The sequence below is a fragment of the Salmonella sp. 32120201201600049SM genome (assembly GCF_017572835.1).
In the GTDB taxonomy this organism is placed as follows: Bacteria; Pseudomonadota; Gammaproteobacteria; order Enterobacterales; family Enterobacteriaceae; genus Salmonella; species Salmonella enterica.
In genome coordinates this window covers 804426-917866 of sequence record NZ_JAGESA010000001.1, presented here as the reverse complement: position 1 = coordinate 917866, position 113441 = coordinate 804426, and the positions used below count along the sequence as shown (strand labels likewise).

The following is a 113441-nucleotide window of genomic DNA, read 5'->3' as shown; positions in this document are numbered from 1 at the left end:
TGTACATGGTGACCTCTGTTATCAGGACTTGTTCATAGCTGTAAATTGCTGGGTCAAATAACTACTGGTGTTATTCAGCTTACTCATCATGGTATCCAGTTGGGTAAACTGGGCCTTGTAACGGGCAACGGTTTCATCGATGCTGTTGCTAACGGACAGGTACTGTTTTGTCAGGCTTTTCAGCGTGGCGTTAACGTTGTCCTGCGCATTATCAATAATGCCGTCATCCGCCAGATAACTTTTCACTTCGGTGGCAATTTTGGTGGTGATCCCCGTTTCTTTACCATCGCCCACCAGCAGCTCACGCGCTGCGGCTGTGTTATCTTTCAGTACTTTGGTCAGCTTATCATCATCAATCTTCAGTTTGCCGGAAGTCCCATCCTGGGTGATGCCAATTTCCGCCATTGTTTTGAACGCAGAATTACTGCCGCTATTGGCAAATTGTGCCCGAATCCCGGTCTGGATAGTACGAACCACACTATCGCCTAACAGCGCGCCGTTTTTATCGCTGGCTTCTTCGCCCGGCTCAACGGCGGTATATTTAGTTAATGAGCTAAAAGTATCCACCAGCGAGTTATAGGCATCCACCCAGGATTTAATCGCCTCTTTCGCCTTGGTATCATCTTTCGTTACCGTCACGGTCGCGTCGGTCACTTTCTTCGTCAGGGTGAGTGTAATTCCCTGAGGGGCGTCGGTTACGGTATTGCTCTGACGCTCAATGTCGATGCCGTTTACGTTCAGCTTCGCGTTTTCTGCTTTCACCAGCTCTTGCATATTGCCGGTATTAGTGGTGCTGTCATAAGCGAGTAGATCGTTAAGTTTTGTATCGCCTTCCACCGTGATCTTCATCGTATTGTCGGTACCGCTATTGGCGGTAAGCACCAACTGGAATTCGTTCTCTTTGACCTTAACGATACTGGCGGCGATACCGCTGTCGGCGTCATTGATGGCGTCACGGATCGCCTCCATGGAGGTGTCGCCTTTATCCAGCTTAATTTCCAGCGGCTCTTTACGTCCCGGCTGTTCAATTTTAATTGTCCGGGACGTGACCGACGTATCGCCCAACTGCTCTTTGGTGGTTGCGAAGGTGGTTTTTGTCGCCAGCGACTGCGCGGCGGCAAGCTGGGTTACGCTAATCTTATAAGTCCCTGCGGCAGCGCCTGCGGTAGTACTGACTTTGAGGTCCTCTGTCGTGCTGGACGCCACGGTAGACTTAAATAAATCCGCTTTATTTAACGCGGTATTTGCCGTCTGGAATTTTTCTAATGCGCTTTTCAATGTGCCATAGGCGGTTAGCTTTGCCGAATTCGCGCTCTGCTGTTTGGTAATTGGCGTTAAGCGTCCTTTTTCGTTCTTTGTCAGGTCTGTCAACAACTGGTCTAACGGTAAGTTTGATCCCACACCTAATGATGAAATTGAAGCCATGCCTTCTTCCTTTTTGATTGCAAACAGTAGTTAAGCGCGTTATCGGCAATCTGGAGGCAAAGTTTAATGATAATTTTGCAAAAATAATGCGCGGAATAATGATGCATAAAGCGGCTATTTCGCCGCCTAAGAAAAAGATCGGGGGAAGTGAAAAATTTTCTAAAGTTCGAAATTCAGGTGCCGATACAAGGGTTACGGTGAGAAACCGTGGGCAACAGCCCAATAACATCAAGTTGTAATTGATAAGGAAAAGATCATGGCACAAGTCATTAATACAAACAGCCTGTCGCTGTTGACCCAGAATAACCTGAACAAATCCCAGTCCGCTCTGGGTACCGCTATCGAGCGTCTGTCTTCCGGTCTGCGTATCAACAGCGCGAAAGACGATGCGGCAGGTCAGGCGATTGCTAACCGTTTCACCGCGAACATCAAAGGTCTGACTCAGGCTTCCCGTAACGCTAACGACGGTATCTCCATTGCGCAGACCACTGAAGGCGCGCTGAACGAAATCAACAACAACCTGCAGCGTGTGCGTGAACTGGCGGTTCAGTCTGCTAACAGCACCAACTCCCAGTCTGACCTCGACTCCATCCAGGCTGAAATCACCCAGCGCCTGAACGAAATCGACCGTGTATCCGGCCAGACTCAGTTCAACGGCGTGAAAGTCCTGGCGCAGGACAACACCTTGACCATCCAGGTTGGTGCCAACGACGGTGAAACCATCGATATCGATCTGAAGCAGATCAACTCTCAGACCCTGGGTCTGGATACGCTGAATGTTCAACAAAAATATAAGGTCAGCGATACGGCTGCAACTGTCACTGGCTATACAGATTCTGCTACTGCTATTGACAAATCTACGTTTGCTGCATCAGCAACTACCTTAGGTGGTACTCCTGCTATTACTGGTGATCTGAAGTTTGATGATACTACTGGAAAATATTACGCTGATGTTTCAGGTACTACGGCTAAAGATGGTGTTTATGAAGTAACAGTTGCAGCCGATGGAAAAGTCACTTTAACTGGCACACCAACAGGACCAATTACTGCTGGCTTCCCTTCAACTGCAACAAAAGATGTTAAACAAACTCAGCAAGAAAACGCTGATTTGACAGAGGCCAAAGCCGCATTGACAGCAGCGGGTGTTGCAGCGGCCGGCACAGCATCTGTTGTTAAGATGTCTTATACTGATAATAACGGTAAAACTATTGATGGTGGTTTAGCAGTTAAGGTAGGCGATGATTACTATTCTGCAACTCAAAATAAAGATGGTTCCATAAGTATTAATACTACGAAATACACTGCAGATGACGGTACATCCAAAACTGCACTAAACAAACTGGGTGGCGCAGACGGCAAAACCGAAGTTGTTTCTATTGGTGGTAAAACTTACGCTGCAAGTAAAGCCGAAGGTCACAACTTTAAAGCACAGCCTGATCTGGCGGAAGCGGCTGCTACAACCACCGAAAACCCGCTGCAGAAAATTGATGCTGCTTTGGCACAGGTTGACACGTTACGTTCTGACCTGGGTGCGGTACAGAACCGTTTCAACTCCGCTATTACCAACCTGGGCAACACCGTAAACAACCTGACTTCTGCCCGTAGCCGTATCGAAGATTCCGACTACGCGACCGAAGTTTCCAACATGTCTCGCGCGCAGATTCTGCAGCAGGCCGGTACCTCCGTTCTGGCGCAGGCGAACCAGGTTCCGCAAAACGTCCTCTCTTTACTGCGCTAATCCGGCGATTGATTCACCGACACGTGGTACACAATCAAGGCAGCGAAAGCTGCCTTTTTTAATTCCGGAGCCTGTGTAATGAAAGAAATCACCGTCACTGAACCTGCCTTTGTCACCCGCTTTTCCTGTTCTGGCTCGGCCTGTCGCGACCACTGTTGTAAGGGCTGGAAAATCACGCTGGATAAGACGACGGTTAAAAAATATCTCGCCAGTAAAGACACGACGATTCGTACCATCGCGCAAGACCATATTATCCTGCTGAAAAAGAACAATAGCCACTGGGGCGAAATTAAGCTGCCTTCGGCGCTGGGGAATTGCCCTTATCTGGATGAGGACCGTCTGTGCCGGGTACAAAAAACGTTAGGCGCAAAGGCATTAAGTCATACCTGTTCCTCTTTCCCACGGGCGCACCATACCTATAAAAATGAGGTACGTAACTCCCTGAGTCTTGCCTGTCCGGAGGTGACGTCCCGCATTTTAAACGATCCTGACGCGATGGCGCTCGGCGAAAAAACAATCATTCAGCAGACATTCAATACTGCGCCGTTATTCCCAGCGCAGCAAAAGTTACTCAATCTGTTTTGCCTGAGTTTGATCAACCATGCCAACAGCAGTACGGAAGCGGCGCTCTATGCGTTAATAAAATTTGTCATGTATACGCAGAAATTTGCCAAAATTGATGATGCGGCGCTGGGTGAACTGGAACAGGTGTATGCCGCGTTACTTGAGCAGTTGTAGACCGGCGTGCTGGCGCAGGAGTTAATGAATATCGCACCGGATAGCAAGGTAAAAACCTCGCTGGTATTGCAGATGCAGGACTATTTCCGCTCGCTCCCGCTTAATCGTGGCAGTGTTATCCTCGATCACTATATCCAGTGCCTTCTGCGGGTGCTGACGGCGGAAGAGGGCGTTTCAATGGAGCAGAAGGTTAGCGATATTGAGTCCTCATTAGCGCGCTGTCTACAGGCGGATGAGCAGCAGAAGAACTGGGCCTTCAGAAATTTAATTCTCTATAAAATTTGGGAAAATAATTTCCCCAACCAGCCGAATGTCGACCCGTTACGCGCGCTGTATATTATCGTGGCGGAATATGCCTTTATTAAGCTATTAACGGCAGCCAGCGTGCATGAGCGCGGGCGGCTTGAGTGGGATGACGTTACTAATATTGTGTATAGTTTTCACTCCCGCAGCCAGCATAACAGCGAGGTGGCGAAGAATTTTCATCACCATATAGAAACGGTGCGTACTGGCGACGATCTGTCGATGATTCATCTTCTGACATAGTTTTGTTCGGGGTGGGCTTTTGCGCATCCCGTTTATCCTATCTGGCTGATTTTATTCTGCTCTTTGAGCCGCTAAAAAGGTGCTACAGGTTACATAAGTGAAATAACCCTTCTTTTATAGCCTTATTCCTTCGATAGAACCCTCTGTAGAAACGGATAATCATGCCGATAACTCATTTAACGCAGGGCTGTTTATCGTGAATTCACTGTATACCGCTGAAGGTGTAATGGATAAACACTCGCTGTGGCAGCGTTATGTACCGCTGGTGCGTCACGAAGCATTGCGCCTGCAGGTGCGATTGCCGGCGAGCGTGGAACTGGACGATCTGCTACAAGCGGGCGGCATCGGGTTATTAAATGCGGTCGACCGATATGACGCTTTGCAAGGAACGGCATTTACCACTTACGCAGTGCAGCGTATTCGTGGGGCGATGCTGGATGAATTACGCAGCCGCGATTGGGTGCCGCGTAGCGTCCGGCGTAATGCCCGCGAAGTGGCGCAGGCGATGGGACAACTGGAGCAGGAACTGGGGCGTAATGCGACGGAAACCGAAGTGGCGGAACGTCTTGGCATCCCTGTTGCGGAGTATCGTCAGATGTTGCTCGATACCAACAACAGCCAACTTTTCTCTTACGATGAGTGGCGGGAAGAGCATGGCGATAGCATCGAACTGGTGACTGAAGAACATCAACAGGAAAACCCGTTACATCAACTGCTGGAGGGCGACCTGCGACAGCGGGTAATGGACGCGATTGAATCGCTGCCGGAACGCGAGCAACTGGTGTTAACGCTGTATTACCAGGAAGAGCTCAACCTCAAAGAGATTGGCGCGGTACTGGAAGTCGGCGAATCGCGGGTCAGCCAGTTGCATAGTCAGGCCATCAAACGATTACGCACCAAACTGGGTAAGTTATAGGTCGCGCATGGTCGCACCCGAAAAGTGCCGCACAACGTATAGACTACCAGGAGTTCTCATGACGGTGCAGCAACCTAAAAGGCGGCCCTTGAGCCGCTATCTTAAAGACTTTAAACACAGCCAGACGCATTGCGCGCATTGTCACAAGCTGCTCGACCGCATTACGCTGGTTCGCCGTGGCAAGATCGTTAATAAAATCGCTATTTCACAGCTGGATATGCTACTTGACGACGCTGCCTGGCAGCGGGAGCAGAAGGAGTGGGTGGCGCTGTGTCGCTTTTGCGGCGATTTGCACTGCAAAAAGCAGAGTGATTTTTTCGATATTATCGGTTTCAAGCAGTATTTGTTTGAACAAACCGAGATGAGCCATGGCACGGTGCGGGAATATGTCGTGCGTTTACGACGTCTTGGCAACTACCTCAGCGAGCAAAACATTTCCCACGATCTGCTGCAGGACGGTTTTCTCGATGAAAGCCTGGCACCATGGTTGCCGGAAACCAGCACCAATAATTATCGTATCGCACTGCGTAAATACCAGCAATATAAAGCGCATCAGCAGATTGCGCCCAGACAGAAATCCCCCTTTACCGCCAGTTCTGATATATATTAAAAAAGCATAAGATGTAGCAGAGTCGTGTTGGTGAAACGTGGCAAACCTTCTACATTAGGCTGAGTCCCCCAAAGGTTCGCGAGACGTGACGATGCGCCATGGCGGGACACAGTCTATGGTCATTAACGGCAATATTCGGGGTTACTATGAAATTAGCACTGCTGGGACGTCAGGCACTGATGGGAGTAATGGCTGTAGCGCTGGTGGCGGGAATGAGCGCGAAGAGCTTTGCCGATGAGGGTTTGCTGAACAAAGTTAAAGAACGCGGCACGCTGCTGGTAGGGCTGGAAGGTACCTATCCGCCGTTTAGCTTTCAGGGCGACGACGGCAAATTAACCGGTTTTGAAGTCGATTTCGCCGAGGCGTTGGCAAAACATCTGGGCGTTAAAGCGTTGTTGAAGCCGACCAAATGGGACGGAATACTGGCGTCGCTGGACGCTAAACGCATTGATGTAGTGATAAACCAGGTCACGATTTCAGACGTCCGCAAGAAAAAATATGATTTCTCTACGCCTTATACTGTCTCCGGCGTTCAGGCGCTGGTGAAAAAAGGCAATGAAGGCACGATCAAAACGGCTGCCGATCTGCAGGGCAAAAAAGTTGGCGTTGGGCTGGGGACTAACTATGAAGAGTGGCTACGTCAACATGTGCAGGGCGTGGATATCCGTACCTATGACGATGATCCTACAAAATATCAGGATCTGCGCGTAGGCCGTATTGACGCGATTTTAGTCGATCGTCTGGCGGCGCTGGATCTGGTGAAAAAAACCAAAGGTACGCTGGCCGTCACCGGTGATGCGTTTTCGCGTCAGGAGTCCGGCGTTGCGTTACGTAAAGGCAACGAAGACTTGCTGAAGGCGGTAGATAACGCCATTGCGGAAATGCAAAAAGATGGCACCTTAAAAGCCCTCTCTGAAAAATGGTTTGGCGCTGACGTGACCCAATAATGCTCTACGTTGCCCGGCAGGCAGTGCGCCGCCGGGCAATATCAACCTCATACTATGTCAGCAAACGGAGGCGCGTGAATCGGCGCCTTTTTTATTTCCGTTGGATCAACGTGCATAATAAAAAGAACACACCACAACGTTACCGGAGGCTCAATGCCACTACATCACTTAACGCGCTTTCCTCGCCTGGAGCTTATTGGCGCGCCGACCCCGCTCGAATACCTGCCGCGATTGTCTGATTATCTTGGCCGTGAGATTTACATTAAGCGCGATGACGTTACGCCCATTGCAATGGGCGGCAATAAACTGCGCAAGCTGGAGTTTCTGGTGGCCGACGCGCTGCGAGAAGGGGCGGATACGCTGATAACCGCAGGGGCGATTCAGTCGAACCATGTCCGTCAGACGGCGGCAGTCGCGGCCAAATTGGGACTGCATTGCGTCGCCTTGCTGGAAAATCCAATCGGTACCACCGCGGAAAATTACCTGACGAATGGTAATCGCCTGTTACTGGATTTATTTAATACGCAAATTGAGATGTGCGATGCGCTAACCGATCCGGATGCGCAGCTGCAAACGCTGGCGACGCGCATTGAAGCGCAAGGGTTCAGGCCCTATGTGATTCCGGTCGGCGGCTCCAGCGCGCTGGGCGCAATGGGATACGTAGAGAGCGCTCTGGAAATCGCCCAGCAGTGTGAAGAGGTCGTCGGGCTCTCTTCGGTGGTGGTGGCCTCCGGCAGCGCCGGAACGCACGCCGGGTTAGCTGTCGGGCTGGAGCATCTGATGCCGGATGTCGAACTGATTGGCGTGACCGTTTCACGTTCTGTCGCCGAGCAGAAACCCAAAGTGATTGCCTTGCAGCAGGCTATTGCCGGTCAGCTGGCGCTGACGGCGAAGGCGGATATTCATTTATGGGATGACTATTTTGCCCCGGGTTACGGCGTGCCAAATGACGCGGGGATGGAGGCGGTGAAACTGCTGGCGAGCCTGGATGGAGTGCTGCTGGATCCGGTATATACCGGCAAAGCGATGGCGGGTCTGATAGACGGCATCAGCCAGAAACGCTTTAACGATGACGGGCCGATTCTCTTTATTCACACCGGTGGGGCGCCTGCGCTGTTTGCCTACCATCCTCATGTATAACCTCCAGGTAATCAACGCGAATGCAAGAAAGTATCCAACTGGTTATTGAATCGCTGCCGTATTTGCTTAAAGGCGCCGTCTTTACCCTGCAACTGAGTATTGGCGGTATGTTTTTTGGTCTGCTGCTGGGATTTGTGCTGGCGCTGATGCGGATGTCTCCGTTATGGCCGGTTCGCTGGCTGGCGCGCTTTTATATCTCGATTTTTCGCGGTACGCCGCTTATCGCCCAGTTATTTATGATCTATTACGGCCTGCCGCAATTTGGGATTGAGCTGGACCCTATCCCGGCGGCGATGATTGGTTTATCGCTCAATACCGCGGCTTACACGTCCGAGACGCTGCGCGCGGCGATCTCGGCTATCGACAAGGGACAATGGGAAGCGGCGGCGAGCATTGGCATGACGCCGTGGCAAACGCTACGTCGCGCTATTTTGCCGCAGGCGGCTCGCGTTGCGCTTCCGCCGTTGAGCAACAGCTTTATCAGCCTGGTGAAAGATACGTCGCTCGCCGCGACGATTCAGGTGCCGGAGTTGTTCCGCCAGGCGCAGTTAATTACCTCGCGAACGCTGGAGGTGTTTACCATGTATCTGGCCGCGTCGTTAATCTACTGGGTAATGGCGACCGTCTTATCGGCACTGCAAAACTATTTCGAAAACCAGCTTAACCGCCAGGAGAGAGAGCCAAAATGAGTGCTATCGAAGTCACCAACCTGGTCAAAAAATTTCATGGTCAAACGGTGCTGCACGGTATCGACCTTGAGGTGAAGCCCGGAGAAGTCGTCGCCATTATCGGCCCGAGCGGCTCAGGGAAGACAACATTATTACGCTGTATTAACCTGCTGGAACAACCGGAAGCGGGCACCATTAAAGTGGGCGATATTATCATCGATACCACCCGCCCATTCAGCCAGCAAAAAGGGTTGATTCGCCAGTTACGTCAGCATGTCGGCTTTGTCTTTCAGAGTTTTAATCTGTTCCCGCATCGTACTGTGCTGGAAAATATCATTGAAGGTCCGGTGATTGTAAAGGGAGAGCCGAAAGCCGAGGCGACGGCGCTGGCGCGGGAACTGTTAGCCAAAGTCGGGTTGGCCGGTAAAGAGACCCGTTATCCGCGCCGCCTGTCGGGCGGGCAACAGCAGCGCGTGGCGATTGCACGCGCTCTGGCGATGCGCCCGGAAGTGATTCTGTTTGATGAGCCCACGTCGGCGCTTGATCCTGAATTAGTCGGCGAGGTGCTTAATACGATTCGCCAGCTGGCGCAGGAAAAGCGCACGATGGTGATCGTTACTCACGAAATGGGCTTTGCGCGTGACGTGGCTGACCGGGCAATATTTATGGATCAGGGGCAAATCGTCGAGCAGGGGCCGGCGAAAACCTTGTTCGCCGATCCTCAGCATCCGCGTACCCGCCAGTTCCTTGAGAAATTTTTAGTGAAATAATACCTTTTCAACGCTCGCCCGAATTAGCCGCGCCTTGGGCGAGCGCAATGAATAATTATGAAGTCATTCTGCCAGATTATTAACCTCGCTCTCTGGCGGAAGCCAAAAAACTGTAATGCCGCTCAAGTATTCTACGTTTCGTCCGATATTTCTTATATATAAATACTATTTATGTGTTAATTTAAGCTATTCATAATAATGATTATCAATATCAAAGGCGTGACCATAAAATATGCAGGAAAATGATTTCTTCACCTGGCGACGCGCAATGTTGTTACGCTTTCAGGAGATGGCGGCAGCAGAGGATGTTTATACTGAATTGCAATATCAGACACAGCGGCTGGAATTTGATTATTATGCCCTGTGTGTTCGTCATCCCGTCCCCTTTACCCGGCCTAAAATATCGCTTCGTACCACTTATCCTCCGGCGTGGGTAACGCATTACCAGTCCGAAAACTATTTTGCGATCGATCCGGTATTAAAGCCGGAAAATTTCAGGCAGGGTCATTTACATTGGGATGACGTGCTATTTCATGAAGCGCAGGCGATGTGGGATGCCGCCCAGCGTTTCGGATTACGCAGAGGCGTAACCCAGTGTGTGATGTTGCCGAACCGGGCGCTGGGCTTTTTATCTTTCTCTCGTAGCAGTTTACGCTGCTCCTCGTTTACCTACGATGAAGTGGAGCTGAGGTTGCAACTGCTGGCGCGGGAGAGTCTTTCGGCGCTGACAAGATTTGAAGACGACATGGTGATGGCGCCTGAGATGCGTTTCAGTAAACGTGAGAAAGAGATTCTGAAGTGGACGGCGGAAGGGAAGACCTCATCGGAGATCGCCATTATTCTGTCGATTTCTGAAAATACCGTTAACTTCCATCAGAAAAACATGCAGAAGAAATTCAATGCGCCCAATAAAACACAGATTGCCTGCTACGCTGCGGCGACAGGTCTGATATGACGTGCTGACGATGCTTCACGCCAGACGCGAAACCGGCTGAAAGCGATGCTAACAGCCGGTTTTTTACTACTGGCGGTAAGCCTGTTTAATTTGCTTAACCGTACTGGAAAATACCGCCGCTTGTGCTTCATCATCCATCTGCGCGATCTGTTTTTCCATTTTAAGAATCACGCGCCCTGCATCGGCCTGGCCCATCGCCTGCAGCATCAGCGTTAACATGGCTTTCAGGCAGTTGACTTCAGTAGCCAGTTCTTGATTATTCTCAGCGGTGGAAAAATCAGGCGTACTCATTTATTTTCCTCGTTATGTTTCAGTGAAAATGTGCGATAGCAGATGTTAAGGCGGCGGAGTATACCATAAGCTACGCTAAAAATAGCAGTGGTTGTTTTTTGATCAAAAAGCGGAGGGGTTACCCACAAAATAAACGTTGCCGCGTGATGCATATATTTTCTTCATTCTTTGTTTATTACGCGTATTTTACTCGTTAATTATTGTTACAAAGTTGATTCCCTAATTAGTGTTTAGACAGTGGAACGTGAAATTTTTGTCACCATTATGAAATAGCAGCCCGGGACAGCGCCGTCAGAAGGGGCTACAACGTTGGCAGTTGCCACACGACGTACAACATAATTTCCAAAAACGAGAGCAAAATCGAATACCCGGTGTTTTTTTACGTTTCAAAGTTGAGATAAAACCAGCTAATATAAGGGCGATTAACTATCAGTAGCGTTATCCCTATTCTGGAGATATTCCTTTGATCAACGTTCTTCTTGTTGATGACCACGAACTGGTGCGCGCAGGGATACGACGCATTCTTGAAGATATAAAGGGCATTAAAGTTGTCGGTGAAGCGTGCTGCGGAGAGGATGCGGTAAAATGGTGCCGTACTAACGCCGTTGACGTCGTGCTGATGGATATGAACATGCCCGGTATTGGCGGCCTTGAGGCGACGCGTAAAATTGCCCGATCGACAGCGGATATCAAAGTGATCATGCTGACCGTCCATACGGAGAACCCGTTGCCCGCCAAAGTGATGCAGGCTGGCGCAGCTGGCTATCTCAGCAAAGGCGCTGCGCCTCAGGAGGTGGTGAGCGCTATTCGTTCGGTGTATTCCGGACAACGTTATATCGCCTCCGATATCGCTCAGCAGATGGCGCTCAGTCAGATTGAGCCTGCAAAAACGGAAACGCCGTTCGCCAGTTTGTCTGAACGCGAGTTGCAGATTATGCTGATGATCACTAAGGGTCAGAAGGTCAATGAGATTTCAGAACAGCTGAATCTCAGTCCTAAAACGGTGAACAGCTATCGCTATCGTATGTTCAGTAAATTAAACATTCATGGTGATGTTGAGCTGACTCACCTGGCAATCCGCCATGGCCTGTGTAATGCGGAGACGTTAACAAGCCAGTGAGTGAAATATTTGACGCAAAGGCGTTTTTGAAAACCGTTACCAGCCAACCCGGTGTCTATCGTATGTATGACGCCGGCGGTACGGTTATTTATGTCGGTAAAGCAAAAGACCTGAAAAAGCGTCTTTCCAGCTACTTTCGCAGCAACCTGGCTTCGCGTAAAACCGAAGCGCTAGTTGCGCAAATTCAACACATTGATGTCACGGTAACGCATACCGAAACGGAAGCGCTGCTGCTTGAGCATAATTACATCAAGTTGTATCAACCGCGTTACAACGTGTTGTTGCGTGATGATAAATCCTATCCTTTTATTTTTCTGAGCGGCGATACCCATCCGCGTCTGGCGATGCACCGTGGCGCCAAACATGCGAAAGGCGAGTACTTCGGCCCATTTCCTAATGGCTATGCCGTGCGGGAAACGCTGGCGCTGTTACAGAAAATTTTCCCTATCCGCCAGTGCGAAAACAGCGTATATCGCAACCGCTCGCGTCCTTGCCTGCAATATCAGATTGGCCGCTGTTTAGGCCCCTGCGTTGCAGGACTGGTCAGCGAGGAGGAGTATGCGCAACAGGTGGAGTATGTCCGGTTGTTTTTGTCCGGTAAGGACGACCAGGTCTTAACACAGCTGATTGCCCGGATGGAAAAGGCCAGCCAGGATCTGGCATTTGAAGAGGCGGCGCGTATTCGCGATCAGATCCAGGCGGTACGCCGGGTCACGGAAAAACAGTTTGTCTCCAATGCGGGCGACGATCTCGACGTTATCGGCGTGGCTTTTGATGCGGGTATGGCCTGTGTGCATGTGCTGTTTATTCGCCAGGGTAAGGTGCTGGGCAGCCGCAGCTATTTTCCAAAAGTACCTGGCGGTACGGAACTGGGCGAAGTGGTGGAAACCTTTGTCGGGCAGTTTTACCTGCAGGGTAGCCAGATGCGCACGCTACCGGGCGAGATACTGCTCGATTTTAATCTGAGTGATAAAACGCTGCTGGCCGATTCGTTGTCGGAACTTGCCGGACGGCGTATTCATGTCCAGACAAAACCGCGCGGCGATCGCGCCCGTTATCTCAAGCTGGCGCGGACCAACGCGGCAACGGCCTTAATCACTAAACTCTCGCAGCAGTCCACCATCACGCAGCGTTTGACCGCGCTGGCGGCGGTATTAAAACTTCCTGCGATCAAGCGGATGGAATGTTTTGACATCAGCCATACCATGGGGGAGCAAACGGTCGCATCCTGTGTGGTATTTGACGCTAACGGGCCGTTACGCGCCGAGTATCGTCGTTATAATATCGCGGGTATCACGCCGGGTGATGACTACGCGGCGATGAATCAGGTGTTACGTCGGCGTTATGGCAAGGCCATAGAAGAAAGTAAGATTCCGGATGTTATTCTGATCGACGGCGGAAAAGGGCAGCTCGCCCAGGCGAAAGCCGTTTTCGCTGAGCTCGATGTCCCCTGGGATAAGCATCGTCCTTTGCTGCTTGGCGTCGCCAAAGGCGCGGACAGAAAGGCCGGTCTGGAAACACTCTTTTTTGAACCGGAAGGCGAGGGGTTTAGCCTGCCGCCGGACTCGCCGGCGCTACATGTTATTCAGCATATTCGCGATGAGTCGCATGATCACGCGATCGGCGGGCACCGTAAAAAACGCGCGAAGGTTAAAAATACCAGTACGCTGGAAACTATTGAAGGCGTTGGGCCTAAACGTCGCCAAATGCTGCTGAAATATATGGGCGGTTTGCAAGGACTACGTAACGCCAGCGTAGAAGAAATTGCAAAAGTGCCGGGTATTTCGCAAGGTCTGGCAGAAAAGATCTTCTGGTCGTTGAAACATTGAGGCCACTGTAGCAACATAGGGGTAATTTCACTGACAACAGATAGTTACCCGTCACTATGCAATTTAATATCCCTACGTTGCTCACGCTGTTTCGCGTCATCCTGATTCCATTCTTTGTCGTGGTGTTTTATTTGCCGTTCGCCTGGGCGCCGATGGTCAGCGCGCTGATTTTCTGTATTGCCGCGATTACCGACTGGTTTGACGGCTTTCTGGCGCGACGCTGGAACCAGAGTACGCGTTTCGGCGCTTTCCTCGACCCCGTCGCCGACAAGGTGCTGGTGGCGATCGCCATGGTGCTGGTTACCGAGCATTATCATAGCTGGTGGGTGACGTTACCTGCGGCGACGATGATAGCCCGCGAAATTATTATCTCTGCTCTGCGTGAATGGATGGCGGAGCTGGGCAAACGCAGTAGTGTAGCGGTCTCCTGGATCGGTAAAGTCAAAACTACCGCGCAGATGGTGGCGCTGGCGTGGCTCTTGTGGCGTCCGAATATCTGGGTAGAGTATGCCGGGATCGCGCTTTTCTTTGTCGCAGCGGTGCTAACATTGTGGTCCATGTTGCAATATTTGAGCGCTGCACGCGGAGATTTGCTTGATCAGTGATCGTTTCGCCGCAAATTTCAGCAAACGATCGTGAGTGACGAAAAATATCGTTGACTCAGTGCGTCAGGTAAGTAGAATGCAACGCATCGAACGGCAGCACTGATTGCCAGACGATAACAAAATCAAGTGATTAACAAAGTTGCTTGATACTGCGGGAATAGCTCAGTTGGTAGAGCACGACCTTGCCAAGGTCGGGGTCGCGAGTTCGAGTCTCGTTTCCCGCTCCAGTTTAAAAGCATTGGCGTAAAGCGAATGCTGGCTGAAAAGTCAAAAAAATTTGGCGCGTTAACAAAGCGGTTATGTAGCGGATTGCAAATCCGTCTAGTCCGGTTCGACTCCGGAACGCGCCTCCAATTTTTCCCGAGCCCGGATGGTGGAATCGGTAGACACAAGGGATTTAAAATCCCTCGGCGTTCGCGCTGTGCGGGTTCAAGTCCCGCTCCGGGTACCATGGGAAAGACAAGAATAATCAAAGCAATAAGCAGTGTCGTGAAACCACCTACGGGTGGTTTTTTTGTGCCTTCAATTTGTATGCCGACCGCGAGCGTGAACTCTCCAGTGCGATACACAGTAAAAAACACCGGTAGCGGCATTTCTGCCAGTACAACAGTTATGTGCTACCGACCCGCAAGAACTTATGGCTGGTAAATACTAAACGTCGGGTAAATCAGCCGATAAAATCCATTAATCTCTATAAAAAATGCTGATATGTTTTATGCCTGCTTTATTAAAGAGAGTAGGTCTGCCAGTGAAATATACCGATAATGCAAAATTATTTATTAGCTTCATTAATATTGGGATTGTAGGTTGCGCTTTTTTACTTTTTTTTATTTTGTATGAGCCTGAGAGTGCAATCGTAACCTACTCTCTTCCAGGTGAGCTTTCCTCTTCGACATGTGATGCACATAATTTTATTGGCTACGTCGATGCAAATGACTTTGCAGAGTATATAAAAAAAGTAGAACTGACGCGCTACAATATGTATTGTCTGAAAAAAACAGGGGCAGGCCAGTGGAGTATTTATGCAAATTAAACGAGTATATAACTGTTCAGGGGTATTTTCTGCACAATTTAATTAAAGGTAGATAGCGAACTAATATTCATTACAAGGTAATGTGATCCGCATCATAATTTAATCACGTTTTGCAATATTGTCTTAATAACAGGTCAACTACAGATAATTTCAGGTTTTCGTGAATGGCGGTTTTGGTCAGTCTCTATATTATGCTTTCCCCGCTTTACGGAGATGATGATGCAAAAGAAAACCTGGGCCGTTTTATTGATACCATTGTGCCTCACCGCTTGCCACCAGACGACCTACCGATCAACAGCCAAAGATGAAATTGTTGCAGGGAGCTATATTGACCCGACAAAAACACGCTTTCCGTTAGCAGATTATTCACAGTCGGTTGATAAATGGATACCTCCGGACTCAGCTGATTACACTATTCCGGTTATTGATAGTGCTACCCAACAACGCTACTTTAACGCACTAAAATCTCATTATTTCGGAATGGACAGTGAAGCTCACTCGCCGTGGAATGGTTTTTATATTACCACATTGCTGAAAAAAAACGCAGCACAGGCCCGGGATGCCAGTATTAAGCAGTTTCTTAGCGACGGCAGTGCTTATTGGGGGGAAAACTTCAGACTTTATACCTCTCGCTGGAAAGAGGAGGTTAGAGGGAATACGGATACGCAGATTGACAATATCTATCATGCCTCCCGGCGAGGTATTATGGTCAGAGAAAGTTTAGTCAGAGCGCTGCCAACGGACGACCCGCTCTTTAACGATCCCCGTCAGGCGGGCGAGGGGTATCCGTTTGATAATTTACAAATGTCTTCGCTGCGTCCCGGTACGCCGGTCTATACGCTGACGAAGAGCAAAGACCAACGCTGGCAATATGTCTTTTCACCAGCGGTAACTGGCTGGGTTCATAGTGAAGATATTGCCAGTACGGATCAGAAATTTATAACACAGTGGGTTTTGCTCGCTCACAAGCAACTGGGGGCATTTATCAACGCGCCGGTTTCTGTCCATGCCGCAGGCGTCTATTATTTCACCGGGCGACCGGGCACTATTTTACCGTTCCGACATCAACGGGCGGGCCAGTTCCTGATTGCGGCGCCAGTTCGCGACAGCAATGGTCGTGCGTTTATCCATTGGGTCTGGCTAAGCGGTAACGAGTTTACGGCTATGCCGTGGAAAATGACGCCGGAAAATATCGCCGTGCTAATGAAAGCAATGCACGGCGCCCCCTACGGTTGGGGAAATTTTAACTTTTATAATGATTGTTCAGCCGAAGTCCGCAGCCTGTTAATGCCGTTTGGCATATTCCTGCCCAGACATTCATCCGCGCAGGTAGAGGCTGCTGGACGGGTGGTCGATCTTAGTCATAAAAGTCCCCAAATGCGGATCGATTATCTCACCAGATACGGAAAACCGTTTACTACGCTGGTCTATATTCCAGGGCATATTATGCTGTATATCGGTAACACAACCATGAATGGGCAGGTCGTGCCGATGACTTATCAGAATATCTGGGGATTGCGCCCAAACCATGCTAATAGCCGGAGCATTATCGGTGAGGCGGTTTTTTTGCCGTTACTGCGTTTTTATCCTGAAAATCCTGAGCTGATATCGCTGGCTGGTAAGGTTCTGTTTAAGCTTGGTTATATAGAATAGGTTGACAAACTGTGTTATCGCGGAAGACATGATTAAGGCAACCGTGCGCGTGGATATAAAGAGAGTATCCCTGTAAACTGTGTCTGAAAAAAGTATGCGCTATAGTGCGGGCTGTTTATTTGAAATACTATCTGGAGCTGATTCTGGATGTGATTATGTGCCTCACACATTGAAGTGAGAGTTATTGTTGGCGGTATCTGGCTGGAGGCTGGGTGGTAAAAAGACGTAATTTATTGCATTTTAATAACGGTGCCCGGTCAGAGCGCGATCTTGGGGATCTGGTCACTAAAGTTTTTGAGAAAGCGGCGAAAAAAGAACCGCAACCGCTATACACATTTAGCCTGCCGTTGCTGAGTGTGCAGGATGATATCCGTGTTTACTGTAAGAAAAAAAATATCAAAATAGGGTACGATACGCTGTTTATGGAAATAACCTTTTCTGCTGACAGAGAAGCGGTAGACGAACTCATTAAACACTTTTTTACTGAAAATAAGCTCTATTTGAGAGGGCGGTTTTATCTGTCCGCGGCGGTGGTATAAGTTAGCATGAGTATAATATAGCGAGAAACCCATCTCTCTCTTTTGTGTGGGGCGAGCGCTTCCTGGCGGAAAATCTGCGCCCTGATCCTCCTTTTGTGCGTTAACTTCCGGAATCCTCCTCATTTCGTGTTAATCTGGCCCCTGATGGTTGCCATCCAAACTGCCTGCAAAAAAATTATTTTTATCCGCTGCAATGTAAGAGGCCTACAGGCGGAAGTCATCACTGAGGAAAAGCGTTATGAAAATGGAACCATTAAACGAGAACGAGCTGGAATGGCTGGATGATGTGCTGACGAAATACAATACCGATCAGGCCATTTTGGATGTCGCGGAGCTGGACGGTCTGATTACTGCGGTACTAAGTTCTCCGCGTCCCATCGAGCCGGAACAGTGGCTGGTCGCGATATGGGGGGGACCCGCGTACGTACCGCGCTGGACATCTGAAAAAGAAATGACGCGATTTATGGAGCTGGTGTTCCAGCACATGGCGGACACAGCCGCCCGGCTTGAAGACTATCCAGAACAGTTCGAGCCGCTGTTTGGCCTGCGAGAAGTTGATGGCCATGAATTAACGATTGTTGAAGAATGGTGCTTTGGTTACATGCGCGGAGTGTCGCTGTCCGACTGGTCTGACTTGCCGGATACGCTAAAACCGGCGCTGGAAGCGATTGCCTTACACGGCACTGAAGAAAACTTTGCGCTGTTGGATAAAATGAGCCCGGAAGCGTTCGATAAAAGCGTTGATGCTATCCGTATCGCGGCGCTTGAGCTGCATGCCTGGTGGATGGCGCATCCGCACACGACGCCGCTACAGATGCCGATAAAAGCAGAGGTGAAAGTGGGGCGTAACGATCCTTGTCCATGCGGGAGCGGCAAAAAATTTAAGCAGTGCTGCCTGCATTAATGGCTCGTAAACGGCCATAGCGTGACGATTATCGAGCCTGGACGGCGTCCGGGCCCGGTAATCTTTGCCTGGCATTAACCTGGATCGGGCAGAAACCCCAGTGCGATCGAAAACTGGACGCCAATCACGACAATGCCGCAGATAAACACCAGCGCCAGCGCTGGCGTGCCGCCTGCCACACGATATCCCGCCTGAGGGCTCTGTTTACGGCATTGCCAGACCAGCATAGCAGGGATGAGCAGTGCCAGCACTGCCAGCGCTACGCCGGCATAGCCTAATGCCATCACAAATCCACGTGGGTAGAAAAGCGCAAACGCCAGCGGCGGCAGAAAGGTAATCAGCCCGGTTTGCAGGCGTCCGGACACCGTACTGCGGCGCTGGAATAGATCGGCCAGGTAATCAAATAATCCTAGCGCTACGCCCAGAAAAGAGGTCGCCAGCGCCAGATCGGCGAACAGGTGGACCGCCAGTTCGACATGTGGCGAAGCGACCACTTCTCTGAGCGCCTGCAGCAGGCCATTTAACCCGGCATGGCTGGCCAGTAGCCCTCTGAATGTCGGCGAGTCGATACTTCCCAGCGTGGCGAGCTGCCAAAAAATATAGGCCACTAACGGAATGGCGCTACCCGTCATAAAGACCCAACGCAGCCGGCGAATGTTGCCGTTCATATAACTCACAATACTCGGTACGCTTCCGTGAAAACCAAACGAGGTGAAAATGACCGGTATGGCGGATAACGCCAGCCCCTGCTGTAAAGGAAGCGTAAGAAGATTTACTTTATGAATATGTGGCGTGAGCAACGCAAGCATGATGACCAGAAAAATGATCTTCGCGCTAAACAGGAAGCGGTTAAAAAGGTCGACCAGCGAGGTTCCCACGCACACCACCCCACCGGCAACAAAGGTGAACAGCAGCACCCCGGCAGCGGGCGAGAGCGTGGCGCCAAGCCAGTTATTAATACTGGATGCCAGTAATTCTCCGGCTCCGGAAATGTAGGCGGCGGTGAGCGCATACATTAAGAACATCATGCTGAATCCCGTAAGCCACTGTCCGTAACGTCCAAGATAGCGTTTTGCCAACGAGCCCAGCCCAGTATCCGCCGGAACGTGTTGATATACTTCCAGTAATAGTAGCGCGGTATAACACATCAGCGCCCACAGACCAATCAACAATCCCAGCGTGACGCTGAAACCAACGCCAGCCGCTGCCAGCGGCATTGCCAGCATCCCGGCGCCGATAGTGGTGCCTGCCACGATAAAAATACTGCCCAGAGTTCTGTTTTTCACGCTTTCTACTACCCCGGTAACAAAGAACGGTGATATCCGCGGCGCAGGGTAAGGCATTACGCTATTTTCGTCAAATGGTCGTTACAATGGGTGTACTTTAAAATTTACAGTTTCGGGCATAAAAGCGAATATGAGAGGAGACGCGGACAACCGCCGCAAACCTGCGCTAGCGCAAAGTCGCTCGCACAAGGACACATTAGGCTACGAGTTTTATTCAGGAGGGGTTATGGATTCCATTCACGGTCACGAAGTGCTCAACATGATGATTGAGTCTGGCGAGCAGTACACGCATACCTCGCTGGAGGCGGCAATAAAAGCGCGCTTTGGCGAGCGGGCACGATTTCACACCTGTTCAGCGTCAGATATGACGGCGGCAGAACTGGTCGCGTTTCTGGCGGCGAAAGGAAAGTTTATTGCCGTGGAGGACGGTTTTTCAACGCATGAGAGTAAAATCTGCCGCCATTAATACGCCACGGTGAGAGCGCGTCTCACCGTGTAAGGACGTGTTGGATTAATTTTGCGTATCCAGGGTGGAGAGTTCTTTATCAATGAAATAAAGCCCTTCGCCGCTTTTTCCCGCCAGCGTTAATTTATCAATAATAGATTTGAATAATTTTTCTTCTTCATGCTGTTCTGCCACATACCACTGCAAGAAATTAAATGTCGGATAATCCTGGCTGGTCATTGCGGCATGAGCCAGTTCATTAATTTTTTGCGTAATAAGCTGCTCATGCTCATAGGTCGCGCGGAACAGTTCATCCAGTGAGGTGTACTCAGCGAAGGGCGAAGAAACGGTATTAATGCGCGGCAGGCTTCCGGTATCGGTAAGGTAGTCAAACAGGCGCTGCATATGCGTCATCTCTTCTTGCGCATGGCGACGAAGAAATGCGGCCGCGCCTTCAAAACTGTGATAGCTGCACCACGCGCTCATTTGTTGATAGAGCAGGGAGGAGTACAACTCCAGATTCATTTGCTCATTCAGTTTGTCGATCATTTCTGTTTTCAGCATGGTTCCGCTCCACAAATAGCAAAAGATATACAGTAATGTGGCGCCACTATAATTTGTTATTTTATTATTTGCAAAAGGTAAAATATTAAATTTAATTATTAAAAATACGAATGGGAATAAAACGCATTAACGCCAGTGTATAGGGTATAAAAATAAAGGAAAGCCAGCACCTTCATGCTGGCAATAGCGACCCTGCGCTCTCCTCCATTGTACATGGTGTCGGCATTAAGCCAGCCGCCTTAATAATAAAGCGGCATGATTTGCGGGACGGCAACGCCCCGGCACTGCCAGGAGAGGGTAAATCGGGTGTTCAGACACAACGAGCCCGCATAAATGCTACAGGTTCCTACCGGCTGACCAAACGAAACGGCATCGGCATAGCCCATCTGCTGGCATTCGCGTGTTGCGGTCCCGTGAGATACATAATCATCTGTCCGTGAAGTAAAAAATAGCGGCTGGTTATACGTCAGGCGCACGATGCCGCTTATCGGGCTGGCTTCGCTGACCTGCGCTTGTCGAGTAATGGTGCATCCCGTCAGGGCTAGCAGTGAAAGAGTAAAAATAAGAGGCTTCATAAAATCGCTCCGACAATTCGGTATCAGACCATGCTACCTCGTGTCTTGCACCGTCAATGGCTGGAATAACTTACGGATTCGCCTTGATTAAAGGTAACGGCAGGAGGTTTACAGCGGGAACAGAAAATGTGTGAGCGTCTCTTCATTTAATGAAACTTGGTTTCATTAAATTTGAATGCGTGTTCTTAAGTGTGTAGTGTGGGCAAAACGTCATGATTTACGCAGACGCGACCGTCTGCATTCAGGAGGAACACGATGAAAATTGCACTGATGATGGAAAATAGCCAGGCCAGCAAAAATGCCATCATTTATAACGAACTTAGCGCCGTCGCCAATGAAAAGGGATTTCCCGTTTTTAACGTTGGCATGTGCGACGAAAATGACCATCACCTGACGTACATTCATTTAGGCATCATGGCGAGTATTCTGCTTAATGCAAACGCGGTTGATTTTGTGGTTACTGGCTGTGGCACCGGTCAGGGCGCGCTGATGTCGTTAAATATTCATCCAGGTGTCATTTGTGGCTATTGCATCGATCCGGCAGATGCTTTTCTGTTTGCGCAGATCAACAACGGCAATGCGTTGTCCCTGCCATTTGCGAAAGGCTTTGGCTGGGGCGCTGAGCTGAACGTGCGTTTCATCTTTGAAAAAGCGTTTACCGGGCGTAAAGGCGAGGGGTATCCGCCTGAGCGCAAAGCGCCGCAGGTACGCAATGCGGGCATTTTGAATCAGGTTAAGGCCGCGGTCGTCAAAGAGAATTATCTGGATACACTACGGGCTATCGATCCTGAACTGGTTAAAACGGCGGTTTCAGGGCCGCGTTTCCAGCAATGTTTGTTTGAAAACGGCCAGAATAAAGAAATAGAAGCGTTTGTACGTGAGATGCTGGGGTAATGCCTGGACAAGACAGAGGCGTTTCGCGCCTGTCGGCTGGCATGATGTGCCGATAATACGCCAGTAGCGACAGGCACCACCTCTGGCAAACAGATCAGAAACGGTGTAGGCCGGATAAGCGGCTTCGCGTTGCTATCCGGCTAATAACGTCTCAATATTGTCGCTCGGGGTGCCGCTATCAGTGATGCTGATAGGTCACGACGTTAAGGAGATGCTGATCGGTTTGCGCCAGGCATAGCCCTGCTCGTTTAGCGCTGCGAACTTCTTCGAGAATAGTTTGTAAAAGTACGCCATCCTGCTGCTGCTCTTTTTCCAGGGTATGGAGAAAATCAAGCGTTGAGGCATCATTCAGCGCTTTCGCTTCATCTGCCAGACGCGACAGCGTGCTGGCGCGTTGCTGATAATCCTCCAGGGTTTTCTGGAACAATTCTTCCAGAGAGCAGAGCTCTTCACCCGGAACGTCAATGGCTTTAACGATAGGGGTGGCGCCAGCGTTTTTCATAAAATTAAACATGCGCATCATTTGCGTCACGTTGCCTTGCGCCTGGGTACGAAGAAAGGTGGCGGTGCCTGTTAAACTGTGTTCAGAACACCATTCGCTTAGATGGAGGTAAAGATTTGATGCGTAAAACTCAAGGTTCATTGGCGTGTTGAGCTTTTGAACCATTCCTACAGCTGCCATAACAATATCCTTATTTCCAGAAAGTGTTGATGTGCATGACAGACGAGAATGCAACGGGCCGTTGTCACATTCTTACCTCTATGCACAATAAATACTCTTAGCAGAAGAACTCCGTTCCGCCAGTCCCTTATGCGATCTCATTTCCTGTTTATCGATCGGTAATGAGAATAGCGCGTCAATAAAAATAAGAAAATCCTTAAATGCAATTGTTTATCTTTTTTTACATTTTCAGCGGTGTGATTTTTTCAGGTGTAATGATTTTGGATGAGGAGCAGTTGCAACCATTTGAAAGTTAAATGATATTATATAGATTTGTAATTTATGAAACATTGTTTCAGATCATGGGTTAAGCCTTTCAAGTATGTTAATTTCAATAAAATAAACATTAGTCAGTCTGGATATCACACGCATAAACGGTTGAGAGCAAATATGCCTGTTTTTATAAACTAGCCGATTTTGCGGTAGATCATTTTTAATGTCATTAATCATACGAGCACGTTATTCGGTTAAGCGCAGTTTTGATGGGTGACTCGTTAACAAGGAGCAGTCAATGAAAAAGGTCGCGGTGCTGTTGGCACCAGGATTTGAAGAAGCAGAGGCCATTGTTACTCTTGATATTCTGCGACGTTTGCATATCGACGTCGAAACGCTGGCGTGTGCTGAATCACGGGCGGTGGTGAGTTACCATGATATTCCTATGGTTGCGGACAGCACGCTGAGTGAACGCCAGCAGGCGCTTTTCGATGCGGTAGTGCTGCCGGGCGGTCCGCAGGGGAGCGCTAATCTGGCGGCTAATCCGGCGGTGATCGCTTTCGTTGCGCGTCATGATGCGGCAGGCAAATTAATTTGTCCTATCTGTTCCGCGGCGGCAAGGGTGCTGGGTGCTCACGGATTGCTGAAGGGGCGTCGTTATGTCTGTTCCGGCGACCTGTGGAAAGCGGTTCCGGAAGGTGTCTATGTGGATGCGCCCGTTGTTGAAGATGGTAATTTAATTAGCGGCAAAGGCTTGGGTCATGTCTTTGATTTCGCGCTAACCCTTTCCGCCAGACTGCTGGGAGACGATGCGCCGGTTCGCGAACAGGCTGAACATATCTATTATCCCTGGTAATCGTTATTCACCCAGGGCCATAAGGATTAGCTGGCTGATGTTATGGATTAATGGGCTGGCTTTCCTGCCTTTTGGCTGATGAATTCGCTCTGGGTTATGTCATGGTGGCTAATGACTTCCCTGGGTTATGAGTTAATCGTTATTTCTGCGTGTGTCTTAGGGGGGGATTCCTGAAAGGCGGCCTCGGAAAAGTCTCATATGTGGTGGCGAGCGTACTGATATCAGGAACGGTGGAGAATGCGATGAACCTGCTCAACATTTCACCTTTTGCATAGTACGTGGTTCGCGGCTGAATCCTTCTGGCAGCAGTTATCTTCGACCATTATAAGCAAAAAGCGAAGCGTATGATTTGATGAATTAACACTCAACTAAACAGTATAGCTTCACGTCATCGCCAGCCGCTACCCCGGCTGGCGATGGTCTTTCTAAATGGCGAGCAGCGTCACACTGTCTATACTTACATGACTAATGAGACCGTTTGTGAGTCTCAATATGATGATAAGGAGGAGACCAGGGTGGCAGAACCGTTAACCGTATCCCCCGAACTCACTGCGAACTATGCGTATTTTTTTGACCTTGATGGCACATTGGCAGAGATAAAGCCTCATCCCGATCAGGTAGTGGTACCGCATAAAATCCTTCAGTTGTTAGACCGTCTCGCGGCGCACAACGCAGGGGCACTGGCATTGATTTCAGGGCGTTCAATGACTGAGCTGGATGCTTTGGCGAAGCCTTTTCGCTTTCCACTCGCTGGCGTTCACGGGGCAGAGCGTCGTGACATCAATGGTAAAACCCATATCGTGCGCCTTCCTGAAGCGGTAGTCCGTGAGGTAGAGGCGTTATTACGTTCGACGCTTGTAGCGCTGCCCGGAACGGAGCTGGAGACGAAGGGGATGGCATTTGCGCTGCACTACCGTCAGGCTCCGGAACATGAAGCGGCGCTGTTGGCGCTTGCGCAACACGTTACGCAGCACTGGCCGCAACTGGCGTTGCAGCCTGGTAAATGTGTTGTGGAAATCAAACCTAAGGGAACCAATAAAGGCGAAGCCATTGCCGCCTTTATGCAGGAGGCGCCCTTTGCGGGACGGATTCCCGTTTTTGTGGGCGACGATTTGACCGATGAGGCTGGCTTTGGCGTGGTGAATCACGCTGGCGGAATTTCCGTAAAAGTGGGTGTCGGGGCAACCCAGGCGGCATGGCGGCTGGAAAGCGTACCCGATGTCTGGCGCTGGCTGGAACAAATCAATTATCCACAACAAGAACAACAAGTAATGAATAACAGGAGAGATGGCTATGAGTCGTTTAGTCGTAGTATCTAATCGAATTGCCCCCCCGGATAATAAAGGCGGCGCCGGCGGCCTCGCCGTTGGCGTGCTTGGCGCGCTAAAAGCGGCTGGCGGGTTGTGGTTCGGCTGGAGTGGCGAGACAGGTAACGAGGATGAGCCATTAAAAAAGGTGACAAAAGGTAATATTACCTGGGCATCGTTTAACCTGAGTGAACAAGATTACGAAGATTATTACTGTCAATTTTCCAATGCGGTTCTCTGGCCAGCGTTCCACTATCGTCTGGACCTGGTACAGTTTCAGCGCCCTGCATGGGAAGGCTATATGCGGGTGAATGCGCTATTAGCGGATAAGTTATTGCCCCTCATTAAAGAGAACGACATCATTTGGGTGCATGACTACCACCTGTTACCGTTCGCCAGCGAGCTGCGTAAACGCGGCGTGAACAACCGAATTGGTTTTTTCCTGCATATTCCATTCCCGACCCCGGAGATTTTTAACGCTTTACCGCCGCATGATGAACTGCTGGAGCAGTTGTGTGACTTTGATCTGCTAGGGTTCCAGACCGAAAATGATCGCCTGGCTTTTCTGGATAGCCTTTCGAGTCAAACGCGAGTCACGACTCGCAGTGGCAAGCAGCATATCGCGTGGGGTAAAGACTTCCAGACAGAAGTGTATCCTATCGGTATTGAGCCCGATGAGATTGCTCTGCAGGCTGCCGGGCCGTTGCCGCCAAAACTGGCGCAGCTCAAGGCGGAACTGAAAAATGTGAAGAATATTTTTTCCGTTGAGCGGCTGGATTATTCGAAAGGGCTGCCGGAACGTTTTCTGGCGTATGAAGCGCTACTGGAAAACTATCCGCAGCATCGGGGAAAAATTCGTTATACCCAAATTGCGCCTACGTCACGCGGCGAAGTACAGGCATATCAGGATATTCGCCACCAGCTTGAGACGGAAGCAGGCCGGATTAATGGGAAATATGGACAATTGGGCTGGACGCCGCTCTATTATCTGAATCAGCATTTCGACCGTAAACTGTTAATGAAGATATTCCGTTATTCAGACGTCGGGCTCGTCACCCCGTTGCGTGACGGGATGAACCTGGTGGCGAAAGAGTTTGTCGCCGCGCAGGACCCCGCTAATCCTGGCGTACTGGTACTGTCACAGTTTGCCGGCGCGGCGAATGAACTGACGTCGGCGTTAATCGTCAATCCTTACGATCGGGATGACGTGGCGGCGGCGCTCAATCGCGCGTTAACGATGCCCCTTGCCGAGCGTATTTCGCGCCATGCGGAAATGCTGGACGTGATCGTTAAAAATGACATTAACCGCTGGCAGGAACGTTTTATTCATGACCTAAAGGAGGTCACGCCGCGTAGCCCTGAGCGTCAGCAGCAGAACAACGTGGCGACGTTCCCTAAGCTGGCCTGAAATATCGCGAGCGGCGACTAGTCGCCCGCTAACGGTACCAGCAACACATCTACCTGGCTGGCGCTGACGACACTTTTTGCCGAGCAGGACGCGCGCGAAAAGAAACTGTGGTTATGGTTGCCGCAAATGACCAGATCAACATGGTGTTTGCGGCACACAGCCAAAATATGCTGGCTTAACTCACCTGATGCGATGAAAGTTTGTTCAATCGGATAATCCGCCTTTTCCCCCAGCATCTTAAGAAAATTCTCGGTTTCCTCATGCATAACCGCGCGTAAATCCTCCATCATGGGCGCGGCGAACTGGTTATACAGTTCAGGATCGGAAGCGAGAGTAATCAGGCTTACTTTCGCCTGAACAGGGCGGGCGATAGAGACCGCTTTAGCCAGTAGCTGGTGACTTTCCGGGGTGACGGCAACGGCGACAAGAATATGGGTGTAGCTCATAACTCGCTCCTTGATTGCAAGAATATGAGATTGTGCTTTAGCTTTACTCTGTTTATCGCATTTCTGCAATGCGCTAATGCCACATTAATGTGAAGGACATCATAATTAATCATTAATTATTCTTATGTAAAGAATCGTGGCATAAGACACTTTTTACACACCACCAGGATGCTTCATTTAAATGGGTGAACAATGAAAGCTAAAAGTTAAATCAAATGAGCTTATTTTTAACAGCGGAGGGCGTATGCTGTGACGAGATTAATTAATAACGTTTAATATTTAAGCTACTGTTTACTAAAGGTAAAATAAAAGCGTTTCTAAAATAGAAATAATAGCCTGTTATCTATTATCCTGGCGTTATTTTAACAGAGAGAAACAAAAAAGAATTTGGTGTTGACGTACCCCTATTCAGCAGTGTGGAATAGAAAAAGTGAACATTAGGTTATTAATTAAACAAAGTAAAAGCCATGCTGATGGTTTTATCGTAAGTATTCCGTTAAATTATGTGATCTACATCACATATTTTCTAAAATCGCCGTCCCGCTCCGTTGTATGTCACGAAGCTGACGAGTAGAGTTGCGTCGAATTAGGAAAAATCTTAGGCATTTGTAAAAATTGATGTAAACGTGTAAGGCGAATCTCAGTGGGAGGCTGCGTTATACGTCACAATGTCCATAATGTCTGAGCGCTGCTATGCATTTGACCTTTTTGCTTCTTTTACCGGGCCTTCCCGGCGACATCACGGGGTGCGGCTACGTCGCACAAAAATAAAGTTGGTTATTCTGGATGGGAACAATGCATACATCCGAGTTGCTAAAACACATTTATGACATCAATTTGTCATATTTACTCCTTGCACAGCGTTTGATCGTCCAGGACAAAGCATCTGCGATGTTCCGCCTCGGTATCAACGAAGAGATGGCAAACACACTGGGCGCGTTGACCCTGCCGCAGATGGTCAAACTGGCGGAGACGAACCAGTTAGTTTGTCATTTCCGGTTTGACGATCATCAGACGATCACCCGTTTGACTCAGGATTCGCGCGTCGATGATTTACAGCAGATTCACACAGGTATCATGCTTTCAACGCGTTTGCTCAATGAAGTGGACGATACGGCGCGTAAGAAAAGGGCATGATAATGAGTGAAAAAAGCATTGTTCAGGAAGCTCGCGATATCCAGTTGGCGATGGAGTTGATTAATCTTGGCGCTCGTCTACAAATGCTGGAAAGCGAAACACAGCTCAGCCGTGGTCGCCTCATCAGGCTGTACAAAGAATTACGCGGTAGCCCGCCGCCTAAAGGGATGCTGCCATTTTCGACAGACTGGTTTATGACCTGGGAGCAAAATATTCATGCCTCCATGTTCTGCAACGCCTGGCAATTTTTACTGAAGACTGGCTTATGCAGCGGTGTGGATGCGGTGATTAAAGCTTATCGGCTTTATCTTGAGCAGTGTCCGCAACCGCCTGAAGGGCCGTTGTTGGCGCTGACTCGCGCATGGACGCTGGTGCGTTTTGTTGAAAGTGGGTTGCTTGAATTGTCGAGCTGTAACTGCTGCGGTGGGAACTTTATTACCCATGCGCATCAGCCCGTGGGCAGCTTTGCGTGTAGTTTATGCCAGCCGCCATCCCGCGCAGTAAAAAGACGTAAACTTTCCCGAGATGCTGCCGATATTATTCCACAACTGCTGGATGAACAGATCGAACAGGCTGTTTAACCGAAACGGTGTGGACAAACACTCCAGCAGCGGTAAGTCATTACCGCTGCTTTTTTTTGCCTTGCCTTCGCGTTAATCGCCCGACTGCGCATCCTGTCATAGTCAACAGCGGAAGGATGATGTCGTGCTTATCTTATTAGGTTACCTGGTGGTTATCGGTACAGTTTTCGGCGGTTATGTCATGACCGGCGGACACCTTGGGGCACTCTATCAACCTGCTGAACTGGTCATCATTGGCGGCGCGGGGATAGGGGCGTTCATTGTCGGCAATAACGGGAAGGCCATCAAAGGCACGATGAAAGCGATCCCGTTGTTATTTCGTCGTTCGAAATACACAAAATCTATGTACATGGATTTGCTGGCGTTGCTCTATCGCCTGATGGCCAAATCACGCCAGCAGGGGATGTTCTCCCTTGAACGCGATATTGAAAATCCAAAAGAGAGTGAAATCTTCGCCAGTTATCCGCGTATTCTGGCCGATGCGGTAATGCTTGATTTTATTGTCGATTATCTGCGCCTGATCATCAGCGGCAACATGAATACGTTCGAAATTGAAGCGTTGATGGATGAAGAGATTGAAACCCATGAAAGCGAGGCGGAAGTCCCGGCCAACAGCCTGGCGATGGTGGGGGATTCGCTGCCTGCCTTTGGTATTGTCGCGGCGGTAATGGGGGTGGTTCACGCTCTGGCTTCAGCCGATCGTCCGGCAGCGGAGTTGGGGGCGCTGATTGCCCATGCCATGGTAGGTACGTTCCTCGGTATTTTACTGGCTTATGGATTCATTTCACCGTTAGCGACCGTTTTGCGCCAGAAGAGCGCCGAAACCACCAAGATGATGCAGTGCGTAAAAATCACACTGCTGTCTAATCTGAACGGCTATGCGCCGCCGATTGCCGTGGAATTTGGTCGTAAAACGCTTTATTCCAGTGAGCGTCCATCGTTTATTGAGTTGGAAGAACACGTTCGTGCAGTAAGAAACCCAAACCAGCAGCAGACGACTGAGGAAGCATGAAAAATCAGGCTCATCCCATTGTCGTCGTAAAACGCCGCAGGCACAAACCGCACGGCGGCGGGGCGCACGGTTCCTGGAAAATTGCCTACGCCGATTTTATGACGGCGATGATGGCTTTTTTTCTGGTGATGTGGCTGATTTCCATCTCCAGCCCTAAAGAATTAATTCAGATTGCCGAATATTTTCGTACGCCGTTGGCCACCGCGGTAACGGGGGGGAATCGGATTGCCAATAGCGAGAGCCCGATACCAGGCGGCGGCGATGATTACACCCAACAGCAGGGTGAAGTGGAAAAGCAGCCGAATATCGACGAGCTGAAAAAACGGATGGAGCAGAGTCGCTTAAACAAACTGCGCGGCGATCTGGATCAACTGATCGAATCCGATCCCAAACTGCGCGCGTTACGTCCGCATCTGAAAATTGATTTAGTTCAGGAGGGGTTGCGCATCCAGATTATCGACAGCCAGAACCGCCCGATGTTTAAAACCGGCAGCGCCGAAGTTGAGCCGTATATGCGCGATATCCTGCGTGCGATTGCGCCAGTGTTAAACGGTATACCTAATCGCATTAGCCTGGCCGGCCATACCGATGACTTTCCCTACGCGAACGGCGAAAAAGGCTATAGCAACTGGGAGTTATCCGCCGATCGCGCCAATGCCTCTCGTCGCGAACTGGTCGCTGGCGGGCTGGATAACGGAAAAGTATTACGGGTGGTTGGCATGGCCGCCACGATGCGGCTGAGCGATCGCGGTCCTGATGACGCCATCAACCGCCGTATAAGCCTGCTGGTGTTAAACAAACAGGCGGAACAGGCCATTTTGCATGAAAACGCTGAAAGCCAGAATGAGCCGGTAAGTGTATTACAACAGCCTGCGGCAGCCCCGCCGGCAAGCGTACCCACATCGCCAAAAGCGGAACCGAGGTGATAGCGTGAGCATGGATATTAGCGATTTTTATCAGACATTTTTTGATGAAGCTGACGAGCTGTTGGCTGATATGGAGCAGCATCTGCTGGATTTGGTGCCGGAATCTCCGGACGCTGAACAACTGAACGCCATTTTTCGCGCGGCGCACTCCATTAAAGGCGGCGCGGGCACATTCGGCTTCACTATTCTGCAGGAAACCACACATTTAATGGAAAACCTGCTGGATGAAGCCCGACGCGGTGAAATGCAGCTCAATACCGACATTATCAACCTGTTTTTGGAAACGAAAGATATTATGCAGGAACAGCTCGACGCCTATAAAAACTCCGAAGAGCCGGATGCCGCAAGCTTCGAATATATCTGCAATGCGCTACGCCAGTTGGCGCTGGAGGCGAAAGGCGAAACCACGCCGGCGGTCGTAGAAACCGCGGCACTAAGCGCGGCGATCCAGGAAGAGAGCGTAGCCGAAACCGAATCGCCTCGTGACGAGAGTAAACTGCGCATTGTACTTTCACGGTTGAAAGCCAGTGAGGTCGATCTGCTTGAAGAAGAGTTGGGCAATCTGGCTACTCTGACGGATGTCGTTAAGGGAGCGGATTCACTGTCGGCAACTCTGGATGGCAGCGTCGCGGAAGATGACATTGTCGCGGTGCTCTGTTTTGTCATCGAGGCCGATCAGATCGCTTTTGAAAAAGTGGTCGCCGCGCCCGTGGAAAAAGCGCAAGAGAAAACCGAGGTAGCGCCGGTAGCGCCTCCGGCAGTCGTTGCGCCAGCCGCCAAAAGCGCGGCCCATGAACATCATGCGGGGCGTGAAAAACCTGCGCGTGAACGCGAGTCCACCAGCATTCGCGTGGCGGTAGAGAAAGTGGATCAGCTCATAAACCTGGTCGGCGAGTTAGTGATTACCCAGTCAATGTTGGCCCAGCGTTCTAACGAGCTGGACCCGGTAAACCACGGCGATCTCATTACCAGTATGGGGCAGTTACAACGTAACGCCCGCGACTTACAAGAGTCGGTGATGTCGATTCGTATGATGCCTATGGAGTACGTCTTCAGCCGTTTCCCGCGTCTGGTACGCGATTTAGCGGGCAAACTGGGCAAGCAGGTAGAGCTGACGCTGGTGGGGAGCTCCACTGAACTTGATAAAAGCCTGATCGAACGCATTATCGACCCGCTGACGCACCTGGTGCGCAACAGTCTCGACCACGGGATTGAAATGCCGGAAAAACGCCTTGAGGCGGGGAAAAATGCTGTCGGCAACCTGATTCTTTCCGCAGAACATCAGGGCGGGAATATTTGTATTGAAGTGACCGATGACGGCGCGGGGCTTAACCGTGAGCGTATCCTGGCGAAGGCCATGTCGCAGGGGATGGCGGTGAATGAAAACATGACCGACGATGAAGTAGGCATGTTGATCTTCGCGCCGGGATTCTCAACTGCGGAACAGGTCACGGATGTCTCCGGTCGCGGCGTTGGCATGGATGTGGTGAAACGTAACATTCAGGAGATGGGCGGTCACGTTGAGATCCAGTCAAAACAAGGCTCCGGCACCACGATTCGTATTCTGCTGCCGCTGACGCTGGCCATCCTCGATGGGATGTCGGTTCGCGTGGCGGGGGAAGTTTTTATCCTGCCGTTGAATGCGGTGATGGAGTCGCTGCAACCGCGTGAAGAGGATCTTCATCCGCTGGCGGGCGGCGAACGGGTTCTGGAAGTTCGCGGCGAGTATTTGCCGCTGGTCGAATTGTGGAAAGTGTTTGACGTGGACGGGGCGAAAACCGAAGCCACGCAGGGCATTGTTGTGATCCTGCAAAGCGCGGGACGCCGTTACGCGCTGCTGGTCGATCAGCTCATCGGTCAGCACCAGGTGGTGGTCAAAAATCTGGAAAGCAATTATCGCAAGGTACCGGGGATTTCCGCCGCGACGATCCTGGGCGACGGCAGCGTCGCGCTGATTGTTGATGTTTCCGCATTGCAGGGTTTAAACCGCGAACAACGTATGGCGATCACAGCCGCCTGATTGAGTGAGAAGGGAATAATATGACCGGTATGAGTAATGTAAGCAAACTGGCCGGCGAGCCGTCAGGTCAGGAATTCCTGGTGTTTACACTGGGAAATGAAGAGTACGGCATCGATATCCTGAAAGTGCAGGAGATCCGTGGCTATGACCAGGTGACGCGCATCGCCAATACACCGGCCTTTATAAAAGGGGTGACTAACCTGCGCGGCGTGATTGTCCCCATTGTCGATCTGCGCGTGAAATTCTGCGAAGGCGACGTTGAGTACGATGACAATACGGTAGTGATCGTACTGAATCTGGGGCAACGTGTCGTCGGGATAGTGGTAGACGGCGTGTCTGACGTACTGTCGTTAACGGCGGAACAGATCCGTCCGGCGCCAGAATTTGCCGTGACCTTGTCAACAGAATATTTGACGGGATTGGGCGCGCTCGGCGAGCGTATGCTGATTCTGGTGAATATCGAAAAACTGCTTAACAGCGAAGAGATGGCGCTGCTGGATATCGCAGCATCACACGTCGCGTAATAACGTTGCCGGATGGCGTCGCGCCATTCGGCAATATTCACCGTTATGCTTCCACCAACGGTGAGAGTGCCTCTTCACCGCCCGCGCCCAGCCCCTGCATTTTGTGCCGACATCGCCGCTGTGACGCTGTTATTGTCAATATCGTCTTCCGGAACAGCGTATTTCCTTTTTGCAAAAGTAAAGTTATCACCGCAGGTGCCGATAACGTTGATAACTCGTTATCAGGAAGGTGCCTTATGTTTAACCGTATCCGCGTTGTCACAATGCTGATGATGGTGCTGGGGGTTTTCGCACTGCTACAGCTTGTTTCCGGTGGTTTGCTGTTTTCTTCATTACAGCATAACCAGCAAGGTTTTGTTATTTCTAACGAATTACGTCAGCAACAAAGCGAACTCACGTCGACATGGGACTTAATGCTGCAAACGCGCATTAACCTGAGCCGCTCCGCCGCACGCATGATGATGGACGCTTCTAACCAGCAGAGCAGCGCCAAAACGGATTTACTCCAGAATGCAAAAACGACCCTCGCACAGGCGGCGGCGCACTACGCCAATTTCAAAAACATGACGCCATTGCCAGCGATGGCGGAGGCCAGCGCGAACGTCGATGAAAAATATCAGCGCTATCAGGCCGCATTAGCCGAACTTATTCAGTTTCTGGACAATGGCAATATGGATGCCTACTTCGCCCAGCCAACCCAGGGAATGCAAAACGCGTTGGGCGAGGCGCTGGGCAATTACGCCCGGGTAAGCGAAAACCTGTACCGCCAGACATTTGATCAAAGCGCTCATGACTATCGTTTTGCGCAATGGCAACTGGGGGGGCTTGCGGTCGTGCTGGTGCTGATTTTGATGGTGGTTTGGTTCGGCATTCGTCATGCCCTGCTTAACCCATTAGCGCGAGTGATTACTCATATCCGTGAAATTGCCAGCGGCGATCTGACGAAAACGCTCACCGTCTCAGGACGTAATGAAATTGGCGAACTGGCGGGAACGGTTGAACATATGCAACGCTCGCTGATTGACACCGTAACGCAGGTTCGTGAAGGTTCGGATGCGATTTATTCCGGCACCAGTGAAATTGCCGCCGGTAATACCGACCTCTCTTCCCGTACCGAACAGCAGGCCTCCGCTCTGGAGGAGACGGCTGCCAGCATGGAACAACTGACGGCCACCGTGAAGCAAAACGCCGATAACGCCCGTCAGGCTTCGCAACTGGCGCAAAGCGCCTCCGAGACCGCACGCCATGGCGGCAAAGTGGTCGACGGCGTAGTAAACACCATGCACGAAATTGCCGACAGTTCGAAAAAAATCGCTGACATTATCAGCGTTATCGACGGTATTGCCTTCCAGACTAACATTCTGGCGCTGAACGCGGCGGTAGAAGCGGCGCGCGCGGGAGAGCAGGGGCGCGGTTTTGCGGTCGTGGCAGGCGAGGTGCGTAATCTGGCCAGCCGCAGCGCCCAGGCGGCGAAAGAAATAAAAGCGTTGATTGAAGATTCCGTCTCGCGTGTCGATACCGGTTCTGTGCTGGTGGAAAGCGCCGGGGAAACCATGACTGACATCGTCAATGCCGTTACGCGCGTCACGGATATCATGGGCGAAATCGCCTCCGCCTCGGATGAGCAAAGCCGGGGTATCGATCAGGTCGCTTTGGCCGTTTCCGAAATGGATCGCGTAACGCAACAGAACGCCTCGCTGGTTCAGGAATCCGCAGCGGCCGCCGCCGCGCTGGAAGAGCAGGCCAGCCGTCTGACCCTGGCGGTATCGGCTTTCCGCCTGGCATCGCGACCGCTGGCGGTAAATAAACCTGAGATGCGTTTGTCAGTGGACGCTCAGTCCGGCAATACGCCGCGGCCATTAGCCGCCGGGGATGATGCGAACTGGGAAACCTTCTGATCGACGTGCGCTGTGTGCTGTCGGTTATCGATTAATTTGCGAACCCGCCGATCCCTTTCGTCTGGTTCGCATAGATAAAAGCAAAAAATGTGTAATACGGGAAGCATGGCGCTGCCGCAGGGCGCGCCCGTTGTACTTTGAATGTGATTAAGAAGGCGCTATGACATCATCTCTGCCCTCCGGGCAAACGTCAGTATTGTTACAGATGACACAGCGCCTCGCGCTGTCCGACGCGCATTTTCGTCGGATATGTCAATTAATCTACCAGCGCGCAGGGATCGTGCTAGCCGACCATAAGCGGGATATGGTTTATAACCGCCTGGTCCGTCGGCTGCGTGCCCTGGGACTGGATGATTTTGGCCGTTATCTCAGTATGCTGGAGGCTAATCAAAACAGCGCTGAGTGGCAGGCTTTTATCAACGCTCTGACTACCAACCTGACCGCTTTTTTTCGCGAGGCGCACCATTTTCCCATCCTTGCGGAACATGCGCGTCGCCGCCACGGCGAGTATCGCGTCTGGAGTGCGGCGGCATCGACAGGAGAAGAACCTTACAGTATCGCCATTACGCTGGCGGATGCGTTAGGGATGGCCCCCGGTCGCTGGAAAGTATTCGCCAGCGATATTGATACTGAAGTGCTGGAAAAAGCGAGAAGCGGTATTTATCGCCTCAGCGAACTGAAAACGTTATCGCCGCAGCAGCTACAACGTTACTTCATGCGCGGTACGGGGCCGCATGAAGGACTGGTGCGCGTGCGTCAGGAACTGGCCAATTATGTTGAATTTTCCTCCGTTAATTTGTTGGAAAAGCAGTACAACGTACCCGGTCCCTTTGACGCGATTTTTTGCCGTAACGTCATGATCTATTTTGATAAAACGACTCAGGAGGACATTCTGCGCCGTTTTGTTCCACTCCTTAAACCTGACGGACTGTTGTTTGCCGGTCACTCAGAAAACTTTAGCAACCTCGTGCGCGAGTTTAGCCTGCGCGGACAGACGGTGTATGCGCTAAGTAAGGATAAAGCATGAGTAAAATCAGGGTATTGTCAGTTGATGATTCCGCGCTAATGCGCCAAATCATGACTGAAATTATTAATAGCCATAGCGATATGGAGATGGTGGCGACTGCGCCGGACCCGTTGGTCGCCAGGGATCTCATCAAAAAATTTAATCCGGACGTATTGACCTTGGACGTTGAGATGCCGCGTATGGACGGCCTCGATTTTCTGGAAAAACTGATGCGCCTGCGACCGATGCCGGTGGTGATGGTCTCTTCGCTGACCGGGAAAGGTTCCGAAGTGACGCTACGGGCGCTGGAGTTGGGGGCCATCGATTTTGTCACCAAACCGCAGCTTGGCATTCGTGAAGGTATGCTGGCGTATAGCGAGATGATCGCCGAAAAAGTGCGTACCGCCGCGCGGGCCCGCATCGCCGCACATAAACCGATGGCGGCCCCGGCAACCTTAAAAGCGGGTCCGCTGCTCAGTTCGGAAAAACTGATTGCTATCGGCGCTTCAACGGGCGGTACTGAAGCTATCCGACATGTGCTGCAACCGCTGCCGCTTTCCAGTCCGGCAGTGATTATTACGCAGCATATGCCGCCTGGCTTTACCCGCTCGTTTGCCGAGCGTCTGAATAAACTCTGTCAAATCAGCGTGAAGGAGGCGGAGGACGGCGAACGCGTATTGCCAGGTCATGCCTACATTGCGCCCGGCGACAAGCATATGGAGCTGGCGCGTAGCGGGGCGAATTATCAAATCAAAATTCATGATGGCCCGCCGGTAAACCGGCATCGGCCTTCCGTGGATGTGCTGTTTCATTCGGTGGCGAAACACGCGGGGCGCAACGCCGTAGGCGTCATTCTTACGGGGATGGGCAACGATGGCGCCGCTGGAATGTTAGCGATGTACCAGGCTGGCGCCTGGACCATTGCGCAAAACGAAGCAAGTTGTGTGGTGTTCGGCATGCCGCGCGAGGCCATCAATATGGGTGGCGTAAGCGAAGTGGTCGATCTTAGCCAGGTAAGCCAGCAGATGTTGGCGAAAATCAGTGCCGGACAGGCGATACGTATTTGAACCAGGAGTAGTATTTTATGGCGGATAAAGAGCTTAAATTTTTGGTTGTGGATGACTTTTCGACCATGCGTCGTATCGTGCGCAACCTCTTAAAAGAGCTTGGATTTAACAATGTGGAAGAGGCCGAAGACGGCGTCGATGCGCTGAACAAGCTCCAGGCGGGCGGCTTTGGTTTTATTATCTCCGACTGGAACATGCCGAACATGGATGGCCTGGAGCTACTGAAAACCATTCGCGCCGATAGCGCCATGTCGGCGTTACCCGTGTTGATGGTCACGGCGGAAGCCAAGAAAGAGAATATTATCGCCGCCGCACAGGCTGGCGCCAGCGGTTATGTCGTAAAACCGTTCACCGCAGCGACTCTGGAAGAGAAGCTCAACAAAATCTTTGAGAAACTGGGCATGTGAGGATGCGATGATGATGCAACCATCTATCAAGCCTGCTGATGAAGGCTCAGCAGGAGACATCATTGCGCGCATCGGTAGTCTGACCCGAATGCTGCGCGACAGCCTGCGTGAACTGGGGCTGGACCAGGCGATTGCCGAAGCGGCGGAGGCGATCCCTGATGCGCGCGACCGTCTGGATTACGTCGTCCAGATGACGGCGCAGGCGGCGGAACGCGCGCTAAACAGTGTCGAAGCTTCGCAGCCGCATCAGGATGCGATGGAAAAAGAGGCGAAAGCGCTAACCCAACGTTGGGACGAGTGGTTTGACAATCCGATCGAGCTTTCCGACGCCCGTGAACTGGTGACGGATACGCGCCAGTTTCTCAGGGATGTCCCGGGCCATACCAGCTTTACTAACGCGCAACTGCTGGACATCATGATGGCGCAGGATTTCCAGGATCTGACGGGTCAGGTGATCAAACGCATGATGGACGTGATTCAGGAGATTGAGCGCCAGTTGTTAATGGTGCTGCTGGAAAACATCCCGGAACAGAGCGCGCGACCAAAACGCGAGAACGAAAGCTTGCTCAACGGCCCGCAGGTGGATACCTCGAAAGCTGGCGTCGTCGCCAGTCAGGATCAGGTGGACGACCTGCTGGACAGTCTTGGCTTTTAAGCTTTTTTGACCTGATGGCGCTGCGCTTATCGGGTCCGAATCCGTCAACCCGGCCGGATACGAGACTTTCTTATCGTATCCGGCTATCTCTATTAACGCCATAAACCCCGCCTTTTTTACCGCTTACTCTGCCCATTGGCGTAAAGCGGTTCTGGCATCATTCTCGCTTATCAATCTATCCAGGGTTTGCTGCGTGGCAGAAGAGAGCGACGACGACAAAACAGAAGCCCCCACACCCCACCGACTTGAAAAAGCGCGGGAAGAAGGGCAGATCCCCCGTTCCAGAGAACTGACCTCACTGCTGATATTGCTGGTGGGCGTTTGTATTATTTGGTTCGGCGGCGAGTCGTTAGCGCGGCAGCTGGCGGGAATGCTCTCAGCAGGCCTGCACTTCGATCACCGTATGGTGAACGATCCTAACCTGATCCTGGGGCAGATAATTTTGCTGATTAAAGCGGCGATGATGGCGCTGCTACCGCTCATCGCGGGCGTGGTGCTGGTGGCGCTTATCTCGCCGGTTATGCTTGGCGGCCTGATTTTTAGCGGTAAGTCGCTACAGCCAAAATTTTCTAAATTAAACCCGCTGCCGGGAATTAAGCGCATGTTTTCGGCGCAGACCGGCGCGGAACTGCTAAAAGCGGTGTTGAAATCCACGCTGGTCGGCTGCGTTACCGGCTTTTATCTCTGGTATCACTGGCCACAAATGATGCGCCTGATGGCGGAGTCGCCGATCGTCGCAATGGGGAATGCGCTGGATCTGGTTGGACTCTGCGCGTTACTGGTGGTACTGGGCGTGATTCCGATGGTGGGATTTGACGTGTTTTTCCAGATCTTTAGCCACCTGAAAAAATTACGCATGTCGCGGCAGGACATTCGCGACGAATTTAAAGAGAGCGAAGGCGATCCGCATGTTAAGGGCAAAATTCGCCAGATGCAACGCGCCGCCGCGCAGCGCCGCATGATGGAAGATGTGCCGAAAGCGGACGTCATTGTCACTAACCCGACGCACTATTCCGTGGCGCTGCAGTATGACGAAAACAAAATGAGCGCGCCGAAAGTGGTCGCGAAGGGGGCTGGATTAATAGCGCTGCGCATTCGCGAGATCGGCGCTGAACATCGGGTTCCCACTTTAGAAGCGCCGCCGCTGGCGCGGGCATTATATCGCCACGCCGAAATCGGTCAGCAAATTCCCGGGCAGTTATATGCTGCCGTTGCGGAAGTGTTGGCCTGGGTCTGGCAGCTTAAACGCTGGCGGCTTGCGGGCGGGCAACGTCCTCCACAACCTGAGAACCTTCCGGTGCCAGAAGCGCTGGATTTTATGAACGAGAAGAATACTGATGGCTAATCTGGTCGCGATGCTGCGCCTGCCCAGCAACCTGAAATCGACGCAATGGCAAATTCTTGCCGGGCCGATCCTCATTCTGCTGATTTTGTCGATGATGGTGCTGCCGCTACCTGCTTTTATCCTCGACTTATTGTTTACCTTTAATATTGCGCTATCGATCATGGTGCTGCTGGTGGCGATGTTTACCCAGCGCACTCTGGATTTTGCCGCGTTTCCGACCATTCTGCTGTTTACCACGCTACTGCGTCTGGCGCTTAACGTAGCCTCAACGCGCATTATTTTGATGGAAGGGCATACCGGCGCGGCGGCGGCGGGAAAGGTAGTGGAGGCGTTCGGTCATTTCCTGGTCGGCGGTAACTTCGCGATCGGGATTGTGGTTTTTATCATCCTCGTCATTATCAACTTCATGGTCATCACCAAAGGCGCCGGACGTATTGCCGAAGTCGGCGCGCGCTTTGTGCTGGACGGTATGCCCGGCAAGCAAATGGCGATTGACGCCGATCTTAATGCCGGTCTGATTGGTGAAGACGAGGCCAAAAAACGGCGTTCGGAAGTCACTCAGGAAGCCGACTTCTACGGCTCGATGGACGGGGCAAGTAAATTTGTACGCGGCGACGCCATCGCCGGTATTCTCATCATGGTCATTAACGTGGTCGGCGGGCTGCTGGTCGGCGTATTGCAGCACGGAATGAGCATGGGCAGCGCGGCGGAAAGCTACACCCTGCTGACCATTGGCGACGGCCTGGTCGCCCAGATCCCGGCGCTGGTTATCTCCACGGCGGCGGGCGTCATTGTGACCCGCGTTAGTACCGATCAGGATGTAGGCGAGCAGATGGTTGGCCAACTGTTCAGTAATCCAAGGGTGATGCTGCTGGCGGCGGCGGTGCTGGGTCTGCTTGGCATGGTGCCTGGAATGCCTAACCTGGTATTTTTACTCTTTACCGCCGCTTTGCTCGGCCTGGCATGGTGGCTGCGCGGGCGTGAAGAAAAAGCGCCGGAGGAGCCGCAGCCGGTAAAAATGCCGGAAAATAACTCGGTGGTCGAAGCCACCTGGAATGACGTACAGCTTGAGGATTCACTGGGAATGGAAGTGGGCTACCGCCTGATCCCGATGGTGGATTTTCAACAGGATGGCGAATTGCTCGGACGTATTCGCAGCATTCGTAAAAAATTCGCGCAGGATATGGGGTTCCTGCCGCCGGTGGTCCATATTCGCGACAATATGGATTTACAGCCTGCGCGCTACCGTATTTTGATGAAAGGGGTAGAGATCGGCAGCGGGGACGCCTATCCGGGACGCTGGCTGGCTATTAACCCCGGCACGGCGGCGGGAACGCTACCGGGCGAGAAAACCGTCGATCCAGCTTTTGGCCTTGATGCCATCTGGATTGAAAGCGCCCTGAAAGAGCAGGCACAAATTCAGGGCTTTACCGTCGTGGAAGCCAGTACCGTTGTGGCGACGCATCTTAACCACTTGATTGGCCAATTCTCCGCTGAACTGTTTGGCCGCCAGGAAGCGCAGCAACTGTTGGATCGTGTCTCTCAGGAGATGCCTAAACTCACGGAAGATCTGGTCCCCGGCGTCGTGACCCTCACGACTTTACACAAAGTCCTGCAAAACTTACTGGCGGAAAAAGTCCCTATTCGCGATATGCGCACCATTCTGGAAACGCTGGCGGAACATGCGCCGTTACAAAGCGATCCGCATGAATTAACCGCCGTGGTACGCGTGGCATTAGGACGAGCGATTACGCAACAGTGGTTCCCCGGTAATGAAGAAGTGCAGGTGATTGGCCTGGATACCGCGCTGGAGCGTTTGCTACTTCAGGCATTGCAGGGCGGCGGCGGTCTTGAGCCGGGGTTGGCGGATCGCCTGCTGGCGCAGACACAAGAGGCGCTTTCTCGCCAGGAGATGCTTGGCGCGCCGCCGGTATTGCTGGTTAACCATGCGCTACGTCCATTATTGTCCCGCTTTCTGCGGCGCAGTTTACCGCAGCTGGTGGTGTTGTCGAACCTTGAGCTTTCCGATAACCGTCATATCCGCATGACGGCGACCATTGGAGGAAAATAATGCGTAAGTGGCTGGCGGTGTTGCTCTTTCCCCTGACGGTTCAGGCCGCAGGCGAAGGCGCGTGGCAGGATAGCGGTATGGGCGTAACCTTAAATTACCGGGGCGTTTCCGCATCGTCTTCGCCATTGTCGGCGCGTCAGCTGGTTTCCGGTGTGATGACGCTGGTCGCCTGGCGTTATGAACTGAATGGCCCGACTCCCGCGGGATTACGGGTACGGTTATGTTCCCAGTCCCGTTGCGTAGAACTCGATGGTCAGAGTGGCACGACCCACGGTTTTGCCCATGTTCCCGCAGTCGAGCCGCTCCGCTTTGTCTGGGAAGTCCCCGGCGGCGGCAGACTTATCCCGGCGTTAAAAGTGCGGAGCAATCAGGTGATTGTGAACTACCGCTAACCGCCCCTTTCTTTGCCAGGTAACAGACCTGACTCTCTTTTTGAATAAATAGAAACACCGTTTTATAAAATGGTGAGGTAGGTTGCCGAACTCTTTGCGTTTTTGCCATTTACGCTCTGGCAATGGCAGAAACAAAAAGGTTTCCGCCCAGCTTAGCTTTTACTGTAGCGAATCGACTGCGTCGGCGGTAAAACTGCACGCAGCACTGAATTCGACATTACACAGAGGTTAAGCAAATGATGGTTTATCCAGTCAAACACAGTCCGCTATTGCGTCAGCCTGAGCATTTTATCGCCAGAGATGAACTAAAAGCCCTGGTGCAAAAGGTGACGCATAACCTGGTTAATATTAAAGATGAGACAGGCGAATTTTTATTGCGACTGGACGACGGACGCGTGATCGATACTAAAGGCTGGGCCGGATGGGAGTGGACGCACGGCGTGGGCCTGTACGGAATGTATCACTATTACCAACAGACCGGCGACCAGACGATGCGTAAGATCATTGATGACTGGTTTGCCGATCGTTTTGCGGAAGGCGCGACGACGAAAAACGTTAATACGATGGCGCCGTTTTTAACGCTGGCGTATCGCTATGAAGAGACGCGTAATCCAGCGTATTTACCGTGGCTGGAAACGTGGGCCGAATGGGCGATGAATGAAATGCCCCGTACCGATCACGGCGGAATGCAGCACATCACGCTGGCGGAGGAAAATCATCAGCAGATGTGGGACGACACGCTAATGATGACGGTGCTGCCGCTGGCGAAAATCGGTAAGCTGTTGAACCGGCCGGAATATGTGGAAGAGGCAACCTATCAGTTCCTGCTACACGTGCAGAATTTGATGGATAAAGAGACGGGGCTGTGGTTCCACGGCTGGAGCTATGACGGTCATCATAACTTCGCTAACGCTCGCTGGGCGCGCGGCAACAGTTGGCTGACCATTGTGATCCCGGATTTTCTTGAACTGCTGGACTTGCCGGAAAATAATGCCGTGCGCCGTTACCTGGTCCAGGTACTGAATGCGCAGATCGCCGCGCTGGCGAAATGTCAGGATGAAAGCGGTTTGTGGCATACGCTGCTTGACGATCCGCACTCTTATCTTGAGGCGTCGGCGACGGCGGGTTTTGCCTACGGTATTCTTAAAGCGGTGCGCAAACGCTATGTCGGGCGGCACTATGCGCAGGTGGCGGAAAAAGCCATTCGGGGGATAGTGAAACATATCTCGTCGGAAGGCGAACTGCTGCAAACGTCATTTGGCACTGGCATGGGCCACGATCTCGATTTTTACCGTCATATTCCGTTGACCTCTATGCCTTACGGGCAGGCGATGGCTATGCTGTGTTTGACGGAATATCTGCGTAACTATTTCTGATGTATGCGGATATGCCGGTCGTATCCTTGTTTGATGGCGCTTTGCTTATTTGACTATGGCGCCTGACCCGACTGTGTGGTATCAGCCTGTGGATCAAACAGGTGGTCAAGGATTTTTCGCATGATGGGCGCGGCGGTAACGCCGTCGCTTCCGCCGTTTTCCAGAATCAAGGCAATAGCGACCTTAGGGTTTTTATACGGTGCAAAAGCGGTATAAAACACATGATCGCGCAGGCGAATGGGGATCATTTTCGCATTGTAGGTCTGATTTTCTTTCAGGCTAAACACCTGCGACGTGCCGCTTTTGGCCGCAATGCCGTAGGGCGCGGTGTGAAAGAACTTATAGCCCGTTCCGTTGGGTGCATTCGCCATGCCGTACATCGCCTGACGCACCAGTCCCCAGTATGGCGACGCCGGATCGGCTATCTGTGCCGGTGTTCCTGAAGGACGATACGGAACCACCGTTTTGCCGCTCTCTTCATTGAGTAACAGGTGGGGGGCAATCACCTTACCGTTGTTGATGAGCGCCACCATCGCTTTTACCATCTGGATGGGGGTGGCAATCCAGTAGCCCTGGCCGATGCCGACAGAGATGGTATCGCCCTGATACCAGGCTTTTTTATGGACCCGCTGTTTCCATGCGCGGCTGGGAAGCAGCCCGTCATACTCTTCATTAAGGTCGATGCCCGTCGGTTTGCCATAGCCGAACTGAGACAACATCGTGTCGATACGGTCAATACCCATCATATAAGCGACCTGATAGAAAAAGGTATCCGCAGATTCCTCAATCGCTTTAGTGACATCCAGCATACCGTGTCCGGTTTTTTTCCAGTCCCGGTAATGCCGCTGCGTGCCGGGAAGCGTCCAGGTTGGCGCGCCAAAGAAGGTGGTTTGCGGCGTAATAATCCCGCATAACAGCGCGGACATCGCCATATAGGGTTTAACCGTTGACGCCGGGGGATAAAGCCCTTGCGTCACGCGGTTGATCAGTGGCAGATTTTTATCGTGCAGCAGTTTGCCGTAATCCTGATAGCTAATGCCTTTTACAAAGGGGTTCGGGTCGTAGCTGGGCATAGATACCATCGCCAGCACTGAACCATCGTGCGGATCTTCAACCAGTACGGCAGCACGCTGCCCGGCCAGCAAACTTTCAATGTACTCTTGTAAATGGAGATCCAGCGTCAGGTGAATGTTCTTACCCGCGATGGGAGGAACGTCTTTCAGCAGGCGGACAATACGCCCGTGATTATCCACCTCGACCTCCTGATAACCGGTTTTGCCATGAAGATCGTTTTCGTAGTAACGCTCAATCCCCTGTTTACCGATGTTATGGTCCGCCGCGTAATTCTCTGCCAGCCCTTTTTTATCCAGCGCTTTAAGGTCGTTATCGTTTATCTTTGACACGTAACCGAGAACATGCGCCAGCTCCGCGCCGTAAGGATACTGCCGATCCTGATAGCTATTGATCGTGACGCCGTTGAAATGAAACTGATTGACCGCAAAGCGTGCGATTTCAACATCCGTTAGCGCGTTTTTGAGCACTACCGGACGATAGCGGCTACTGGATTTTAGCGCGCGGCGAAAGTCGGCGATATCATCGGGGGAGAGATCAACAATAGGGGTGAGCTGTTTTAGCAGCGCATCCATATCGGCAATTTTATAGGGCGTAACCGCGATATCATACCAGGTTACGTTACGCACCAGCGGAATGCCGTTGCGATCGTAAATGATGCCGCGCGTGGGCGCGACGGGTAGCATCTTGATATCGTTCTCATTCGAACGGGTGGTGTAGTAGTGGTGCTGGCGGATTTGCAAGTTATAGAGGTTGAAGATCAGGATACCAAAGCAGACAACCACTACACCAAACGCCACAATCACACGTCTCAGGAAGAGTTTCTCTTCCGCATCAAAGTCTTTAAAAGTCATTACCTGTACCTGAACAATCCGCCGCCTAATGATACGGGGCGGTCAGCGCCAGCACAGGTAAAAGATGTTCCATCTCTCTATAGAAATGTGTCATTCCTTGTGATTTGTTACAGATATACCGCTGTGGCAATAAAAAGGCCTGAGTCCGTTACCCGGAGTCAGGCCTGATGATGTTAACGACGGCGCGTTTACATGCGTTCTACGGTTTCGATACCCAACGTATCCAGACCCAGTTTCAGCGTCTTCGCCGTCAGTTGCGCCAGTTTTAGGCGGCTATTGCGAACCGCGTCATTCTCGGCGCTGAGAATAGGGCAGTGCTCGTAGAAGCCGGAGAACAGCCCGGCGACGTCATACAGATACGCGCACATGACGTGCGGCGTACCTTCACGCGCGACCACCGTCAGGGTTTCTTCAAACTGCAGCAGACGGGCAGCGAGCTGCGCTTCGCGATCTTCGCTAATGATAACCGGCGCGCTCGCCAGCGCCTGCTCGTCGATGTCCGCTTTACGGAAAACAGACAGCACACGCGTATAGGCATACTGCATATAAGGAGCGGTATTGCCTTCGAAAGCCAACATATTATCCCAGTCGAAGATATAGTCAGTGGTGCGGTTTTTTGACAGATCGGCGTATTTCACCGCGCCAATACCGACGGCGTTAGCCAGTTTTTCCAGCTCGTCAGCCGGCATATCCGGGTTCTTCTCCGCCACCAGACGACGCGCGCGCTCCAGCGCCTCATCCAACAGATCCGCCAGTTTCACCGTACCGCCCGCGCGAGTTTTAAACGGTTTACCGTCTTTACCCAACATCATGCCGAACATGTGGTGTTCCAGCGGAACGGAATCCGGCACATAACCGGCTTTACGCACAATGGTCCAGGCCTGCATCAGGTGCTGGTGCTGACGGGAGTCAATGTAGTAGAGCACGCGGTCGGCGTGCAGCGTTTCGTAACGGTATTTGGCGCAGGCGATATCGGTAGTGGTATACAGATAACCGCCATCTTTCTTCTGAATAATGACGCCCATCGGGTCGCCTTCCTTGTTTTTAAACTCATCAAGGAAAACCACCGTTGCGCCTTCGCTTTCAACCGCCAGGCCTTTGGCTTTCAGATCGGCGACGATGCCCGGCAGCATCGGATTATACAGACTTTCGCCCATCACATCGTCACGCGTCAAAGTGACGTTCAGGCGATCATAGGTGATCTGGTTTTGCGTCATCGTGATATCAACCAGCTTACGCCACATCTCACGGAAATAGGTATCACCGCTCTGCAATTTGACGACGTAGTTACGCGCGCGCTCGGCAAACGCTTCATCTTCGTCATAATGCTTTTTCGCATCGCGGTAGAATCCTTCGAGATCCGCCAGCGCCATGTCGCCCGCGTTTTCCTGCTGCTGTTTTTCCAGCCAGGCGATAAGCATACCGAACTGGGTGCCCCAGTCGCCGACGTGGTTAGCGCGAATAACATGATGGCCCAGAAACTCCAGCGTGCGCACTGCCGCATCGCCAATGATCGTGGAGCGTAGATGACCAACGTGCATCTCTTTCGCGACGTTGGGCGCGGAGTAGTCGACGACAATTGTCTGGCGAGTCGGCTGAGAAACGCCCAGACGATCGGAGGCCAGCGCCTGCTGCACCTGTTCAGCGAGAAAAGCCGGTTCGAGGAAAATATTGATAAAGCCAGGGCCGGCGATTTCAACCTTGCTGGCGATGCCGCTGAGATCCAGATGAGTCAGCACCTGCTCTGCAAGTTGTCGGGGGGCCATACCCAGTTTTTTCGCAACTGCCATCATGCCGTTGGCCTGATAGTCGCCGAACTGAACTTTGGCTGACTGACGAACCTGGGGCTCGCAATCTGCAGGCGCGCCTGCAGCAATCATGGCCTGACTAACTTTTTCTGAGAGAAGAGCCTGAATATTCACCGGAATACCTTACGTTTATGAAGCGGACTGTATTGCCCGCGCCAGTTTAAGAATTAGGGCGGGAGTATACTGCAAATGCCCGTTGGCGTCAGCATTGCGCGCGCGGCGCGTCGCCTGAAATATACGCAACAATAATCTGCATAAGCATTCAATAAACGCCCAATCAAATCAAAGGTTGGTTGCCGGGGCGCAACAGCGTAAATTAGCGGTTTTCACAGCAAGAAGAGCGTCCTGATATGGCGAACTGGCAACACATTGATGAACTGCATGATATTTCCGCAGATTTACCGCGATTCACTCTGGCGTTCAGAGAACTTTCCACTCGCCTTGGTCTGCAGATTAGCGCCCTTGAGGCCGATCACATTTCATTGCGCTGTCACCAGAATACGACGGCGGAGCGTTGGCGTCGCGGTTTTGAACAATGCGGCGAGCTACTGTCGGAAAATATCATCAACGGCAGGCCGATTTGTCTGTTTAAACTGCATGAACCGGTATGTGTGGAACACTGGCGGTTTTCTGTTATTGAATTACCGTGGCCGGGAGAAAAACGCTATCCACACGAAGGGTGGGAGCATATTGAAATCGTGCTGCCCGGCGAGCCGGAGACCTTGAACGCGAGGGCGCTGGCGTTGTTGTCGGATGAGGGGCTTAGTCAGCCGGGGATCGTGGTTAAAACCAGTTCGCCACAGGGCGAGCATGAACGTTTGCCAAACCCTACGCTGGCCGTGACCGATGGCCGCATCACGGTAAAATTTCATCCATGGTCGATTGAAGCGATTGTCGCCAGCGAACAGGCGGCCCATTAACCTGCCGAGCGGAGTGAATATGGCGTTACTTGAGATCTGTTGTTACAGCATGGAATGCGCGCTCACCGCGCAGCGAAACGGCGCGGATCGTATCGAACTGTGCGCCGCGCCGAAAGAAGGCGGGCTTACGCCTTCGCTGGGCGTCTTACGCAGCGTGCGCGAGCATATTACGATTCCCGTACATCCGATTATTCGTCCTCGCGGCGGGGATTTTTATTACACTGACGGCGAATTTGCCGCCATGCTGGAAGATATTCGCCTCGTCAGAGAGTTGGGTTTTCCCGGGCTGGTTACTGGCGTGTTGACCGTTGATGGGGATGTCGATATGTCGCGAATGGAAAAAATAATGGCGGCGGCCGGGCCGCTGGCGGTGACATTCCACCGCGCCTTCGATATGTGCGCTAATCCCTTCAATGCGCTAAAGAATCTGGCTGACGCAGGCGTAGCAAGAGTACTGACTTCCGGGCAAAAAGCCGATGCGGCGCAAGGTTTATCAATAATTATGGAACTTATTGCCCAGGGGGATGCTCCAACCATTATGGCTGGTGCGGGGGTTCGTGCAAATAACCTGCAGAATTTCCTCGATGCCGGAGTACGGGAAGTACACAGTTCCGCCGGAGTCTTACTGCCTTCGCCGATGCGCTATCGCAATCAGGGGTTATCGATGTCTGCCGATATACAGGCGGACGAGTATTCTCGCTATAGGGTAGAGGGTGCGGCGGTCGCTGAAATGAAAGGAATCATTGTTCGCCATCAGGCCAAATGATTTTTACCGTTGCATCATGTCGCCCAATATGATGCTTGCTCGTACCAGGCCCCTGCCAATTCAACAGGGGCCTTTTTTTCTCCTTCATATTTCAAGCCGCAGCAGCGTTGGCCGCCTCGCGCACCCCGGTCACGTAGCTACCTACGTTCCCGGGGATTTGCTGCGTTGCCGCCTTGCTGCAACTTGAACTATTTTGGAGAAACGGTGCTATACGTAACGGTCATTCGGCAATCCATCACGGTTTACGCGCAATCAGCACCGCGCGCTGCGGGGCGGGGTAGCCTTCCACCGTCTTGCTGCGATCGTTCGGGTCAAGAAAATCGGCCAGCGACTCGGTAACCATCCACTCGGTGCGACGCTGCTCTTCGGTGGTGGTGACGCAAACGTCAGCGATACGCACATCAATAAAGCCGCATTTTTCCAGCCATTTTTTTAATGCCGGCGCGGAAGGAATAAAATAGACGTTACGCATCTGCGCGTAGCGGTCACCCGGCACCAGTACGGTATTTTCGTCGCCGTCGATGACCAGCGTTTCCAGTACCAGTTCACCCTCGTTGACCAACTGATCTTTTAACTGCCACAGATGTTCCAGCGGCGAGCGACGGTGATAAAGCACCCCCATCGAGAAGACGGTATCAAATGCTTTCAGCGCCGGGAGTTGTTCAATGCCCAACGGCAGCAGATGCGCGCGCTGATCGTTACCCAACAGTTTACGCACCGCCTCAAACTGGCAGAGGAAAAGCTGTGTAGGATCGATGCCGACCGCCAGATGTGCGCCCGCGCCAATCATCCGCCACAGGTGATAGCCGCTGCCGCAGCCGACATCAAGGATCGTCCGGCCGGTTAAATCTGACAGATGCGGCAGTACGCGATCCCACTTCCAGTCGGAGCGCCATTCGGTATCAATATCTACGCCATAAAGCGAGAACGGGCCTTTACGCCACGGCATCAGATTACGCAGCAATGTATCAATACGCTTTAGCTGACCTTCGCTGAGCGGCGTTTCGCTTTCCGCCGTGACGCTGTGCAGTAAATCCAGCCGCCAGGGCGTAATTTCCGGTAAAAATTCTACCGCGTTCGACCACTGTTTAAACAAGCCATGCTGCTGCTCGCGTTGCCAGGCGGCAATCTGCGCGGGCAATGTTTCCAGCCAGTGGGAGAGATGATTTTTAGCAATGAGCTGATAAAAGTTACCAAACTCGATCATGCGGCAACTCCGGCTTTTAACGCGACAAGCGACCCGAAATTAAAGCACTGGAACCACAGTTCACTGTGTTCGAAACCCGCCTGACGCAGGCGCGCTTTATGTGTTTCCACCGAGTCGGTGAGCATCACGTTTTCCAGCATACTGCGCTTCTGGCTGATCTCCAGTTCGCTGTACCCATTCGCGCGTTTAAAATCGTGGTGCATGTTGAATAACAACTCGCCCACTTTCGCATCTTCAAAGCTAAATTTTTCCGACAGTACCAGCGCGCCGCCGGGATTCAACCCCAGGTAAATCTTATCCAGCAATGCCTGGCGTTCGGCAGGTTCAAGGAATTGCAGGGTAAAATTCAGCACCACCATCGAGGCGTTTTCAATAGTGATATCGCGGATATCGCCTTCAACGACTTCAACCGGCGTAGGCGCTTTATACGCATCAATATGGCGGCGGCAGCGTTCAATCATGGCCGGGGAGTTATCGACGGCGATAATGCGACAATGCTCATGGCGGATATTACGCCGAACAGACAGCGTCGCGGCGCCCAGCGAGCAGCCCAGATCGTAGACCTGCGTGTTCGGCTGCACAAAGCGTTCAGCTAACATGCCGATCATGGAGATGATGTTGGAGTAGCCTGGTACCGAACGCTGAATCATGTCGGGGAAAACTTCGGCTACTCGTTCATCAAAAGTCCAGTCGCCGAGACGGGCGATAGGCGCAGAAAAAAGCGTGTCGCGGTGAGACATAACGTATACATCCGGGAAAAATAAAGGCGCATATTGTGCGCTAATACAGGGAGAAAACCAACTCCCAGGGCATATACCACAGGTTTGCCAGCACCATCAGCAACAATGCGCACCAGGTCGCGCTCATCCCCGCCCGCCGCCAGCGGAACAGGCGGTGGTGAAAACCGTAATAATGCATCAGCCGACCGGCGATTAAAATGATGCCGCAGATATGCACCATCCACGTTTCGGCGCCGTTCATTTCCATAAACAGCAGCAGCACCAGCGCGACAGGAATATATTCCACCGCGTTGCCATGAATACGGATGGCGCTTTGCAATTCGCTAAAACCGCCGTCGCCATAGGCGACACGGTACTGCATTCGCAAGCGAACGACATTAAAAGAGAACTTCATTAATAATAACGCACCCAAAACGGCATACAGCGCGCTTACCATACAAACTCCCTTTTAAAATGGCTGATGGCACTGTCTATGATAGGGGGCATTTTCAGAAAAGAGAAGATTGCTGTGGAATGGACGGAGCAGTGCCGATTTCCGGTAAGACGCTGCGTAAATCATGCCAAAGCGTATTCACCAGTTCCGGCGCCTGCGCGATATCCGGAGTATGTAAAAACAGAAAAGGCGTGGTGGTCTGCCGCCACTGCGGGAGTTTCTGCAACCAGGCGGCGAAAAATTCACGGTTTTGCGCCATATTATCGCTACCGATAAAACGCACCATTGGATGGCTGGCCGTCACGACAGCATGTACCGGAACTTTGGGTTTTTTTCGCTGCGCGTCGCGGACGGCCTCGCTGTGGGGATGGGCGGCATGTACCGGACGACTATCCAGGATCACGCGGTTTACGCCGCGCGCGTGTAACCCGCGATTGAGCCGCTGTTCATCCTCACCTTTGTCAAAAAAACACGGATGACGAACTTCTACGCCATAGGTAAACGTGGCGGGGAGCGCATCAAGAAACTGCCATAAGGCGGGGAGATCGCGCGGTCCAAAGGCGGCGGGCAACTGCAGCCAGTATTGGCCAATACGCGTTTCCAGCGGCGCCAGGCGGGTAAAAAACGCCTGTACCAGATCGTCGCAATGGCGCAGCGCGGCCTGGTGAGAAATGGTGGCGGGAAATTTAAAGCAAAAACGGAAATCGTCCGTAGTTTGCGCATACCAGCGATCGACAATTTCCGCTTTCGGCAGCGCGTAAAGCGTGGTGTTGCCCTCCACGCAGTTAAAGTGGCGGGCATACTCTTCCAGACTGGTGATGCCGAGCCGCGCCCATTTCGGGTGCGACCATTGCGGCAAGCCAATGTAGATCATAAGGCGTTTAAAATATCCTCTACGCTGCGTACCCGGCCAATGCGCGGGAAAATATGCGTCATACTGCTCTGATGCTGCTCACTGCTGGCGGCGCTACAGGCATCTTCGGCAATAATAAGGTTAAATCCCAACTCCCAGGCGTTACGCGCTGTGGATTCGACGCCGATATTGGTTGAGATTCCGCACAATATGATGGTGTCGATACCCCGGCGGCGAAGTTGTAATTCCAGCTCGGTGCCGTAAAACGCGCCCCACTGGCGTTTAGTCACTTCCAGATCGCTGTCCTTTTTACCCAATGCCGTAGGCCAGGTCCACCAGTTTTCCGGCAACGCGTGCGCAGGCGTTGCGGCATCCACCGGCTGTTTTAACGCTTCGGCATAATCATCAGACCATCCGACGCGTACCATAACCACGGGCGAGCCGTTGGCACGACACTTTTCCGCCAGCCGCGCGGCGCGGGCGACCACCTCATTTGCCGTATACGGGCCGCCGGCAAACGGAAGAATTCCTTCCTGTAAATCAATAACCACCAGGGCGGTTGTGGTCGCGTTGAGTTTCAGCATGATAATCACTCTCCTAAAAATAGCGGATTTCACTACACCTTAAGCGCGATTAAAGAGGAAAGCGGCGACAAATATTGTTAATTTTTGTGAGCATACGCAATACCCGCGTGAAAAACCCGGGTACAGTCAGTATGAACCAAGTGTCGATACCGCATGAAACGGGCAAGTTATCGCTCCCATGCTGGATTGACTCTTATCGTGCGGCAGAATTTCCAGTATAATAGCCGCCTTTTTTCATCCAGTTGTGACATACAGCTAAAGCTGCGACTTCGTCGCCTGCATGGCAGGCAACAATCCGCCTGCGGCTAAGTTAAGGGATATCTCATGCGTACAGAATATTGCGGACAGCTACGTCTGTCCCACGTGGGGCAGCAGGTGACTCTGTGTGGTTGGGTCAACCGTCGTCGTGATCTTGGCAGCCTGATCTTTATCGATATGCGCGACCGCGAAGGTATTGTGCAGGTGTTCTTCGATCCGGATCGTGCGGACGCGTTAAAGCTGGCCTCTGAACTGCGTAATGAGTTCTGCATTCAGGTTACGGGCACCGTGCGTGCGCGTGACGCGAAAAACGTCAATGCGGATATGGCGACCGGCGAAATTGAAGTGCTGGCGTCCTCTCTCACTATCATCAACCGCGCAGACTCACTGCCGCTTGACGCTAACCACGTTAATACCGAAGAGGCGCGTCTCAAGTACCGCTATCTGGATTTGCGTCGTCCGGAAATGGCGCAGCGCCTGAAAACCCGCGCCAAAATTACCAGCCTGGTGCGTCGTTTTATGGACGATCACGGTTTCCTTGATATTGAAACGCCGATGCTGACCAAAGCCACGCCGGAAGGCGCGCGCGACTATCTGGTGCCTTCGCGCGTGCACAAAGGTAAATTCTACGCGCTGCCGCAGTCGCCGCAGCTGTTCAAACAGCTCCTGATGATGTCCGGTTTCGACCGTTACTATCAGATAGTCAAATGCTTCCGTGATGAAGACTTACGTGCTGACCGTCAGCCGGAGTTTACTCAGATCGACGTCGAGACCTCCTTCATGACCGCGCCACAGGTGCGCGAAGTGATGGAAGCGCTGGTGCGCCATTTGTGGCTGGAAGTGAAAGGCGTGGATCTGGGGGATTTCCCGGTCATGACGTTTGCCGAAGCGGAACGTCGCTACGGTTCCGACAAGCCAGACCTGCGTAACCCGATGGAGCTGGTAGATGTCGCTGACCTGCTGAAATCGGTAGAGTTCGCGGTCTTCGCGGGCCCGGCTAACGATCCGAAAGGCCGCGTGGCAGCGCTGCGTGTGCCTGGCGGGGCGCAGCTTAGCCGTAAGCAGATCGACGATTACGGTAACTTTGTTAAGATCTACGGCGCGAAAGGCCTGGCGTATATCAAAGTTAACGAGCGCGCGAAAGGTCTGGACGGGATTAACAGTCCGGTGGCCAAGTTCCTGACCGCCGACATCGTCGACGCTATCCTTGAACGTACCGGCGCGCAGGACGGCGACATGATCTTCTTCGGCGCAGATAACAAAAAAGTGGTTGCCGATGCGCTGGGCGCGCTGCGTCTGAAACTGGGCAAAGACCTGAGCCTGACCGACGAAGACAAATGGGCGCCGCTGTGGGTGATTGACTTCCCGATGTTCGAAGACGACGGCGAAGGCGGTCTGACCGCGATGCACCATCCGTTCACCGCCCCGCGTGACATGACGGCGTCTGAACTGAAAACTGCGCCGGAAGAAGCCGTCGCTAACGCTTACGATATGGTGATTAACGGCTATGAAGTGGGCGGCGGTTCGGTGCGTATTCACAACGGTGAAATGCAGCAAACCGTATTTGGTATTCTCGGTATCAATGAGCAGGAGCAGCGCGAGAAGTTCGGCTTCCTGTTGGATGCGTTGAAATACGGTACGCCGCCGCATGCGGGCCTGGCGTTTGGTCTGGACCGTCTGACCATGCTGTTGACCGGCACCGACAATATTCGTGATGTTATCGCCTTCCCGAAAACGACCGCCGCCGCGTGTCTGATGACCGAAGCGCCGAGTTTCGCCAACCAGGCAGCGTTGACGGAGTTGGGGATTCAGGTTGTGAAGAAAGCCGAGAATAACTGATATGAACAATGTACACGACATCATTCGCGTGATATCGCGGCGGCCCGCAAGGGCGAGTCTCATCAATGCGCGGCGTCACTCAACAGCCAACAACGAGGTCGCGTGAAGGATAAAGTGTACAAGCGCCCCGTTTCGGTCCTGGTGGTTATTTTCGCGCAGGATACGAAACGGGTGCTAATGTTGCAGCGACGCGACGACCCGGATTTTTGGCAGTCAGTGACTGGCAGCATAGAAGAAGGGGAGACCGCGTTGCAGGCCGCCGTACGTGAAGTCAAAGAGGAGGTCACGATTGATGTTGCGGCAGAGCAACTGACCTTAATCGACTGCCAACGTACGGTGGAGTTTGAAATTTTTTCACATTTACGTCATCGCTATGCGCCGGGCGTCATGCACAATACAGAATTCTGGTTCTGCCTTGCGTTACCGCATGAGCGGCAGGTGATATTCACTGAACATCTGACGTACCAGTGGCTTGATGCGCCTGACGCGGCGGCGCTTACCAAGTCCTGGAGTAACCGGCAAGCGATTGAAGAGTTTGTCATTAACGTCGCCTGAAAAGGCGCGCTTTTTTTGAGGAAATATTTATGGCAGGTCATAGTAAATGGGCCAACACCAGACATCGTAAAGCTGCGCAAGATGCCAAGCGCGGTAAAATCTTCACTAAAATTATTCGTGAACTGGTAACGGCAGCTAAATTGGGCGGCGGCGATCCGGATGCCAACCCGCGTCTGCGCGCGGCCGTAGATAAAGCGCTGGCCAACAACATGACCCGCGACACTCTGAACCGTGCCATCGCTCGCGGTGTGGGTGGTGATGAAGACTCGAACATGGAAACCATCATCTATGAAGGTTATGGTCCTGGCGGCACGGCCATTATGATTGAGTGTCTGAGTGACAACCGTAACCGTACCGTAGCGGAAGTGCGTCATGCTTTCAGCAAGTGCGGCGGTAATCTGGGTACCGATGGCTCAGTGGCGTACCTGTTCAGTAAGAAAGGGGTCATCTCCTTTGAGAAAGGCGATGAAGACACCATCATGGAAGCCGCTCTGGAAGCTGGCGCGGAAGATGTTGTGACCTATGATGATGGCGCGATTGATGTTTACACTGCCTGGGAAGAGATGGGCAAAGTGCGTGACGCGCTGGAAGCGGCGGGTCTGAAAGCGGACAGCGCCGAAGTGTCCATGATCCCGTCAACCAAAGCGGATATGGATGCGGAAACCGCGCCGAAACTGCTACGTCTGATCGATATGCTGGAAGACTGTGACGATGTTCAGGAAGTCTACCATAACGGTGAGATCTCTGATGAGGTGGCGGCGACCCTGTAATGGTGCTGCTAAACGCCGGCGGGCAGGGGGTATAGCGTGTCGATTATTCTCGGTATTGACCCCGGCTCGCGCATTACCGGTTATGGCGTTATCCGCCAGGTAGGCAGACAACTGACCTATCTGGGCAGCGGATGTATTCGCACCAAAGTCGATGATTTGCCGTCGCGCCTGAAACTCATTTACGCGGGCGTGACGGAAATCATCACCCAATTTCAGCCGGATTATTTTGCTATTGAACAGGTGTTCATGGCGAAAAATGCTGACTCGGCGCTAAAGCTGGGGCAGGCGCGGGGCGTCGCGATCGTCGCGGCGGTCAATCAGGAACTGCCGGTCTTTGAGTACGCCGCCCGTCAGGTCAAACAGACCGTGGTGGGTATCGGTAGCGCGGAAAAAAGCCAGGTTCAGCATATGGTGCGCACGTTGCTCAAACTGCCCGCTAACCCGCAGGCCGATGCCGCGGATGCGCTGGCTATCGCCATTACGCATTGCCACGTTAGCCAGAACGCGATGCAAATGAGCGAGAGCCGACTCAATCTGGCGCGGGGAAGGTTGCGCTAAATCATTCTCCCTCAGCCTCGCGTTGAGGGGTTTCAATTCCACAGGCACTAATTAATTCTAAATTGGGATGTTGCCACAGGCTGGCTGGCGTCACCGTCTTACGATCCCACGGGATTGAACCTAAAAACCAGAACTTCCAGAAGGCGAGTTTCGCATCAGGATTGCTGTGAAGTAATTCTTCGAATGTCTCAATATCGCCTACCGGAATACATAATGCTTCTTTATAGATATCAAACACAAATTTCGAGCAGAACTGGCGCGATGACTCGTATTTAAACCCCGTGTGATAAAACTTATTCAGCCGGGCGGGAACCTGTTCCATGATGGCGAGTTTCTGTTCGACCGTCAGACCGCCGCACAGGCGACGAACCGCGTAACGTTGTCCGGCTGAACGTTGTATAAACAGTGACAGCGTGGTGACGGTTGAGAGGGGGACGCGACTTTCCGCCACCAGATAGTCATCACCATTATGACCAATAATAATCCCAACATGGTTGCTCCAGCACTGTGAAGCGGTGGATATCTGGCCGAAAAGCGCGGCACCTATACAGGTAAAGACGATATCCCCGGTTTCATATTGGACAGAATAATGTTTTTTCATCTCTGCATTCCATTATTTGAAATAAATTCCTTTTATTTATTCTACAGGGTAGTTAGCATTATACCAGATAAATGACAAGCCTTAGTGTCATCGAAATATGTATGGTGAATATTTCATTTATTGGAATTAATGTCGCAAATATATTTGGGGGGGAATTAAGGTGGTAAATTTCTCATCATCTGATCTCTCATATTGACAGGGAGTATGACGTGGTTGATGATAAACCAATGAGAATAGGTTGGGTATTTTATTTTTCTTATATTTTTGTTGCTATTATCTTTCATCTGTTTATTAGTTTTTGTTATTGTTTGAGTATTGATATGGCAGAGGCTAATACTGTTGTTTTTTTATTAAAGCCAGGGACGATTTCATTATTATTTTTTGCTTCTCCCTGCCAGGCGGTTCAGGACCAGACTGTTGGCAACATTGAGTTCAGTTTTCATTACCTTAGTATTTAACCAGTGGCATTTGGTTGCCGGGAATAAAGAACTGGTTTTGTGCCTGCAGGCAGCGTGCTTTATGGCTTTCCTGGCTATGACATCGGTAAAAAAATCCGGGTGGATGATTAGCGCATCATTATTTTTGGTTTGTGCGGCCGGAACGATTCGCCAGTGCTGGCTGGAACAGCTGTTTAACGCTGCCGATATATATATTGTTGATGATGGGCGGAGCTGTGGCGCCAGCGGCCACTGCTTCCAGTATATTGCAGCAAAAGGCCGTGGGTTAGCAGCAAAACGACAGGCACTTTTTAGTAGCGAAGAGTATGTGAATATTTATTATAGTTATTCAGAAGGGATGCCAGCCGTGAATTTCGATGGCATGAAAAATGAGTTTGTACAATATTTATTGTGTCATGGCGAATTAAAATCTGTTGCGCGCGACGATAAAACAACATGCGATTAAATTCAGCGCTAGTGGTTAATATTATTAAATCTATTCTCGGGTCTGTTTTTTTGGAGGCCCGATGTTCCGCTGTTGGCATTCGTACTGGATACATTATTAGTGTTATCAGGATACTCATTATTGAAGACTACCGAACGTGCGCCACGGCATGTTGGCAAAAAGTTGTTCGCGTAGGACGCAAAAAGTTGTCAATGAGTGTACGACTTATTTTGTACGCAGCGGGGAGCGTACCCGTCGTTAACCATCGCGGGTTGTCGGAGTAGAGAAATATCGGGATACGTGTTTTTCATCTGGATAAACATCCAGTCTTTTTTTATGATAGTGCATTATCTTTTCAGCCCTTTACGCAGGAGCGTCATGTGATAGGCAGACTCAGAGGCATTATTCTCGAAAAACAACCCCCGATCGTGCTGCTGGAGACAGGGGGCGTAGGCTATGAAGTACATATGCCTATGACCTGCTTTTACGAGCTGCCGGAGGCCGGGCAGGAGGCAATCGTCTTCACCCACTTTGTGGTGCGTGAAGATGCGCAGTTGTTGTACGGATTCAACAATAAGCAAGAGCGCACGCTGTTTAAAGAGCTAATTAAAACGAATGGCGTCGGGCCTAAGCTGGCGCTGGCGATCCTCTCCGGCATGTCGGCGCAGCAGTTTGTGAATGCGGTTGAGCGCGAAGAGCTTGGCGCACTGGTGAAGCTGCCGGGTATCGGCAAGAAAACCGCCGAAAGGCTGATTGTCGAAATGAAAGACCGCTTTAAAGGGCTACATGGCGATCTCTTTACGCCAGCAGTCGATCTGGTATTGACGTCGCCGGCCAGCCCAACCTCGGAAGATGCAGAACAAGAAGCAGTTGCTGCGCTGGTGGCGCTGGGTTATAAACCGCAAGAAGCCAGTCGGATGGTAAGCAAGATCGCCCGTCCGGATGCAAGCAGTGAAACACTGATTCGCGACGCGTTACGCGCCGCGTTATGAGGTAAAGGATGATAGAAGCAGATCGCCTGATTTCAGCAGGCGCCACGATCGCAGAAGACGTCGCCGATCGCGCCATTCGCCCGAAGTTATTGGCGGAATATGTCGGCCAACCGCAGGTGCGCTCCCAGATGGAGATCTTTATTCAGGCGGCAAAACTGCGTGGCGACGCACTAGATCACTTGCTGATTTTCGGCCCGCCAGGGTTAGGTAAAACGACTCTGGCGAATATCGTTGCCAATGAAATGGGCGTCAATCTCCGAACCACGTCCGGCCCGGTGCTGGAAAAAGCAGGCGATCTGGCGGCTATGCTCACCAATCTTGAACCGCATGATGTGCTGTTTATTGATGAGATTCACCGGCTTTCACCGGTGGTGGAAGAGGTACTCTATCCGGCGATGGAAGATTACCAGCTGGATATTATGATTGGCGAAGGGCCTGCTGCACGTTCAATTAAGATCGATCTGCCGCCGTTTACGCTCATTGGCGCGACGACGCGAGCAGGTTCGCTGACCTCGCCGCTACGCGACCGTTTTGGTATTGTGCAGCGCCTGGAGTTCTACCAGGTGCCCGATCTGCAGCACATCGTCGGGCGCAGCGCAAGGCACATGGGGCTTGAGATGAGCGATGACGGCGCGCTGGAAGTGGCGCGTCGGGCGCGCGGTACGCCGCGTATAGCCAACCGCCTGCTCAGACGTGTGCGTGATTTCGCCGAGGTGAAGCATGACGGGGCTATTTCAGCGGAAATTGCCGCGCAGGCGCTGGATATGCTGAACGTCGATGCGGAAGGGTTTGACTATATGGATCGCAAGCTGCTGCTGGCGGTTATTGATAAATTCTTCGGTGGACCGGTCGGCCTGGATAACCTGGCGGCGGCGATTGGCGAAGAGCGTGAAACCATTGAGGATGTGCTGGAGCCGTATCTGATTCAGCAAGGCTTTTTGCAGCGCACGCCGCGTGGGCGTATGGCAACGGTGCGCGCCTGGAACCATTTCGGGATCACGCCGCCAGAGATGCCTTAGCGCCTGAAGTCGCTGCGCTCATTAGACCTGGGCGATTTTGTAGGCCCGGTAAGCGCAGCGCCACCGGGCAACACACGCTTAGCTTGCCTGCTTTTTCATCATACTGAAGATAAACAGCAGCGCGGCACACAGCACTACGGATGGCCCTGCCGGGGTATCATAAAAGGCTGAGAAGGTCAGTCCACCTGTAACCGCTATCATACCTACACCAACGGCGACGCCCGCCATCTGCTCCGGCGTACGGGCAAAGCGACGCGCGGTTGCGGCGGGGATAATCAGCAGCGACGTAATGATCAGCGCTCCGACAAACTTCATCGCCACACCAATGGTTAACGCCGTTACCAGCATCAATAGTAGCTTCACGCGCTGTAACTTCACGCCATCGACAAAGGCAAGATCCGGACTGATAGTCATTGACAGCAAGTTGCGCCACTGCCAGAAGAGAATGGCCAGCACAATAACGACCCCAATAGCGATCGAGATAAGATCTTCCGGTGTGACGGCCAGCAAATCGCCAAACAGATAAGCCATTAAATCAACGCGGACGTTGGACATCAGGCTGACCACGACCAGTCCTAAAGATAAGGCGCTGTGCGCCATAATGCCCAGTAAGGTATCAATCGCGAGGTGAGGGCGTTTCTCCAGCCATACCAGACCGGCGGCCAGCAGCAGCGTAACGGCGATTACCGCATAAAAGGGGTTAACGTCCAGCAACAGGCCAAACGCCACGCCCAGAAGCGACGCGTGAGCCAGCGTATCGCCAAAATAGGACATCCGACGCCAGACCACAAATGAGCCCAAAGGACCAGCGGCGCAGGCCAGCATCATCCCGGCCAGCCAGCCGGGCAGTAATAATTCAATCATGAGTGACCATTTCCCCGGCGCAGTACAATACGACCCTGTAAATCGTGGCGATGATTATGATGATGGCGATAAATCCCTAATTGCTCCGCGCCTCGCGGGCCAAACATAGAGATAAATTCCGGATGCATAGACACCACTTCCGGCGCGCCGGAACAGCAAATATGATGGTTCAGGCATAACACTTCATCCGTCTTTGCCATGACCAGATGTAGGTCATGTGACACCATCAGCACGGCGCAATCGAGTTCGCGGCGCAGCTGATCGATAAGGTCGTATAACGCGACCTGGCCGTTGACATCCACGCCTTGCGTCGGCTCATCAAGTACCAGCAACTGCGGCCTGTTAAGCAGAGCACGGGCCAGCAGTACCCGCTGCGTCTCACCACCGGAGAGTTTTTGCATGGGCGCGTCAATCAAATGTCCGGCCTGAACGCGTTTAAGCGCCGGGAGAATATCCGTTTTTTGCGTGCCGGGACGTAAACGTAAAAATCGGTTTACCGTCAGCGGAAGCGTGGTATCGAGATAGAGCTTTTGCGGGACATAGCCGATACGGAGTTGCCCGTTGCGCTTGATCACCCCTTCATCAGGGGCTACCAGTCCTAAAACCACGCGTACAAGCGTTGACTTCCCCGCGCCGTTAGGGCCGAGAAGCGTTAAAATTTTTCCGGGGCTCAATTCAAGCGACACGTCAGAGAGGACGCGGCGTTGACCAAATGAGACCGAGACGTTTTCCAGTGAAACTAAACTTGTCATGTTAATTTTAGGCTTGCAGAAGTGATAGAATGTTATAATATCACATTTCACACATTCATTACGATGATTAGTCGCATTATGTTACAGAAAAATACGCTTCTTTTCGCAGCATTATCCGCCGCGCTTTGGGGGAGTGCAACCCAGGCCGCCGATGCCGCCGTTGTCGCTTCGCTTAAACCGCTTGGGTTTATCGCTTCCGCCATTGCTGATGGCGTTACGGATACGCAAGTATTACTTCCGGATGGGGCTTCCGAGCATGATTATTCATTGCGTCCATCAGACGTAAAACGCTTACAGGGCGCGGACTTAGTCGTCTGGGTTGGCCCGGAAATGGAAGCCTTTATGGAGAAGTCGGTCAGGAATATTCCTGATAATAAGCAGGTTACCATTGCGCAACTTGCCGATGTAAAACCGTTACTCATGAAGGGCGCGGATGATGATGAGGATGAACATGCGCATACGGGCGCCGATGAGGAAAAAGGTGACGTACATCACCATCACGGCGAATATAACATGCATCTTTGGCTCTCCCCAGAGATAGCGCGGGCTACAGCGGTTGCAATCCATGAAAAATTAGTGGAACTTATGCCGCAAAGTCGAGCCAAACTCGACGCCAACCTGAAGGATTTTGAGGCACAATTAGCCGCAACCGATAAACAGGTCGGTAACGAGCTCGCGCCGCTCAAGGGGAAAGGGTATTTCGTTTTTCATGACGCCTACGGTTACTACGAAAAACACTACGGACTCACCCCGCTCGGTCACTTTACCGTGAACCCTGAGATACAACCTGGCGCGCAGCGTTTACATGAAATAAGAACACAGTTGGTTGAGCAAAAAGCAACCTGCGTTTTTGCTGAGCCACAATTCAGGCCAGCGGTCGTGGAAGCCGTGGCGAGAGGGACATCCGTTCGAATGGGAACACTGGATCCCCTCGGGACGAACATTAAACTGGGTAAAACAAGCTATTCAGCGTTTTTAAGCCAATTAGCCAACCAGTATGCGAGCTGCCTGAAAGGAGATTAACGAGGAAGTGAATACGTGCAACAGATAGCCCGCTCTGTCGCCCTGGCATTTAATAATCTGCCCCGACCCCACCGCGTTATGCTGGGGTCACTTACCGTTCTGACACTGGCCGTCGCCGTATGGCGGCCCTATGTTTACCACCCAGAATCCGCACCAATCGTTAAAACTATTGAACTGGAGAAAAGCGAGATTCGTTCCCTCTTACCGGAGGCCAGCGAACCCATCGATCAGGCCGCGCAGGAAGATGAAGCTATTCCTCAGGATGAGCTGGACGATAAAACCGCAGGCGAAGTCGGCGTCCATGAATACGTCGTCTCCACAGGCGATACGTTAAGCAGCATTCTGAATCAGTACGGCATCGATATGAGCGATATTAGCCGACTTGCCGCTTCTGATAAGGAGCTGCGCAATCTGAAAATTGGCCAACAGCTTTCCTGGACACTGACCGCCGATGGCGATTTACAGCGTCTGACATGGGAAGTCTCCCGCCGTGAAACGCGTACCTACGATCGCACTGCCAACGGTTTTAAAATGAGCAGTGAAATGCAGCAGGGGGACTGGGTTAACAGTCTGCTGAAAGGTACGGTAGGGGGTAGCTTTGTCGCCAGCGCGAAAGAGGCCGGTTTAACCAGCAGCGAAATCAGCGCAGTGATAAAAGCCATGCAGTGGCAGATGGATTTTCGCAAGCTGAAAAAGGGCGATGAATTTTCGGTTCTGATGTCGCGCGAGATGCTGGATGGCAAGCGTGAACAGAGTCAGTTGTTGGGCGTGCGGATGCGTTCCGATGGTAAAGATTACTACGCCATTCGCGCCGCTGACGGTAAATTCTATGACCGTAACGGTGTTGGCCTGGCGAAAGGCTTTTTACGCTTCCCGACCGCCAAACAGTTCCGCATCTCCTCCAACTTCAATCCGCGCCGTCTGAACCCGGTTACTGGACGCGTTGCGCCGCATCGTGGCGTTGACTTTGCGATGCCGCAGGGTACGCCGGTGCTGTCGGTGGGGGATGGCGAGGTCGTGGTCGCTAAACGTAGCGGCGCTGCCGGTTACTACATTGCGATTCGTCATGGACGCACCTACACCACACGTTACATGCACTTGCGTAAGCTGCTGGTGAAACCGGGGCAAAAAGTGAAACGTGGCGATCGTATTGCGCTTTCTGGTAACACCGGGCGTTCCACAGGGCCGCATCTGCATTATGAGGTATGGATCAACCAGCAAGCCGTTAACCCTCTGACAGCAAAATTGCCGCGCACGGAAGGTCTGACGGGGTCAGATCGTCGTGAATACCTGACACAGGTGAAAGAGGTTCTGCCGCAACTGCGCTTCGATTAACAAATGCGCTGACAGAGCCGGTACGCGATGTGTGCCGGCTTTTTTGTTTTGTGTGAGACGCAGACGTCGCTACACTATTCACAATTCCTTTTCGCGTCAGCAGACCCTGGAAAAGCATGGAAACCAAAAAAAATAATAGTGAGTATATCCCTGAATTCGAAAAATCCTTTCGCTATCCGCAGTATTGGGGCGCCTGGTTGGGCGCGGCGGCAATGGCGGGGATCGCATTAACACCGGCATCATTCCGCGACCCTTTGCTGGCGACGCTGGGGCGTTTTGCCGGACGGCTGGGGAAGAGTTCTCGTCGCCGGGCGCTAATTAATCTGTCATTGTGCTTTCCGCAGCGTAGCGAAGCTGAACGCGAAGCGATTGTCGATGAGATGTTCGCCACCGCGCCACAGGCAATGGCGATGATGGCTGAGTTGGCGATGCGCGGTCCGAAAAAAATTCAACAGCGTGTTGACTGGGAAGGTCTGGAAATCATTGAGGAGATGCGTCGTAACGACGAAAAAGTCATTTTTCTCGTACCGCATGGCTGGGGCGTCGACATTCCAGCCATGCTGATGGCCTCTCAGGGGCAAAAAATGGCGGCGATGTTTCATAATCAGGGTAATCCGGTTTTTGACTATATCTGGAACACAGTGCGTCGGCGTTTCGGCGGACGTTTGCATGCGCGTAATGACGGGATTAAACCCTTTATTCAGTCTGTTCGTCAGGGCTACTGGGGTTACTACCTGCCGGACCAGGATCACGGCCCGGAGCATAGTGAATTCGTTGATTTCTTTGCGACATACAAAGCGACGCTGCCTGCAATTGGTCGGCTGATGAAAGTGTGCCGCGCACGCGTGATACCGCTTTTCCCGGTGTATAATGGTAAAACGCATCGCCTGACTATCCAGATTCGCCCGCCAATGGACGATCTGCTCACGGCTGACGACCACACTATCGCCAGACGGATGAACGAAGAGGTCGAAATTTTTGTCGGCCCGCATCCGGAACAGTACACCTGGATCCTGAAGCTGCTCAAAACCCGCAAGCCAGGCGAGATTCAGCCGTATAAGCGTAAAGATCTTTATCCTATCAAATAAATAAAGCCTCTCGTAAGAGAGGCTTTATGCTGACAAACCCTGTACTACCTGATGAACAGGCGTGGAGGAGTTTTACTCAACGGTCAAAATACGCGTGGTATTGGTTGAACCGACGGTGCTCATGACATCGCCCTGAGTCACGATAACCAGGTCGCCGGAAACCAGATACCCTTTATCGCGCAGCAGATTAACAGCTTCATGCGCCGCGACAACGCCATCAGCCGCGCTATCAAAATGCACTGGCGTTACTCCGCGGTAGAGCGCGGTCAGGTTCAGCGTGCGTTCATGGCGCGACATGGCGAAAATCGGCAGGCCGGAGCTGATACGGGAAGTCATTAGCGCGGTACGACCGGATTCCGTCATGGTGATGATCGCGGTAACACCTTTCAGATGGTTTGCCGCATACATCGCAGACATGGCAATGGCTTCTTCAACGTTGTCGAACTGCACGTCGAGACGGTGTTTAGACACATTGATGCTGGGGATTTTTTCTGCGCCCAGGCAGACGCGCGCCATTGCGGCAACGGTTTCAGAAGGATACTGACCGGCTGCGGTTTCGGCAGACAGCATAACCGCATCCGTGCCATCCAGGACGGCGTTCGCCACGTCCATCACTTCCGCACGGGTCGGCATCGGGTTGGTGATCATCGACTCCATCATCTGCGTTGCGGTGATGACTGCGCGGTTTAGCTGACGCGCACGGCGAATCAGCGCCTTCTGGATACCAACCAGCTCCGGATCGCCGATTTCAACGCCCAGGTCGCCACGTGCGACCATCACAACGTCAGAGGCCAGAATGATATCGTCCATGGCGTTTTGATCGCATACCGCTTCGGCGCGTTCGACCTTAGCCACAATTTTCGCGTCGCAGCCGGCGTCGCGCGCCAGGCGGCGTGCATAGTTCAGATCTTCGCCGCAGCGCGGGAAGGATACGGCCAGATAGTCAACGCCTATCAGCGCAGCGGTTTGAATATCGGCTTTATCTTTTTCGGTCAGCGCTTCAGCAGAAAGTCCGCCGCCGAGCTTGTTAATGCCTTTATTGTTAGACAGCGGGCCGCCGACGGTGACCTCGGTAAAGACTTTCATGCCCTGGACTTCAAGCACTTTCAACTGCACTCGACCATCGTCAAGCAGCAGGATATCGCCAGGAACGACGTCTGCCGGCAACCCTTTGTAATCAATGCCGACTTTTTCTTTATCGCCTTCGCCTTTACCCAGGTTAGCGTCTAACAGAAATTTATCCCCGATATTGAGGAACACTTTGCCTTCTTTAAAAGTGGAAACGCGAATTTTTGGCCCTTGCAGGTCGCCTAAAATAGCCACATGACGCCCCAATTTGGCGGCAATCTCACGGACTTTATCAGCACGCATTTTATGATCTTCCGGCGAGCCGTGAGAGAAGTTCATACGTACTACGTTTGCGCCCGCGGCGATAACCTTCTCAAGGTTGTTATCGCGGTCAGTTGCCGGGCCTAACGTGGTAACGATTTTGGTTCTGCGAAGCCTTCTGGACATGTAATACTCCGTTGACTAAAACAACTTGGTGTTGCGTGAACATTGATCCGGTCGTTCTGAAACCTTAACGGTATAAAATGAACGTCCCCGGATGACGAAAAGGGTAGAACATTGTTATTGCTTTTAGCGGTCATCACTCCTGATGAGTAATTCTTTATCAAAACGCGATTCCTTGAGCGCTTCCTTGACACGCTTCAAGTTATCTCTGAATTTCGCCCCGCGACGCAAAGTAAATCCCGTTGCCAGCACATCTATCACGGTCAGCTGAGCAAGTCGAGAGACCATGGGCATATAAATGTCTGTATCTTCCGGTACGTCGAGGGTAATGGCCAGCGTGGCTTCGCGCGCCAGCGGCGTTCCAGCGGAGGTCAGGGCGATCACCATCGCATCGTTTTCCCGCGCCAACTGCGCCAGTTCCACCAGGCTCTTGGTTCTGCCAGTATGCGAAATGAGCACGACGACGTCATCATCGTTACAATTCATACAGCTCATCCGTTGCAGCACGATATCGTCGGAGTAAATCACCGGCACATTGAAGCGAAAAAACTTATTCATGGCGTCATGCGCGACCGCGGCGGAGGAACCAAGGCCAAAAAAGGCGATTTTTTTTGCCTGGGTCAGTAAATCGACGGCGCGGTTGACGGCCGATTTATCCAGCGACTGACGAACATGGTCGAGACTGGCCATGGCGGACTCGAAGATTTTTCCTGTATAGGCCTCGACGCTGTCATCTTCATCCACATTGCGATTAACATAGGGGGTGCCATTTGCCAGACTTTGCGCCAGATGCAGTTTAAAATCAGGAAAGCCGCGGGTATTCATGCTGCGACAGAAACGGTTCACCGTTGGCTCGCTAACGTTAGCTTCCTGGGCCAGCATGGCAATGCTTAAGTGAATCGATCTGCCTGGGGCGGCCAGAATAACATCGGCGACTTTTCGTTCAGATTTGCTTAAATGTTCCAGTTGAGACTGGACTTTTTCCAGCATATTCATGATTAGCAAGGCTCATGGGTATTAGCGATTTCAATGATGCGCGAAACCGAACGCGTTTTGTTAGATATTACTCCTGGCGACTGCCGAAGGGGGCAAAATGGCTAAAAAAGGTGTCGTTTTTTTTCATTACATGACCGACGTCGGATTTTAAGTTCCAGCTTGTGTGGAAAAGCGACAATTTTATTAGGCGTTTTGCCGATTATATTGCCAATCAAACGCCGGTTCACCTATGAAAAGGCGTTTACGGTTTCCGTAATCTCGTAAAAGCAGTACAGTGCTGTGTAATAAAATTACAACGATATCCTGGCTAAAGTACCAGGAGATTAACTGAGGAGAATGACATGGCGGTAACGCAAACAGCCCAGGCATGTGACCTGGTCATTTTCGGCGCGAAAGGCGACCTGGCGCGCCGGAAACTGCTGCCTTCCCTGTATCAGCTTGAGAAAGCCGGCCAGATCCATCCGGATACCCGGATCATTGGGGTGGGGCGCGCGGACTGGGATAAAGAAGCTTATACCCACGTCGTGCGTGAGGCGCTGGAAACCTTCATGAAGGAAAAAATTGATGAAGGCTTGTGGGATACGCTGAGCGGCCGTCTGGATTTTTGTAATCTTGACGTTAACGATACGCCTGCGTTCAGTCGCCTGGGCGATATGCTGGATCAAAAAAACCGCACCACCATTAACTATTTTGCGATGCCGCCCAGCACCTTTGGCGCTATTTGCAAAGGGTTAGGAGAGGCTAAACTCAACGCCAAACCGGCGCGCGTCGTGATGGAAAAACCGTTGGGTACTTCGCTGGCGACCTCGCGTGAGATTAACGATCGGGTCGGCGAATACTTTGAAGAGTGCCAGGTATATCGTATCGACCACTATCTGGGTAAAGAAACGGTTCTCAACCTGCTGGCGCTGCGTTTTGCCAACTCGTTATTCGTTAATAACTGGGATAACCGCACTATCGATCACGTTGAGATTACCGTAGCGGAAGAGGTGGGGATTGAAGGGCGCTGGGGATACTTTGACCAGGCCGGTCAGATGCGCGATATGATCCAGAACCACTTGCTGCAAATTCTCTGCATGATTGCCATGTCACCGCCGTCTGACCTGAGCGCCGACAGTATTCGCGATGAAAAAGTCAAAGTGTTGAAATCGCTGCGCCGTATTGATCGCTCCAACGTGCGTGAAAAAACGGTTCGTGGTCAATACACCGCGGGCTTTGCGCAGGGGCAAAAGGTGCCGGGCTATCTGGAAGAAGAGGGCGCGAATAAAAGCAGCAACACCGAAACGTTCGTCGCGATCCGCGTCGACATCGATAACTGGCGTTGGGCGGGCGTGCCATTCTATCTGCGCACCGGCAAGCGTCTGCCAACTAAGTGCTCTGAAGTCGTGGTTTATTTCAAGACGCCTGAACTGAACCTCTTTAAAGAGTCCTGGCAAGACCTGCCGCAGAACAAATTGACGATTCGCCTGCAGCCGGATGAAGGCGTAGATATTCAGGTGCTTAACAAAGTACCGGGGCTGGATCATAAGCATAATCTGCAGATCACGAAGCTTGATCTGAGCTACTCCGAGACCTTTAATCAGACGCACCTGGCGGATGCATATGAGCGCCTGCTGCTGGAAACGATGCGTGGCATTCAGGCGCTGTTTGTCCGCCGTGACGAAGTGGAAGAAGCCTGGAAGTGGGTGGACTCCATTACCGAAGCATGGGCGATGGACAACGACGCGCCGAAGCCGTATCAGGCGGGCACCTGGGGACCGGTAGCGTCCGTGGCGATGATTACCCGTGACGGTCGTTCGTGGAATGAGTTTGAGTAAATTTGCCACTCACTCTTAGGTGGTATTTTACCGGTAACATGATCTAACACAGATTGTAGAATCATTTTTGCACTTTTAAGCCTCGTGTGGATTCACCTGCGAGGCTTTTTTTATTACACTGCCTGAAACGATTTTGCCCCATTATCACCGGACATCATGTATTTCACTGTCTTTCCACATTGATGAAACGCATGGTAAACCCGGTAGCCGGACAGATAAATTTCAGGAGCCTCTATGAATCCTAATTTGTTACGCGTAACACAGCGTATTGTCGAACGCTCGCAGCAGACCCGAGAAGCCTATCTTGCCCGCATTGAGCAGGCGAAAACCGCCACCGTCCACCGATCTCAACTGGCCTGCGGCAACCTGGCGCATGGCTTCGCCGCCTGTCAGCCAGAGGACAAAGCCTCGCTGAAAAGTATGTTGCGCAATAATATCGCCATTATTACCTCCTACAATGACATGCTCTCTGCGCATCAACCGTATGAACATTATCCGCAGATTATTCGTCAGGCCCTGCATTCCGTGAATGCGGTAGGTCAGGTCGCAGGCGGCGTACCGGCAATGTGCGATGGCGTTACGCAAGGGCAGGATGGCATGGAGTTGTCATTACTCAGCCGCGAAGTGATAGCGATGTCGGCAGCAGTAGGCCTCTCTCACAATATGTTTGACGGCGCGTTATTCCTCGGCGTATGCGACAAAATCGTTCCGGGGCTGGCGATGGCCGCGCTCTCTTTTGGTCATTTACCCGCGATTTTTGTTCCGTCAGGCCCGATGGCGAGCGGCCTGCCGAATAAAGAAAAAGTCCGTATTCGTCAGCTATATGCGGAAGGAAAAGTTGACAGAATGGCGCTGCTGGAGTCGGAAGCCGCCTCTTACCATGCGCCGGGCACCTGTACATTTTACGGCACCGCCAACACCAACCAGATGGTGGTGGAGTTTATGGGAATGCAGTTGCCGGGTTCTTCGTTTGTGCATCCGGATGCGCCGCTGCGCGAGGCATTGACTGCCGCTGCCGCACGTCAGGTAACACGTCTTACCGGCAACGGCAATACGTGGATGCCGCTCGGTAAAATGATCGACGAAAAAGTCGTGGTGAACGGCATTGTCGCGCTGCTGGCTACCGGCGGTTCCACCAACCACACCATGCATCTGGTTGCAATGGCGCGCGCGGCGGGCATTCTGATCAACTGGGATGACTTCTCGGATTTGTCGGAAGTGGTTCCGTTGATGGCGCGTCTGTACCCGAACGGTCCGGCGGACATTAACCACTTCCAGGCGGCGGGCGGCGTACCGGTATTGATGCGTGAGCTGCTCAATGCCGGATTGCTGCACGAAGACGTTAATACTGTCGCAGGCTTCGGCCTGAAACGCTATACGCTGGAGCCCTGGCTCAACAACGGCGAGCTGGACTGGCGTGAAGGCGCGGAAAGGTCACTGGATAACGATGTCATTGCCTCTTTTGATAAGCCGTTCTCTCCTCACGGCGGTACTAAGGTGCTAAGCGGTAATCTGGGGCGCGCAGTAATGAAGACGTCTGCGGTACCGGTTGAAAACCAGATCATTGAAGCGCCTGCCATGGTATTTGAAAGTCAGCATGATGTGCTGCCTGCGTTTGACGCGGGTCTGCTTGATCGGGATTGTGTCGTTGTCGTGCGTCATCAGGGACCAAAAGCGAATGGAATGCCAGAATTACATAAACTCATGCCGCCACTTGGTGTATTATTGGACCGCCGTTTCAAAATCGCGTTAGTTACTGATGGACGACTTTCAGGCGCTTCGGGTAAAGTGCCTTCAGCTATCCACGTAACGCCGGAAGCCTACGATGGCGGCTTACTGGCAAAAGTGCGCGATGGCGACATCATTCGCGTGAATGGGCAGACAGGTGAGTTAACTCTGCTGGTCGACGAGGCGGAACTTGCCGCTCGTCAGCCTCATATTCCGGACCTGAGCGCGTCGCGCGTCGGAACGGGGCGTGAGTTGTTTGGCGCGCTGCGCGAAAAGCTGTCGGGTGCGGAGCAGGGCGCAACCTGTATCACTTTTTAAGATGACACACTAGTAATCAGGCGAGAGAAGAATTCCGATGAAAAACTGGAAAACAAGTGCAGAAGCAATCCTGACCACTGGCCCGGTTGTCCCGGTCATTGTAGTCAATAAACTGGAGCACGCGGTGCCGATGGCTAAAGCGCTGGTGGCCGGGGGCGTTCGCGTTCTGGAAGTGACTTTACGTACGGCCTGCGCGATGGATGCTATTCGCGCTATCGCTAAAGACGTGCCGGAAGCGATTGTCGGCGCCGGAACCGTTCTCAATCCGCAGCAGTTGGCGGAGGTGACGGAAGCGGGCGCGCAGTTTGCGATTAGCCCGGGACTGACTGAGCCACTGCTGAAAGCCGCGACGGCAGGCACTATCCCATTGATTCCCGGTATTAGCACCGTTTCTGAACTGATGTTGGGCATGGACTATGGTCTGAAAGAGTTCAAATTCTTCCCGGCGGAAGCGAATGGCGGCACTAAAGCGTTGCAGGCGATTGCCGGTCCGTTCTCTCAGGTACGTTTCTGCCCAACCGGCGGCATCTCTCCGGCAAACTATCGTGACTATCTGGCGCTGAAAAGCGTGTTGTGCATCGGCGGTTCCTGGCTGGTGCCGGCCGACGCGCTGGAAGCGGGTGATTACGATCGCATCACCAAACTGGCGCGCGAAGCGGTAGAAGGCGCGAAGCAGTAAGCCGTTAAATGCCCGATGGCGCTCGCTTATCGGGCTTACGAGTGGCGATCAGGCAGGTCTGATAAAAATGCGCTAACGTCGCCATCAGGCGATGGCGCATTAGCCTTTTACCGTCACGCGGCTGGCGGCCTTTTTCGCTCTTATCACCGCTTCTTCAACGTTTTCACCTGTCGCTAACGCTACACCAAGACGACGGCTGCCGTCGATCTCAGGCTTACCAAACAGCCGTACCTGCACTCCGGCTCCTACCGCCGCGTGTACATTATCAAACGTCACATTTTGACTGGTAAGCTGCGGCAGAATCACGGCCGAGGCAGCGGGACCATACTGGCGAATAGCGCCTACGGGCATTCCCAGAAAGGCGCGCACATGCAGCGCAAACTCAGAGAGATCCTGAGAAATCAACGTGACCATTCCGGTATCGTGCGGGCGAGGGGAGACTTCGCTGAAAATGACTTCATCGCCACAGACGAAGAGTTCAACGCCGAACAGACCATGACCGCCTAACGCCAGTACCACATGACGAGCAATCTCTTGCGCCCGCTTCAGCGCCAGTTCGCTCATCTGCTGTGGCTGCCAGGATTCGCGATAGTCGCCATCTTGCTGACGATGACCGACCGGCGCGCAGAAATGCACGCCATCGACGGCGCTAACGGTGAGCAGCGTAATTTCAAAATCAAATTTAACCACGCCTTCCACAATCACGCGACCCGCGCCAGCGCGTCCGCCCTGTTGAGCATACTCCCATGCCTGCGCGAGCTGTTCGGCCGAGCGGATAAAGCTCTGGCCTTTGCCGGAAGAGCTCATGACCGGTTTGACGATGCAAGGAAAACCCACTGCGGCTACCGCATCATGAAAACTGGCCTCACTGTCGGCAAAGCGATACGTCGATGTCGGCAGTCCTAATTCTTCTGCGGCCAGGCGACGGATCCCTTCGCGGTTCATCGTGAGCTGCGTTGCACGGGCGCAAGGCACGACATTCAGCCCTTCGCCCTCCAGCTCGCGCAGCGTATCGGTGGCGATCGCTTCTATTTCCGGCACGATATAATGCGGTTTTTCCTCTGTAATCACATGACGTAGCGCCTCGCCGTCCAGCATATTAATGACGTGTGAACGGTGAGCCACATGCATGGCGGGAGCATCAGGATAGCGATCGACGGCGATAACCTCGATCCCCAGGCGTTGGCATTCAATCGCCACCTCTTTTCCTAATTCTCCTGCCCCTAATAACATCACTCGCGTTGCTGCCGGACGCAGCGCAGTGCCTAATAGCGTCATATTTCTGTCCCCTTATTTACCTGCGCGCAGTATATACGAAAACGTTTGCGTATGTCTTTTCGAATAAATTGCTTTTCTTGCTGCCTTGCAATATACTGTATATAAACACAGGTAAATAAGGGGCTGCAAAATGGCGGTTGAAGTTAAATACGTAGTCATTCGCGAGGGTGAGGAGAAGATGTCATTTACCAGTAAAAAGGAAGCCGACGCCTGGGACAAAATGCTCGATACTGCCGATCTTCTTGATACCTGGCTTGAGCAGTCGCCAGTCGTGCTGGAAGATGGGCAGCGCGAAGCGTTGTCGCTGTGGCTGGCGGAACATAAAGAGGTGTTAAGCACTATCCTCAAAACCGGTAAGTTGCCTTCTCCGCAGGCGGTTGAAAAGGACGCCGCGAGTAAAACGAAAAAGCAAGCCGCCTGAACCCACACTTGCGCTCCCGGCGTTTTGTACCATGCTTTTCCTGAATCATTGTGCTAAGGAGAAAAGTATGAATAAAAGAGGAGCGTTGTTGAGCCTGCTGTTGTTATCCGCCAGCGTATCGGCATTTGCGGCATCCACCGAGAGTAAATCGGTTAAGTTTCCGCAGTGCGAAGGGCTGGATGCCGCCGGGATTGCGGCAAGCGTGAAGCGCGACTACCAGCAAAATCGTATCGTGCGGTGGGCCGACGACCAAAAAAAGGTCGGGCAGGCTGACCCGGTCGCGTGGGTTAATGTGCAGGACGTTGTGGGTCAAAATGATAAATGGACAGTTCCGCTAACTGTTCGCGGTAAAAGCGCCGATATTCATTATCAGGTCATCGTTGATTGCAAAGCCGGCAAGGCGGAATATAAGCCCCGCTAGCAGCGTAATTTGCGCTTCTTTTGCCGGAACAGACAATTCCTGACATCCCCTCAGGTACGCTTGACCATTATTGGTCTGTATTTGAGGGGTACTATGGCTAACTGGTTGAACCAATTACAATCACTTCTTGGGCAAAAAGGCGCTTCCGCATCGCCTTCCGGTGAACAGGGGTTAAATAAACTGCTGGTTCCCGGCGCGCTGGGCGGTCTGGCTGGACTGTTGGTCGCCAATAAGTCTTCGCGCAAATTATTAACCAAATACGGTACTGGCGCTTTGCTGGTGGGCGGCGGCGCGGTGGCGGGTTCCGTATTGTGGAATAAGTACAAAGATAAAGTACGCGCCGCGCATCAGGGGGAGCCGCAATTCGGCAGCCAAAGTACGCCGCTGGATGTTCGCACTGAGCGACTGATCCTGGCGCTGGTTTTTGCTGCAAAAAGCGATGGGCATATTGATGCCAAAGAACGCGCGGCGATTGAGCACCAACTGCGAGAATCAGGTGTTGAAGAGCAAGGGCGTGTGTTTATCGAAAAAGCTATTGAGCAGCCGCTTGATCCACAACGTCTGGCACAGGGCATTCGCAATGAAGAAGAAGCCCTGGAAATCTACTTCCTGAGCTGCGCCGCCATTGATATTGACCACTTTATGGAACGTAGCTATCTGAATGCGTTAGGAGACGCGCTAAAAATTCCTCAGAAGGTTCGGGACGGTATCGAGCAGGACTTGCAGCAGCAAAAACAGGCGCTACCAGGCTGATAACCTGCCATTAAGTAACATGTTTCGCTTGCATCATGCGTGTCTTTTGCCACCCTTATAGGATGGATAGTTTACGTCATTCATGTTGCAAGATAGCGGCGAAGCAGTGACATCTCAGGCGCTTACCGAGGTGAGCGGACCGGGACTACCATGCTAAGCCGCTGTGTTTGCCGCGTGATATATAACAAATATTAACGCAAAAGAAAAAACGACATGTTGCCAAAAGCCAATCGAATTCCCTATGCCATGACCGTACATGGCGATACGCGCATTGATAATTATTACTGGCTGCGAGATGACACTCGCTCGCAGCCGGAAGTCCTTGATTACCTGCATCAGGAAAATGAGTATGGCCGGAAGGTCATGTCCTCTCAGCAGGCGTTACAGGACCGCATTCTAAAAGAAATTATCGATCGCATCCCGCCCAGAGAAGTTTCCGCTCCGTATGTGAAAAACGGCTATCGCTACCGTTATATCTATGAACCCGGCTGCGAATATGCCATCTATCAACGACAATCGGCGTTAAGCGAAGAGTGGGATGTGTGGGAAACCTTGCTCGATGCGAACCAGCGGGCCGCGCACAGCGAATTTTATACGCTCGGCGGACTTGCCATTACGCCGGATAATACCATCATGGCGCTGGCAGAAGATTATTTATCCCGTCGTCAGTATGGGTTGCGTTTTCGTAATCTCGAAAGCGGTAACTGGTATCCGGAACTGCTGGATAACGTTGCGCCTGAATTTGTCTGGGCCAATGATTCCCTGACCCTTTACTATGTGCGTAAGCATAAGAAGACGCTGCTGCCCTATCAGGTTTGGCGGCACACGATTGGCACTCCGTCATCGCAAGATGAACTGGTATATGAAGAGAAAGACGATACCTTTTATGTCAGCCTGCATAAAACCACTTCGCAGCATTATGTGGTGATTCATCTTGCCAGCGCCACCACTAGCGAAGTGCTATTACTTGACGCGGAACTGGCCGATGCCGAGCCGTTTTCATTTTTACCGCGCCGCAAAGACCATGAATATAGTCTCGATCACTATCAACATAAGTTTTACCTGCGCTCTAACCGAAACGGTAAAAACTTTGGGTTGTACCGTACCCGCGTGCGCAATGAAAACGCCTGGGAAGAGCTGATCCCTCCGCGCGAGCATATTATGCTGGAAGGGTTTACCCTGTTTACCGACTGGTTAGTTGTAGAAGAGCGTCAACGGGGGCTTACCAGCTTGCGGCAAATTAACCGTAAAACCCGTGAAGTGATAGGCATCGCCTTTGACGATCCGGCTTACGTGACGTGGCTTGCCTATAATCCCGAACCTGAGACCTCCCGGCTGCGTTACGGCTATTCTTCAATGACGACGCCAGATACCTTGTTTGAACTGGATATGGATACCGGAGAACGACGGGTACTTAAACAGACGGAAGTGCCTGGGTTTGATTCTGGCTGTTATCAGAGCGAACACCTGTGGATCACTGCACGCGACGGCGTCGAAGTGCCGGTATCGCTGGTTTATCATCAGAAGTATTTTCGTAAAGGGCAAAATCCGCTTCTGGTTTACGGTTACGGATCTTACGGTTCCAGTATTGACGCCGACTTCAGCAGCAGCCGACTGAGTTTGCTGGATCGTGGCTTTGTTTACGCAATCGTACACGTTCGCGGCGGCGGTGAGCTGGGGCAGCAGTGGTATGAAGATGGTAAATTCCTCAAAAAGCGGAATACTTTTAATGACTATCTTGATGCCTGCGATGCCTTATTAAAACTGGGTTACGGTTCGCCGTCGCTGTGTTATGGGATGGGCGGGAGCGCGGGCGGAATGCTAATGGGCGTCGCTATCAACGAACGCCCCGAGCTTTTCCACGGCGTTATTGCCCAGGTACCCTTTGTTGATGTATTAACCACGATGCTGGATGAGTCGATCCCACTAACGACAGGAGAGTTTGAAGAGTGGGGGAACCCGCAGGATATTGAGTATTATGACTATATGAAAAGCTATAGTCCTTATGACAATGTCAAAGCGCAGGACTATCCGCACCTGCTGGTGACGACAGGATTGCACGACTCCCAGGTGCAATACTGGGAACCGGCGAAGTGGGTGGCAAAATTACGCGAGCTAAAAACGGACCAACGTCTGCTGCTGTTATGTACGGATATGGACTCCGGGCACGGTGGTAAGTCGGGGCGGTTTAAATCCTACGAAGGCGTCGCGCTGGAATTCGCCTTTTTAATCGGCCTGGCGCAGGGAACATTACATAGCGCATAGACGCGCGCCCGCAACGGCTTGTGAGCGTCGCGGGTTATTGTGGTGTTCCATTGCTGCGTTGCTCGCCAGCCTGAACATCTTCCAGGTAGTGTTTAAGCGTCAGGCGAAGTTCCGGGCTCATATTATCAAGGTTATTAAAAAGCCAGCGTAAATAGCCCGGATCGCGTTTTGCGACTTCAGATACCGCCTTACCGCGGTATTTACCGAACGGGAAAGTGGTTAACAGCGCAGGACGGCCCGTGATATTGACCATTTCTTCCGCGGTCCAGCCGGTGGTTTGCATAATATCAATCAGCAAGGCGGCGGTGATATAGCAATCATAAAGCGCCCGGTGATGATGCAGCCCCGGTGGCGTTTGTACGCTTAGTTTGCGCGATTTATAGAGCGCCATATTGCTGTATTTTATTCCCGGCCACAGGCGTCGCGACAACTTCATGGTACAGATCCACTCACCCGGCAATTCAGGTAATACGCGTCTGTCGAAACTGGCATTGTGAGCGACATACCACTCACTACCGTAATAAAGCGGTATGACATCTTCAATCCACGGCTTATCGGCGACCATGGCTTCGGTAATACGGTGTATCGCCATCGCCTGCGGCGTAATAGGGCGATCGGGGCGTATCAGGTGACTCATAGGATTGACAATGTTGCCATCAATGACATCTACAGAGGCTATCTCTACGATCCCGCCCTGCAGCCCGCAGGTTTCCGTGTCTATAATCCGCAACATGATTCATTCCTCACCGAAAGACCTTAGCGTAATGGAATGATATCGCCTTGCCAACCCTCCGTTGTGCGCAGGCCCGTCAGTAATAGCGAACCGCAATCGGCACGAACTATAAGTTGCCCGCTTTCATCCCACAGCGCGCTACTGCCACAGGCATTGGCCATCAGTACGGCCAGCGCATATTTATGCGAAAAACGTTGTAAGCGTGAGGTAGAAGCATGTAGTTCAGGTTCGTTAAGACATTGACTGGTTGTGAATAACGTAAATGAGGGATCTATATCACCACCTTCTGGCTGCTCATCCACCACGTTGATAGCGCTTCGCTGCCTGGCAATACAGGCGCCATGACTTTTGTGAAACATGAGCGGCGACGCTAGCCATGGGGCAAAAATAGCGATGCCTTTTACGAAGCGGCAGTTATGCTCAACAGGCATACCCACAATGATAGTCATATGGTGGGTATCGGCCGCATGAGTGAGCGGCTGTAAAAGCGCCTCGTCAGGCGGGGCGGGCAACGATTTATTCCTTTCGTCGCAGCCTAATAGCGACAGTGATGGAAAGACCAGCAGTTCGCACTGTTGACGAGCCGCAAGCTCAATATATTCCAGATGATGGGCGACATGCTCCGCCGGCGAGGCGTTCAGGGGCGCATACTGCGCAGCAGCAATTTTCCAGGAGGACATAATGACTTCCTTTTCATAGTCTCTACAGCCATTCTAAAAAGCATAGGTTAAGAATCGCCTTATAATGTAGTCGTCTGCATGTAAGGAAGTGTAACGTTATATAATTTTTATTTAACTTTGGGTTCGTAAGGGAGTCGGGATAGTGATACGGAAGCCAGACGATGGGCAATCAGCCGCTCGCGAAACCAGGCGCGTAGGTGCTCTGGCTGCTCACGTTCGACCGCCTCCGCGACAACTGGCATATTGTAGCGCTCTTTAAATGCCACCCCGGCTGCCGCCAGGTCCACATTGACTTTATCCATTTCCGCTTGTTCAAGCTGAGCCAGATTCGTTTTCATACGCGTCTCCTTTTTTGTTGCCGCCAGAAGGTACTAAGAGTCCGCGGTAATGGCAAGATGGAAATGATGATCCTCGACTCATTGATTGTTGAAGGTTATTCTTTGTAACGTAGGTATAACAAAAAGGAATAGTGAATATGGCTTCTTCTGCACCATCGCGACGTTTAGCTTTACTGCTGCTGGCATCGACATTTGCGACGCCAGCGGCCTGGGCACATGCGCACCTGACGCATCAGTATCCAGCGGCGAATGCTGCCGTTACGGCCTCGCCACAGGCGCTGACCCTGAACTTTTCTGAAGGGATTGAGCCAGGGTTCAGCGGCGCAACCATTACTGGCCCTCAGCAAGAGCTCATCAAAACGCGCCCGGCAAAGCGAAATGAACAGGATAAAACGCAGTTGATTATCCCGCTTGAGCAGCCGTTAAAATCTGGCGCTTACACGGTAGACTGGCACGTTGTGTCGGTGGATGGACATAAAACAAAAGGGAAATACACCTTCAGCGTGAAATAAATGATGCTGACATTCGTCTGGATAACTCTCCGATTTATTCATTTTGCTAGTTTGATGCTGGTCTACGGCTGCGCGCTTTACGGCGCCTGGCTGGCACCCGCATCAATTCGTCGTTTAATGACGCGTCGATTTTTACATCTGCAACGACATGCCGCCGCCTGGAGCGTTATCAGCGCGGCTTTTATGCTGGCGATTCAGGGCGGACTGATGGGCGGCGGCTGGCCCGATGTTTTTTCCGTCTCGGTGTGGGGCGCGGTACTGCAAACCCGCTTTGGTGCGGTCTGGATATGGCAAATTATCCTCGCGCTGGTCACGCTGGCGGTGGTAGTCATTGCGCCGGTAAAAATGCAACGACGGCTTCTTATTCTCACCGTTGCTCAGTTTATCCTGCTGGCAGGCGTTGGACATGCGACGATGCGCGACGGTGTAGTGGGAACATTACAGCAGATTAACCATGCTCTGCATTTACTCTGTGCCGCAGCCTGGTTTGGTGGGCTGTTGCCAGTGGTTTATTGTATGCGCATGGCTCAGGGACGCTGGCGTCAACATGCTATTAGCGCCATGATGCGTTTTTCTCGTTATGGTCACTTTTTTGTGGCGGGCGTATTGCTCACAGGCATTGGCAACACGCTATTTATCACGGGATTTACCGCTATCTGGCAGACCACCTATGGACAGTTGCTTTTGTTAAAATGTGCGCTGGTCGTGCTTATGGTAGCAATTGCGCTGACGAATCGGTATGTTCTCGTACCACGTATGCGACAGGAAAATCCCCGGACTGACCTATGGTTTGTCAGGATGACGCAAATTGAATGGGGAGTTGGAGGCATAGTTCTGGCGATCGTCAGCCTGTTTGCAACTCTCGAACCTTTTTGATGGACTGGCATAACGAATGAAAAAAATACTCCTTCCGGCGCTTCTGCTGGCCACTTCGGGCGTAGCGTTGGCGGCGCCGCAGGTGATTACCGTAAGTCGTTTTGAAGTAGGAAAAGACAAGTGGGCGTTTAATCGGGAAGAGGTCATGTTGACCTGTCGGCCTGGCCAGGCGCTCTATGTGATCAACCCCAGTACGCTGGTGCAGTATCCCTTGAATGCCATTGCCGAACAGCAAGTAGCGGAGGGTAAAACGCGTGCTCAGCCTATTGCCGTCATTCAAATCGATAACCCGGCGAAGCCCGGTGAGAAAATGAGTCTGGCGCCGTTTATCGAACGTGCGCAAAAGCTTTGTGATCCATCCAATAGCTGACTGATTTTTAATAAAAAACCGTAAACCTTCACGAAAAGGCTTACGGTTTTTTTATCTCTGATGACAGACAATACGCCAGGTTTTTTCAATCACCTTCGTCACAAACTGGAAAACCTGGCGTCGTCATCTATTCTTAAAGGGCAAGGCGATTTAGCCTGCATTAATGCCAACTTTTAGCGCACGGCTCTCTCCCAAGAGCCATTTCCCTGGACCGAATACAGGAATCGTATTCGGTCTCTTTTTATTTTTCTTATAAATCAGTTAATTAAAATCAATGATCCGAAATTTTTCCGAATTTCTGTATTCCGGTCTTTTTGGTTATATCACAATCAAATTAAATTTAACATTTATTTCACAACAAAAATTGGAGTATTAGAGCATCATATAAGCTTTATCATCACGCTAATCGAGATAGAGTTTCGTGGTGTTCGCTGATGTGTGGCCCAGGAGTTTTTGGGCGAACACCTCGCCGTGCTCGTTTTTGTACAGCCGCCCGGCCAGACTTCGGATCTCGTGAAATGTCGGTGGATTATTGCTGAAGTTAACGCCGGAGGCTTTTCTTGCTTTTACAAATGTCTTTGTCAGCCCATCCGGGTGAATATTCCCGGTCGGGCTATTTTTCCTGATTCCTGCACTGATCATGAAATCAGTTCTGCTTACCAGCCGGCAGCGATCGATAACCGTTCCCAGACGTAACCCTGGTGCCTCAAGGGTCAGGGATAGGGGAATGGCTATTTTCATTCCGGTTTTAATCTGAGTTACGTATAAGCGGTTGTCAAAAACATCACTAAATTTCATATTTACGATATCCTCCCTACGTTGACCAGTAACCAGCGCGAGATCCATCGCAAGAGAAAACCACACAGGCAGATGTTCTGCCGCCGTCCGCGTGGCGTTATATGTTTCCAGTTGCAGGCGTTCCCTGGCAACCTTAATCTCTGGTATCCGGGTTGCTTCCACCGGGTTTTTCACAATATGCCCTTCGACAATAGCCTCTCTGAACATGTCAGATAGAACTGATCTCATTGCTCCCGCCATAGTGTTTTTTCCCTCGGTTATCCACGACTCAAGAAACTTGGCAATGTGCCGGGTTGTTACTTCTGCCAGTATTATTTCTCCCATTTTTTCGCGTACGGTCGCTAATTGATTACTGCGAATCTTGTAGGTATTAACCGACAGATTCCGGCGCTGTAATAAAACCTCATAGCGATCAATCCATGCGGACACAGTGAATGAGTCCGTTCCTTTTAGTTTTTCAATAAGCGCCACTGGCGTGTGGTTTTGCGCTATGAAGTTGTACCTGATCCACCGTCCGTTGTAATTTCCTGTCCTGTATCGCCAGCCGTTTCCTGCTGGTTGCTCTCTTTCGGCGTTTCTCCATCTCTTTCTGTTCTGGCTTCCGTTTTTTCGGTCTGGTTTGAGGGGGGCAGGAATAGCGCTGATACATCGAAAGTCCCGTCCGCGTTTCTGGTGACAGCCTCCGGCTCTGCTGCTGGTTGTTTTCCCTCCGGCACCACTTCTTCTTTTTCACCCTGATTTGAGGCGCTGTAATTGTTATAAACCCACCTCGGATCGTTCGGGTCGCTGATGTCTTCGACATATTCACCGCGCGCGGCTGCCAGTTGTTTACCAACATCAACCGGGTTTTTGGGTGGAATGTTTTTACGTGCTTCGTGCAGTTCTGCCCGTATTTTCTGGTAGCCTGCTTCTGTCTGGCTTACAGGTGGTTCATTCTCCAGCGGCTGTGGGTCCGGAGGATGTTCAGTTGTGTCCTGTTCCACTGCTTCAGGCGTTGCTGGTTCATCTGCCAGTTCGCCTGTCGGTTGCTGTTTTTCTTCATCACACTGAAATCTCCCTGCCTCAATATCCCGCAGACATTTGCCCGCCTGACTAAGCCTTGCTGCATTTTCTTCATGGGTTGTTGGGGGGTTATCAGGCACATATTCGTACCAGTCCGGATCGCGAACGCCATGAACGGCAAGAAAGCTTTCGCACCACGTTCGGCGAAGATCAGGATTACCGGGCTGGAGAATTACACCAGATGTGGCGTTGCACTGAAACTGGATCTAGTGGCGAATCCAGGACAGCTTGAGCTAGAACGTCATGCCGCCCGATCCGCAGCGTGGCTTTTTGTGACTAAAGGGTGTCTGAAATATTCCGGCGACCTGGTACGTGTTACGCAGATCATCAACGGAGGGTAGAACGGCATCGGTGATCGGCGGGAGCGCTTTGAGAAAGCAAAATCGGTGCTGGTATGAATCTGTTATCTGCTCTTCTGAAAAGATACTGGTTGCAGCTGGTGTTTATTTTGCTGATGGCTGGTGCGTTTATCGCCGGTAATGTCTGGAGTGACAGGGGCTGGCAAAAAAAATGGGCAGATCGCGACAGCGCTGAATCCTCTCAGGAAGTCAACGCCCAGACCGCCGCCCGTATTATTGAACAGGGCCGCGTTATTGCCCGTGATGAGGCTGTGAAAGATGCACAAGCGCAAGCCGCTAAATCTGCTGCCACTGCTGCTGGCCTGTCTGCCACTGTTAGCCAGCTGCGTACCGAAGCAAAAAAACTTGCCACCCGCCTGGACGCCGCAAAGCACACCGCAAATCTTGCCGCTGCCGTCAGAAGCAAAACAACCAACGCCGACGCCAGAATGCTTGCCAACATGCTCGGAGATATTGCAGAAGAAGCTAAACATTATGCTGGAATCGCTGACGAGCGCTACCGGGCAGGAATGACGTGTGAACGAGTATATGATTCGGTGAGAGAGTCAAATAATTACAGGAGGCATTGAAACTCCCCCTGTAATATTGCTGTAAAAAAGTGACTACATATCATCAGATGGAACCAGATGAATAAGAACAGGTTTTTCACCAGATGAAACTGATAAGTACTCACTCAGTTTTGATATAGCTGAAATCTGTCTGAATAACCTGTCGGGGTGCTGGAATAACAACTTTCCGGAAATTCTTCTGCAATGGATTTTACTTTTAGTGACCATTCGCCTCCTTATCTGTAGAGGTGGGTAACGAATTTAAAAAGCATTCTGCTTACTTAGGGGGAACATCCTGATGACTGCCTGCAATATTGCAAATTCCATTTTCATTGAATGAACCACCTGAATCAAGGCACTCATCTTCCATCAGGAATTTCTGCGACCACATACCTGCATAAAAAACGATAATAATGGCTACGATAATAGTGATGATGTTTTTCATTTATGTTCTCTGTGTGTTGTTATTGAAAATGATAATCAATATCGCAAAATGAAATAAATAATCATTAAGTGGTAGTTGTTGATAATTGTTCGTATTTTAAAAAGGTACTCCCGGCGGGGCGGTCTGCCACGGGGCGGCAGCGGCGCGGGATTTGGCGCATTTTTGATTTTTCATGCATCATCATCATGTTGTAACTCTCTGTTTTAATGTCATTTATTTTTAAAAGATGATGGTTTGTATGTTTTTTGTTCGTTATATTTTGTTTTTCCGGGCGAGGGCGCGCTAAGAAACAGCCCCAGAGGTAAAAATGGACGGCGAACTGAAGAACCTCAAATGCAATATCTGTCAGCTTGCCGCTATTACAGGGTTACATCGACAGACGGTTGTCAGTCGCCTCTCGGGCGTTCCCCTGGCACTGGGAAGCAATGAAAAAAACAAGCTGTATCTCCTGACGGATGTGATCCGCGTACTGATGGAAACGCCCGTTTCCCAGGCTGCTGAACATCAGGACCCGAATAAAATGACTCCAAAAGAGCGTAAGAACTGGTTTGACTCCGAAAAGGGGCGTTAATACCACGGGCAATCATACTAACCAGTTCGGCGGTTATATCAACTCATACTGGGGAGATTCCAATCACACTTCATTTCAGCTAGGAGGTGGTGCGTGGACACAGGCCGCTGGCGACCATGCGCATACAGTTTATATCGGAGGACACGAGCACACCATGTATATCGGTCCACACGGACACGTCGTTATTGTGGACGCAGACGGTAATGCGGAAACCTTTGGTCTTATGGACGGCGGTGTGGATGCTGCTATTACGGCATATTTCGGGTCGCAATTACAGGAACGGGTACAGCAAAATATCATCCGTGAATACCTGGGGGAACAGCCCGTCGGCACCGCCTTTGTTACTGAAACGGGTAACAGTAAACATCCGTGGCTGGTTCACGCCCCGACGATGCGCGTTCCGCTGATTATTGACGGCACCGACGCGGTTTATAATGCAACACGGGCTGCGTTACTGGCAATTTTTCAGCACAATAAAAGCGCCGGAGAAGACCGGAAAATTACATCTGTTGCATTACCTGCAATGGGGGCCGGATGTGGTCAGGTCCCCCCGGACAGCGTCGCCCGGCAAATTGTACTGATATAGCCCCTCCTGATATTCCCTCCAGTCATATTGCTGTTTTTGACGCTGAAACCCAAACGTGGAGTCTGCAGGAGGATCACCGCGGCGAGACGGTTTACGACACAACAACCGGCAATCAGGTTTATATCTCCGATCTTGGTCCGCTACCTGAAAACGTCACATCAGTTTCACCAGGTGGTGGATACAAAAAATGGGATAGTAAGGCTCAGGTCTGGATGAATGATGAAGCTGCGGAGGCCGCAGCCAGACTTCGTGAAGCTGAAGGAACGAAAAACAGACTCCTGCAAATAGCGTCTGAAAAAATCGCGCCGTTACAGGATGCAGTGGATCTGGACAAAGCAACCAATAAAGAAAAAGCTTCTCTTCTGGCATGGAGAAAGTACCGGGTACAGGTAAACCGTGTTGATACTTTAAAGCCTGTCTGGCCGGAGAAACCAGCCAGTAGTTTATAATTTGTCAGGAAAGCTCAGGCCTTATTTATAGCAAATATGAAGAAGGCCTGTCTGTCATAACTGATATGGTTACTGGTTAGTATATTAAATTTATACTCAATAACCTCTACACATTTTAAACCAATCTTCAGGGAAGGGTATGCCAGCAGGCCAAAGATTACACCACTTTTGAGGCATTGGCTTAATTGTTTCTTCTTTTTTATGATCTTGAGAGTCTGCCGCTATTGTAAGAGCAGGATATAGTGAAGATGGTAATATTAAAACCATTGCTAAAAATACGCTCTTGACGTGTTTCATAATATGTTACCTGTTAAATTGTGGCACACTATCCTTACGGTTACAGCATCCTTTACTATAGATATTAAACGTTATTCATTACCATCAGGTGAGTAAATAAAAACCATTTATAAAATATTTAACTTAAATAAAAATGATAAGCACTATTATATTTTATTTCCAATGTAAATTAATTCATGTGAAAGTGATTTCATGTGCTTTTCAAATCATGGCTGGCTCGCTCCCCCGGAGGAACAGGCCAGTTAACATTATCAGGAGTGTTTGTTATATCAATCAACTTCACTTCATTCTTGTAAGCCAGCCACACTAACAGTTTTGATCCTGTCCGCGTATTGTGGACACAGCCTTAAGCGAGGTTCTGGTTTTCAAATTGTTCCGGACTGAGATCGCCGCAGACCCTGATGGCGCAGGCTGGACGCTATCGTTTTTACATTGTACCTCAGGCCCCAGGTTCACTTCCTCAGCAAGCCGGGGCGCACCGTAGCGCTGTTTTGCCTGGCTGAAGGCCTCTCTTACGACATTGTCGCAGTCTTGGCGGAACTGCTGGTGGGTATTAACGACTGTGCGCCTTGTTTGCCAATGCCGATTCCGAACTCATTCTGACGCCGATCATCATTGCCGTGTTGCTCGCGCCTGGTTTCAGCAAAAGCACCACGCTGGCTATACTGCATTTCTTTTTCCGCAGGGAGAAGTGAGTAAATGAGTATGGAAATGGAGCTTTCCCTATAATGGCGGCTGAAGCTAATCATGTGTCATGTATTGCAAATGTCAAAGTGATAAATAAAGTTTCAACAGTCTGTGTTTTTTGTGAAAACGACTCGCTATGGTGCTAACCCTATATGAGGGACTGATTGAACATCAGATATATCCCGGCTTATTTAATACTGCTTACTATGAGGGTAATAATATGTTTTCTCTTATTAAATCACGTAAAGTTTTATTCATAACAACTCTTCTGCTGTTGTCGTCTGCTGCCCAGCCAGCGTTCGCCCTGGGGTGCATAGGGGACGGTGGTAGCACTGCAGACTGTGCAAAGGTTTGTTCCCTGGCGGCAGGTTTAGGCCCCCTTGGTTTTCTCATTTGCTTTTAATGTCTGAGAAGTGGTTATCCTGAGCCTTTCCTGTTCATGTAGTGAAGGCCCATTCAGAACATCATATTTAAACTATCGTAATGGAACAAAGAGTTACTTTAAAGAGCTCTTTGTTCCTTTAACCTTGATGAAGATGGTCAACGTCTGGTTTTACAATTCCGATACAGACAGGATAGCTGCTATGTTTGTTATCCATCTGGAAGGTTATCTGGCTGATAGCATCAAGCGCCAGTTGTGGCCATTGCTTCAGTACCCAGTGTGCCACTACAGTGCCACTACATTGGTGGCCGTAGGCCAAAACTGACGCCGGAGCAATGGGCGCAGGCAGGGTGCCTTATTAGGGCAGGAGTACCGCGACAGCAGGTAGCGATTATTTATGATGCGGGGCTGTCGACGCTGTACAGAAAATTCCCTGTGTTAGGGTAATGCAGTATTTCCACGGTGCGTGCCACCCAAATATGTGCTGTGGATGCTTTATAGGGTGTGCCATTTTTGTGTCAAACATGGTGAAGCATCATTCTATTTCTAACATCATGTGCCATTGAGTTGAGCAATGTGAATGCGGAAATGTGTATTTGAAACAGTTAGTTAAATGTGATTCTACTAATTCGTAATGCGAAGGTTGTAAGTTTGATTCCTGTTATTGCAACATTTCAATGTTACTGTAACTTCCGTGTTAGCCCATAACCATTCCAATTTCTACAAGACAGGTGCTTGCTATATATTTACCAATCAGTCATTTTAAAAGTGCGTCATAACCGGAGAACTGTCCTCGTCAGGAGGCCTGTTTTCAGAAAGGCAATATCCTGTTTCGACAGTAGCTTATATGTGACCGGGTTAGCAGCACATTCCCCTCCGCCACATTCCAGTACAGTTGAAATAAGGTTGGCAGTAATCAGTAACAGAAATACCCAACCGACAATACTGAACAGGTCCGGATTAATATTCAATGAACGAAATGCAACATTCATGCTACTGATTGCCAGAATTACCGCAACAGCAATAATAATCAGAATTGACGTAATCAGAGTCCAGGTATAAAAGTGTAATCCAAAAAATGCAGAACCATATCCTGTGTCACCGGGCATGATATGCAAACATATTTGCCGGGATGCCATAACTCCGGTCAGGATACTGCCAATAATTACCATCCCGTAATGTATACCTCGTAGACCAAAGCAGAGGTTAAATAAAAAGCCAAAACCGGCGATGATGAGGCCAGCCCGCTGTAATAAGCAAATTGGACAAGGCAGCTCATGCCTGACGAGTTGATAATAAAAGGCTACAACCAGAGCAACGCATATCCCAAGGAGTCCCACCTGATTAATCAGATGAACAAATGTTGTTGGATGATGATGCGTTTTCATACACACTCCTTAAAATGACAAAGTCAGCGAATTGGTCATATGATGAATGAATGATAAAATAGTGACGATGAGTAAAACGGCCCACAGAATGTAGCTGACTTTATCCTTTCTGTTTATGGCCCCCATTGCCACGCTCAGTGCAAGCAAGAATGGCAGAAACATGAACATAAAAAACTCCTTTATTACATTGCTTGTTAATATAATCGCTGTGTATTACCGGGTCTGTATTCCAGTTTATCCACCCCGCATTAGCCGGAGCTCAGTAAGGCATCAGGAATTATTTGCGTTATTATAAATCGATTATTTCTGTGATGAGTTATCCCGGCATCTGCTGGTTACAGGGATATTTCTGGCGACAAGAGTAAGAAATATCCCGATAACTAATGGTATAATAAGCAGCATTGAGTGTGTTGAAATAGCATATCCATAAATATAGTCTTCCAGACTTACCGCAATCAGCGGAAAGATAAGAAATACAAGCGAAGCCTGGAAGGCATTAGCCTTTTGCTGAAGCGCAAAGTAGCACAGGATACCAAAAACTCCGGCAAAAGCCCCGAGATACAGGGTAGCTAATATTGAGTGTACTGAGAAGGTTGATACTTGTGGTCTTTCAAAAAACCATCCTGTCGCAGAAAGTATCAACCCAGCTAAAAGGCACGGGAGCGCATTAAATGTGATAACAGAGACAGTACAACTTCTTTTCTTACATTGTGTATATATTATGGCATGGATTAACACAGCAGAAATAAGCGCAGTGATACCCTGCCAGTGACTCTCTGTACTTGTATTCGTTTCTTCAAGAAGTATCCCCGTCAATGCAGTGATTGCGATAGTTAAGCCCGCGATCTGCATTAGTTTCGCTTTTTCATTTAGAAACAAAACCGATGCTATCAAAACGGCCACAGGCATATTCGCAAAGATAATGGCGGCAAGCCCAGAGTTGACATAGGTTTCACCATAAATCATTAGTGAGAAAGGAATGCAAAAATAAAAGATGCATATCACAAACTGGAATAATCGTTGTCCGGGAGGAAACAACAGTGTTTTTTTTCTTAACCATGCAATGATGATTAAAAAAGGTGCTGCAAACATAAACCTCATTCCGGTTGCAAACACTGGAGGGATAGTTTCAACGGCAATTCGCATGGCCAACCATGTAGTCCCCCAAGTCAGTGAAACTAGCATGAATAATATAGATATCGACACCTTGCGCATAAGATCCTCTCCGTAAAAAAATTAATTTAGCTTTTTAGCTAGAAAAAAGTAGCGTTTTCTTCACTATGTTTTTTATATGTTTAGATAAAAATTTCTCTATCAGAAGACGCAGTTATGCTGAATGAGAAAAATAATAAATGACTCAGGCTGTTACCACACGATTGTCCACTGCGCCTGTAAGACCTGGCAGCAGTTGTCGATTTAATGTCTATTCTTGCTGGAAGGCATAAAACGCCTTGAAGATGAAGAGCTCATCATTAGTCGGGTCCCTTGTTGAGCCAGGACAAGTTTAACTTATCGCTTTCAACCCTTACGATGATAAATGATCTTATCCACCCATAATGGACATACGGCTAAATGAGTAAATTCTCAAGTAAGAGGCAGGATCTGTATCAACCAGTAAGAAGCCCCAGAAACAGCACCGGCTGAATTCCGTCAGGAAGCTCTGAAACTCGCTGAATGTACGTTGCCCGCGAACGATTGTTAATCAGCACCATAGCAAGAATAATTGTTTGTTTCACAAGGAGATAGAAAAAACTATAGCTTTGCGCCGGGGCGGAGGCAGGAGGAGATAACTCGTTGTAATAGAATGTTTTTATATGGCGACCTTAAGAGAAATGCTTTCGCCTCGGTATACCACCCGCTATGAAGACCTGCTTCAGGTTAAGTGGCAGGTTTATCCAGATTTTCACATTCCTGATGTGATGGAACCGCAGCCACATCGTATGCAAGAACGGGCTGCGGCAAGCTGGCGATCGTTCGATAGTGCGAGTATTGAATGGTTGCCAGTTGCGGCGGATTTTACTTGTTCAGGATGACTAACCAATGTGTTTAATCTGAAACCAGGCATCTGTTCAACTTTTCGCGATCGCTTTTGTTGGCATCACTATTAAGCCTTCGTCTACATGGGTATTTGGCATCGGGAGTCCCCCAATGGAAGAGGGGAGTGATGTATTGGGCAGTGAGTTTGTTTGGTCGGGGGATTTATACGCAAAATGGCCCGAAATACGTCCGAATTAAAACGTAAAAAGTGATAACTAATTGAATCTATTAGAAGCAAAAATAACGTGTTCTAATCGTTAAAATCACCTAATTAATATGTAACATTATGAATTTAAAGAGAAAGATCAATTGTTGCCGTAAACAGGAATCGTATTCGGTCTCTTTTTGTTTTTCTTATAAATCAGTTGCTTATGATCAATAATCCGAAATTTTCCAGAATTTCTGTATTCCGGGCTTTTTCGTTATATCAGATCCAAATCCAGTTTAACATTTCTTTTACAGCAAAATCAGAGCATCACGTAAGCTTTATTATCGCGTTCATCGAGATAGAGTTTCGTGGTGTTCTCTGAAGTATGTCCCAGGAGTTTCTGAGCAAACCCTTCGCCGTAAGCGTCTTTATACAGTCGTCCGGATAAGCTGCGGATCTCGTGAAACGGCGGTGGGTTTTCACTGAAATTTATTCCGGTCAATTTTCGTGCCGCAACAAATTTTTTAGTCAGGCTATCAGGATGAATACTCCCGTTCGGGCTGTTTTTGCGTATGCCAGCGCTGATAAGGTATTCGCTACGGCTTACCAGGCGGCAACGCTCAATCACCGTACTGAGGCGGTAAACCCATGGAAGGAAGGTTGAGCGAAAGTGGCAGAGCGATTTTCATCCCGGTCTTGATTTGCTTAACGTACAGTCGCTCATCAATAATGTGACTGAACTGAGACTGTAAGTAAAATTGTGTAATTGCCTGTCTTTGATATGTTCACTCCAGTAACGGAGACAGGCAATTATGGACGAAAAGAAACTCAAAGCCCTTGCGGTTGAACTGGCTAAAGGCCTTAAAACCGAAGCCGACCTCAATTCGTTTTCCCGTATGCTGGCGAAATTAACCGTCGAAACGGTGCTCAATGCGGAGCTGGCTGACTACCCCGGGTATGAGAAAAATGCGCCCAAAACAGGCTCAAACACCCGTAATGGCTACTCGTCCAAAACGGTGTTGTGCGATGACGGCGAGATAGAACTCAACACACCGCGTGACCGTGAAAACATCTTCGAACCACAGCTGCTTAAGAAGCACCAGACGCGCATTACGCAGATGGACAGCCAAATTTTATCCCTCTACGCCAAAGGCATGACTACCCGCGAAATCGTCGCCACCTTCAAAGAGATGTACGACGCCAATGTGTCACCCTCGCTGATATCTAAAGTCACCGACGCCGTAAAAGAGCAGGTCACTGAGAGGCAAAACCGGCAACCGGATGCGCTGTACCCCATTGTTTATATGGACTGCATTGTCGTCAAAGTCCGTCAGAATGGCAGCGTAATCAACAAAGCCGTCTTCCTGGCACTGGGTATCAACACCGAAGGCCAGAAAGAGTTACTGGGTATGTGGCTGGCCGAAAATGAAGGCGAAAAGTTCTGGCTAAGCGTGCTGACGGAGCTGAAAACCCGGGGCGTTCAGGACATCCTGATTGCCTGTGTGGATGGTCTGAAGGGCTTCCCGGATGCGATAAACAGCGTCTTCCCGCAGCCCCATATCCAGCTGTGCATTATCCATATGGTGCGTAACAGCCTGAAATACGTAGCCTGGAAAGACTACAAAGCCGTCACCAGCGGCCGGAAGATGGTCTATCAGGCCCCGACCGAAGAGGCGGCACTGATGGCGATGGATGCGTTCGCGAAAGTCCGGGACGATAAATATCCGCAAATCAGCAAAAGCTGGCGTGCGCACCGGGAAAACCTCAATACGCTCTTCAGTTATCCGCCGGATATCCGCAAGGCCATCTATACGACAAACGCAATCGAATCCCTGAACTGCGTGATCCGTGCCGCGATTAAGAAACGCAAGGTGTTCCCAACGGATGACTCAGTACGAAAAGTTATTTATCTGGCAATCAAGGATGCGTCAAAAAAATGGAGTATGCCGATCCAGAACTGGCGGCTGGCGATGAGCCGTTTTATTATCGAGTTCGGTGACCGCCTGAGCGATCACCTTTAATAACTGGGCAGTTACACAGAATTACTGACAGGCTCATTCTTTTGTGTTGCGCATCTCTGTTTCTATTGTTTTAGATAGCCATGAGAGCTCTGTTGCTGAGAGTTTTAGTCGTGGGGTTCTTTCTTCTGTACCGGGTGGTCGCATTTCAAAACTGCAGGAACATCTGCTGAATACTGTATACTCCTGTATTTTGCATGTTGTTGAGATCAGTGTGCAATTCCTCGGTACTGGCTTGTTCTGTATAGGTCTGGAGATTTCTGGGTAGTGTCCTTGTGGACCTGAACATATGTTTTTGATTGAAAATGGCATCGTGTTTTATCCTTTACGCTGTGAAATGTTGTTTTGTGCTCTTCTGTTGTGATTGGTGATGTGACGGGATCGTCCATGCACCCTTCCTTTTATTGACGGCGTATCAGTCCATTGATGCCATGCTCGCTTAATTTGTCCAGCATCAGCAAGCCGTCGTTTTCTTTCTGCTGCAATTCAAGCAACTTAAACCGTATTTCGTTAAGTAAAGGTTTAATAACTCCGCGCTTGCGAACCACCTTTTTGATAACGTCTTTTTCGAAGTATAAACGGCAGAAGTGATTTTCATAATTCGCCTACACTCTTCACCCTGCGCTGGCAAATCTTCAACGCTGAAAGGCTGGGGAGAAGGGCGTCCAGTTGCTGAACGGAGAGCGAACCATACGCCCTGATTCCACGTGTTATCAAACTTCATACCGTGGTTATCATCCAGACAAGGCGCTTGAGGTTGCTCATGTCTTTTGGGGAAAGAGGTTCGGTGGTAGGTACTGGATATCCTGGATCGGGAAGTGGGTTCCACTGGTGCCAAATACAGGGGGCTGGTAAACCGGGTGGATACCTCAAATCCTGACAGGCCAGAGCACCAGCCTGATAAAATCGTATTACTGATTTCTAACCAGTGGCACATTAATTGTACCGGCTCAGACTCCAGCTGACAGTCTGCTTTAAGCTGTGAGTAGCGGACGTGGCCTGCCCCCAGGAGTAAAAACAAACTTTCTATTGATACATTTAATTAACTTATTTATAACGTTATATTCCAAATACAAACTTGTTCAATTGGGCATGTATGGACATTCAAATCACACATCAAGTTACTGAATTTGATAAAGAAGAACTATTAACCGGATTAAGAAGCTACAATGCTCAGTTCGTCGATTTTAGTAAAAATGGGCAGCTTGGGGTCTACTGCAGAAACGAAAGCGGCGAAATGGTAGGCGGATTAATTGCTGACAGAAAAGGTCCGTGGCTCTGCATCGACTATCTTTGGGTAAGTGAATCTGCAAGGAACTGCGGTCTGGGGAGCAAACTTATGGCGATGGCCGAAAAAGAAGGTTTGCGGAAAGGCTGTGTTCATGGACTTGTAGATACCTTTAGCTTCCAGGCTCTCCCTTTTTATGAAAAACAGGGTTATATACTTCAAATGTCGCTACCGGACTTTCCTAAAGTAGGTTCGCAAAGGCATTATTTAATTAAGCTCGGTTTATAGCTTTGCTGCATTTGAATACCCATAGCTTTATGAAAGCTGTAATCAGGTAGCTTTAAAATATATCGTACCGTTGGCCTGTACACACCATGATCAGCGTCCGCTTCTGGCACAGGGCGGACAGTCAGATTAGGTTTGGCGCTGTGCCATAGATATGTCAGCTCACATTTGAGCTAATACCCCTGGCATGGCTAGAGGTACTCAGACAGCCGCTTGTAGGCGACATGGTCCGGATACAAAAACATATTGCGCTGTTATATAAACTGTAAACTGGGCTGTGCGTATAATACAAATCTTTCACTCAGAGAAACCTGCTGACAGCGTTAGTACTCCATTAATTAATTTTATACTGAATCTCTGTGGTATGGCACAGGCGTTTAGAAGACAGTTCAATTGCGATCTGCTGGCTGGGATTTCGTCGCGCCGCTCAAAAATGCACAGAGTTTTTCACCCGCCGTCAATGGCTCAATGGGCGTTTTTCCGAGGGCGGTCTCAGTCATGACGATGGCAGGACCAATAAGCATGGACCATACTTCACTCGCGTCTTGCTCAAGCGATGTGAAGGCAAGGAACAGTGTTTTATCTGAAGGAAAGCGGTGCTGAGTATTAAAAAGTTTCAGCCAGGCGCGGGACTGCCGATCGGCCTGTGCTGATTGCGTGCCGAAGCGGAGTACTCTTTTTAGTATGGCGATACCCACAATGCCTGGCCCCAGAATAAAGGGACTCCCGACGTTTATGGTGACGCCGACCCCGAGAAAAACGAGGGCGAATGACAGCACGTTATCTACTCTTCTGGTAAGAGTACTGTATAGCTTTTCCAGAGAGTACCGGTAAAGAATTTGATAACTGATTTCATCCTTGCTCATACATCTCCAGATGGTTTTTCGATTACGCTCCGGCATGCTCCCGGAATCCTGACAGATTCTGCAATTATGCCACACTTCCTGGAGGGTATTAATTAGATAGAATATAAATAGCAGGCAAATATTTTGAGCTTTTAGTCGATATCGCTTTGAATATCATTTCTCCTGCACCAGGTGATGCTGTTGTCGAGCATCGCGTCAAACGTTGCTGCGTCGGTCGGACTGCACAGGGTAACTCTCGCAGTCAGACTCTCATTATGGTCTCTAAATTGGATAACCCGCAGTCGTAACACGCCGGATGTCACGACTGACGCTATTATTACCCTGGCTTGTTAAAGCGGCATGACCACATTTTCTATATATAATAATTGGTTGTCTTTCGACCAGTATTGTCGAGTTTTTTGGTTTAATTCAACAATCCATTTAAAAACGCCTGCCGTTGCCAGATCAGTACAGTATTTTTCATAGGAATGCTCCCCCGAAAAGTGTTTATCTGAAGTCAATTTTATTAATTGCGTATTCGGTGTTGAATTGACTTTAATCAGCTTTCTATTGCTTTTAATAGAAATGAAGTGGCCTGCATGAGTGATAATTTTCACATTGCCGGTAGCAACAAAATAGATGTAATAAGCGATATTATTATATTCCAGATCGATTAGAAATGCGTTGAAATTTGCATCCTTTCTGACGCGCTCGAAAAAGTGGTTAAGCATAAGCTGTAATTCCATTTGTTAACCTATTGTAAGTTATAATGTTATATGTTGTGTTAGAGTATTGTTGCTTAAAAGCAGCCATACAAAGATGTTACCTAAAAGCAATAATAATCGCCTGGTATCATATAGTTTACGTTATGATTGGAATAGTGTTGCAATTGTTACTGATTATTTCTCGTAGCGCGTTTTTTTGACCACTAATAGATGCGTCAATCCATTTCATTTGTAGTTTTTCTGAACGTCATGAAAAGTCATAATATATAAAAATCAGTTAATTAATTGATGTTTAGATAAGGATTACAGTGACGGAGAGGTTTGGCGTGGCGACTTTATAGGTTTTGAAAAAGCGGCTAACTCGCTGGCAGGATAATTGGTAGCCAGCCTGCGAATGGGGGCGAAAGCGTAACAACATCAGCATAAATAATAATATTCATGAATGTTTTGTGTGACGCAGTAGTTGAATTGAAGTGATGTTTTACCTGTTCAGGATTGTCCCGATAAAAATGTTCCTCGATAAAAGTCGATCACCTTGCGCCGAAAAAAAACAGGCTAAGTGACAGAAGAACAAAATCCATCAGGAAAATAAAATTTATAAATATCAATGAGTAAAAATGGTTGTGGAGAAGGTGGCTATTTTTTGAAAGCAAGAAATATAAACAAAGTGTAGCTATGCATAGTTATCTAAAAGGAGAACTACCGTGACTAACATAACACTATCCACCCAGCACTACAGAATCCATAGAAGTGACGTTGAACCAGTAAAAGAAAAAACAACGGAGAAGGACATTTTTGCGAAAAGTATTACTGCCGTTAGAAATAGCTTTATCAGCCTGTCGACGAGTCTGTCAGATCGTTTTAGCCTGCATCAACAAACAGACATACCGACTACCCATTTTCATCGTGGGAGCGCCTCTGAGGGTAGGGCAGTATTAACCAGTAAAACTGTTAAAGATTTTATGCTGCAAAAGCTCAATAGCCTGGATATCAAAGGTAATGCGAGTAAAGATCCGGCCTATGCTCGTCAGACATGCGAAGCCATATTATCAGCCGTGTACAGTAATAATAAAGATCACTGTTGTAAATTACTCATCAGTAAAGGGGTCAGTATTACCCCCTTTCTGAAAGAGATAGGAGAGGCAGCGCAGAATGCGGGGCTACCTGGGGAGATAAAAAATGGTGTATTTACTCCAGGTGGGGCAGGGGCGAATCCTTTTGTCGTCCCCCTCATTGCTGCAGCGAGCATTAAATATCCGCATATGTTTATAAATCATAATCAGCAGGTGTCTTTTAAAGCGTATGCTGAGAAAATCGTTATGAAAGAGGTTACGCCGCTGTTTAATAAGGGGACGATGCCGACGCCACAACAATTTCAGTTAACTATAGAAAATATTGCGAATAAGCATCTTCAGAATGCCTCCTGAAGATAGCAAACACAATACCGCTATTAACCGTATGAATTAATAGCAGATTTTCTGAAACTATATATTCATTTTTATGGCGACGTTTTTAACAAAACGTCGTCATATTTATTTTAATATAAAAATCAAATGGATACACTTAAAACTTAAAATAATTGTTATTACTCTAAATGCCGGTATAACCAGACAGCTTTTTTTGAAACGCTGCGTGTTGTTAAGTCTATGATACCCGCGCACGGATGATGTCTCGATAAGGATTAATGGTCTGTTAACTGTCAGGAGAGGTTATGCCACCTTTAAAAAAAATTGTGCTGCGCCTGTTTGTGGGGGCGATGGTCGCCACGGTAACGACACCTGCATTGGCGCTGGTTTGCCTTGAGGATCACTCCGCTAAAGAGTGTGCTATATCGTGTGCTGAGGTGATGTGGTTTATGTTTCCGATATGCTTTTAAGGAGGAAGAATATTGAAGGTGAACAGGCGATAGTGAGTAGCTCGCTGCGCCAGGGGATAATACTCCCCTGGCGCAGCCAGTTATATTTTAGTGCGGTGATAACAAAGCATTTACTCACTACTGATGAAATTCGCTATTTACAACAGAGCACGTTTACTAAGCAAAAAAAATCTGCACACGCTATCTTTTTATATCTGTCCTGGATAATGAACGACAGGAAAAATATGATGCGGCCTGAAGAGATTTATCAGCGAATAGAGGCAAAGAATTGGCGGCATGTCTGGGTGGTCGGCGATATTCACGGCTGTTTTTCAATGTTAATGAAAAGGTTACGTGAGTGTCGATTTGATCCGCAACAAGACTTGTTAGTTTCTGTGGGCGATCTCATTGATAGAGGCCCGGACAGCCTGGGTTGCCTGGCTTTACTGCGTGAGTCCTGGATGACGGCGGTTCGCGGCAATCATGAACAAATGGCGCTGGATGCGCGGGCCTCATCGCAGTCGACGCTGTGGTTGATGAATGGTGGCGACTGGTTTACCCGCCTGACCGCTGAACACGCTGCGCAAGCTGAAGCGCTTTTTATCCTTTGTCAGCGGCTGCCCTGGATACTGGAAGTTCGCTGCCGCCATAGCACGCATGTGATCGCTCATGCTGATTACCCCGCGTCAACCTATCAATGGCAAAAAAAGGTCGATTTACATCAGGTTCTCTGGAGCCGCGAACGACTCATAAATAAGCGCGGCGGGATTAGCGGTGCCGATCATTTTTGGTTTGGCCATACGCCGTTGCGTCGGCGCATGGATTTCGCCAACGTACACTATATTGATACGGGCGCGGTATTTGGCGGGCAATTGACGTTAGCGCGGATACAATAGCGGTATCAGCGATCAGGGTTAAAAATCGCTATATTGCTGCGCAGGTCGCCAGAAGCCGTCGATAAAATCCTCTACCGGAAAACAGCCGCCATGGCGAATCCGTTGATCGTCCATCGAATAAAGACATTGCTGCTCGGTATCGTAGATGTCCACGACAATATCCTCGCATCCTCCATCCAGGTAACATACAAAAAGTACCAGCGCGAACATTACATCCTCAATGTTAACTACTTTACACGATAGTGTAGGAGAGGTTAGCGCAGGGGGGAAATGAGAAAAGGAAGAATAAATAACCCGCCTGGCGACGGGTTCTTTTTGAGTCAGGCAAGACGCATGACCCAGGCATCAGATTTAGGATCGTAATGATTACGGAACAAAACGGAATGTTCCCCGTTGAGAATGGCGGGAACGCTGGTTTCGGCATCCCAGGCGTCCAGTTGCATACATAAATCCGGATCGGATTTACAGGGGATTGTTAACGTTCGCTCCCCCGGCGATTCGCCATGTAATTCGGCATCGTCGATTTCAAAAGCGCCAATGCGCACACTGGTTTTCATCATCGTGCTCTCCGTTAATACGCTAATTGTGGTACGACCAGTTTAGCCGTCCATTTTTCAGCGTAGTCAACGTACGCAAAAGCGCCAGTCAAAAAGTGCGGTTTTTTTGTGCGCCTTTTAACTATTACCAGTAAAGAGTTTGCCATCACGTACCAGTTCACGCGGGTAACTGTTCTTTATTCTTGAGCCGATACGTTTTGCCAGACCAAGCGGCTGATGCTGAAACGTCACCAGGACATCATCAGCGGCAGGGGGTGTTTGCGGATAAATATCCCGACCGCGATACCACTCCTCCGCCTCTTGCGCAGAGAGTTCGAACGCGTGAGCATGAGTCGGGCAGGCAAGGGCTATCGTCGCCTCATGTTGCCAGCGATAGCCTTTATTATGACTTTCGGCCAGCTTAATGCCGAGCCGGGAAAAACGGACTTTTCCGATCAGTGATTCAATCTCTGCCGGGAACAGCCAGACCTCTTTTTCACGCTGCCAAAGATGGAGATTTTCATCCCATAACAGTCCGACGGCGTTGGCCGCCTGGGTAACGTGTAATGCTTCGCGGCCTTTGAGGGGGGTAAAAGGAAACGCCCCCACTTTATACCCCGGCGCGGGCATGGCTGGAAGGGATGACATTTTACGCAGACGTGCGACGAAGAATCCTTCGCAGTCGTAAATTTGCGGGAAGACGTGCAGGAAGCCTTCCGGGGTGAGGGCGCGGTCAGCGTCAGGAAACAGATCACCCAGCGGCAAAAATTCAACGGCGTCGGCGTAGGTCTCTTGCAGCCAGAGGCAGACCTCTTCGTTTTCCTGGCGATTTAACGTGCAGGTGGAGTAGACCAGCGTGCCGCCGGGTCGTAAAGCATGAAAAGCGCTGTCGAGCAGTTCCCGCTGTGTCGCCGCGATATCCAGATTGCTTTCTGGCGACCAGTTTTTTAGCGCATCAGGATCTTTACGTACTACGCCTTCGCCAGAGCAGGGCGCATCCAGCAGGATAGCGTCAAACATCTCCGGTAACGCAGCGCCAAATACGCGGCCATCGAAATGCGTCAGTGCGGTATTGGCGATTCCACATCGGCTGATATTAGCGTGCAGAACTTTGACGCGACTGGCCGAAAATTCGTTGGCCAGAATGGCGCCGCGGTTCCCCATGCGGGCAGCGATCTGCGTGGTTTTGGAGCCAGGCGCCGCTGCCATATCCATGACCCGCTGCGGATGATTATCATCGGCGAACAGGGCCGCGACCGGCAGCATCGAACTGGCCTCCTGAATGTAAAACAGGCCGCTTAAATGCTCAGCGGTACTGCCAAGCGGCAATGCCTCTTCATCATCGCGTTCGATCCAGAACCCTTCATGACACCACGGAATTGGCGTGAGCGACCAGCCGTAGGGCGCGATTAGGGCAAGGAAATCAGCCACGGAGATTTTAAGCGTATTGATGCGTATACTGCGGCGCAACGGGCGTTGGCAGGCCGAAATAAATTCATCAAAAGAGAGCGTGGAAGGCATTGCTTCACGCATTTGCGTCAGAAAAGCGTCAGGAAAATAGACAGCGTGTTGAGCCACAGGTGTATCGCCGGCAAAAAAACAGGCGCGCAGTGTAGCATAAAACGCTCCGGCGCGAGTACGCCGGAGCCGGGTGTTTAACGTGGCAGAGCGGTGCCCCATTCACGCCACTCTTTCGGTTCGCTCTCTTGTAACAGGAAATGCTTACCGGCTTGCGCTTTTGGCGCCAGAGGCGTACCTGGTGGAGTAGCGAAGGCGATACCGCCACGGATGAACTGATTAAATGTCCCCGTCTTCACCACGCCGCCTGTCAGACCAAAGTCGAGACTATAGCCGGAGGCAAGCCAGAATACGGAGTTATTACGCACCAGATATTGGTAACGCTTACTGATACGCAAGGTGATCATCACGCGATCGGAGAGCGACCCCAGGGACATTCCGGTGACGGTTCCCACTTCGATACCGCGGAACAGGACGGGTGTACCAATATTAAGCGAGCCTGCTTCTGGCGCCTCCACGACGATGCTTAACCCATCCAGATAGCGTGAGTCGGTAATCGTGGCTTCCTGCAGTTCAAAGTCGCGCCGCGCCGCGCCGCGTCCTGGCTCAACGTTAATATAGGGCTGGAGAATCGTATCCAGATGCTCGACGCCCGCCGCGGAAATTTGTGGCGTAATAACGGAAAAACGTGTCCCGGCGCGGGCAAATGTCTGTACATACTCCGGATAAAGTACGGCTTTTGCCTGCACTTCATTACGTGCGGTGATCAATTCCAGCGTCTGGATCTGGCCGATATCAATACCGAGGTAACGAATGGGCATCCCTTCCGCCAATTTTCCGGCGTCGAACGCGTGCAGCGTAATTTGTCCGCCTACCGCGCGAGCGGAGGTTTCTGAAGCATAAAGAATGCGTTTATCGCCTTTGCGCCGACTGGCGCTGGCGCCGCTCAGGTTATCAAAACTAATGGCCCCTTTCAGCGCGCGGGAGAGTGGCGAGGCCTGTACCGTTAGGCCGCTGCCGTTAAGTTGCACCTTCGCGCCGCCTTCCGCCCAGAACACGCTATTGCTGGTTAACAGGTGGCGATATTCCGGCTTAATATGCAGGTCGATGTCAAAGGTATTGGCGCGTGGGCGAACGGTGATGACTTCGCCTACTTCAAATTTTCGATACAGCACGACGGAACCTGCCTGGACATCCGGCAACGTTTCGGCCGTCAGCGTTAAGGTGGTAGTCGGTAAGTCACTGAGGCTATTTTCCAGCGCTTTTTCCAGGTTAGCATAGAGCGGGTAGGTGGATTTCATCTTCCCGCTCGTACCGGGTAAAATACGAATTCCGCCGTCAATCCACTCGCTGGCGCTGGCGCCGAGGAACTCTACGCCGTCAAGGCCGACTTTGACATCCACCCGGCTGTTGACCACGAATTTACTGTCGCCCTGTACCAAATCCCGGTGCTGCGGTTCAATCGCGACGGTGAATGACACGCCTTTACTGGATAAGTTGCGCTCAATGACCTGGCCAATTTTTACGCCATGTAAAATTAACGGCTGGCCCGGTTCGATGCCGTAACTTTCCGGGGCCGTCAGCGTCAGGGTTAAGGCATTCGCCTCATGCAGCAGGGCTTTTTCACCCGGCACCACCACAAATTCACTGCGCGGTTCGCCGTCGCCCGGCACCAGTTCGAAGGTTTTTCCGGTTAACAACGAACTGATATTCGCGTCACTTAGCGACAGTTTGGGATTGCGTAACTCAATGCGCGTATTTTCCCGCATCAGCGGAACAACGCTGGGATCGACGGTCATCTCTCCGGTGACTTTACCGCCAGGGTTGAGCGTCAGTTTAGAAAGCTCACCCACCTCCAGTCCCTGGTACATGAGCGGCGTAGATTCCGCCTTCAGACCGTCTCCGCTGGGCAGCTCAAGTTTAACGATTACCCCTCGTTGGCTGTGGGCTAAATCTTTATATAAGCCGAACGTGTCATCCTGGGCGGCGGGTTTGGAATTGTCCGGCGAATCAAACGCAATCGCGCCATTGACCAGGGCCGCGAGGCTCTCCAGTTTCACCTTCGCGCCGCTCAGGCTTAGATCGGCGTCAATGCCGGAGACATTCCAGAAACGGCTGCCTTTTTTCACCAGATCGGTAAACCGTCGCTCAATCAGAACGTCAATCGTCACGCCCTGTTTGTTAGGGTTAATCGAATAGTCATACACCCGTCCGACAGGGATTTTACGGAAATAGACCAGTGAACCGCTATTAAGCGAACCGAGATCCGGCGCATTGAGATGAATCATCAGATCGCCGTTGCTAAGCCGGTATTTAGGCTGTGTATCCAGGGCGACGAAATGATCTCTGGGCTTGCCTTTACCTGGCATCATACCGATGTAATTCCCGCCGACCAACGCATCCAGGCCGGAAACGCCCGCCAGCGAGGCTTTGGGCGTCACCAGCCAGAATTGCGTCTCTTCGCGCAACGCATCTTCCATATCTGATTTGATACTGACGCGAACTTCAATTTTGCGCAGATCTTTGCTCAGACTGACATCTTCCACGGTGCCGACTTCTACTCCCTGATAACGCACGGGAGTACGGCCCGGTACGATACCATCCGCTGACATAAAATCGATAGTCACGCTATTGCCGCGATCCTGGTAGCTATCCCATACCAGCCACCCTGCGATCATTAGCGCGATAAGCGGTAGCAGCCAGAAAGGTGAAATACGGCGTTTAGTTTTAATTTGCGCTTCAGTCTTCGAAGCGGGCGTTTCCTGACTCATGTGCATCCCAAAGTAAGCGGCTATCCAGCCATTCCACTGCAAGAATAGTCAAAATTACCGCTGCGCCGAAATAAAACGCAGCCGGTCCCATAGTAAAAGCCAGAATCTGATCGCGATTAATCAGAGACATGGTTAACGAGATAACGAAAAGATCCAGCATCGACCAGCGGCCTATCCATGTCACCAGACGCAGCAACAGAATTCGCGTCCGCAGTCCCTGTTCGCATTTAAAATGGATACTCAACAGTAGCGTAAACATCACGATGACTTTGGTAAACGGCACCAAAATACTGGCGATAAAAACGACGGCGGCGACGGCGATATTGCTGCTGGCAAGCGACATAATGCCCGACAGGATAGTATCTTCCTGACGCCCGCCATTAATGTAGATTACCGAAATAGGCAGCAGGTTTGCCGGCAGCAAAAAGACAATAGACGCCAGCAAGGCCGCCCAACACTTCTGTATGCTCTGTTTTCTGCGTAACCGTAGCGGAATATGACAACGCGGGCAGCGTCCTTTCGCATCCGGATAGCCGCTAAAGTGGCAGCCAAGACAGACGCGCAATCTTTCGTCCGCACGTTGAGCAGGGCGCTGCGGATAAAATCGTTCCCATAGTTGCTCCACATTCAGATGAATCATAGTCAGAATGCTAAGAACCACCAACGAAACGAACGCTAAAAGCCCGATGCCCGGCTGCAGAAAGGCATAGTCCTGCACTTTGATAGAGGCAACGCCAATACCAACCAGATAGATGTCCAGCATCACCCACTCTTTCAGTTTTTCCAGCATCAGCAGGACTGGACGCAGATTCATGCCGAGAAGGCTGCCAAACCACAGATAAGCAATTGAAAAAACCAGAATAAGCGGCGCGCCCACCACGCAAAAGAGCACCATTGCGGCGGTTAACGGATCGCCCTGCTGCGTCATTTGCCAGATGCCGTGCATCACATTGGCATCAATGCGTACGCCCAATAGGTAGATATGGAGTAACGGTTCGCTCCAGGCAAACGGCATCAATAGCAGCATGGTTACCGCCATCGCGGTCAGCCGCGTCAGCGACCAGTCGCGCCCATCGCGAATTTTGGCCTGGCAACGAGGACAATAAGCGCTTTGATGAGCGCTCATCTCCGGCAAGCTGAACAGCATGTCGCATTCAGGGCAGCGCTGGTAGTGGCTGCGCGGCAGCGCTTCGCTAATTGACCTGATCGTTAGCTTTTTTGTTGGCGTGACGTGTGAGGTGTTCAGAGCCATGTATCGTGAATCAAAGTGTTAGAATAATGTAATCTTAACTCATGACAGGAATAATCTTGAGCAAGAACGCATTTAATGCTTATTTTAATAGCCTGTGTTTAGGAGTAAGACCACGAAGTGATTATATAATGAGCAAAACAGAACTATACGCGGCGTTAAACCGCGATTTTCAGTCGTTAATGGCAGGTGAAACCAGCTTTCTGGCCACGCTGGCGAATACCAGCGCGCTACTGTTCGAACGCCTTACCGAGGTGAACTGGGCGGGATTTTATCTCCTCGAAGGCGATACGCTGGTGTTGGGGCCGTTTCAGGGGCGAATCGCCTGTGTGCGGATTCCGGTTGGTCGCGGCGTGTGTGGCGCAGCGGTAGCGCAGAATAAGGTTCAACGTATTGATGATGTTCATGCGTTTGACGGCCATATTGCCTGTGATGCCGCCAGCAACGCCGAAATTGTGCTGCCTGTCACGGTTGGCGAACGGATTATCGGCGTGCTGGATATAGATAGCACGGCGTTTGGCCGTTTTACCGAAGAAGATGAACACGGCCTGCGTACGCTGGTCGCACAGCTTGAAACCGTGCTTGCAACGACGGATTACAAAAAATTCTTTGCGAGCGTCGCAGGATAATCAACGGATAACGTAGCAATTACTGATGGCGTCATTATAATGACGCCTGTTCATGCCTGCTGCTTGTTGGCTACGTCCGTTGTAATCAGGAAATTTCATGGAAAATCAACCTAAGTTGAATAGCAGTAAAGAAGTTATCGCGTTTCTGGCCGAGCGTTTTCCTCACTGTTTTAGTGCGGAAGGCGAAGCTCGCCCGCTGAAAATTGGTATTTTTCAGGATCTGGTAGAGCGAGTTGGGGGCGAAATGAACCTCAGCAAAACGCAACTTCGTTCCGCTTTACGTCTTTATACTTCAAGCTGGCGTTACCTGTACGGCGTTAAGCCGGGCGCAACGCGCGTCGACCTTGATGGCAATCCGTGCGGCGAGCTGGAAGAACAGCATGTCGAACATGCGCGTAAGCAGCTTGAAGAAGCCAAAGCCCGTGTTCAGGCGCAGCGCGCAGAGCAGCAAGCGAAAAAACGCGAAGCTGCCGCGGCGGCTGGCGAAAAAGAAGACGCGCCGCGACGCGAGCGTAAACCTCGCCCGGTAGCGCGTCGTAAAGAAGGCGCTGAACGTAAACCTCGCGCTGATAAACCGACGACGAAAGCGCCGCGTGCGCCTCGCGAAGAGAAGCACACGCCGGTTTCTGATATTTCAGTATTGACCGTAGGGCAGTCCCTCAAGGTGAAAGCGGGTAATAATGCGATGGATGCCACCGTATTAGAAATCACCAAAGATGGTGTCCGTGTACAGCTGAATTCGGGTATGTCTTTGATTGTACGCGCAGAACACCTGGTGTTCTGAAACGGAGGCCAGGCCTGGCATGAACACTTTTTTTAGGCTTACCGCGTTAGCTGGCCTGCTTGCATTAGCAGGCCAGTCCTTCGCCGTGGAAGATATTACGCGTGCCGATCAAATTCCCGTACTAAAGGAAGAGACGCAACATGCGACGGTGAGCGAGCGCGTAACATCGCGTTTTACCCGCTCCCACTATCGCCAGTTCGATCTGGATGAGGCATTTTCGGCAAAGATTTTTGATCGCTATCTGAATCTTCTCGACTATAGCCACAACGTTTTGTTGGCGAGCGATGTCGAGCAGTTTGCGAAAAAGAAAACCGTGTTGGGCGATGAGCTGCGCACGGGTAAGCTGGATGTTTTTTACGATCTTTATAACCTGGCGCAAAAGCGCCGGTTTGAACGTTACCAGTACGCGCTAAAAGTGCTGGAACGGCCAATGGATTTCACCGGAAACGATACGTTTAACCTGGACCGCAGTAAAGCGCCCTGGCCTAAAGATGAGGCTGAGCTAAATGCGCTGTGGGATGGCAAAGTGAAATTTGATGAGCTCAGTCTGAAACTCACCGGCAAGAGCGACAAAGAAATTCGCGAAACGCTGACGCGTCGCTACAAATTCGCTATTCGCCGCCTGGCGCAGACCAACAGTGAAGATGTGTTCTCGCTGGCGATGACCGCTTTTGCGCGTGAAATCGACCCACATACGAATTATCTTTCTCCCCGCAATACCGAGCAGTTTAATACCGAAATGAGCCTGTCTCTGGAAGGTATCGGCGCGGTGCTGCAAATGGATGACGATTATACTGTCATTAACTCATTGGTTGCCGGCGGCCCGGCAGCGAAGAGCAAGTCGATTAGCGTCGGCGATCGTATCGTCGGCGTAGGGCAGGCCGGAAAACCGATGGTCGACGTTATTGGCTGGCGTCTTGACGATGTGGTGGCGCTGATCAAAGGGCCGAAAGGCAGCAAGGTTCGACTGGAAATACTGCCGGCTGGCAAAGGGACGAAAACGCGTATTATCACGCTGACGCGTGAACGGATTCGTCTTGAAGATCGCGCGGTTAAAATGTCGGTGAAAACCGTCGGCAAGGAAAAAGTTGGTGTACTGGATATTCCAGGCTTCTATGTTGGCTTGACCGATGATGTCAAAGTTCAGCTTCAGAAGCTGGAAAAACAGAACGTTAACAGCATCGTTATCGATCTGCGTTCAAACGGCGGTGGGGCGCTGACGGAAGCCGTTTCGCTTTCCGGTCTGTTTATCCCTTCTGGTCCGATAGTTCAGGTGCGCGACAATAACGGCAAAGTGCGTGAGGATAGCGACACCGACGGCGTGGTCTACTACAAAGGCCCGCTGGTGGTGCTGGTCGATCGTTTCAGTGCCTCGGCATCGGAAATCTTTGCTGCCGCGATGCAGGATTATGGTCGCGCGCTGATTGTCGGTGAGCCGACCTTCGGTAAAGGGACGGTACAGCAATATCGTTCGCTAAACCGAATTTACGATCAGATGCTTCGCCCGGAATGGCCTGCGCTGGGTTCGGTGCAGTACACCATTCAGAAGTTTTACCGTGTCAACGGCGGTAGTACGCAGCGTAAAGGGGTCACGCCGGATATCATCATGCCGACTGGCAATGAAGAGACGGAAACCGGAGAAAAATTTGAAGATAACGCCTTGCCGTGGGATAGCATTGATGCTGCGAAATACGTGAAATCGGACGATTTGGCCCCGTTTGGCCCGGAATTATTGAAAGAACACAACGCGCGTATCGCCAAAGATCCTGAGTTTCAGTACATCATGAAGGATATCGCACGTTTCAATGCCATGAAGGATAAGCGCAACATCGTCTCTCTGAATTATGCGCAGCGTGAGAAAGAGAACAATGAAGAAGACGCTCTGCGTCTGGCGCGTATTAACGATCGGTTTAAACGTGAGGGTAAACCGTTGCTGAAGAAACTGGACGATCTGCCAAAGGATTACCAGGAGCCGGACCCGTACCTTGATGAAACGGTGAAGATTGCTCTGGACCTGGCGCATCTTGAAAAAGAAAAACCAGCGGAGCAGGCGGCAGCCAATAAGTAACGCTAAACAGGCACAAAAAATTGTGCCTGTTTTTTTTTAACAAGCGCAGAAGTCGTCAGGATAATGCTACAAAATGTAAAGTTGTGTTTTTCTCGTGACTTACCGCCTGGTGATGCTTGAAAATAGCCATAAGACCCATACGATGTGGGTAATCGCATAGTGCGCTTTGTTAAATTGAGGTTAAAAGAAAATTATGATGCGAATCGCGCTCTTCCTGCTGACGAACCTGGCCGTGATGGTCGTTTTCGGGCTGGTTCTGAGCCTGACAGGGATACAGTCGAGCAGCGTGCAAGGCTTGCTGATCATGGCGCTGCTGTTTGGTTTTGGCGGTTCTTTTATTTCATTGCTGATGTCCAAATGGATGGCGTTAAAATCCGTAGGAGGGGAAGTTATTGAACAGCCTCGCAATGAAAGAGAACGCTGGTTGATGAACACCGTAGCAACGCAAGCGCGCCAGGCCGGTATCGCCATGCCGCAGGTTGCTATCTACCATGCGCCGGACATTAACGCGTTTGCGACGGGCGCACGCCGTGACGCCTCATTGGTCGCTGTGAGCACCGGTTTGTTGCAAAACATGAGCCCTGACGAAGCGGAAGCCGTCATTGCGCATGAAATCAGCCATATTGCCAATGGCGATATGGTGACGATGACGTTGATTCAGGGGGTGGTTAACACCTTCGTTATCTTTATTTCGCGCATTATCGCGCAAATTGCTGCTGGTTTTCTGGGCGGCAACCGCGATGAAGGCGAAGGAAGTAACGGTAATCCGCTAATCTATTTCGCCGTTGCGACGGTGCTGGAACTGGTCTTCGGTATTCTGGCGAGCATCATCACCATGTGGTTCTCCCGTTACCGTGAGTTTCATGCCGATGCGGGATCGGCGAAGCTGGTTGGCCGTGAAAAAATGATTGCCGCGTTGCAGCGCCTGAAAACCAGCTACGAGCCGCAAGAAGCGACCAGCATGATGGCGTTTTGTATTAACGGTAAATCGAAATCGTTAAGCGAGCTGTTTATGACGCACCCACCGCTGGATAAACGCATTGAAGCGCTGCGTAGCGGTGAGTACCTGAAATAATAAGCCCACTGGCAAGTATGAAAAGCGCGTCGAATGACGCGCTTTTTTTACGCCTGAACGCGTGGTTGCGTAATACGTAAACCGCTCACCACCGCCGCGAGAGTCGCTAGGATCGCCGCTGCGAGCAGAGAAAGATGCGTACCGCTATCGCCAAACTGGTTCAACATCAGCGCTACCAGCGCGGCGCCAGTACTTTGGCCTAACAGTCGCGCCGTGCCCAGCATCCCGCTGGCGCCACCGCTGCGCTCACGCGGCGCGGAAGTGATAATGGTGTGATTATTCGGCGACTGGAACAGGCCAAACCCTGCGCCACAAAGGATCATCGGCCAGATAATATTCAGATCGGAGGGGGAGGCGGGCAACATGACCAGCGCAAACAACCCGGCTGCCATTATCACCATTCCCAGCGCCCCCAGCAAACCGGCATGAAGACGTTCTATCAGGTATCCCGCCAGCGGCGCCATTACCATCGTTGCCAGCGGCCAGGGCGTCAATAACAGGCCGGTTTCTACTTCGCTACGGCCCAGCACGGTTTGCAGATAAAAAGGTAGCGAGACCATGGCTAACATTTGCGCGCAGAACGAGCAAATTGACGTGCCGATCGAGAGTGAAAAAAGCGGAATTCGTAACAAGTCGATGGGTAACAAAGGGACGGGCAAAGAAAGCTGGCGGCGCACGAAGAAAAACCCGACCACGACCAGAACGAGCAGCTCTGCGCCAATTAACGTTAGCGACTGTCCCTGGGCAAAGCCGCTCAATGCGGTAATCAGCAGGCCAAATGTGAGCGCATTCATTACCGCGCTCGGTAAGTCAAAGCGCGGCTTAGTGTCATGGGCGATGTTTGCTGGTAAAAAGCGTATGGCCAGAATTAACGCGATGATACCTAACGGGACATTAATCAGAAACAGCCATTTCCATGATGAGATGGACAAAATCGCCGCGGCGATCGTCGGACCCGCGGCGGAAGAGACTGCGACGATAAAAGAGTTAATTCCCATGCCTCGTCCCAGATGACGCTGGGGGTAGATAAGACGAATCAGCGCCGTGTTTACGCTCATTAGCGCCGCGCCGCCAAATCCCTGCGCGATGCGCGCCAGCGTCAGCATCTGCAGCGAGTCTGAAAGCGCGCAAAACAATGATGAAAGCAGAAATACCACTAAACCACATTTGTAGATCCGGCGATAACCAAACATGTCGCCTAAAAAAGACAGGGAAAGCAGTGAGACGACAATGGCGATTTGGTACGCATTGACAATCCAGATAGAGCTGGCAGGGGAGGCATGTAAATCAGTCGCAATGGTTGGCAGTGCGACATTAGCGATTGCGCCATCCAGAACCGCCATCGAAATACCGATAATAATCGTCAGGATAGCGCCGTATCTCTGCGGGAGGGGCAGGCCATCGGCCCGTGTTTTTTCCATAAGTATTTTGTAATAAGGGGAATTATGAGCTGAATAATAATGTTAGCATTAATACTGAGTTGTTATGTCGCAGATTTGTAACGAAGTAAGCAAAGATGGATTGCGGGCGACCTGGCGTGAAATTATAATAAAAACTCGTTCTGAATTTTATAAAACGCTCGTAATGAGGTGATAAATGGCAAACGCAGATCTGGATAAGCAGCCTGATTCTGTATCTTCTGTGCTGAAAGTTTTCGGCATTCTGCAGGCGCTGGGTGAAGAGCGTGAAATAGGGATTACCGAGCTATCGCAGCGCGTCATGATGTCGAAAAGCACCGTTTATCGCTTTTTGCAAACCATGAAAACGCTGGGCTACGTGGCTCAGGAGGGGGAGTCTGAAAAATACTCTCTGACGCTAAAGCTGTTTGAGCTGGGCGCGCGAGCGTTGCAAAATGTTGATCTCATCCGCAGTGCGGACATTCAGATGCGCGAACTGTCTCGTCTGACAAAAGAAACTATCCATCTTGGCGCGCTGGATGAAGACAGCATTGTCTATATCCATAAAATTGACTCTATGTACAATCTGCGGATGTACTCACGTATTGGGCGTCGTAATCCGCTGTACAGTACGGCCATCGGTAAAGTGCTTCTGGCCTGGCGCGACCGTGATGAGGTTAAGCAGATTCTCGACGGCGTAGAGTATAAGCAAAGCACGGGACGCACGATTACCAGCACTGAAGCGTTGCTGCCGCTGTTGGATGAAGTGCGTGCGCAAGGCTACGGTGAAGATAACGAAGAACAGGAAGAAGGGTTACGTTGTATCGGCGTACCGGTATTTGACCGTTTTGGCGTAGTCATCGCAGGGTTAAGCATTTCGTTCCCGACGCTGCGTTTTTCAGAAGAACGCCTGCAGGAATATGTGGCTATGTTACACGTCGCCGCGCGTAAAATTTCTGAACAAATGGGTTACAACGATTATCCCTTCTAAGCAACGTTATTAGCATGACGTTAAAAAAAAGCAGCTACGAAAAATGTAGCTGCTTTTTTTATAACATCGGGTGGGATGAAATCGTAAAAGTAGATAATATCTGTCGGCTTATTTAACGGTTATTAAAATATTATTTAACAGTACTTATGAACAACAGCCAATATAGGGGAATTATTGGTGATAGTTTCACTGTGAAATTATTTATTGCCGCTTAGCCATTATCCACCACGGTGGCGATTTTTCTGAAAATGGGACAGTCGGAAAAGCCGATAATGCCGCTGTTGGTATGGAGATATTGCGCCGTGCTGGTGCCGCGTGCGGTCAGGTAATGGCACTGTAAACCCAGCCCCGCAGCGTTCACTTTACTTCCCACCAGGATGCCATAGCCGCTCATCAGCAGGCCTATCCACACCAGGGCAAACAATACAATTGCGCGAATGATCAAACGCATTACTACCTCTTTTCTTTTTTAGTTAGAATAAGAGTAGCGTGTACATTGATTGAAACAAGTGAATCATTCCTAAAAACATATAATGCCGCTACAGTTACTCCTGGTTTAAGTAACTCATGATAATTTAGCGACATAAGATGTAAGATCGGAGAGTGGAGTGAAAAAATTTCGATGGGTCGTTCTCGGCATCGTGGTGGTAGTATGCCTGTTGCTGTGGGCGCAGGTGTTTAATATCATGTGCGATCAGGATGTACAATTTTTCAGCGGTATTTGCGCCATCAATAAATTTATTCCCTGGTAAACGTTTTACACCAGAGATTTCCTTCCCGTGTAGCAGTGGTAGAATGACGTCTCTACATTGAGGTGGTGAAATGAACGACGTTTTAAACTCTGGTGCGTTTTCTCTTGCATCTTTAATAGTATCAATGGTGGTTCTGGTGGTGGGGCTGGCGCTCTGGTTCTTTGTCAACCGGGCAAGTTCCCGTGCCAACGAGCAGATAGAACTGCTCGAAGCGTTATTGGATCAACAGAAGCGGCAAAACGCGTTGTTACGTCGCCTTTGCGAAGCAAACGAACCAGAAAAAGAAGCGGAACCCGCAACAGCGGCAAGCGAACCAAAAGAGGATGAGGACATCATTCGTCTGGTTGCAGAACGATAATGCTTACCGGGGCGCAAATGGCGCCAGTGCCATACGCCCCATTTCCCCGTCGGATCTCTCCGCGTTGCCGTTTGCAACTGATACTACAGCATCAACACCTTACATAATATATGGCTTTATATGCAACATAGTTTTATATGTATAACAAATGGACATATGGCATTTTTGTGATACTGCTCATTCTCTCTTAAAAGCGAAACGTTTCTATCTCTTTATGGATTGTCATTGTTTGTTCATTATTTTAAGGCATTCTGTAAAGACGCAGAACATCACAAAAAGCGGTGTCGAGAATCGCTTTTCTTTTCTATTATTTTGATTAAAAGGTGTTTTTTATCATTGTGACAATTTATGCATAACTCAGCATAAAAAGTGATATGAAAAATACAGCTTTTAAATGTGATTTGATGCACTGGAAGAAGCGAAGTTATTGAGCTATGGTAGAAAAATGGCTTTTCAGCAGTGACGTTGTCAGAAGTCCGTCAGCGCGTAAGGATATATCTTTCGCAATTTTGTTGCATAAACGTGCTGTCAATTTGTGAAGGTTCTCGTAATTTGTGCGACGGATCGAGACACGTTTAAAAATGGCTTGCCATAATTAACGTTGTATGTGATAACAGGCTTTGGGTTAAACGAGGTACAGTTCTGTTTATGTGTGGCATTTTCAGTAAAGAAGTCC

The 113441-nt window shown here is 50.8% G+C and carries 113 protein-coding genes, 3 tRNA genes and 13 pseudogenes (2 of these 129 cut by a window edge); 83 read left to right on the top strand and 46 right to left on the bottom strand.

The window, feature by feature from the left end; all coding sequences use genetic code 11:
* On the bottom strand, nt 1–7 hold the 5' portion of the coding sequence (gene fliS, locus J4650_RS04625) for a flagellar export chaperone FliS (RefSeq protein ID WP_023993338.1). It extends 401 nt beyond the left edge of the window; the window shows 7 of its 408 coding nt (coding positions 1–7); its start codon is at nt 5–7; its stop codon lies beyond the left edge, outside the window.
* Nucleotides 8–21: 14 nt separating this feature from the next.
* Nucleotides 22–1425 carry a flagellar filament capping protein FliD gene (gene fliD / locus J4650_RS04620; RefSeq protein WP_000146806.1) on the bottom strand — a complete coding sequence of 468 codons (1404 nt, stop codon included), beginning with the start codon at nt 1423–1425 and terminating at the stop codon, nt 22–24.
* Between the two features lie 256 nt (nt 1426–1681).
* Between fliD and J4650_RS04615 the strand changes: the two genes are divergently transcribed.
* From J4650_RS04615 to sdiA, 9 genes and pseudogenes are all read left to right on the top strand, one after another.
* Nucleotides 1682–3163, top strand: coding sequence for a FliC/FljB family flagellin (locus J4650_RS04615; protein WP_000079808.1), 1482 nt, complete (start codon nt 1682–1684; stop codon nt 3161–3163).
* A gap of 78 nt (nt 3164–3241) precedes the next feature.
* A pseudogene (gene fliB / locus J4650_RS04610) lies at nt 3242–4447 on the top strand (flagellin lysine-N-methylase).
* Between the two features lie 196 nt (nt 4448–4643).
* The gene (locus J4650_RS04605) at nt 4644–5363 is read left to right on the top strand and encodes an RNA polymerase sigma factor FliA (RefSeq protein ID WP_001087453.1); all 720 of its coding nucleotides are present in this window, start codon (nt 4644–4646) and stop codon (nt 5361–5363) included.
* 58 nt (nt 5364–5421) lie between these two features.
* Complete coding sequence (fliZ, locus tag J4650_RS04600; RefSeq protein ID WP_000218080.1) at nt 5422–5973, top strand: flagella biosynthesis regulatory protein FliZ; 552 nt, start codon at nt 5422–5424, stop codon at nt 5971–5973.
* A 146-nt stretch (nt 5974–6119) separates the two neighbouring features.
* Nucleotides 6120–6920: a cystine ABC transporter substrate-binding protein gene (tcyJ, locus tag J4650_RS04595; protein ID WP_023993337.1), complete on the top strand. Its 801-nt coding sequence runs from the start codon at nt 6120–6122 to the stop codon at nt 6918–6920.
* A gap of 153 nt (nt 6921–7073) precedes the next feature.
* Nucleotides 7074–8060: a D-cysteine desulfhydrase gene (gene dcyD / locus J4650_RS04590; protein WP_023993336.1), complete on the top strand. Its 987-nt coding sequence runs from the start codon at nt 7074–7076 to the stop codon at nt 8058–8060.
* 20 nt (nt 8061–8080) lie between these two features.
* Nucleotides 8081–8749 (top strand): cystine ABC transporter permease, encoded by a 669-nt coding sequence (gene tcyL, locus J4650_RS04585; RefSeq protein WP_001158238.1) that lies wholly within the window; start codon nt 8081–8083, stop codon nt 8747–8749.
* Nucleotides 8746–9498 (top strand): L-cystine ABC transporter ATP-binding protein TcyN, encoded by a 753-nt coding sequence (gene tcyN / locus J4650_RS04580; RefSeq protein WP_021000448.1) that lies wholly within the window; start codon nt 8746–8748, stop codon nt 9496–9498. Before tcyL ends, tcyN begins: the two co-directional genes overlap by 4 nt.
* A 232-nt stretch (nt 9499–9730) precedes the next feature.
* On the top strand, nt 9731–10453 hold the full coding sequence (gene sdiA, locus J4650_RS04575) for a transcriptional regulator SdiA (protein WP_001157167.1): 723 nt from the start codon (nt 9731–9733) through the stop codon (nt 10451–10453).
* Between the two features lie 66 nt (nt 10454–10519).
* Here sdiA and J4650_RS04570 read toward each other — a convergent pair whose 3' ends face one another.
* Both J4650_RS04570 and J4650_RS04565 read right to left on the bottom strand, forming a co-directional pair.
* Entirely contained in the window at nt 10520–10744 is a 225-nt protein-coding gene (locus tag J4650_RS04570) for a DUF2594 family protein (protein ID WP_000106483.1), read from the bottom strand.
* Nucleotides 10741–10896, bottom strand: a complete 156-nt coding sequence (locus J4650_RS04565) for a hypothetical protein (RefSeq protein ID WP_000546186.1) — start codon at nt 10894–10896, stop codon at nt 10741–10743. Before J4650_RS04565 ends, J4650_RS04570 begins: the two co-directional genes overlap by 4 nt.
* Nucleotides 10897–11207: 311 nt before the next feature.
* Here J4650_RS04565 and uvrY point away from each other — a divergent pair, with 311 nt between their 5' ends.
* From uvrY to J4650_RS04515, 10 genes are all read left to right on the top strand, one after another.
* Nucleotides 11208–11864, top strand: coding sequence for a UvrY/SirA/GacA family response regulator transcription factor (gene uvrY, locus J4650_RS04560; protein WP_000611323.1), 657 nt, complete (start codon nt 11208–11210; stop codon nt 11862–11864).
* Nucleotides 11861–13693: an excinuclease ABC subunit UvrC gene (uvrC, locus tag J4650_RS04555; RefSeq protein ID WP_001289464.1), complete on the top strand. Its 1833-nt coding sequence runs from the start codon at nt 11861–11863 to the stop codon at nt 13691–13693. The genes uvrY and uvrC overlap by 4 nt, the downstream gene beginning before the upstream one ends.
* Before the next feature lie 56 nt (nt 13694–13749).
* Nucleotides 13750–14298, top strand: coding sequence for a CDP-diacylglycerol--glycerol-3-phosphate 3-phosphatidyltransferase (gene pgsA, locus J4650_RS04550; RefSeq protein WP_001160192.1), 549 nt, complete (start codon nt 13750–13752; stop codon nt 14296–14298).
* Nucleotides 14299–14449: 151 nt separating this feature from the next.
* A tRNA-Gly gene (locus tag J4650_RS04545) sits at nt 14450–14525 on the top strand.
* A 52-nt stretch (nt 14526–14577) separates the two neighbouring features.
* Nucleotides 14578–14651: transfer RNA gene (locus J4650_RS04540), tRNA-Cys, on the top strand.
* A gap of 11 nt (nt 14652–14662) precedes the next feature.
* A tRNA-Leu gene (locus J4650_RS04535) sits at nt 14663–14749 on the top strand.
* Nucleotides 14750–14998: 249 nt separating this feature from the next.
* Entirely contained in the window at nt 14999–15331 is a 333-nt protein-coding gene (locus tag J4650_RS04530) for a hypothetical protein (protein ID WP_001521174.1), read from the top strand.
* A 213-nt stretch (nt 15332–15544) separates the two neighbouring features.
* Complete coding sequence (locus tag J4650_RS04525) at nt 15545–16984, top strand: SH3 domain-containing C40 family peptidase (RefSeq protein ID WP_077677857.1); 1440 nt, start codon at nt 15545–15547, stop codon at nt 16982–16984.
* Between the two features lie 212 nt (nt 16985–17196).
* Nucleotides 17197–17523, top strand: coding sequence for a glucose-6-phosphate dehydrogenase (locus J4650_RS04520; RefSeq protein ID WP_000240832.1), 327 nt, complete (start codon nt 17197–17199; stop codon nt 17521–17523).
* 238 nt (nt 17524–17761) lie between these two features.
* Nucleotides 17762–18427 carry a YecA family protein gene (locus J4650_RS04515; protein ID WP_000781526.1) on the top strand — a complete coding sequence of 222 codons (666 nt, stop codon included), beginning with the start codon at nt 17762–17764 and terminating at the stop codon, nt 18425–18427.
* Between the two features lie 74 nt (nt 18428–18501).
* On the opposite strand, the gene tyrP is transcribed toward J4650_RS04515, so the two are convergent.
* Nucleotides 18502–19713 carry a tyrosine transporter TyrP gene (gene tyrP, locus J4650_RS04510; protein ID WP_001562965.1) on the bottom strand — a complete coding sequence of 404 codons (1212 nt, stop codon included), beginning with the start codon at nt 19711–19713 and terminating at the stop codon, nt 18502–18504.
* Between the two features lie 226 nt (nt 19714–19939).
* Between tyrP and J4650_RS04505 the strand changes: the two genes are divergently transcribed.
* Nucleotides 19940–20179 carry a YecH family metal-binding protein gene (locus J4650_RS04505; RefSeq protein ID WP_000377238.1) on the top strand — a complete coding sequence of 80 codons (240 nt, stop codon included), beginning with the start codon at nt 19940–19942 and terminating at the stop codon, nt 20177–20179.
* A 45-nt stretch (nt 20180–20224) separates the two neighbouring features.
* Here the strand turns inward: J4650_RS04505 and ftnA are convergent, their stop codons facing one another.
* Nucleotides 20225–20722: a non-heme ferritin gene (ftnA, locus tag J4650_RS04500; RefSeq protein ID WP_000920619.1), complete on the bottom strand. Its 498-nt coding sequence runs from the start codon at nt 20720–20722 to the stop codon at nt 20225–20227.
* Nucleotides 20723–20961: 239 nt separating this feature from the next.
* Nucleotides 20962–21297: a YecR-like lipofamily protein gene (locus J4650_RS04495; RefSeq protein WP_000803229.1), complete on the bottom strand. Its 336-nt coding sequence runs from the start codon at nt 21295–21297 to the stop codon at nt 20962–20964.
* A gap of 255 nt (nt 21298–21552) precedes the next feature.
* Between J4650_RS04495 and J4650_RS04490 the strand changes: the two genes are divergently transcribed.
* Nucleotides 21553–22191: an RpiB/LacA/LacB family sugar-phosphate isomerase gene (locus tag J4650_RS04490; protein ID WP_000684804.1), complete on the top strand. Its 639-nt coding sequence runs from the start codon at nt 21553–21555 to the stop codon at nt 22189–22191.
* 178 nt (nt 22192–22369) lie between these two features.
* Here J4650_RS04490 and J4650_RS04485 read toward each other — a convergent pair whose 3' ends face one another.
* Nucleotides 22370–22873, bottom strand: a complete 504-nt coding sequence (locus tag J4650_RS04485; RefSeq protein WP_000741707.1) for a non-heme ferritin-like protein — start codon at nt 22871–22873, stop codon at nt 22370–22372.
* Nucleotides 22874–23423: 550 nt separating this feature from the next.
* Between J4650_RS04485 and J4650_RS04480 the strand changes: the two genes are divergently transcribed.
* The 4 genes and pseudogenes from J4650_RS04480 to otsA all read left to right on the top strand — a co-directional run bounded on the left by J4650_RS04480 (nt 23424) and on the right by otsA (nt 26696).
* Nucleotides 23424–23981 carry a DJ-1/PfpI family protein gene (locus tag J4650_RS04480; protein WP_000754800.1) on the top strand — a complete coding sequence of 186 codons (558 nt, stop codon included), beginning with the start codon at nt 23424–23426 and terminating at the stop codon, nt 23979–23981.
* A gap of 111 nt (nt 23982–24092) precedes the next feature.
* Nucleotides 24093–24274: pseudogene (gene araH, locus J4650_RS04475) on the top strand (L-arabinose ABC transporter permease AraH); the annotation flags it as partial.
* A gap of 222 nt (nt 24275–24496) precedes the next feature.
* A complete protein-coding gene (gene otsB / locus J4650_RS04470) occupies nt 24497–25300 on the top strand; it encodes a trehalose-phosphatase (protein ID WP_000840114.1) in 804 nt (267 codons plus the stop codon).
* Nucleotides 25275–26696, top strand: coding sequence for an alpha,alpha-trehalose-phosphate synthase (gene otsA / locus J4650_RS04465; RefSeq protein ID WP_000089042.1), 1422 nt, complete (start codon nt 25275–25277; stop codon nt 26694–26696). The genes otsB and otsA overlap by 26 nt, the downstream gene beginning before the upstream one ends.
* A gap of 17 nt (nt 26697–26713) precedes the next feature.
* On the opposite strand, the gene uspC is transcribed toward otsA, so the two are convergent.
* Both uspC and J4650_RS04455 read right to left on the bottom strand, forming a co-directional pair.
* Complete coding sequence (gene uspC, locus J4650_RS04460; RefSeq protein WP_000122606.1) at nt 26714–27142, bottom strand: universal stress protein UspC; 429 nt, start codon at nt 27140–27142, stop codon at nt 26714–26716.
* Nucleotides 27139–27255 carry a hypothetical protein gene (locus J4650_RS04455; protein WP_001617301.1) on the bottom strand — a complete coding sequence of 39 codons (117 nt, stop codon included), beginning with the start codon at nt 27253–27255 and terminating at the stop codon, nt 27139–27141. Before J4650_RS04455 ends, uspC begins: the two co-directional genes overlap by 4 nt.
* Before the next feature lie 682 nt (nt 27256–27937).
* On the opposite strand from J4650_RS04455, the gene flhD reads away from it, so the two are divergent.
* The 15 genes from flhD (at nt 27938) to J4650_RS04380 (ending at nt 43559) form a co-directional block, all read left to right on the top strand.
* On the top strand, nt 27938–28279 hold the full coding sequence (gene flhD, locus J4650_RS04450; protein WP_001518146.1) for a flagellar transcriptional regulator FlhD: 342 nt from the start codon (nt 27938–27940) through the stop codon (nt 28277–28279).
* Nucleotides 28276–28860, top strand: a complete 585-nt coding sequence (gene flhC, locus J4650_RS04445; RefSeq protein WP_000605987.1) for a flagellar transcriptional regulator FlhC — start codon at nt 28276–28278, stop codon at nt 28858–28860. Before flhD ends, flhC begins: the two co-directional genes overlap by 4 nt.
* Nucleotides 28861–28984: 124 nt before the next feature.
* Nucleotides 28985–29872 (top strand): flagellar motor stator protein MotA, encoded by an 888-nt coding sequence (gene motA, locus J4650_RS04440; protein ID WP_000906312.1) that lies wholly within the window; start codon nt 28985–28987, stop codon nt 29870–29872.
* On the top strand, nt 29869–30798 hold the full coding sequence (gene motB, locus J4650_RS04435; protein WP_000795653.1) for a flagellar motor protein MotB: 930 nt from the start codon (nt 29869–29871) through the stop codon (nt 30796–30798). Before motA ends, motB begins: the two co-directional genes overlap by 4 nt.
* A 4-nt stretch (nt 30799–30802) precedes the next feature.
* Nucleotides 30803–32818 carry a chemotaxis protein CheA gene (gene cheA / locus J4650_RS04430; RefSeq protein WP_000061313.1) on the top strand — a complete coding sequence of 672 codons (2016 nt, stop codon included), beginning with the start codon at nt 30803–30805 and terminating at the stop codon, nt 32816–32818.
* 20 nt (nt 32819–32838) lie between these two features.
* Nucleotides 32839–33342 carry a chemotaxis protein CheW gene (gene cheW / locus J4650_RS04425; RefSeq protein WP_000147295.1) on the top strand — a complete coding sequence of 168 codons (504 nt, stop codon included), beginning with the start codon at nt 32839–32841 and terminating at the stop codon, nt 33340–33342.
* Nucleotides 33343–33578: 236 nt separating this feature from the next.
* Nucleotides 33579–35240 carry a methyl-accepting chemotaxis protein II gene (gene tar, locus J4650_RS04420; protein WP_023993334.1) on the top strand — a complete coding sequence of 554 codons (1662 nt, stop codon included), beginning with the start codon at nt 33579–33581 and terminating at the stop codon, nt 35238–35240.
* A gap of 160 nt (nt 35241–35400) precedes the next feature.
* Nucleotides 35401–36267, top strand: coding sequence for a protein-glutamate O-methyltransferase CheR (gene cheR / locus J4650_RS04415; RefSeq protein WP_000204362.1), 867 nt, complete (start codon nt 35401–35403; stop codon nt 36265–36267).
* Nucleotides 36264–37313 carry a protein-glutamate methylesterase/protein glutamine deamidase gene (gene cheB / locus J4650_RS04410; protein ID WP_000036389.1) on the top strand — a complete coding sequence of 350 codons (1050 nt, stop codon included), beginning with the start codon at nt 36264–36266 and terminating at the stop codon, nt 37311–37313. Before cheR ends, cheB begins: the two co-directional genes overlap by 4 nt.
* Nucleotides 37314–37330: 17 nt before the next feature.
* Nucleotides 37331–37720 carry a chemotaxis response regulator CheY gene (gene cheY / locus J4650_RS04405; RefSeq protein WP_000763861.1) on the top strand — a complete coding sequence of 130 codons (390 nt, stop codon included), beginning with the start codon at nt 37331–37333 and terminating at the stop codon, nt 37718–37720.
* Nucleotides 37721–37730: 10 nt separating this feature from the next.
* Nucleotides 37731–38375: a protein phosphatase CheZ gene (gene cheZ, locus J4650_RS04400; protein ID WP_000983586.1), complete on the top strand. Its 645-nt coding sequence runs from the start codon at nt 37731–37733 to the stop codon at nt 38373–38375.
* A gap of 193 nt (nt 38376–38568) precedes the next feature.
* Entirely contained in the window at nt 38569–39720 is a 1152-nt protein-coding gene (gene flhB / locus J4650_RS04395) for a flagellar biosynthesis protein FlhB (protein ID WP_000797089.1), read from the top strand.
* Complete coding sequence (gene flhA, locus J4650_RS04390) at nt 39713–41791, top strand: flagellar biosynthesis protein FlhA (protein WP_000002392.1); 2079 nt, start codon at nt 39713–39715, stop codon at nt 41789–41791. Before flhB ends, flhA begins: the two co-directional genes overlap by 8 nt.
* On the top strand, nt 41791–42183 hold the full coding sequence (flhe, locus tag J4650_RS04385; protein WP_023993333.1) for a flagellar protein FlhE: 393 nt from the start codon (nt 41791–41793) through the stop codon (nt 42181–42183). Before flhA ends, flhe begins: the two co-directional genes overlap by 1 nt.
* A gap of 236 nt (nt 42184–42419) precedes the next feature.
* Nucleotides 42420–43559: a glycoside hydrolase family 105 protein gene (locus J4650_RS04380; RefSeq protein ID WP_023993332.1), complete on the top strand. Its 1140-nt coding sequence runs from the start codon at nt 42420–42422 to the stop codon at nt 43557–43559.
* A 53-nt stretch (nt 43560–43612) separates the two neighbouring features.
* Here the strand turns inward: J4650_RS04380 and mrdA are convergent, their stop codons facing one another.
* Complete coding sequence (mrdA, locus tag J4650_RS04375) at nt 43613–45484, bottom strand: penicillin-binding protein 2 (RefSeq protein WP_000142868.1); 1872 nt, start codon at nt 45482–45484, stop codon at nt 43613–43615.
* A gap of 188 nt (nt 45485–45672) precedes the next feature.
* Nucleotides 45673–47406, bottom strand: a complete 1734-nt coding sequence (gene argS / locus J4650_RS04370; protein ID WP_001025360.1) for an arginine--tRNA ligase — start codon at nt 47404–47406, stop codon at nt 45673–45675.
* Nucleotides 47407–47642: 236 nt separating this feature from the next.
* Here argS and J4650_RS04365 point away from each other — a divergent pair, with 236 nt between their 5' ends.
* A complete protein-coding gene (locus J4650_RS04365) occupies nt 47643–48212 on the top strand; it encodes a VOC family protein (protein WP_000024794.1) in 570 nt (189 codons plus the stop codon).
* 19 nt (nt 48213–48231) lie between these two features.
* Complete coding sequence (cutC, locus tag J4650_RS04360) at nt 48232–48978, top strand: copper homeostasis protein CutC (protein ID WP_001185780.1); 747 nt, start codon at nt 48232–48234, stop codon at nt 48976–48978.
* A 235-nt stretch (nt 48979–49213) separates the two neighbouring features.
* Here the strand turns inward: cutC and cmoB are convergent, their stop codons facing one another.
* Genes cmoB through J4650_RS04335 form a run of 5 tightly spaced genes read right to left on the bottom strand, consistent with a single transcriptional unit; the run spans nt 49214 to nt 52795 of the window.
* On the bottom strand, nt 49214–50185 hold the full coding sequence (gene cmoB / locus J4650_RS04355; RefSeq protein ID WP_001648733.1) for a tRNA 5-methoxyuridine(34)/uridine 5-oxyacetic acid(34) synthase CmoB: 972 nt from the start codon (nt 50183–50185) through the stop codon (nt 49214–49216).
* On the bottom strand, nt 50182–50925 hold the full coding sequence (gene cmoA, locus J4650_RS04350) for a carboxy-S-adenosyl-L-methionine synthase CmoA (RefSeq protein ID WP_000019609.1): 744 nt from the start codon (nt 50923–50925) through the stop codon (nt 50182–50184). Before cmoA ends, cmoB begins: the two co-directional genes overlap by 4 nt.
* 40 nt (nt 50926–50965) lie before the next feature.
* Nucleotides 50966–51361, bottom strand: a complete 396-nt coding sequence (locus J4650_RS04345) for an MAPEG family protein (RefSeq protein WP_000252975.1) — start codon at nt 51359–51361, stop codon at nt 50966–50968.
* Nucleotides 51362–51413: 52 nt separating this feature from the next.
* Nucleotides 51414–52232, bottom strand: a complete 819-nt coding sequence (locus J4650_RS04340; protein WP_000639226.1) for a DUF72 domain-containing protein — start codon at nt 52230–52232, stop codon at nt 51414–51416.
* Entirely contained in the window at nt 52229–52795 is a 567-nt protein-coding gene (locus tag J4650_RS04335) for a hydrolase (protein WP_023993330.1), read from the bottom strand. Before J4650_RS04335 ends, J4650_RS04340 begins: the two co-directional genes overlap by 4 nt.
* Before the next feature lie 324 nt (nt 52796–53119).
* Here J4650_RS04335 and aspS point away from each other — a divergent pair, with 324 nt between their 5' ends.
* From aspS to ruvC, 4 genes are all read left to right on the top strand, one after another.
* Nucleotides 53120–54892 carry an aspartate--tRNA ligase gene (aspS, locus tag J4650_RS04330; RefSeq protein WP_001258629.1) on the top strand — a complete coding sequence of 591 codons (1773 nt, stop codon included), beginning with the start codon at nt 53120–53122 and terminating at the stop codon, nt 54890–54892.
* A gap of 102 nt (nt 54893–54994) precedes the next feature.
* Entirely contained in the window at nt 54995–55447 is a 453-nt protein-coding gene (gene nudB / locus J4650_RS04325) for a dihydroneopterin triphosphate diphosphatase (protein WP_000653693.1), read from the top strand.
* A 29-nt stretch (nt 55448–55476) separates the two neighbouring features.
* The gene (locus J4650_RS04320; RefSeq protein WP_000907242.1) at nt 55477–56217 is read left to right on the top strand and encodes a YebC/PmpR family DNA-binding transcriptional regulator; all 741 of its coding nucleotides are present in this window, start codon (nt 55477–55479) and stop codon (nt 56215–56217) included.
* 36 nt (nt 56218–56253) lie between these two features.
* Nucleotides 56254–56775: a crossover junction endodeoxyribonuclease RuvC gene (gene ruvC / locus J4650_RS04315; protein WP_000022509.1), complete on the top strand. Its 522-nt coding sequence runs from the start codon at nt 56254–56256 to the stop codon at nt 56773–56775.
* Between the two features lies 1 nt (nt 56776).
* Here ruvC and J4650_RS04310 read toward each other — a convergent pair whose 3' ends face one another.
* Complete coding sequence (locus J4650_RS04310; RefSeq protein ID WP_000716750.1) at nt 56777–57376, bottom strand: YebB family permuted papain-like enzyme; 600 nt, start codon at nt 57374–57376, stop codon at nt 56777–56779.
* A gap of 209 nt (nt 57377–57585) precedes the next feature.
* Between J4650_RS04310 and J4650_RS04300 the strand changes: the two are divergent.
* From J4650_RS04300 to ruvB, 3 genes and pseudogenes are all read left to right on the top strand, one after another.
* Nucleotides 57586–58279 (top strand): annotated as a pseudogene (locus J4650_RS04300) (hypothetical protein).
* A 359-nt stretch (nt 58280–58638) separates the two neighbouring features.
* Complete coding sequence (ruvA, locus tag J4650_RS04295; protein ID WP_000580335.1) at nt 58639–59250, top strand: Holliday junction branch migration protein RuvA; 612 nt, start codon at nt 58639–58641, stop codon at nt 59248–59250.
* 8 nt (nt 59251–59258) lie between these two features.
* Complete coding sequence (ruvB, locus tag J4650_RS04290; protein ID WP_000568504.1) at nt 59259–60269, top strand: Holliday junction branch migration DNA helicase RuvB; 1011 nt, start codon at nt 59259–59261, stop codon at nt 60267–60269.
* 78 nt (nt 60270–60347) lie between these two features.
* On the opposite strand, the gene znuB is transcribed toward ruvB, so the two are convergent.
* Complete coding sequence (gene znuB, locus J4650_RS04285) at nt 60348–61133, bottom strand: zinc ABC transporter permease subunit ZnuB (RefSeq protein ID WP_000571508.1); 786 nt, start codon at nt 61131–61133, stop codon at nt 60348–60350.
* A complete protein-coding gene (gene znuC, locus J4650_RS04280; protein WP_000203023.1) occupies nt 61130–61885 on the bottom strand; it encodes a zinc ABC transporter ATP-binding protein ZnuC in 756 nt (251 codons plus the stop codon). The genes znuB and znuC overlap by 4 nt, the downstream gene beginning before the upstream one ends.
* Before the next feature lie 78 nt (nt 61886–61963).
* Between znuC and znuA the strand changes: the two genes are divergently transcribed.
* The 3 genes from znuA to lpxM all read left to right on the top strand — a co-directional run bounded on the left by znuA (nt 61964) and on the right by lpxM (nt 65331).
* Nucleotides 61964–62908: a zinc ABC transporter substrate-binding protein ZnuA gene (gene znuA / locus J4650_RS04275; RefSeq protein WP_000939597.1), complete on the top strand. Its 945-nt coding sequence runs from the start codon at nt 61964–61966 to the stop codon at nt 62906–62908.
* Nucleotides 62909–62923: 15 nt separating this feature from the next.
* On the top strand, nt 62924–64243 hold the full coding sequence (gene mepM, locus J4650_RS04270; RefSeq protein ID WP_023993329.1) for a murein DD-endopeptidase MepM: 1320 nt from the start codon (nt 62924–62926) through the stop codon (nt 64241–64243).
* A 116-nt stretch (nt 64244–64359) separates the two neighbouring features.
* Nucleotides 64360–65331 (top strand): lauroyl-Kdo(2)-lipid IV(A) myristoyltransferase, encoded by a 972-nt coding sequence (lpxM, locus tag J4650_RS04265; protein ID WP_000448401.1) that lies wholly within the window; start codon nt 64360–64362, stop codon nt 65329–65331.
* Between the two features lie 72 nt (nt 65332–65403).
* Here the strand turns inward: lpxM and pyk are convergent, their stop codons facing one another.
* Nucleotides 65404–66846, bottom strand: a complete 1443-nt coding sequence (gene pyk, locus J4650_RS04260; protein WP_000091156.1) for a pyruvate kinase — start codon at nt 66844–66846, stop codon at nt 65404–65406.
* A 123-nt stretch (nt 66847–66969) separates the two neighbouring features.
* On the bottom strand, nt 66970–67839 hold the full coding sequence (locus tag J4650_RS04255; RefSeq protein WP_001056719.1) for a MurR/RpiR family transcriptional regulator: 870 nt from the start codon (nt 67837–67839) through the stop codon (nt 66970–66972).
* Between the two features lie 341 nt (nt 67840–68180).
* On the opposite strand from J4650_RS04255, the gene zwf reads away from it, so the two are divergent.
* The 3 genes from zwf to kdgA all read left to right on the top strand — a co-directional run bounded on the left by zwf (nt 68181) and on the right by kdgA (nt 72381).
* Nucleotides 68181–69656 (top strand): glucose-6-phosphate dehydrogenase, encoded by a 1476-nt coding sequence (gene zwf, locus J4650_RS04250; protein ID WP_000301711.1) that lies wholly within the window; start codon nt 68181–68183, stop codon nt 69654–69656.
* Between the two features lie 234 nt (nt 69657–69890).
* Complete coding sequence (edd, locus tag J4650_RS04245; RefSeq protein ID WP_001069113.1) at nt 69891–71702, top strand: phosphogluconate dehydratase; 1812 nt, start codon at nt 69891–69893, stop codon at nt 71700–71702.
* Between the two features lie 37 nt (nt 71703–71739).
* Nucleotides 71740–72381: a bifunctional 4-hydroxy-2-oxoglutarate aldolase/2-dehydro-3-deoxy-phosphogluconate aldolase gene (gene kdgA, locus J4650_RS04240; RefSeq protein ID WP_000800494.1), complete on the top strand. Its 642-nt coding sequence runs from the start codon at nt 71740–71742 to the stop codon at nt 72379–72381.
* Between the two features lie 99 nt (nt 72382–72480).
* Here kdgA and purT read toward each other — a convergent pair whose 3' ends face one another.
* Nucleotides 72481–73659, bottom strand: coding sequence for a formate-dependent phosphoribosylglycinamide formyltransferase (gene purT / locus J4650_RS04235; RefSeq protein ID WP_000173429.1), 1179 nt, complete (start codon nt 73657–73659; stop codon nt 72481–72483).
* A gap of 130 nt (nt 73660–73789) precedes the next feature.
* Here purT and yebG point away from each other — a divergent pair, with 130 nt between their 5' ends.
* From yebG to ptrB, 4 genes are all read left to right on the top strand, one after another.
* Nucleotides 73790–74080, top strand: coding sequence for a DNA damage-inducible protein YebG (yebG, locus tag J4650_RS04230; RefSeq protein ID WP_000257723.1), 291 nt, complete (start codon nt 73790–73792; stop codon nt 74078–74080).
* 67 nt (nt 74081–74147) lie between these two features.
* A complete protein-coding gene (gene yebF / locus J4650_RS04225) occupies nt 74148–74501 on the top strand; it encodes a protein YebF (RefSeq protein ID WP_001042123.1) in 354 nt (117 codons plus the stop codon).
* A 93-nt stretch (nt 74502–74594) separates the two neighbouring features.
* Complete coding sequence (locus J4650_RS04220; RefSeq protein WP_023993328.1) at nt 74595–75254, top strand: tellurite resistance TerB family protein; 660 nt, start codon at nt 74595–74597, stop codon at nt 75252–75254.
* 213 nt (nt 75255–75467) lie between these two features.
* Entirely contained in the window at nt 75468–77519 is a 2052-nt protein-coding gene (ptrB, locus tag J4650_RS04215) for an oligopeptidase B (RefSeq protein WP_000936990.1), read from the top strand.
* A gap of 34 nt (nt 77520–77553) precedes the next feature.
* Here ptrB and exoX read toward each other — a convergent pair whose 3' ends face one another.
* From exoX to J4650_RS04200, 3 genes are all read right to left on the bottom strand, one after another.
* Nucleotides 77554–78252 carry an exodeoxyribonuclease X gene (exoX, locus tag J4650_RS04210; protein WP_000944278.1) on the bottom strand — a complete coding sequence of 233 codons (699 nt, stop codon included), beginning with the start codon at nt 78250–78252 and terminating at the stop codon, nt 77554–77556.
* Nucleotides 78253–78275: 23 nt separating this feature from the next.
* On the bottom strand, nt 78276–78932 hold the full coding sequence (locus J4650_RS04205; RefSeq protein WP_000100256.1) for a nitrilase-related carbon-nitrogen hydrolase: 657 nt from the start codon (nt 78930–78932) through the stop codon (nt 78276–78278).
* Nucleotides 78933–79039: 107 nt separating this feature from the next.
* Nucleotides 79040–79270 (bottom strand): DNA polymerase III subunit theta, encoded by a 231-nt coding sequence (locus tag J4650_RS04200; RefSeq protein WP_000856224.1) that lies wholly within the window; start codon nt 79268–79270, stop codon nt 79040–79042.
* A gap of 137 nt (nt 79271–79407) precedes the next feature.
* Between J4650_RS04200 and yobA the strand changes: the two genes are divergently transcribed.
* Genes yobA through J4650_RS04185 form a run of 3 tightly spaced genes read left to right on the top strand, consistent with a single transcriptional unit; the run spans nt 79408 to nt 81028 of the window.
* On the top strand, nt 79408–79782 hold the full coding sequence (yobA, locus tag J4650_RS04195; protein ID WP_000168393.1) for a CopC domain-containing protein YobA: 375 nt from the start codon (nt 79408–79410) through the stop codon (nt 79780–79782).
* Nucleotides 79783–80658 (top strand): copper homeostasis membrane protein CopD, encoded by an 876-nt coding sequence (copD, locus tag J4650_RS04190; protein ID WP_000979694.1) that lies wholly within the window; start codon nt 79783–79785, stop codon nt 80656–80658.
* A gap of 16 nt (nt 80659–80674) precedes the next feature.
* Nucleotides 80675–81028, top strand: coding sequence for a YebY family protein (locus J4650_RS04185; RefSeq protein ID WP_000722368.1), 354 nt, complete (start codon nt 80675–80677; stop codon nt 81026–81028).
* Between the two features lie 402 nt (nt 81029–81430).
* Here J4650_RS04185 and J4650_RS04180 read toward each other — a convergent pair.
* Nucleotides 81431–82324 (bottom strand): annotated as a pseudogene (locus J4650_RS04180) (tyrosine-type recombinase/integrase); the annotation flags it as partial.
* Between the two features lie 263 nt (nt 82325–82587).
* Nucleotides 82588–83049 (bottom strand): annotated as a pseudogene (locus J4650_RS22755) (DNA breaking-rejoining protein); the annotation flags it as partial.
* On the opposite strand from J4650_RS22755, the pseudogene J4650_RS04170 reads away from it, so the two are divergent.
* Together J4650_RS04170 and J4650_RS04165 are read left to right on the top strand one after the other, a co-directional pair.
* Nucleotides 83038–83229, top strand: a pseudogene (locus tag J4650_RS04170) (glycoside hydrolase family 19 protein); the annotation flags it as partial. The pseudogenes J4650_RS22755 and J4650_RS04170 sit on opposite strands and share 12 nt — an antisense overlap.
* Nucleotides 83230–83282: 53 nt before the next feature.
* Entirely contained in the window at nt 83283–83816 is a 534-nt protein-coding gene (locus J4650_RS04165) for a DUF2514 domain-containing protein (protein WP_001050883.1), read from the top strand.
* Nucleotides 83817–84072: 256 nt separating this feature from the next.
* On the opposite strand, the gene J4650_RS04160 is transcribed toward J4650_RS04165, so the two are convergent.
* Complete coding sequence (locus J4650_RS04160) at nt 84073–84240, bottom strand: lytic enzyme (RefSeq protein WP_000789529.1); 168 nt, start codon at nt 84238–84240, stop codon at nt 84073–84075.
* Nucleotides 84241–84547: 307 nt separating this feature from the next.
* On the opposite strand from J4650_RS04160, the pseudogene J4650_RS04155 reads away from it, so the two are divergent.
* The 4 pseudogenes from J4650_RS04155 to J4650_RS22740 form a co-directional block, all read left to right on the top strand.
* A pseudogene (locus J4650_RS04155) lies at nt 84548–84808 on the top strand (DUF1441 family protein); the annotation flags it as partial.
* Between the two features lies 1 nt (nt 84809).
* Nucleotides 84810–85025: pseudogene (locus J4650_RS22750) on the top strand (tail fiber protein); the annotation flags it as partial.
* Between the two features lie 9 nt (nt 85026–85034).
* A pseudogene (locus J4650_RS22745) lies at nt 85035–85322 on the top strand (macro domain-containing protein); the annotation flags it as partial.
* Nucleotides 85323–85334: 12 nt separating this feature from the next.
* Nucleotides 85335–85846, top strand: a pseudogene (locus J4650_RS22740) (tail fiber assembly protein); the annotation flags it as partial.
* A 96-nt stretch (nt 85847–85942) separates the two neighbouring features.
* Here the strand turns inward: J4650_RS22740 and J4650_RS04145 are convergent.
* Together J4650_RS04145 and J4650_RS22735 are read right to left on the bottom strand one after the other, a co-directional pair.
* Complete coding sequence (locus J4650_RS04145) at nt 85943–86143, bottom strand: PagK family vesicle-borne virulence factor (RefSeq protein WP_010989029.1); 201 nt, start codon at nt 86141–86143, stop codon at nt 85943–85945.
* A 389-nt stretch (nt 86144–86532) separates the two neighbouring features.
* Nucleotides 86533–86713: pseudogene (locus J4650_RS22735) on the bottom strand (IS3 family transposase); the annotation flags it as partial.
* On the opposite strand from J4650_RS22735, the gene J4650_RS04140 reads away from it, so the two are divergent.
* Both J4650_RS04140 and J4650_RS22970 read left to right on the top strand, forming a co-directional pair.
* A complete protein-coding gene (locus J4650_RS04140; RefSeq protein ID WP_000457876.1) occupies nt 86713–86838 on the top strand; it encodes a hypothetical protein in 126 nt (41 codons plus the stop codon). The pseudogene J4650_RS22735 and the gene J4650_RS04140 sit on opposite strands and share 1 nt — an antisense overlap.
* Nucleotides 86839–87426: 588 nt before the next feature.
* Nucleotides 87427–87659, top strand: a pseudogene (locus J4650_RS22970) (helix-turn-helix domain-containing protein); the annotation flags it as partial.
* 326 nt (nt 87660–87985) lie between these two features.
* Here the strand turns inward: J4650_RS22970 and J4650_RS04125 are convergent.
* From J4650_RS04125 to J4650_RS04110, 4 genes and pseudogenes are all read right to left on the bottom strand, one after another.
* Nucleotides 87986–88600 carry a disulfide bond formation protein B gene (locus tag J4650_RS04125; RefSeq protein WP_000848069.1) on the bottom strand — a complete coding sequence of 205 codons (615 nt, stop codon included), beginning with the start codon at nt 88598–88600 and terminating at the stop codon, nt 87986–87988.
* Between the two features lie 9 nt (nt 88601–88609).
* Nucleotides 88610–88768 carry a DUF5993 family protein gene (locus J4650_RS04120; protein WP_000480735.1) on the bottom strand — a complete coding sequence of 53 codons (159 nt, stop codon included), beginning with the start codon at nt 88766–88768 and terminating at the stop codon, nt 88610–88612.
* A 132-nt stretch (nt 88769–88900) separates the two neighbouring features.
* A complete protein-coding gene (locus J4650_RS04115) occupies nt 88901–89815 on the bottom strand; it encodes a DMT family transporter (RefSeq protein WP_001233445.1) in 915 nt (304 codons plus the stop codon).
* A gap of 1289 nt (nt 89816–91104) precedes the next feature.
* Nucleotides 91105–91528, bottom strand: a pseudogene (locus J4650_RS04110) (tyrosine-type recombinase/integrase); the annotation flags it as partial.
* Nucleotides 91529–91597: 69 nt separating this feature from the next.
* Here J4650_RS04110 and J4650_RS04105 point away from each other — a divergent pair.
* Nucleotides 91598–92806 (top strand): IS256 family transposase, encoded by a 1209-nt coding sequence (locus J4650_RS04105; protein WP_023993323.1) that lies wholly within the window; start codon nt 91598–91600, stop codon nt 92804–92806.
* Between the two features lie 145 nt (nt 92807–92951).
* Here J4650_RS04105 and J4650_RS04100 read toward each other — a convergent pair whose 3' ends face one another.
* Both J4650_RS04100 and J4650_RS04095 read right to left on the bottom strand, forming a co-directional pair.
* Nucleotides 92952–93092 carry a hypothetical protein gene (locus J4650_RS04100; protein WP_001576018.1) on the bottom strand — a complete coding sequence of 47 codons (141 nt, stop codon included), beginning with the start codon at nt 93090–93092 and terminating at the stop codon, nt 92952–92954.
* Between the two features lie 165 nt (nt 93093–93257).
* Entirely contained in the window at nt 93258–93527 is a 270-nt protein-coding gene (locus J4650_RS04095; RefSeq protein WP_012664556.1) for a hypothetical protein, read from the bottom strand.
* A 372-nt stretch (nt 93528–93899) separates the two neighbouring features.
* Here J4650_RS04095 and J4650_RS04090 point away from each other — a divergent pair, with 372 nt between their 5' ends.
* Complete coding sequence (locus J4650_RS04090; protein WP_000354407.1) at nt 93900–94319, top strand: GNAT family N-acetyltransferase; 420 nt, start codon at nt 93900–93902, stop codon at nt 94317–94319.
* Between the two features lie 386 nt (nt 94320–94705).
* Here the strand turns inward: J4650_RS04090 and J4650_RS04085 are convergent, their stop codons facing one another.
* Together J4650_RS04085 and J4650_RS04080 are read right to left on the bottom strand one after the other, a co-directional pair.
* Nucleotides 94706–95182 (bottom strand): hypothetical protein, encoded by a 477-nt coding sequence (locus J4650_RS04085; RefSeq protein WP_023218584.1) that lies wholly within the window; start codon nt 95180–95182, stop codon nt 94706–94708.
* 329 nt (nt 95183–95511) lie between these two features.
* A complete protein-coding gene (locus J4650_RS04080; RefSeq protein WP_000422890.1) occupies nt 95512–95907 on the bottom strand; it encodes a DUF1398 domain-containing protein in 396 nt (131 codons plus the stop codon).
* Nucleotides 95908–96590: 683 nt separating this feature from the next.
* On the opposite strand from J4650_RS04080, the gene sopE2 reads away from it, so the two are divergent.
* From sopE2 to pphA, 3 genes are all read left to right on the top strand, one after another.
* Nucleotides 96591–97313 carry an SPI-1 type III secretion system guanine nucleotide exchange factor SopE2 gene (gene sopE2 / locus J4650_RS04075; RefSeq protein ID WP_000182074.1) on the top strand — a complete coding sequence of 241 codons (723 nt, stop codon included), beginning with the start codon at nt 96591–96593 and terminating at the stop codon, nt 97311–97313.
* Between the two features lie 284 nt (nt 97314–97597).
* Entirely contained in the window at nt 97598–97762 is a 165-nt protein-coding gene (locus J4650_RS04070; protein ID WP_001134857.1) for a hypothetical protein, read from the top strand.
* A gap of 224 nt (nt 97763–97986) precedes the next feature.
* Nucleotides 97987–98637 carry a protein-serine/threonine phosphatase gene (gene pphA / locus J4650_RS04065; protein ID WP_000986176.1) on the top strand — a complete coding sequence of 217 codons (651 nt, stop codon included), beginning with the start codon at nt 97987–97989 and terminating at the stop codon, nt 98635–98637.
* 18 nt (nt 98638–98655) lie between these two features.
* On the opposite strand, the gene J4650_RS04060 is transcribed toward pphA, so the two are convergent.
* From J4650_RS04060 to yebS, 5 genes are all read right to left on the bottom strand, one after another.
* Nucleotides 98656–98847 carry a DUF1482 family protein gene (locus J4650_RS04060; RefSeq protein WP_000457838.1) on the bottom strand — a complete coding sequence of 64 codons (192 nt, stop codon included), beginning with the start codon at nt 98845–98847 and terminating at the stop codon, nt 98656–98658.
* A gap of 110 nt (nt 98848–98957) precedes the next feature.
* Nucleotides 98958–99194 carry a YebV family protein gene (locus J4650_RS04055; protein WP_024131167.1) on the bottom strand — a complete coding sequence of 79 codons (237 nt, stop codon included), beginning with the start codon at nt 99192–99194 and terminating at the stop codon, nt 98958–98960.
* Nucleotides 99195–99311: 117 nt separating this feature from the next.
* The gene (gene rsmF, locus J4650_RS04050; RefSeq protein WP_023993322.1) at nt 99312–100751 is read right to left on the bottom strand and encodes a 16S rRNA (cytosine(1407)-C(5))-methyltransferase RsmF; all 1440 of its coding nucleotides are present in this window, start codon (nt 100749–100751) and stop codon (nt 99312–99314) included.
* 77 nt (nt 100752–100828) lie between these two features.
* Nucleotides 100829–103462: a PqiB family protein gene (locus J4650_RS04045; protein WP_001529852.1), complete on the bottom strand. Its 2634-nt coding sequence runs from the start codon at nt 103460–103462 to the stop codon at nt 100829–100831.
* Entirely contained in the window at nt 103431–104714 is a 1284-nt protein-coding gene (yebS, locus tag J4650_RS04040; RefSeq protein ID WP_001207293.1) for a membrane integrity lipid transport subunit YebS, read from the bottom strand. The genes J4650_RS04045 and yebS overlap by 32 nt, the downstream gene beginning before the upstream one ends.
* A gap of 128 nt (nt 104715–104842) precedes the next feature.
* Here yebS and J4650_RS04035 point away from each other — a divergent pair, with 128 nt between their 5' ends.
* From J4650_RS04035 to htpX, 4 genes are all read left to right on the top strand, one after another.
* Complete coding sequence (locus tag J4650_RS04035) at nt 104843–105340, top strand: GAF domain-containing protein (protein WP_001518229.1); 498 nt, start codon at nt 104843–104845, stop codon at nt 105338–105340.
* Nucleotides 105341–105437: 97 nt separating this feature from the next.
* Nucleotides 105438–106124: an RNA chaperone ProQ gene (proQ, locus tag J4650_RS04030; protein WP_000431401.1), complete on the top strand. Its 687-nt coding sequence runs from the start codon at nt 105438–105440 to the stop codon at nt 106122–106124.
* Between the two features lie 19 nt (nt 106125–106143).
* A complete protein-coding gene (prc, locus tag J4650_RS04025) occupies nt 106144–108192 on the top strand; it encodes a carboxy terminal-processing peptidase (protein ID WP_001091237.1) in 2049 nt (682 codons plus the stop codon).
* A 193-nt stretch (nt 108193–108385) separates the two neighbouring features.
* Complete coding sequence (gene htpX / locus J4650_RS04020; protein ID WP_000984498.1) at nt 108386–109267, top strand: protease HtpX; 882 nt, start codon at nt 108386–108388, stop codon at nt 109265–109267.
* Between the two features lie 47 nt (nt 109268–109314).
* Here htpX and J4650_RS04015 read toward each other — a convergent pair whose 3' ends face one another.
* Nucleotides 109315–110688, bottom strand: a complete 1374-nt coding sequence (locus J4650_RS04015; RefSeq protein ID WP_000416139.1) for an MFS transporter — start codon at nt 110686–110688, stop codon at nt 109315–109317.
* 175 nt (nt 110689–110863) lie between these two features.
* Between J4650_RS04015 and kdgR the strand changes: the two genes are divergently transcribed.
* Nucleotides 110864–111655, top strand: coding sequence for a DNA-binding transcriptional regulator KdgR (gene kdgR / locus J4650_RS04010; protein WP_001262197.1), 792 nt, complete (start codon nt 110864–110866; stop codon nt 111653–111655).
* 211 nt (nt 111656–111866) lie between these two features.
* On the opposite strand, the gene yobH is transcribed toward kdgR, so the two are convergent.
* On the bottom strand, nt 111867–112106 hold the full coding sequence (yobH, locus tag J4650_RS04005; RefSeq protein ID WP_001236777.1) for an invasion protein YobH: 240 nt from the start codon (nt 112104–112106) through the stop codon (nt 111867–111869).
* A gap of 157 nt (nt 112107–112263) precedes the next feature.
* Here yobH and mgrB point away from each other — a divergent pair, with 157 nt between their 5' ends.
* The 3 genes from mgrB to J4650_RS03990 all read left to right on the top strand — a co-directional run.
* Nucleotides 112264–112407 (top strand): PhoP/PhoQ regulator MgrB, encoded by a 144-nt coding sequence (gene mgrB, locus J4650_RS04000; protein WP_000714547.1) that lies wholly within the window; start codon nt 112264–112266, stop codon nt 112405–112407.
* 70 nt (nt 112408–112477) lie between these two features.
* Complete coding sequence (locus J4650_RS03995) at nt 112478–112765, top strand: YebO family protein (protein WP_001000660.1); 288 nt, start codon at nt 112478–112480, stop codon at nt 112763–112765.
* A 648-nt stretch (nt 112766–113413) separates the two neighbouring features.
* Nucleotides 113414–113441 carry the 5' portion of a DUF2627 domain-containing protein gene (locus J4650_RS03990; protein ID WP_001537930.1) on the top strand. The gene runs 116 nt beyond the window's last position, so 28 of the gene's 144 nt are visible here — the first part of the coding sequence; it begins with the start codon at nt 113414–113416; its stop codon lies beyond the right edge, outside the window.

Excerpts from the sequence above, each read along its gene's own strand:
- fliD (WP_000146806.1), bottom strand. The coding sequence starts at position 1,425 with ATGGCTTCAATTTCATCATTAGGTGTGGGATCAAACTTACCGTTAGAC.
- J4650_RS04615 (WP_000079808.1), top strand. The coding sequence starts at position 1,682 with ATGGCACAAGTCATTAATACAAACAGCCTGTCGCTGTTGACCCAGAAT.
- fliZ (WP_000218080.1), top strand. The coding sequence starts at position 5,422 with ATGACGGTGCAGCAACCTAAAAGGCGGCCCTTGAGCCGCTATCTTAAA.
- tcyJ (WP_023993337.1), top strand. The coding sequence starts at position 6,120 with ATGAAATTAGCACTGCTGGGACGTCAGGCACTGATGGGAGTAATGGCT.
- dcyD (WP_023993336.1), top strand. The coding sequence starts at position 7,074 with ATGCCACTACATCACTTAACGCGCTTTCCTCGCCTGGAGCTTATTGGC.
- tcyL (WP_001158238.1), top strand. The coding sequence starts at position 8,081 with ATGCAAGAAAGTATCCAACTGGTTATTGAATCGCTGCCGTATTTGCTT.
- tcyN (WP_021000448.1), top strand. The coding sequence starts at position 8,746 with ATGAGTGCTATCGAAGTCACCAACCTGGTCAAAAAATTTCATGGTCAA.
- sdiA (WP_001157167.1), top strand. The coding sequence starts at position 9,731 with ATGCAGGAAAATGATTTCTTCACCTGGCGACGCGCAATGTTGTTACGC.
- J4650_RS04570 (WP_000106483.1), bottom strand. The coding sequence starts at position 10,744 with ATGAGTACGCCTGATTTTTCCACCGCTGAGAATAATCAAGAACTGGCT.
- J4650_RS04565 (WP_000546186.1), bottom strand. The coding sequence starts at position 10,896 with ATGCATCACGCGGCAACGTTTATTTTGTGGGTAACCCCTCCGCTTTTT.
- pgsA (WP_001160192.1), top strand. The coding sequence starts at position 13,750 with ATGCAATTTAATATCCCTACGTTGCTCACGCTGTTTCGCGTCATCCTG.
- J4650_RS04530 (WP_001521174.1), top strand. The coding sequence starts at position 14,999 with ATGCTGATATGTTTTATGCCTGCTTTATTAAAGAGAGTAGGTCTGCCA.
- J4650_RS04525 (WP_077677857.1), top strand. The coding sequence starts at position 15,545 with ATGATGATGCAAAAGAAAACCTGGGCCGTTTTATTGATACCATTGTGC.
- J4650_RS04515 (WP_000781526.1), top strand. The coding sequence starts at position 17,762 with ATGAAAATGGAACCATTAAACGAGAACGAGCTGGAATGGCTGGATGAT.
- J4650_RS04505 (WP_000377238.1), top strand. The coding sequence starts at position 19,940 with ATGGATTCCATTCACGGTCACGAAGTGCTCAACATGATGATTGAGTCT.
- ftnA (WP_000920619.1), bottom strand. The coding sequence starts at position 20,722 with ATGCTGAAAACAGAAATGATCGACAAACTGAATGAGCAAATGAATCTG.
- J4650_RS04495 (WP_000803229.1), bottom strand. The coding sequence starts at position 21,297 with ATGAAGCCTCTTATTTTTACTCTTTCACTGCTAGCCCTGACGGGATGC.
- J4650_RS04490 (WP_000684804.1), top strand. The coding sequence starts at position 21,553 with ATGAAAATTGCACTGATGATGGAAAATAGCCAGGCCAGCAAAAATGCC.
- J4650_RS04485 (WP_000741707.1), bottom strand. The coding sequence starts at position 22,873 with ATGGCAGCTGTAGGAATGGTTCAAAAGCTCAACACGCCAATGAACCTT.
- J4650_RS04480 (WP_000754800.1), top strand. The coding sequence starts at position 23,424 with ATGAAAAAGGTCGCGGTGCTGTTGGCACCAGGATTTGAAGAAGCAGAG.
- otsA (WP_000089042.1), top strand. The coding sequence starts at position 25,275 with ATGAGTCGTTTAGTCGTAGTATCTAATCGAATTGCCCCCCCGGATAAT.
- uspC (WP_000122606.1), bottom strand. The coding sequence starts at position 27,142 with ATGAGCTACACCCATATTCTTGTCGCCGTTGCCGTCACCCCGGAAAGT.
- J4650_RS04455 (WP_001617301.1), bottom strand. The coding sequence starts at position 27,255 with ATGATTAATTATGATGTCCTTCACATTAATGTGGCATTAGCGCATTGC.
- flhD (WP_001518146.1), top strand. The coding sequence starts at position 27,938 with ATGCATACATCCGAGTTGCTAAAACACATTTATGACATCAATTTGTCA.
- flhC (WP_000605987.1), top strand. The coding sequence starts at position 28,276 with ATGATAATGAGTGAAAAAAGCATTGTTCAGGAAGCTCGCGATATCCAG.
- motB (WP_000795653.1), top strand. The coding sequence starts at position 29,869 with ATGAAAAATCAGGCTCATCCCATTGTCGTCGTAAAACGCCGCAGGCAC.
- cheW (WP_000147295.1), top strand. The coding sequence starts at position 32,839 with ATGACCGGTATGAGTAATGTAAGCAAACTGGCCGGCGAGCCGTCAGGT.
- tar (WP_023993334.1), top strand. The coding sequence starts at position 33,579 with ATGTTTAACCGTATCCGCGTTGTCACAATGCTGATGATGGTGCTGGGG.
- cheR (WP_000204362.1), top strand. The coding sequence starts at position 35,401 with ATGACATCATCTCTGCCCTCCGGGCAAACGTCAGTATTGTTACAGATG.
- cheB (WP_000036389.1), top strand. The coding sequence starts at position 36,264 with ATGAGTAAAATCAGGGTATTGTCAGTTGATGATTCCGCGCTAATGCGC.
- cheY (WP_000763861.1), top strand. The coding sequence starts at position 37,331 with ATGGCGGATAAAGAGCTTAAATTTTTGGTTGTGGATGACTTTTCGACC.
- cheZ (WP_000983586.1), top strand. The coding sequence starts at position 37,731 with ATGATGCAACCATCTATCAAGCCTGCTGATGAAGGCTCAGCAGGAGAC.
- flhA (WP_000002392.1), top strand. The coding sequence starts at position 39,713 with ATGGCTAATCTGGTCGCGATGCTGCGCCTGCCCAGCAACCTGAAATCG.
- flhe (WP_023993333.1), top strand. The coding sequence starts at position 41,791 with ATGCGTAAGTGGCTGGCGGTGTTGCTCTTTCCCCTGACGGTTCAGGCC.
- J4650_RS04380 (WP_023993332.1), top strand. The coding sequence starts at position 42,420 with ATGATGGTTTATCCAGTCAAACACAGTCCGCTATTGCGTCAGCCTGAG.
- mrdA (WP_000142868.1), bottom strand. The coding sequence starts at position 45,484 with ATGACTTTTAAAGACTTTGATGCGGAAGAGAAACTCTTCCTGAGACGT.
- J4650_RS04365 (WP_000024794.1), top strand. The coding sequence starts at position 47,643 with ATGGCGAACTGGCAACACATTGATGAACTGCATGATATTTCCGCAGAT.
- cutC (WP_001185780.1), top strand. The coding sequence starts at position 48,232 with ATGGCGTTACTTGAGATCTGTTGTTACAGCATGGAATGCGCGCTCACC.
- cmoB (WP_001648733.1), bottom strand. The coding sequence starts at position 50,185 with ATGATCGAGTTTGGTAACTTTTATCAGCTCATTGCTAAAAATCATCTC.
- cmoA (WP_000019609.1), bottom strand. The coding sequence starts at position 50,925 with ATGTCTCACCGCGACACGCTTTTTTCTGCGCCTATCGCCCGTCTCGGC.
- J4650_RS04345 (WP_000252975.1), bottom strand. The coding sequence starts at position 51,361 with ATGGTAAGCGCGCTGTATGCCGTTTTGGGTGCGTTATTATTAATGAAG.
- J4650_RS04340 (WP_000639226.1), bottom strand. The coding sequence starts at position 52,232 with ATGATCTACATTGGCTTGCCGCAATGGTCGCACCCGAAATGGGCGCGG.
- J4650_RS04335 (WP_023993330.1), bottom strand. The coding sequence starts at position 52,795 with ATGCTGAAACTCAACGCGACCACAACCGCCCTGGTGGTTATTGATTTA.
- aspS (WP_001258629.1), top strand. The coding sequence starts at position 53,120 with ATGCGTACAGAATATTGCGGACAGCTACGTCTGTCCCACGTGGGGCAG.
- J4650_RS04320 (WP_000907242.1), top strand. The coding sequence starts at position 55,477 with ATGGCAGGTCATAGTAAATGGGCCAACACCAGACATCGTAAAGCTGCG.
- J4650_RS04310 (WP_000716750.1), bottom strand. The coding sequence starts at position 57,376 with ATGAAAAAACATTATTCTGTCCAATATGAAACCGGGGATATCGTCTTT.
- ruvB (WP_000568504.1), top strand. The coding sequence starts at position 59,259 with ATGATAGAAGCAGATCGCCTGATTTCAGCAGGCGCCACGATCGCAGAA.
- znuB (WP_000571508.1), bottom strand. The coding sequence starts at position 61,133 with ATGATTGAATTATTACTGCCCGGCTGGCTGGCCGGGATGATGCTGGCC.
- znuC (WP_000203023.1), bottom strand. The coding sequence starts at position 61,885 with ATGACAAGTTTAGTTTCACTGGAAAACGTCTCGGTCTCATTTGGTCAA.
- znuA (WP_000939597.1), top strand. The coding sequence starts at position 61,964 with ATGTTACAGAAAAATACGCTTCTTTTCGCAGCATTATCCGCCGCGCTT.
- lpxM (WP_000448401.1), top strand. The coding sequence starts at position 64,360 with ATGGAAACCAAAAAAAATAATAGTGAGTATATCCCTGAATTCGAAAAA.
- pyk (WP_000091156.1), bottom strand. The coding sequence starts at position 66,846 with ATGTCCAGAAGGCTTCGCAGAACCAAAATCGTTACCACGTTAGGCCCG.
- J4650_RS04255 (WP_001056719.1), bottom strand. The coding sequence starts at position 67,839 with ATGAATATGCTGGAAAAAGTCCAGTCTCAACTGGAACATTTAAGCAAA.
- zwf (WP_000301711.1), top strand. The coding sequence starts at position 68,181 with ATGGCGGTAACGCAAACAGCCCAGGCATGTGACCTGGTCATTTTCGGC.
- edd (WP_001069113.1), top strand. The coding sequence starts at position 69,891 with ATGAATCCTAATTTGTTACGCGTAACACAGCGTATTGTCGAACGCTCG.
- kdgA (WP_000800494.1), top strand. The coding sequence starts at position 71,740 with ATGAAAAACTGGAAAACAAGTGCAGAAGCAATCCTGACCACTGGCCCG.
- purT (WP_000173429.1), bottom strand. The coding sequence starts at position 73,659 with ATGACGCTATTAGGCACTGCGCTGCGTCCGGCAGCAACGCGAGTGATG.
- yebG (WP_000257723.1), top strand. The coding sequence starts at position 73,790 with ATGGCGGTTGAAGTTAAATACGTAGTCATTCGCGAGGGTGAGGAGAAG.
- yebF (WP_001042123.1), top strand. The coding sequence starts at position 74,148 with ATGAATAAAAGAGGAGCGTTGTTGAGCCTGCTGTTGTTATCCGCCAGC.
- J4650_RS04220 (WP_023993328.1), top strand. The coding sequence starts at position 74,595 with ATGGCTAACTGGTTGAACCAATTACAATCACTTCTTGGGCAAAAAGGC.
- ptrB (WP_000936990.1), top strand. The coding sequence starts at position 75,468 with ATGTTGCCAAAAGCCAATCGAATTCCCTATGCCATGACCGTACATGGC.
- exoX (WP_000944278.1), bottom strand. The coding sequence starts at position 78,252 with ATGTTGCGGATTATAGACACGGAAACCTGCGGGCTGCAGGGCGGGATC.
- J4650_RS04205 (WP_000100256.1), bottom strand. The coding sequence starts at position 78,932 with ATGTCCTCCTGGAAAATTGCTGCTGCGCAGTATGCGCCCCTGAACGCC.
- J4650_RS04200 (WP_000856224.1), bottom strand. The coding sequence starts at position 79,270 with ATGAAAACGAATCTGGCTCAGCTTGAACAAGCGGAAATGGATAAAGTC.
- yobA (WP_000168393.1), top strand. The coding sequence starts at position 79,408 with ATGGCTTCTTCTGCACCATCGCGACGTTTAGCTTTACTGCTGCTGGCA.
- copD (WP_000979694.1), top strand. The coding sequence starts at position 79,783 with ATGATGCTGACATTCGTCTGGATAACTCTCCGATTTATTCATTTTGCT.
- J4650_RS04185 (WP_000722368.1), top strand. The coding sequence starts at position 80,675 with ATGAAAAAAATACTCCTTCCGGCGCTTCTGCTGGCCACTTCGGGCGTA.
- J4650_RS04165 (WP_001050883.1), top strand. The coding sequence starts at position 83,283 with ATGAATCTGTTATCTGCTCTTCTGAAAAGATACTGGTTGCAGCTGGTG.
- J4650_RS04160 (WP_000789529.1), bottom strand. The coding sequence starts at position 84,240 with ATGAAAAACATCATCACTATTATCGTAGCCATTATTATCGTTTTTTAT.
- J4650_RS04145 (WP_010989029.1), bottom strand. The coding sequence starts at position 86,143 with ATGAAACACGTCAAGAGCGTATTTTTAGCAATGGTTTTAATATTACCA.
- J4650_RS04125 (WP_000848069.1), bottom strand. The coding sequence starts at position 88,600 with ATGAAAACGCATCATCATCCAACAACATTTGTTCATCTGATTAATCAG.
- J4650_RS04120 (WP_000480735.1), bottom strand. The coding sequence starts at position 88,768 with ATGTTCATGTTTCTGCCATTCTTGCTTGCACTGAGCGTGGCAATGGGG.
- J4650_RS04115 (WP_001233445.1), bottom strand. The coding sequence starts at position 89,815 with ATGCGCAAGGTGTCGATATCTATATTATTCATGCTAGTTTCACTGACT.
- J4650_RS04105 (WP_023993323.1), top strand. The coding sequence starts at position 91,598 with ATGGACGAAAAGAAACTCAAAGCCCTTGCGGTTGAACTGGCTAAAGGC.
- J4650_RS04100 (WP_001576018.1), bottom strand. The coding sequence starts at position 93,092 with ATGTTCAGGTCCACAAGGACACTACCCAGAAATCTCCAGACCTATACA.
- J4650_RS04095 (WP_012664556.1), bottom strand. The coding sequence starts at position 93,527 with ATGAAGTTTGATAACACGTGGAATCAGGGCGTATGGTTCGCTCTCCGT.
- J4650_RS04090 (WP_000354407.1), top strand. The coding sequence starts at position 93,900 with ATGGACATTCAAATCACACATCAAGTTACTGAATTTGATAAAGAAGAA.
- J4650_RS04085 (WP_023218584.1), bottom strand. The coding sequence starts at position 95,182 with ATGAGCAAGGATGAAATCAGTTATCAAATTCTTTACCGGTACTCTCTG.
- J4650_RS04080 (WP_000422890.1), bottom strand. The coding sequence starts at position 95,907 with ATGGAATTACAGCTTATGCTTAACCACTTTTTCGAGCGCGTCAGAAAG.
- J4650_RS04070 (WP_001134857.1), top strand. The coding sequence starts at position 97,598 with ATGCCACCTTTAAAAAAAATTGTGCTGCGCCTGTTTGTGGGGGCGATG.
- pphA (WP_000986176.1), top strand. The coding sequence starts at position 97,987 with ATGATGCGGCCTGAAGAGATTTATCAGCGAATAGAGGCAAAGAATTGG.
- J4650_RS04060 (WP_000457838.1), bottom strand. The coding sequence starts at position 98,847 with ATGTTCGCGCTGGTACTTTTTGTATGTTACCTGGATGGAGGATGCGAG.
- J4650_RS04055 (WP_024131167.1), bottom strand. The coding sequence starts at position 99,194 with ATGAAAACCAGTGTGCGCATTGGCGCTTTTGAAATCGACGATGCCGAA.
- J4650_RS04045 (WP_001529852.1), bottom strand. The coding sequence starts at position 103,462 with ATGAGTCAGGAAACGCCCGCTTCGAAGACTGAAGCGCAAATTAAAACT.
- yebS (WP_001207293.1), bottom strand. The coding sequence starts at position 104,714 with ATGGCTCTGAACACCTCACACGTCACGCCAACAAAAAAGCTAACGATC.
- J4650_RS04035 (WP_001518229.1), top strand. The coding sequence starts at position 104,843 with ATGAGCAAAACAGAACTATACGCGGCGTTAAACCGCGATTTTCAGTCG.
- proQ (WP_000431401.1), top strand. The coding sequence starts at position 105,438 with ATGGAAAATCAACCTAAGTTGAATAGCAGTAAAGAAGTTATCGCGTTT.
- prc (WP_001091237.1), top strand. The coding sequence starts at position 106,144 with ATGAACACTTTTTTTAGGCTTACCGCGTTAGCTGGCCTGCTTGCATTA.
- htpX (WP_000984498.1), top strand. The coding sequence starts at position 108,386 with ATGATGCGAATCGCGCTCTTCCTGCTGACGAACCTGGCCGTGATGGTC.
- J4650_RS04015 (WP_000416139.1), bottom strand. The coding sequence starts at position 110,688 with ATGGAAAAAACACGGGCCGATGGCCTGCCCCTCCCGCAGAGATACGGC.
- kdgR (WP_001262197.1), top strand. The coding sequence starts at position 110,864 with ATGGCAAACGCAGATCTGGATAAGCAGCCTGATTCTGTATCTTCTGTG.
- yobH (WP_001236777.1), bottom strand. The coding sequence starts at position 112,106 with ATGCGTTTGATCATTCGCGCAATTGTATTGTTTGCCCTGGTGTGGATA.
- J4650_RS03995 (WP_001000660.1), top strand. The coding sequence starts at position 112,478 with ATGAACGACGTTTTAAACTCTGGTGCGTTTTCTCTTGCATCTTTAATA.